This is a genomic window from Pigmentiphaga sp. NML080357, from assembly GCF_002188465.1.
In the GTDB taxonomy this organism is placed as follows: domain Bacteria; phylum Pseudomonadota; class Gammaproteobacteria; order Burkholderiales; family Burkholderiaceae_B; genus Pigmentiphaga.
On the sequence record NZ_NINW01000043.1, the window covers coordinates 1 to 106,764 of the forward strand.

General features: G+C 67.5%; 94 protein-coding genes and 1 pseudogene. 62 read left to right on the plus strand and 33 right to left on the minus strand.

Features of this window, described 5'->3' with window-relative positions; translation table 11 throughout:
* The first annotated feature begins 74 nt into the window (after window positions 1–74).
* Window positions 75–1,481 (plus strand): FAD-dependent oxidoreductase, encoded by a 1,407-nt coding sequence (locus CDO44_RS19770; protein ID WP_158213350.1) that lies wholly within the window; start codon window positions 75–77, stop codon window positions 1,479–1,481.
* Window positions 1,482–1,563: 82 nt separating this feature from the next.
* The gene (locus CDO44_RS19775; protein ID WP_087782010.1) at window positions 1,564–2,532 is read left to right on the plus strand and encodes a tripartite tricarboxylate transporter substrate binding protein; all 969 of its coding nucleotides are present in this window, start codon (window positions 1,564–1,566) and stop codon (window positions 2,530–2,532) included.
* Between the two features lie 13 nt (window positions 2,533–2,545).
* Here CDO44_RS19775 and CDO44_RS19780 read toward each other — a convergent pair whose 3' ends face one another.
* Window positions 2,546–3,613 carry a LuxR C-terminal-related transcriptional regulator gene (locus tag CDO44_RS19780; RefSeq protein ID WP_087782011.1) on the minus strand — a complete coding sequence of 356 codons (1,068 nt, stop codon included), beginning with the start codon at window positions 3,611–3,613 and terminating at the stop codon, window positions 2,546–2,548.
* Window positions 3,614–4,073: 460 nt separating this feature from the next.
* Here CDO44_RS19780 and CDO44_RS19785 point away from each other — a divergent pair, with 460 nt between their 5' ends.
* Window positions 4,074–5,285 (plus strand): GGDEF domain-containing protein, encoded by a 1,212-nt coding sequence (locus CDO44_RS19785; RefSeq protein WP_087782091.1) that lies wholly within the window; start codon window positions 4,074–4,076, stop codon window positions 5,283–5,285.
* On the opposite strand, the gene CDO44_RS19790 is transcribed toward CDO44_RS19785, so the two are convergent.
* From CDO44_RS19790 to CDO44_RS19805, 4 genes are all read right to left on the minus strand, one after another.
* Window positions 5,282–5,887, minus strand: a complete 606-nt coding sequence (locus CDO44_RS19790) for an alpha-ketoglutarate-dependent dioxygenase AlkB (protein WP_087782012.1) — start codon at window positions 5,885–5,887, stop codon at window positions 5,282–5,284. The two genes, CDO44_RS19785 and CDO44_RS19790, sit on opposite strands and share 4 nt — an antisense overlap.
* A 16-nt stretch (window positions 5,888–5,903) precedes the next feature.
* Entirely contained in the window at window positions 5,904–7,373 is a 1,470-nt protein-coding gene (locus CDO44_RS19795; protein ID WP_087782013.1) for a GTPase domain-containing protein, read from the minus strand.
* Complete coding sequence (locus tag CDO44_RS19800; protein ID WP_158213351.1) at window positions 7,366–8,787, minus strand: DUF2868 domain-containing protein; 1,422 nt, start codon at window positions 8,785–8,787, stop codon at window positions 7,366–7,368. Before CDO44_RS19800 ends, CDO44_RS19795 begins: the two co-directional genes overlap by 8 nt.
* 85 nt (window positions 8,788–8,872) lie before the next feature.
* A complete protein-coding gene (locus tag CDO44_RS19805) occupies window positions 8,873–9,928 on the minus strand; it encodes a phosphate/phosphite/phosphonate ABC transporter substrate-binding protein (RefSeq protein WP_087782015.1) in 1,056 nt (351 codons plus the stop codon).
* Window positions 9,929–10,059: 131 nt separating this feature from the next.
* Between CDO44_RS19805 and CDO44_RS19810 the strand changes: the two genes are divergently transcribed.
* Window positions 10,060–10,845, plus strand: coding sequence for a GntR family transcriptional regulator (locus CDO44_RS19810; RefSeq protein WP_087782016.1), 786 nt, complete (start codon window positions 10,060–10,062; stop codon window positions 10,843–10,845).
* Here CDO44_RS19810 and CDO44_RS19815 read toward each other — a convergent pair.
* Complete coding sequence (locus CDO44_RS19815; protein WP_158213352.1) at window positions 10,829–11,779, minus strand: ribokinase; 951 nt, start codon at window positions 11,777–11,779, stop codon at window positions 10,829–10,831. The two genes, CDO44_RS19810 and CDO44_RS19815, sit on opposite strands and share 17 nt — an antisense overlap.
* A 216-nt stretch (window positions 11,780–11,995) precedes the next feature.
* Between CDO44_RS19815 and CDO44_RS27675 the strand changes: the two genes are divergently transcribed.
* Entirely contained in the window at window positions 11,996–12,145 is a 150-nt protein-coding gene (locus CDO44_RS27675; RefSeq protein WP_158213353.1) for a hypothetical protein, read from the plus strand.
* An 8-nt stretch (window positions 12,146–12,153) separates the two neighbouring features.
* Here the strand turns inward: CDO44_RS27675 and CDO44_RS19820 are convergent, their stop codons facing one another.
* Window positions 12,154–13,173 (minus strand): LysR family transcriptional regulator, encoded by a 1,020-nt coding sequence (locus CDO44_RS19820; RefSeq protein ID WP_233146285.1) that lies wholly within the window; start codon window positions 13,171–13,173, stop codon window positions 12,154–12,156.
* Between the two features lie 78 nt (window positions 13,174–13,251).
* On the opposite strand from CDO44_RS19820, the gene CDO44_RS19825 reads away from it, so the two are divergent.
* A complete protein-coding gene (locus CDO44_RS19825; protein WP_087782019.1) occupies window positions 13,252–14,457 on the plus strand; it encodes a M20 aminoacylase family protein in 1,206 nt (401 codons plus the stop codon).
* A gap of 29 nt (window positions 14,458–14,486) precedes the next feature.
* Window positions 14,487–15,473 (plus strand): tripartite tricarboxylate transporter substrate binding protein, encoded by a 987-nt coding sequence (locus CDO44_RS19830; RefSeq protein ID WP_087782020.1) that lies wholly within the window; start codon window positions 14,487–14,489, stop codon window positions 15,471–15,473.
* A 30-nt stretch (window positions 15,474–15,503) separates the two neighbouring features.
* On the opposite strand, the gene CDO44_RS19835 is transcribed toward CDO44_RS19830, so the two are convergent.
* Window positions 15,504–16,409, minus strand: a complete 906-nt coding sequence (locus CDO44_RS19835) for a LysR family transcriptional regulator (protein WP_087782092.1) — start codon at window positions 16,407–16,409, stop codon at window positions 15,504–15,506.
* Window positions 16,410–16,524: 115 nt separating this feature from the next.
* Between CDO44_RS19835 and CDO44_RS19840 the strand changes: the two genes are divergently transcribed.
* The 7 genes from CDO44_RS19840 to CDO44_RS19870 all read left to right on the plus strand — a co-directional run bounded on the left by CDO44_RS19840 (window position 16,525) and on the right by CDO44_RS19870 (window position 21,825).
* Complete coding sequence (locus CDO44_RS19840) at window positions 16,525–17,508, plus strand: 2Fe-2S iron-sulfur cluster-binding protein (protein WP_087782021.1); 984 nt, start codon at window positions 16,525–16,527, stop codon at window positions 17,506–17,508.
* 44 nt (window positions 17,509–17,552) lie between these two features.
* On the plus strand, window positions 17,553–18,812 hold the full coding sequence (locus CDO44_RS19845; RefSeq protein ID WP_087782022.1) for an aromatic ring-hydroxylating dioxygenase subunit alpha: 1,260 nt from the start codon (window positions 17,553–17,555) through the stop codon (window positions 18,810–18,812).
* Window positions 18,813–18,831: 19 nt separating this feature from the next.
* The gene (locus CDO44_RS19850; protein WP_087782023.1) at window positions 18,832–19,305 is read left to right on the plus strand and encodes an aromatic-ring-hydroxylating dioxygenase subunit beta; all 474 of its coding nucleotides are present in this window, start codon (window positions 18,832–18,834) and stop codon (window positions 19,303–19,305) included.
* A gap of 7 nt (window positions 19,306–19,312) precedes the next feature.
* A complete protein-coding gene (locus CDO44_RS19855; protein ID WP_198951404.1) occupies window positions 19,313–19,624 on the plus strand; it encodes a non-heme iron oxygenase ferredoxin subunit in 312 nt (103 codons plus the stop codon).
* Window positions 19,625–19,658: 34 nt separating this feature from the next.
* Window positions 19,659–20,036 (plus strand): chorismate mutase, encoded by a 378-nt coding sequence (locus tag CDO44_RS19860; RefSeq protein WP_087782025.1) that lies wholly within the window; start codon window positions 19,659–19,661, stop codon window positions 20,034–20,036.
* Window positions 20,029–21,018: a Bug family tripartite tricarboxylate transporter substrate binding protein gene (locus tag CDO44_RS19865; protein ID WP_369824696.1), complete on the plus strand. Its 990-nt coding sequence runs from the start codon at window positions 20,029–20,031 to the stop codon at window positions 21,016–21,018. Before CDO44_RS19860 ends, CDO44_RS19865 begins: the two co-directional genes overlap by 8 nt.
* A 147-nt stretch (window positions 21,019–21,165) precedes the next feature.
* Complete coding sequence (locus CDO44_RS19870; RefSeq protein ID WP_087782027.1) at window positions 21,166–21,825, plus strand: TetR/AcrR family transcriptional regulator; 660 nt, start codon at window positions 21,166–21,168, stop codon at window positions 21,823–21,825.
* A 10-nt stretch (window positions 21,826–21,835) separates the two neighbouring features.
* On the opposite strand, the gene CDO44_RS19875 is transcribed toward CDO44_RS19870, so the two are convergent.
* The gene (locus CDO44_RS19875) at window positions 21,836–22,762 is read right to left on the minus strand and encodes a nitronate monooxygenase family protein (RefSeq protein ID WP_087782028.1); all 927 of its coding nucleotides are present in this window, start codon (window positions 22,760–22,762) and stop codon (window positions 21,836–21,838) included.
* A gap of 170 nt (window positions 22,763–22,932) precedes the next feature.
* On the opposite strand from CDO44_RS19875, the gene CDO44_RS19880 reads away from it, so the two are divergent.
* From CDO44_RS19880 to CDO44_RS19925, 10 genes are all read left to right on the plus strand, one after another.
* Complete coding sequence (locus CDO44_RS19880; protein WP_087782029.1) at window positions 22,933–24,483, plus strand: AMP-binding protein; 1,551 nt, start codon at window positions 22,933–22,935, stop codon at window positions 24,481–24,483.
* 25 nt (window positions 24,484–24,508) lie between these two features.
* Window positions 24,509–25,468, plus strand: a complete 960-nt coding sequence (locus tag CDO44_RS19885; protein WP_158213354.1) for a tripartite tricarboxylate transporter substrate binding protein — start codon at window positions 24,509–24,511, stop codon at window positions 25,466–25,468.
* Window positions 25,469–25,473: 5 nt separating this feature from the next.
* Complete coding sequence (locus tag CDO44_RS19890; protein WP_087782031.1) at window positions 25,474–25,758, plus strand: extradiol ring-cleavage dioxygenase; 285 nt, start codon at window positions 25,474–25,476, stop codon at window positions 25,756–25,758.
* Window positions 25,743–26,576: a protocatechuate 3,4-dioxygenase gene (locus CDO44_RS19895; RefSeq protein WP_087782032.1), complete on the plus strand. Its 834-nt coding sequence runs from the start codon at window positions 25,743–25,745 to the stop codon at window positions 26,574–26,576. The genes CDO44_RS19890 and CDO44_RS19895 overlap by 16 nt, the downstream gene beginning before the upstream one ends.
* Window positions 26,573–27,925: an aromatic ring-hydroxylating dioxygenase subunit alpha gene (locus tag CDO44_RS19900; protein ID WP_087782033.1), complete on the plus strand. Its 1,353-nt coding sequence runs from the start codon at window positions 26,573–26,575 to the stop codon at window positions 27,923–27,925. The genes CDO44_RS19895 and CDO44_RS19900 overlap by 4 nt, the downstream gene beginning before the upstream one ends.
* A gap of 4 nt (window positions 27,926–27,929) precedes the next feature.
* Window positions 27,930–28,502 (plus strand): 3-phenylpropionate/cinnamic acid dioxygenase subunit beta, encoded by a 573-nt coding sequence (locus CDO44_RS19905; protein WP_087782034.1) that lies wholly within the window; start codon window positions 27,930–27,932, stop codon window positions 28,500–28,502.
* 158 nt (window positions 28,503–28,660) lie between these two features.
* Window positions 28,661–29,545 (plus strand): SDR family NAD(P)-dependent oxidoreductase, encoded by an 885-nt coding sequence (locus tag CDO44_RS19910; protein ID WP_198951405.1) that lies wholly within the window; start codon window positions 28,661–28,663, stop codon window positions 29,543–29,545.
* A gap of 53 nt (window positions 29,546–29,598) precedes the next feature.
* Window positions 29,599–30,438, plus strand: a complete 840-nt coding sequence (locus CDO44_RS19915) for an alpha/beta fold hydrolase (protein WP_087782036.1) — start codon at window positions 29,599–29,601, stop codon at window positions 30,436–30,438.
* A gap of 48 nt (window positions 30,439–30,486) precedes the next feature.
* A complete protein-coding gene (gene hpaH / locus CDO44_RS19920; protein ID WP_087782037.1) occupies window positions 30,487–31,290 on the plus strand; it encodes a 2-oxo-hept-4-ene-1,7-dioate hydratase in 804 nt (267 codons plus the stop codon).
* A 10-nt stretch (window positions 31,291–31,300) separates the two neighbouring features.
* Window positions 31,301–32,074 carry an aldolase/citrate lyase family protein gene (locus CDO44_RS19925; protein WP_087782038.1) on the plus strand — a complete coding sequence of 258 codons (774 nt, stop codon included), beginning with the start codon at window positions 31,301–31,303 and terminating at the stop codon, window positions 32,072–32,074.
* Here the strand turns inward: CDO44_RS19925 and CDO44_RS19930 are convergent.
* Complete coding sequence (locus tag CDO44_RS19930) at window positions 32,061–33,032, minus strand: tripartite tricarboxylate transporter substrate binding protein (protein WP_087782039.1); 972 nt, start codon at window positions 33,030–33,032, stop codon at window positions 32,061–32,063. The two genes, CDO44_RS19925 and CDO44_RS19930, sit on opposite strands and share 14 nt — an antisense overlap.
* 142 nt (window positions 33,033–33,174) lie before the next feature.
* Between CDO44_RS19930 and CDO44_RS19935 the strand changes: the two genes are divergently transcribed.
* Genes CDO44_RS19935 through CDO44_RS19945 form a run of 3 tightly spaced genes read left to right on the plus strand, consistent with a single transcriptional unit; the run spans window position 33,175 to window position 36,158 of the window.
* Window positions 33,175–33,759, plus strand: a complete 585-nt coding sequence (locus tag CDO44_RS19935) for a VOC family protein (RefSeq protein WP_087782040.1) — start codon at window positions 33,175–33,177, stop codon at window positions 33,757–33,759.
* Entirely contained in the window at window positions 33,752–35,395 is a 1,644-nt protein-coding gene (locus tag CDO44_RS19940) for a bifunctional 3-(3-hydroxy-phenyl)propionate/3-hydroxycinnamic acid hydroxylase (protein ID WP_198951406.1), read from the plus strand. Before CDO44_RS19935 ends, CDO44_RS19940 begins: the two co-directional genes overlap by 8 nt.
* A 4-nt stretch (window positions 35,396–35,399) precedes the next feature.
* Entirely contained in the window at window positions 35,400–36,158 is a 759-nt protein-coding gene (locus CDO44_RS19945) for an IclR family transcriptional regulator (protein WP_087782042.1), read from the plus strand.
* Window positions 36,159–36,172: 14 nt separating this feature from the next.
* Here CDO44_RS19945 and CDO44_RS19950 read toward each other — a convergent pair whose 3' ends face one another.
* Complete coding sequence (locus CDO44_RS19950) at window positions 36,173–36,925, minus strand: IclR family transcriptional regulator (protein WP_087782043.1); 753 nt, start codon at window positions 36,923–36,925, stop codon at window positions 36,173–36,175.
* A gap of 199 nt (window positions 36,926–37,124) precedes the next feature.
* Here CDO44_RS19950 and CDO44_RS19955 point away from each other — a divergent pair, with 199 nt between their 5' ends.
* The 11 genes from CDO44_RS19955 to CDO44_RS20005 are packed head-to-tail and all read left to right on the plus strand — an operon-like array spanning window position 37,125 to window position 48,603.
* Window positions 37,125–38,678 (plus strand): acetolactate synthase large subunit, encoded by a 1,554-nt coding sequence (locus CDO44_RS19955; RefSeq protein ID WP_087782044.1) that lies wholly within the window; start codon window positions 37,125–37,127, stop codon window positions 38,676–38,678.
* 49 nt (window positions 38,679–38,727) lie between these two features.
* On the plus strand, window positions 38,728–39,522 hold the full coding sequence (locus tag CDO44_RS19960) for an SDR family NAD(P)-dependent oxidoreductase (RefSeq protein WP_087782045.1): 795 nt from the start codon (window positions 38,728–38,730) through the stop codon (window positions 39,520–39,522).
* Window positions 39,523–39,536: 14 nt separating this feature from the next.
* Complete coding sequence (locus CDO44_RS19965) at window positions 39,537–40,580, plus strand: sialidase family protein (RefSeq protein ID WP_087782046.1); 1,044 nt, start codon at window positions 39,537–39,539, stop codon at window positions 40,578–40,580.
* Window positions 40,581–40,591: 11 nt separating this feature from the next.
* Window positions 40,592–41,062 carry a VOC family protein gene (locus tag CDO44_RS19970; RefSeq protein ID WP_087782047.1) on the plus strand — a complete coding sequence of 157 codons (471 nt, stop codon included), beginning with the start codon at window positions 40,592–40,594 and terminating at the stop codon, window positions 41,060–41,062.
* A gap of 26 nt (window positions 41,063–41,088) precedes the next feature.
* Window positions 41,089–41,688, plus strand: coding sequence for an amino acid synthesis family protein (locus CDO44_RS19975; RefSeq protein ID WP_087782048.1), 600 nt, complete (start codon window positions 41,089–41,091; stop codon window positions 41,686–41,688).
* A 1-nt stretch (window position 41,689) separates the two neighbouring features.
* A complete protein-coding gene (locus tag CDO44_RS19980; RefSeq protein WP_087782049.1) occupies window positions 41,690–42,538 on the plus strand; it encodes an alpha/beta fold hydrolase in 849 nt (282 codons plus the stop codon).
* Between the two features lie 13 nt (window positions 42,539–42,551).
* A complete protein-coding gene (locus CDO44_RS19985; protein WP_087782093.1) occupies window positions 42,552–42,848 on the plus strand; it encodes an NIPSNAP family protein in 297 nt (98 codons plus the stop codon).
* A 19-nt stretch (window positions 42,849–42,867) separates the two neighbouring features.
* Window positions 42,868–44,523, plus strand: a complete 1,656-nt coding sequence (locus CDO44_RS19990) for a bifunctional 3-(3-hydroxy-phenyl)propionate/3-hydroxycinnamic acid hydroxylase (protein WP_087782050.1) — start codon at window positions 42,868–42,870, stop codon at window positions 44,521–44,523.
* Window positions 44,520–46,115: a sulfatase-like hydrolase/transferase gene (locus CDO44_RS19995; protein WP_087782051.1), complete on the plus strand. Its 1,596-nt coding sequence runs from the start codon at window positions 44,520–44,522 to the stop codon at window positions 46,113–46,115. Before CDO44_RS19990 ends, CDO44_RS19995 begins: the two co-directional genes overlap by 4 nt.
* A 56-nt stretch (window positions 46,116–46,171) precedes the next feature.
* On the plus strand, window positions 46,172–47,149 hold the full coding sequence (locus CDO44_RS20000) for a tripartite tricarboxylate transporter substrate binding protein (protein WP_087782052.1): 978 nt from the start codon (window positions 46,172–46,174) through the stop codon (window positions 47,147–47,149).
* A gap of 26 nt (window positions 47,150–47,175) precedes the next feature.
* Window positions 47,176–48,603: an NAD-dependent succinate-semialdehyde dehydrogenase gene (locus CDO44_RS20005; protein WP_087782094.1), complete on the plus strand. Its 1,428-nt coding sequence runs from the start codon at window positions 47,176–47,178 to the stop codon at window positions 48,601–48,603.
* A gap of 32 nt (window positions 48,604–48,635) precedes the next feature.
* Here CDO44_RS20005 and tcuB read toward each other — a convergent pair whose 3' ends face one another.
* The 5 genes from tcuB to CDO44_RS27680 form a co-directional block, all read right to left on the minus strand.
* Window positions 48,636–49,853, minus strand: a complete 1,218-nt coding sequence (tcuB, locus tag CDO44_RS20010; protein ID WP_087782053.1) for a tricarballylate utilization 4Fe-4S protein TcuB — start codon at window positions 49,851–49,853, stop codon at window positions 48,636–48,638.
* Window positions 49,840–51,255 (minus strand): FAD-dependent tricarballylate dehydrogenase TcuA, encoded by a 1,416-nt coding sequence (gene tcuA, locus CDO44_RS20015; protein WP_087782054.1) that lies wholly within the window; start codon window positions 51,253–51,255, stop codon window positions 49,840–49,842. Before tcuA ends, tcuB begins: the two co-directional genes overlap by 14 nt.
* Before the next feature lie 118 nt (window positions 51,256–51,373).
* Window positions 51,374–53,167 carry a serine hydrolase gene (locus CDO44_RS20020; protein ID WP_233146286.1) on the minus strand — a complete coding sequence of 598 codons (1,794 nt, stop codon included), beginning with the start codon at window positions 53,165–53,167 and terminating at the stop codon, window positions 51,374–51,376.
* 325 nt (window positions 53,168–53,492) lie between these two features.
* On the minus strand, window positions 53,493–54,419 hold the full coding sequence (locus CDO44_RS20025) for a LysR family transcriptional regulator (RefSeq protein WP_087782056.1): 927 nt from the start codon (window positions 54,417–54,419) through the stop codon (window positions 53,493–53,495).
* Window positions 54,420–54,448: 29 nt separating this feature from the next.
* Window positions 54,449–54,607 (minus strand): hypothetical protein, encoded by a 159-nt coding sequence (locus CDO44_RS27680; protein ID WP_158213355.1) that lies wholly within the window; start codon window positions 54,605–54,607, stop codon window positions 54,449–54,451.
* Window positions 54,608–54,829: 222 nt separating this feature from the next.
* Between CDO44_RS27680 and acnB the strand changes: the two genes are divergently transcribed.
* Window positions 54,830–57,415: a bifunctional aconitate hydratase 2/2-methylisocitrate dehydratase gene (gene acnB, locus CDO44_RS20030; protein WP_087782057.1), complete on the plus strand. Its 2,586-nt coding sequence runs from the start codon at window positions 54,830–54,832 to the stop codon at window positions 57,413–57,415.
* Window positions 57,416–57,621: 206 nt separating this feature from the next.
* Here acnB and CDO44_RS20035 read toward each other — a convergent pair whose 3' ends face one another.
* Window positions 57,622–58,629 carry a TRAP transporter substrate-binding protein gene (locus CDO44_RS20035; protein ID WP_087782058.1) on the minus strand — a complete coding sequence of 336 codons (1,008 nt, stop codon included), beginning with the start codon at window positions 58,627–58,629 and terminating at the stop codon, window positions 57,622–57,624.
* A 91-nt stretch (window positions 58,630–58,720) separates the two neighbouring features.
* On the opposite strand from CDO44_RS20035, the gene CDO44_RS20040 reads away from it, so the two are divergent.
* Window positions 58,721–59,281: a TRAP transporter small permease gene (locus tag CDO44_RS20040; RefSeq protein WP_158213356.1), complete on the plus strand. Its 561-nt coding sequence runs from the start codon at window positions 58,721–58,723 to the stop codon at window positions 59,279–59,281.
* Entirely contained in the window at window positions 59,278–60,555 is a 1,278-nt protein-coding gene (locus CDO44_RS20045) for a TRAP transporter large permease (protein WP_087782060.1), read from the plus strand. The genes CDO44_RS20040 and CDO44_RS20045 overlap by 4 nt, the downstream gene beginning before the upstream one ends.
* A gap of 48 nt (window positions 60,556–60,603) precedes the next feature.
* On the opposite strand, the gene CDO44_RS20050 is transcribed toward CDO44_RS20045, so the two are convergent.
* Together CDO44_RS20050 and CDO44_RS20055 are read right to left on the minus strand one after the other, a co-directional pair.
* Complete coding sequence (locus CDO44_RS20050; protein WP_087782061.1) at window positions 60,604–61,761, minus strand: FAD-dependent monooxygenase; 1,158 nt, start codon at window positions 61,759–61,761, stop codon at window positions 60,604–60,606.
* Window positions 61,758–63,119 carry an amidase gene (locus CDO44_RS20055; RefSeq protein ID WP_087782062.1) on the minus strand — a complete coding sequence of 454 codons (1,362 nt, stop codon included), beginning with the start codon at window positions 63,117–63,119 and terminating at the stop codon, window positions 61,758–61,760. Before CDO44_RS20055 ends, CDO44_RS20050 begins: the two co-directional genes overlap by 4 nt.
* A 223-nt stretch (window positions 63,120–63,342) precedes the next feature.
* On the opposite strand from CDO44_RS20055, the gene CDO44_RS20060 reads away from it, so the two are divergent.
* From CDO44_RS20060 to CDO44_RS20070, 3 genes are read left to right on the plus strand one after another with little or no spacing between them, the layout of a single operon-like run.
* A complete protein-coding gene (locus tag CDO44_RS20060; RefSeq protein WP_087782063.1) occupies window positions 63,343–64,176 on the plus strand; it encodes a VOC family protein in 834 nt (277 codons plus the stop codon).
* Between the two features lie 7 nt (window positions 64,177–64,183).
* Window positions 64,184–64,945: an IclR family transcriptional regulator gene (locus CDO44_RS20065; protein ID WP_087782064.1), complete on the plus strand. Its 762-nt coding sequence runs from the start codon at window positions 64,184–64,186 to the stop codon at window positions 64,943–64,945.
* Window positions 64,946–64,950: 5 nt separating this feature from the next.
* Entirely contained in the window at window positions 64,951–66,564 is a 1,614-nt protein-coding gene (locus CDO44_RS20070) for a bifunctional 3-(3-hydroxy-phenyl)propionate/3-hydroxycinnamic acid hydroxylase (protein ID WP_087782065.1), read from the plus strand.
* Between the two features lie 20 nt (window positions 66,565–66,584).
* Here the strand turns inward: CDO44_RS20070 and CDO44_RS20075 are convergent, their stop codons facing one another.
* Window positions 66,585–67,526 (minus strand): LysR family transcriptional regulator, encoded by a 942-nt coding sequence (locus tag CDO44_RS20075; protein WP_087782066.1) that lies wholly within the window; start codon window positions 67,524–67,526, stop codon window positions 66,585–66,587.
* Window positions 67,527–67,673: 147 nt separating this feature from the next.
* On the opposite strand from CDO44_RS20075, the gene CDO44_RS20080 reads away from it, so the two are divergent.
* Together CDO44_RS20080 and CDO44_RS20085 are read left to right on the plus strand one after the other, a co-directional pair.
* On the plus strand, window positions 67,674–67,994 hold the full coding sequence (locus tag CDO44_RS20080; RefSeq protein ID WP_087782067.1) for a DUF4148 domain-containing protein: 321 nt from the start codon (window positions 67,674–67,676) through the stop codon (window positions 67,992–67,994).
* A gap of 107 nt (window positions 67,995–68,101) precedes the next feature.
* Window positions 68,102–68,434 carry a CzcE family metal-binding protein gene (locus CDO44_RS20085; protein WP_087782068.1) on the plus strand — a complete coding sequence of 111 codons (333 nt, stop codon included), beginning with the start codon at window positions 68,102–68,104 and terminating at the stop codon, window positions 68,432–68,434.
* Window positions 68,435–68,691: 257 nt separating this feature from the next.
* On the opposite strand, the gene CDO44_RS20090 is transcribed toward CDO44_RS20085, so the two are convergent.
* Window positions 68,692–69,438 carry a YdiY family protein gene (locus CDO44_RS20090; protein ID WP_087782069.1) on the minus strand — a complete coding sequence of 249 codons (747 nt, stop codon included), beginning with the start codon at window positions 69,436–69,438 and terminating at the stop codon, window positions 68,692–68,694.
* Between the two features lie 334 nt (window positions 69,439–69,772).
* Here CDO44_RS20090 and CDO44_RS20095 point away from each other — a divergent pair, with 334 nt between their 5' ends.
* From CDO44_RS20095 to CDO44_RS20105, 3 genes are all read left to right on the plus strand, one after another.
* Complete coding sequence (locus tag CDO44_RS20095) at window positions 69,773–70,627, plus strand: mechanosensitive ion channel family protein (protein WP_158213357.1); 855 nt, start codon at window positions 69,773–69,775, stop codon at window positions 70,625–70,627.
* Window positions 70,628–70,668: 41 nt separating this feature from the next.
* Complete coding sequence (locus tag CDO44_RS20100) at window positions 70,669–71,895, plus strand: FAD-dependent monooxygenase (RefSeq protein WP_087782071.1); 1,227 nt, start codon at window positions 70,669–70,671, stop codon at window positions 71,893–71,895.
* Window positions 71,896–72,001: 106 nt separating this feature from the next.
* Window positions 72,002–72,745 carry a DsbC family protein gene (locus CDO44_RS20105; protein ID WP_087782095.1) on the plus strand — a complete coding sequence of 248 codons (744 nt, stop codon included), beginning with the start codon at window positions 72,002–72,004 and terminating at the stop codon, window positions 72,743–72,745.
* Window positions 72,746–72,805: 60 nt separating this feature from the next.
* On the opposite strand, the gene CDO44_RS20110 is transcribed toward CDO44_RS20105, so the two are convergent.
* Entirely contained in the window at window positions 72,806–74,137 is a 1,332-nt protein-coding gene (locus CDO44_RS20110) for a murein transglycosylase A (protein ID WP_233146287.1), read from the minus strand.
* 307 nt (window positions 74,138–74,444) lie between these two features.
* Window positions 74,445–74,819, minus strand: coding sequence for a Co2+/Mg2+ efflux protein ApaG (apaG, locus tag CDO44_RS20115; protein ID WP_087782073.1), 375 nt, complete (start codon window positions 74,817–74,819; stop codon window positions 74,445–74,447).
* A gap of 119 nt (window positions 74,820–74,938) precedes the next feature.
* Here apaG and rpe point away from each other — a divergent pair, with 119 nt between their 5' ends.
* From rpe to CDO44_RS20130, 3 genes are all read left to right on the plus strand, one after another.
* Window positions 74,939–75,655, plus strand: coding sequence for a ribulose-phosphate 3-epimerase (rpe, locus tag CDO44_RS20120; RefSeq protein WP_233146288.1), 717 nt, complete (start codon window positions 74,939–74,941; stop codon window positions 75,653–75,655).
* 33 nt (window positions 75,656–75,688) lie between these two features.
* On the plus strand, window positions 75,689–76,399 hold the full coding sequence (locus CDO44_RS20125) for a phosphoglycolate phosphatase (RefSeq protein ID WP_087782075.1): 711 nt from the start codon (window positions 75,689–75,691) through the stop codon (window positions 76,397–76,399).
* A 265-nt stretch (window positions 76,400–76,664) separates the two neighbouring features.
* Complete coding sequence (locus CDO44_RS20130; protein WP_087782076.1) at window positions 76,665–78,185, plus strand: anthranilate synthase component I family protein; 1,521 nt, start codon at window positions 76,665–76,667, stop codon at window positions 78,183–78,185.
* Between the two features lie 26 nt (window positions 78,186–78,211).
* Here CDO44_RS20130 and CDO44_RS20135 read toward each other — a convergent pair whose 3' ends face one another.
* The 7 genes and pseudogenes from CDO44_RS20135 to CDO44_RS20165 form a co-directional block, all read right to left on the minus strand.
* Window positions 78,212–78,343 (minus strand): DUF2474 family protein, encoded by a 132-nt coding sequence (locus CDO44_RS20135; RefSeq protein ID WP_087782077.1) that lies wholly within the window; start codon window positions 78,341–78,343, stop codon window positions 78,212–78,214.
* Window positions 78,343–79,350, minus strand: coding sequence for a cytochrome d ubiquinol oxidase subunit II (gene cydB / locus CDO44_RS20140; RefSeq protein ID WP_087782078.1), 1,008 nt, complete (start codon window positions 79,348–79,350; stop codon window positions 78,343–78,345). The genes CDO44_RS20135 and cydB overlap by 1 nt, the downstream gene beginning before the upstream one ends.
* Entirely contained in the window at window positions 79,340–80,782 is a 1,443-nt protein-coding gene (locus CDO44_RS20145; protein WP_087782079.1) for a cytochrome ubiquinol oxidase subunit I, read from the minus strand. Before CDO44_RS20145 ends, cydB begins: the two co-directional genes overlap by 11 nt.
* A gap of 21 nt (window positions 80,783–80,803) precedes the next feature.
* Window positions 80,804–82,273 carry a cytochrome c gene (locus CDO44_RS20150; protein ID WP_198951408.1) on the minus strand — a complete coding sequence of 490 codons (1,470 nt, stop codon included), beginning with the start codon at window positions 82,271–82,273 and terminating at the stop codon, window positions 80,804–80,806.
* Window positions 82,274–82,275: 2 nt separating this feature from the next.
* Complete coding sequence (locus CDO44_RS20155) at window positions 82,276–83,928, minus strand: GMC family oxidoreductase (RefSeq protein ID WP_087782080.1); 1,653 nt, start codon at window positions 83,926–83,928, stop codon at window positions 82,276–82,278.
* The gene (locus CDO44_RS20160; protein WP_087782081.1) at window positions 83,925–84,614 is read right to left on the minus strand and encodes a sugar dehydrogenase complex small subunit; all 690 of its coding nucleotides are present in this window, start codon (window positions 84,612–84,614) and stop codon (window positions 83,925–83,927) included. The genes CDO44_RS20155 and CDO44_RS20160 overlap by 4 nt, the downstream gene beginning before the upstream one ends.
* Before the next feature lie 227 nt (window positions 84,615–84,841).
* Window positions 84,842–85,060: pseudogene (locus CDO44_RS20165) on the minus strand (alpha-isopropylmalate synthase regulatory domain-containing protein); the annotation flags it as partial.
* A gap of 237 nt (window positions 85,061–85,297) precedes the next feature.
* On the opposite strand from CDO44_RS20165, the gene CDO44_RS20170 reads away from it, so the two are divergent.
* The 9 genes from CDO44_RS20170 to CDO44_RS20205 all read left to right on the plus strand — a co-directional run bounded on the left by CDO44_RS20170 (window position 85,298) and on the right by CDO44_RS20205 (window position 102,862).
* A complete protein-coding gene (locus CDO44_RS20170; protein ID WP_144389559.1) occupies window positions 85,298–86,029 on the plus strand; it encodes an STN domain-containing protein in 732 nt (243 codons plus the stop codon).
* Entirely contained in the window at window positions 86,026–86,547 is a 522-nt protein-coding gene (locus tag CDO44_RS20175; RefSeq protein WP_087782083.1) for an RNA polymerase sigma factor, read from the plus strand. The genes CDO44_RS20170 and CDO44_RS20175 overlap by 4 nt, the downstream gene beginning before the upstream one ends.
* 113 nt (window positions 86,548–86,660) lie before the next feature.
* The gene (locus tag CDO44_RS20180; protein WP_087782084.1) at window positions 86,661–87,686 is read left to right on the plus strand and encodes a DUF4880 domain-containing protein; all 1,026 of its coding nucleotides are present in this window, start codon (window positions 86,661–86,663) and stop codon (window positions 87,684–87,686) included.
* A gap of 123 nt (window positions 87,687–87,809) precedes the next feature.
* Window positions 87,810–99,011, plus strand: a complete 11,202-nt coding sequence (locus tag CDO44_RS20185) for a filamentous haemagglutinin family protein (RefSeq protein ID WP_087782085.1) — start codon at window positions 87,810–87,812, stop codon at window positions 99,009–99,011.
* 319 nt (window positions 99,012–99,330) lie between these two features.
* Window positions 99,331–99,477 carry a hypothetical protein gene (locus CDO44_RS28155; RefSeq protein ID WP_233146289.1) on the plus strand — a complete coding sequence of 49 codons (147 nt, stop codon included), beginning with the start codon at window positions 99,331–99,333 and terminating at the stop codon, window positions 99,475–99,477.
* 1 nt (window position 99,478) lies between these two features.
* Window positions 99,479–100,048, plus strand: a complete 570-nt coding sequence (locus CDO44_RS20190; protein WP_087782086.1) for an aminodeoxychorismate/anthranilate synthase component II — start codon at window positions 99,479–99,481, stop codon at window positions 100,046–100,048.
* A gap of 32 nt (window positions 100,049–100,080) precedes the next feature.
* Window positions 100,081–101,115 (plus strand): anthranilate phosphoribosyltransferase, encoded by a 1,035-nt coding sequence (gene trpD / locus CDO44_RS20195; RefSeq protein WP_087782097.1) that lies wholly within the window; start codon window positions 100,081–100,083, stop codon window positions 101,113–101,115.
* Window positions 101,116–101,150: 35 nt separating this feature from the next.
* A complete protein-coding gene (trpC, locus tag CDO44_RS20200) occupies window positions 101,151–101,939 on the plus strand; it encodes an indole-3-glycerol phosphate synthase TrpC (protein WP_087782087.1) in 789 nt (262 codons plus the stop codon).
* 158 nt (window positions 101,940–102,097) lie between these two features.
* A complete protein-coding gene (locus CDO44_RS20205) occupies window positions 102,098–102,862 on the plus strand; it encodes a uracil-DNA glycosylase (RefSeq protein WP_369824697.1) in 765 nt (254 codons plus the stop codon).
* Between the two features lie 54 nt (window positions 102,863–102,916).
* Here CDO44_RS20205 and CDO44_RS20210 read toward each other — a convergent pair whose 3' ends face one another.
* Window positions 102,917–104,677, minus strand: coding sequence for a M61 family metallopeptidase (locus tag CDO44_RS20210; RefSeq protein WP_087782089.1), 1,761 nt, complete (start codon window positions 104,675–104,677; stop codon window positions 102,917–102,919).
* A 79-nt stretch (window positions 104,678–104,756) separates the two neighbouring features.
* Window positions 104,757–105,407 carry an NTP transferase domain-containing protein gene (locus CDO44_RS20215; RefSeq protein ID WP_087782090.1) on the minus strand — a complete coding sequence of 217 codons (651 nt, stop codon included), beginning with the start codon at window positions 105,405–105,407 and terminating at the stop codon, window positions 104,757–104,759.
* 180 nt (window positions 105,408–105,587) lie between these two features.
* On the opposite strand from CDO44_RS20215, the gene CDO44_RS20220 reads away from it, so the two are divergent.
* Window positions 105,588–106,364: an enoyl-CoA hydratase gene (locus CDO44_RS20220; protein WP_087782098.1), complete on the plus strand. Its 777-nt coding sequence runs from the start codon at window positions 105,588–105,590 to the stop codon at window positions 106,362–106,364.
* On the opposite strand, the gene CDO44_RS28160 is transcribed toward CDO44_RS20220, so the two are convergent.
* Window positions 106,351–106,764, minus strand: a 414-nt coding sequence (locus CDO44_RS28160) for a hypothetical protein (RefSeq protein WP_233146290.1), incomplete at its 5' end; no start/stop codon positions are given. The two genes, CDO44_RS20220 and CDO44_RS28160, sit on opposite strands and share 14 nt — an antisense overlap.

The window sequence follows — 106,764 nt, forward strand, 5'->3', positions numbered from 1 at the left end:
TTCTATTCCATATTATGGAGTGAATGATTCATCGAGTCCAGGACCTCTAACAGCCAGTATCGATGGAGACAAAGATGGCGCAGAAACTCAACCACGCACGCTACGACGTCGTGGTGCTGGGCGGCGGGGCCGCCGGCGTGGCCGCCGCGGCCGCCGCGGCCAAGAACGGCCGCAAGACCTTGATCGTCGAGGCCAACCCCATGCTGGGCGGCGAGTTGCTCAGCGGCATGTCGCTGGATGGCGTGCTGAACGCGCGTGGCGAGTACGTGGTGGGCGGCATTTCGGACGAACTGTTCGAGGAATGCCGGCGCATGAACGGATTCATCGGGCCGGTGCACGACTACCGGCTTATCTGCTATGTGTGCGTCGATCCCGAAATCATGAAGATCGCCGTCATGCGCGTACTCGAGCGCTACGGCGTGACGTGCTGGGTCAATTCGTTCGCCGAGGACGTCGTGGCGCGCGATGGCGTGGTCACGGGGATGATCGTGGTCAACAAGAACGGCCGTACGCTGGTGACGGCCGATCATTTCCTGGATTGTTCCGGCGACGGCGACCTTGCCGTGCAGGCGGGAGCGCCGTTCGAGATGAGCGATGCCAGCGGCGACCTGCAGCCGGTATCGCTGATGTTCCGCGTGGGCAACGTCGACAGCGCCACGCTGCTGCGGTTCGCGCGCGAGAATCCGGCGTCGATGGCGCTGGGCGAGAGCGATTACATCCGCGGCGACAGGACCGACGAGCAGCTGCTGGACCTGCTGGTCGAGCAAGGCCAGCCGTCGCTGTTTTTCAAGAGCGAAGGGCCGTTCCTGGGCGATGCCATCCGCCGCGGCGACCTGGCGCCGACCGCATTGATCATGATCCAGCCGACCTCCGAGGCGCGCAAGGAAGTGTGCGTCAACGCGACCCGCGTCGGCGGCAACATCGACGGCACCGACACGGCCGCCGTCAGCGCCACCGTGGGAACCTTGATGGAGCAGGTCTGGCAAACCTTCGGTTTCGTCAAGCGCCATCTGCCCGGTTTCGAGAACGCGGTGTTCGCCGGCATGGCGCCTCGCGTGGGGGTGCGGGAAACGCGTCGGGTGATGGGCGATTACCTGCTGACCAAGGAGGACGTGGTATCGGGCCGCAAGCAGCCGGACAGCGTGATCGCCAAGGGGGCGCAGCACGTCGACATCCACCAGTCGGGCACGACCCAGATCCGCATACCCATCGCCAACGGCGGCTCCTATGACATCCCGTTCGGCTGCCTGTTGCCCAGGGGGTTGAAGAACGTCATGGTGGCCGGCCGCTGCCTGTCGGCCACGCGCGAAGGCATGGGCACGGCGCGGACCATGGGCCCGTGCATGGCCATGGGCCAGGCCGTGGGCACCGCGGCCGCGATGTGCGCGGAACGCGGCGAGCCCGATCCGCGCAAGCTGCCGGTCACGGAACTCCAGGCAAGGCTGCGCGCGCAAGGCGCCGTCATCGACGGCGTGTACTGAGCAACGAGCAACCCGGCGCCACCATCCGGGTACAAGCGATGGGGGCCGGGTACCCGATGGACAACGAGGAAGGAGACAGATCATGCATCGATACCTCGCCACGCTTTGCCTGGCCCTGCTGGCCAACGTCCCGCTCCTGGCACGCGCGGGCGCCTATCCCGACCGGCCGCTCAAGATGGTCGTGCCCTTTGCCGCCGGCGCCTCGAGCGACATGCTGGCCCGGACGGTAGCCGAAGGCCTGGGCGCCCGGCTGGGCCAGCCGGTGGTCGTCGAGAACCGCGCCGGCGCGGGCGGCAACATCGGCGCCGACGTCGTGGCCAAGGCTGCGCCGGACGGCTATACGCTGGGCATAGGCTCGATCGGCACGCACGCCACCAATGGCCTGATCTATGCGGCCATGCCTTACGACACCATCAAGGACTTCGCGCCCATCACGCTGGTGGCGGCGGTGTCGCTCGTCCTGGTCGTGCATCCCTCGGTGCCGGCGCATGATGTCCGCGAACTCATCGCCTACCTGAAGGAGCGGCCCGGCAAGATCAGCTACGCGTCGGGCGGCGTCGGCGCGTCCCAGCATCTGGCCGGGGAGCTCTTCAAGTATCTCGCCAAGGTCGACATGGTCCACGTGCCGTACAAGGGCAGCGCTGGCTCCGTCCCCGACCTGATCAGCGGTCGCGTGCCGGTCATGTTCGCCGACCTGCCGCTGGTGCTGTCCTACATCCAGAACGGTTCATTGCGGGCGCTGGCGGTGGGCGACCGCGAACGCAGCCCGGTGTTGCCGGCGGTACCCACGCTGGCCGAGTCGGGCTTGCCCGATTACCAGGCCAACGCCTGGTACGGCCTGTTCGCGCCTGCCGGAACGCCGCCCGACATCGTGGCGCGCCTGCAGCGCGAGGTGGCCGCCATTCTCGGCCAGCCGGACGTTCGCAAGCGCCTGGTGGCGCAGGGCGCCAACCCCAGCGGCATGGCGCCGGACGCGTTCAAGGCGTACCAGCGCAAGGAGATAGACCGCTGGAAGACCGTGGTCCAGGCTGCGCACATCAAGATGGACTGAACAAGGAGCCGTTTCAGGGCCGGTGCACCATCAGGAGCTCATGCAACAGTCCGACCAGTTCGCTTTGGCGGCGCGTGCCGGTCTTTTCCATGATGCTGCGCAGCTGCGTACGTACCGTATTCAACGCCGTGCCGTGCGCCGTGGCGATCTGCTTCACGTTCTTTCCCGCCAATAGCGCAAGCGCCACGCGGGCCTCGGCCGAGCCGAGGTGGAACAGCGAGCGGAGCAGGTCCACGGCGAAGGCTTCGTTTACCTCGAGCGCGGCGAATGCCAGCAGGGCCAGGGGCGGCCAGGCCCGGACCACGCCGGCACGCCGGGGGTCTCTCAGCGGCACCGCGATCAGGCGCAGCGGATGCGGCGACGAGGGCGCCAACAGGCGATGCCCGGCAATACCGCGGCAAGCCTGGTCCAGCAGTGCGGCAAACGGCTCTTGCTCCTTGACCGAGACGGGCAGCAACCGGCCATGGGCCAGCGTCAGCCGATCCTGCTTGCGCAGCAGGTCCTCGGCCGCGGCGTTGGCGTAGTGGAGGCGTCCGTCGCTTTCGACGATGGCCGCGCCGAAGGCCAGCGCGTCCAGTGCCGCCGCCCCGTAGAAACTCCGCAGGCCCAGGTCGCGCACGTGCTGTTGCAGGACGATGGCGCGGCTGAGGTGCGGCGTCAGGGCGGCCACCCGTGCCAGTTCCTCGGGGCCGAAGGGCGCCCGGCCCGGTTCGCGGAAGAAACCCAGGTAGCAGGGCGTGGAGCCGTCCCGCAGCAAGCCGCCCATGCTGTAGCGGATGCCGTGGGGAAGAAGGTGGTCGATGAAGATTTCGCTATTGGCCACGTCGCGCTCGGTCAGCAGGTTGGCGCACGTGAACCAATCGCCGGGCGCCATGTGCCTGGACCAGGCCAGCCGGGGGTCGATGTGGCGGTAATAGCTGTTGTAGTCGTCGCAGGCCTTGGCGATGTCCTGCGTCGAACCGCCCAGGCTCCAGGTGACGCGGTCGGATAGAGCGTCCATGCTGAACAGGTGCCAGGCCCATGCCCCGACCCCCGAAGAGACGCGGTCCAGGACGTCGTTCCATGCCGAGGGGTCGAGCACGGTATCGTATAGGCGGCCAAGGAGTTGATCCGCTCCGCTCCTGTCCTGTCTTGACGGGGATGGCCGCTGCATGGCGATACCGGAATTGGGGTATTCAACTGGATCGATTTTGTAACGAAAACGGCACCGGCTGTGAAGCCCCCCGCCTTGAGCGCGCTGTTCCGGTTCGTGGGCAAAATCAGCATCGGCCGCCACTTTGCGCCGGGACAGATGTCGGTGCCGCCAATGGTCCGGCTCGTGCTTGCCTCCTGGCCGGGGCGGCGCGGGCGTCAGTCGCGCCAATCGGAGAAAATGCTTTATCATCGACCGGCTTTCGACGCTGCACCGGACATGCCGAGCCATTCGGCTGCGTTTCGCGTCTTCCGCCGGCCATGCCCGGCGCTCACACCCGGATCGGACGGTGCCCTGGTGACTCCAACAGGGAGACCCGCGAGGCTTGCGGGTCAATGCGGCGCGCACCATGGTAGATCCGATCAGCCTTCTCTTCGTCACGATTTTTTCCGCGGTCATGAGCATGGCCGTGCTCGGTTCGCTGCTTCCCGCCGCGATTCCGGGAGTCCGGCGCTGGCTCGCCGCCAGCATCGTGTCCATTCTGGCGCTGGCGCTATTCTCCGCGCAGGGGCACGGTCCCCGCTGGCTGACCATTCTCGCCGCCAACGAATTGCTTGCGGTCGCGGTATTGATGATCCTGCAAGGCTGCCGCCAGTTTCTTGGCCGGCGTCCCGTTTTGCTGGCCGAGTACGTAGCCTGCCTGCTGCTGCTGGCGGGACTGGCCTACTGGACGTACGTTGCGCCGGACATAAACGTGCGGATCGCTCTCGTATCGGCCTTTCATGCCTACGTCTATGCCTCCATCGGCTGGGTCATCCACCTGGCGCGGCCATATGCCCGCCGGCAGTACGCCTACCGGTTCGCCAGCATCGGCGCATTCCTGGGCGCATTCGGACACGCCGGACGCGGGACGATATACGCAATCGGGCTGGCGCGGCAGACCGAGCTGATGCAGTCCACGCCCATCAATATCGCCTTCCTCGCGGTGGGTATTCTTGCGCTGCCATGGCTGTCGATAGGGATGGTGATGCTGGCCCATGAACGGCTGGCTCATCGCCTCGAGCGCCTTGCCAATCTCGACGAGCTGACCGGTGTCCTGGCGCGGCGTGCGTTCCTTGCCCAGGCCGAGGCTGCCGTGCGAACGGCCGCGCGCACCGGCCGGCCGCTGGTGCTGGCCCTGGTCGACATCGATCACTTCAAGCGCATCAACGACAACTATGGGCATGCGAAGGGTGACCAGGTCCTGGCCCATTTCGCGAGCGTCGTCGCCGGCAACCTGCGGGCCGGCGATGTATTCGGCCGCCTCGGCGGGGAAGAATTCGCCGTGCTCTGCCCCGAGACGTCCCCCGCCGATGCGGTCACGCTGCTGAATCGCTTGCGCGCCAGGGTGGCGCAGGCCGAAGACGGGCCGGAAGCACAACGCCTGGCCGTTACCTTCAGCGCCGGCGTCGATCATTACCGGGCGGGCGAAGCCCTGGCCAATCTCATGGCGAGAGCCGATGCCGCCCTGTACACCGCCAAGGCCATGGGGCGCGACCGTATCGTGGTCGTTCCCGCGGACGACGAGATCCTGGCCGCGCGATCGCCGGGGTCGGCGGACGGTCTGGCGCCCCGGCGCTAGCGAGGCGGTTCGCTTCCGCGCCATTGCGCGGAAGCGGTGCGAAAGGTGATGGACCATCGCAAGGCCTGCGCCGGTGCAATGCTGTGCTGCCAATTCCACCTGGCCGGGCCGCGCATGAGATAGATCGACCGGGGCGCGAGCGTCAGGCGGACGATGTCGGATTTCCTGGGGCGGATCGGAGGATAGGGCCGGAACCGCATCACGATGTCGCTGCCCAGCGAAATGCCGATCACGTCCTGGAAGTCCGGCACGTCGCGGTGCCAGCCCAGCGGCGCGCCGGGCTGGTATTCCGCCACGAGGACGTGGACGAAGGCCTGCGGCGGAATGCCGATCCACCGGGCCGCGCGGTCCCGCAGCCAATGAAGCTCGGGAATCAGCGCCTGGGCGGGCTGCAGGCGGTTGGCATCGTAGTCGAAGCTCCCGCCGTAGCTCACCACGCGCCGTCGTGCCGTATAGGCCTTGTAGCGGGCGGCGGCGAAGGGCAGGGCGGCCATCAGCGCTTCGAGCGCAGCCGCCTCGTCCTGCGTCAGGAAGCCTGGCTCGTAGACCAGGCCCTCGGGCAGGCCGGGCGGGGGCAGGTCGAAGAGCGGCGGCTGTTCCATGGCGTCTGCCCGCGGCCTAGTGCGCCGCGGACGGCAGCGTCGCGCCCGGGTAGAGCTTGCGCAATATCTGCAGGCAGGCATCTTCGAGCACGCCGGCCAATTCGGCGGCCGCCGCCTGCGGCGCGGCGTCTTCGCGCGCGCGGTCCCAGATCCGCAGGAGCGACGCGTCGCGCGAGCGGACCACTTCCGTGACCTCGTCGCGCCAGAAGGGCGGCGCTTCGCCTTCGACATAGTCGCCCCGGCCGCGGCCGAAATGGATGATGGCGAGATAGCGCAGCAGGTCCGCGACCACCAGCGCCCGCAGGAAGTCGTCGGTCAGCCGTGCCGAGGCCTGTTCCGTGCCCTTGGCCTTGTTGATGCCCCATGCCGCGCCGGCGAATGTGGCGGCGCCCACTACTGCCCCGACCAGCATGCCGCCTCCCAGCGTGAGGCCGCCCGCCAGCAGGTCGGCCGACGCGCCGGTGGCGGCGCCGGAGGCGATGGCGCCCAGCAATCCGGCCTGCTTCACGTCCACCGGCGCGGTGAAGGCGAAGTTCTCGCGCAGCCGCTGGTTCAACGGCGCGGCCGCGCTTCCCTGCAGGCCGTGCAGGGCCAGCAGCCTGGCGGTGGTCTGGCTGCCCATGCGCGAGAGGCGGGCGGTGATGGCCGCCATGGCCTTGTCCCGCGCCGATTCGGAGGCCGACTGGCCCAGGCCCAATGTGCCGAGAGCGCTCTTGATGCGCGAGCCTTCTCCCACCGGTTCGGTGTCCTGCGCCGCCGCCACGATTTGCTGCGCAAGGAGCGCCATCGACTGGTGGAAGCGGTCCAGATTGCGTTTTTCCCAGGCGGCGACCAGCCGCGCATAGCCGGGCTGGGTGGCCGCGGGCAGGCAGGCGCGGATGGCGTCGAACAATACCCGTTCGTGAACCCAGCTGCGCGCGAAGGCATCCAGCGGCACGACCTCGCGCACCATGCCGTACGGCTGGACGTGGCGCGCCCAGCGGGCGACGTCTTCCTGCTCCCGCGCGGCCGGGCGGGGCGCTCCCATCTGGTTGAGCAGCACCACCACCGGCTTGTCCAGCCATTGCAGGATCTGCATCTCGGGCGCGACGTAGCCGGCGTCCTGCGGGTCTTCCGCAGCGTTGACGAGGTAGAGCACCACGTCGGCATTGTCGCGCGCCGCCTGGAGCGCGCGCTGGCTGAGCCAGAACGCGCGGTCGCTCACCCTGTCCCAGACTTCGGTCAGGAACCAGCCCAGGGGGTTGCCCGTCATTCCCAGGCGCTTGGCCAGCCGGGCGGAATCGCCGAAGCCCGGCGTATCCCACAAATACAGCTCGTCGCCGTCGTCGGTCGCCAGCAGCCGGTACGCGTCCGCCGTCTGCGTTACGTGGGCGGCATCGCGCACCTCGCCCACGTCGGCACCCAGCAGGGTGCGGGCGAGCGTGGTCTTGCCGGCGTTGGTATGGGAGACCAGGCAGAGCTGTATGCGGGCGGGTTTGTCAGGCATCGGCGGAAGGGCGGAGCAGATCGACGAAGGTGACCGGCACCTGGTGCAGGTCGCCGAAATCCTGCCACAGGCGTTTGCGTTCTTCCATGCGCCGGGCGGCGTCCGCCTGGCCATCGAGGCGTGCGGCATAGGCCGACTGGTCCACCACCAGCACGAGCTTGCCCGGCAGCGCGTGCGCCAGGTGGTCGAGGAAGGCGCCGTGGTTCTCGCGTTCGGGCGTGGCGGACAAATTGACGAGGGCGGCGGTTACGGTGGCCTCGCCTTCCGACAGGCTGCGCCCGGCGGCTTCGTCCGCGTCCGCGCCATACTCCCATCCCGGCATCAGCATCGCCTGCGCGGTTTCGCCCAGCATCGAGCGGGCGAGCGCCTGAAGCGCCTCGCCGCGGCGCTCATCCACGGCAAAGCTGTAGGGAATGACCCGCAGGCGCAGCGGCACGGGACTCAGGGCGCCCAGCAGCTTGCGGTAATACGGCTGGCCGAGATCGACCGGGAAGTTCCGGCGCAGGCGAACCTCCTGCCAGCGCGCGGCGGCGGCCAGCAGCAGGCGCGGCGCGATCACCACCACGGCAAGCAGCGCCGCGTACAGGTGCACCCAGCGCGCTCCGCCTGCCACGCCTCCGGTGGCGCCGAACCTGAGCGCCGCGACTTCTTCCGGCGTGAATCCGGGCAACTGGAACAGCCAGGCGGCGGGGGCGAACAGGACGCGCAAGATCGCATGGACCTGGTTCGCATCGAGAAAAGTGCTTTCCCAGCCCACGCGGTATTCGACAATGAGACCGCGGACGTAGAGCGACAGCGCGATTCCGGCGCCGAACAGCGCAGCCGACAGATGGAGGATGCGCCTGGCGCGGGCGAGGTCGAGCGGCGCCGCGAGGCGCCTCCAGTCGGCGGCAAAGCGGGCGAGGGCGGCGGCGAGCGCCGGTTGCGGCCGGCGACGCCGCGTCCAGCTCGCCGGCAGCCGGACGTGGATGGACAGGGTACTCCAGCGCCGCCGCAGCGGCGGTATCGCAAGGACGAGCAAGAAGGCATACATCAGCACGTTCCAGCCGAGCACGCCCAGCAGCGGCAGCGAGAGCAGGTCCATGCGGTGAGGATTGGCGATGCGCTCGGTCAGGGCGCCCGCGAGGAGCGCCACGACGGGCACGATCCACCCGGCGAGAGCCGCCACGCGGCAGGGGCGCCGCACGACGCCCAGCGCCGGCATGCGCCGTTCGAGGCCGTCCAGCAACAGGGCCGCCCGCGTTTTCAGGAAGGCCGCGGCCGCGTCCGTATCGCGGCTGTGTTGCAAGGCACCCATGTTGCGGGCGCTGAGGCTGGCTTGGCGGAGTTCGTCGGTGCGCAGTAGTTGGCGGTCGTGGTCGGTGGCCTCAATGGCATGGGCCAGAACCACGTCCCGGGCCGCTCGCTCGTCCATCGGCGTCCTGGATAGTTCTTCAGCCGACAGACTATATAGGAATTGGGAACCGGCGTATGCGTTGCGCCGGGCGTATAAGCAAGCCCTATGGCGACTGGCTTGCCGCCGGCGTGGCGTAGGCCTTGCGCAGCGGCGTCTCTTCCAGGGCAGCGCGCAAGGCGGCGTATTCCCTGTCGATGCGCAGCAGCCGCGCCATGCGGGCCGATTCGTCGGTCCAGTGCCCTTGTAGCGCGCTCTGGCGATCGAGGCGATAGACCAGATAGGCATGGGCCAGCAGGGCGGAGTCCCCCGCGGCCCCGAAACCCGCCAGATCGTGCCGGCGTTTCAGTTCCTCCCGCCCGGCACTCGTCTGGCCGAGGCCGGCCAGATGCTCGGCGAGGCGGGCGCGCAGGGCTTCCGGCAAGGCGCGACGTGCCAGCACCAGCGAGGCGGGCAAAGGATCGGACTGCCACAGGACCGCGATGCGGGCGTATTCGTTGGGGAAGCGCTCCCTGAAGCGGGCCAGGTCCGAGCCCGTGGTCAATCCCACGTCGGCCTCGCCGTTGGCGACGGCCAGCACGTTCGTCTGGTGGCTGCCTTGAATTTCGGCGGCGAAGAACGCCTCCATGCGCAGGCCGCGCGGCAGGAACAGCTGCAGCTGCGGCACGAGATAGCCCGACAGCGAGCGGGTTTCGCCCCGCGCCAATCGCCATTTTGCCGGCAGCGCCAGCATCTGCTCGAGCGTGGCGGGTGGCGCGCCGCGCCGGCCGACGAGCACCGTGCGGTGGCGGTCGGGGTCGGCGGGCAGGGCGCGCGCGATGACCGTCATGCCATGGCGAGTGACGGCATCGACGGCCAGGCTGCCCGACAGGACGGCCAGGTCGATGTCGCCTTGACGCAGGGCAGCCGTCATGGCGTCGTAGGACGTGGGGGCGAGCAATTGCGTCGGATTGCCGAGGGCCTGGGCCACGCCCGCGGCCAGCGGACCCCAGGCGTTGCGCGTTTCCAGGGGGCCTTCGACCGGCAGGATGCCCAGCCTGAGCGATGGCTGGGCATGGGCTCCGAGCGCCGCGCACGCCAGCGCCAGGGCCGCCGCTGCGCGCAGCAGGCGCGGCGCCACGAACCGGGAGGAAAGCGGCGGAGGGCGGCGGAGGGCTGGCATGGTACGTCCTGACTCCCCGAACTGGGCGTATGGCTCTCTTTTTGGTATCTTTATTGGGGTCTATTGGATTCTTTTTTTGTGTCCATTGCAAGACACGCCACAATATTCCTTCGTACACCATCCATCTGCCCATGTCCGCACGCGTGCCCGCCTCAGGCGACCCGGTATTGGAACTGCTGCTCTCGCGGCTGCGCCTGCACGATGCCGTCACGACTCCCTACTACGTCCAGCTGCAGCGGCAGATCCAGGCCCTGATCGACGGTGGCGAACTGCGTACCGGGCATGGGCTGCCGTCCGAGCGGGTATTGGCCAAGGCGCTGAACATCAGCCGCACGACGGTCAAGCGTTGCTACGATTCGCTGCGCGAGGCGCAGACGCTCGCGAGCTCCCAGGGCCGGGGCGGGACAGTGGTCAAGGCGGCGCCGCGGGTTTCACCCGCCATGCAGCGCCTGCGCGGATTCACCGAGGAAATGCGGGAGCTCGGACTCGAACCGTCGGCCCGCGTGCTGGAGTGCGCCGTGGTCCAGGACCGCATGGTGGCGTCCATCTTCGGCCGGGTATCGAATGCCGAATTCTTCAAGCTGGTGCGTGTGCGGCTGGCCGATGGCGTGCCCATGTCGCGCGAGGTGGCCTGGTACGACCTGGCAGTGGCGCCCGCCTTGGCCGAGTGGGACGGCCAGGGCTCGGCCTATGCCTATCTGCACGAGCACTGCGGTATCGAGCTGGCCTGGGCCGACCAGTCGGTCGAGGCCGTGCTCAGTTCGCCGGAAGAGGCCGAGGTCTTCGGTTTTGCGCAGCCCGCGCCCTGCCTGCTGCTCAAGCGGCGTTCCCATTCGGCCCAGCATGCGCTGGTGGAGTACGTGGAAGGCACGTTCCGCGGCGATGCCTACGCTTACCGGCTCAGGCTGCAGGCCTGAGCAGCGCCTCCAGCTCTTGCCGGCCAGGGAGCGCGGCGAGAATGCCCGGACGGGAAATGGACAGCGCGCCGCAGGCGTTGCCGGCCCGCAGCGCGGCCGCCATGTCCTCGCCGCGGGCCAGCCCCCAGCACAGCCCCGCGCTGAAGGCATCGCCCGCGCCGAGCGTCTTCAGCGGATCGGCCGGGAACGCCGGCGCTACGTGTATCGTTCCATCGCGATGGCAAGCCATGCTTCCCTGGGCGCCCAGCGTGGCGACGAGCCAGTTGCCGCGCCAGCGGCGCCACAGCGCCGGCAATGCCGAAACGATCCGCCGCGGCCGCGCCTCTTTTTCGCCGGACAGCGCGTCCTCCAGCAAGGCCTGGGCTTCGCTTTCGTTGACGACCAGCACGTCGGCGCAGTCGAGCATCTCCTCCGGCAAGGTCTGCCACGGCGAAGGATTCAGCACCGTAGGCACCCCGCGTGACCGCGCGAGCGCGAGGCCGGCCTGCACCGCGGCAAGCGGAATCTCGAGCTGCGCGTAGAGCAGGGCGGCAGCGGCGATGTCCGGCGCCGCCCGGGCCACTTCGCGCGGGCTCAGCGCGGCGTTGGCGCCGCCGTGGACCACGATCTGGTTTTCGCCCGCCGCGTCGATGAAGCCGGCGCCATGGCCGGAAGGCATGGCGCATCGATGGATGTGGCGGGCATGCAGCCCCTCCCGCCGCAGCCATTCCAGCAGCGTCCCGGCCGGCGCGTCGTTGCCGATTGCCATGACGAGATCGACGGCCGCCCCCAGGCGATGGCATCCGACGGCCACGCTCAGCCCCTTGCCAGCTGGCTCTGCCGAGAAGTCCCCGGCGCGCAGTGTTTCGCCGGGGCGCGGCAGCCGGTCCACGCGCCAGCAGCAGGCTTGCATGAAGCTGCCCAGCACGGCGATGCGAGGGAGAGAGTCGGACATGCCTGGATCCGTTCGCCGGAGGCCGCACACGGCGCCGCGAGCGGCCCCGCGGCGGCATTCGGCCATTTCTTGCGACTTGGTAATGGCGTTTTTCCGCCGCATCGCCGATACGGCGGGCATAAGCGCCGGATTCGCCCTTTCCGGATAGTAACCGTCGATACGTTCCAGGCAAGACCCCCGCGCCTAGACTGGATGCTCATTCAAGGAGGACTTGCCATGGCAACGTTTCTGGTCTTTATCGGCGTGCTGGCGGCTACCGTGGGCTTCATCTATCTTCTGGTCAGGATACCCATGCTTTTCAATCGCGGAGGGGAGGACGACTCGCAGCAAGACCCGCCGGCGAAGGCGAGCGGATCGCGCGACTAGCGTGCTTTCTACACCAGAACGTCCACCGACTTGAACACGCGCCGCAGTACGGGATCGCGCGAAGTCATGCCGATCCGCACCTGTTCGAAGAAGTGGTCGAGGAAACGCTGCGCCGCCCAGGGCAGCGTATCGTGGCGCCGCCGCACGATGCCGACTTGGTGCGGCGAAAAACTCTCCTTAAGGTGGAAGGGCATTAGCGCGCCGTGCCCGCCTCCCGATTCCAGCAGCGGCCACGGACAGAAGGTGAGCATGTCGGTGCGGCAGACGAGCTCCAGCATCAGCGAGGACGAATGCGCCAGGTGGATGCGGCGGCTGGGGACCTCGTAGCCGTGCTGCACGAACAAGTGATCGAGCAGCAGTGCTTCTTCCTGGGGCGCGTAGTTCAACAGCCAATCGCAATCGAGCAGTTGTCCAAGGGTGCGCGCCCGCCCGTGCGGGTGGCCGGCGCGCCCCGCCACGGTGGCCTCGTAGGCAAACACCGGTGTGGATTGCAGGTCGGTGTGCTGCGGGTGGCCCGAGGTCCGTCCGATCAGCAGGTCCAGCGCGCCTTCGCGCAGCTTGGGCAGGGCGACCGCCGACAGTCCTTCGAATAATTCCAGCTGCACGTTGGGTAGTTCCCGATGGAAGGCTTGCAGGACGGCGGGAAGAAGACTCTGCGCCACCCACGGCGTGACGCCGATCGAAAGCCGTACCGCGGCTTCGGCGTTGCGGTGCCGAGCCATGTCGGCGTCGGCGCTGTTCAGTTGTTCGACGATGATCTGCGCATGCTGCAGCAGGGAACGGCCGGCGGGCGTCAGGCCGATGCCGCTGCTGTGGCGGATGAACAGCGGCACTTCGCATTGCGCCTCGAGCTCTCGCGCCGCTTGCGTGACGGCGGCCTGGGTCACGCCCAGTTCCCGGGCGGCGGCGCGGATGCTGCCTTGCTGGGCGATGGCGACGAGATAGCGGATCTGGTGCAGCTTCAGCGGCAGCATGGGAAGGGGCGGCGTATCGGGATAGGTGAATGGTAATGCTTGTCGGGACAACAAGTAACCGTCTTCCCCTGGCGTCCGGCCCTGCCTAGACTGGGTTTCCCGGGCCGAGCCCGGCCCCTTGCCAGGAGTCCCATGACCGCATTCGCCGAAACCGCCGTGCTGCCAGGCATCCGCGCCATCGAAGCGGAAATGGTGGCGTTGCGCCGCCATATCCATGCACACCCCGAACTCGCTTTCGAGGAGTTCGGCACCAGCGACCTGGTCGCCGACCGGCTTGCCCAGTGGGGCTACGCCGTCGACCGCGGGCTGGGGGGCACCGGCGTGGTGGGCACGCTGGAGGTGGGATCCGGGACGCGCCGGCTGGGGCTGCGCGCCGACATGGACGCGCTGCCGATACACGAGAAGACGGGCCTGCCCTATGCCAGCACACGACCCGGGAAGATGCATGCCTGCGGCCACGACGGCCACACGGCGATACTGCTGGCCGCGGCCCGCCATCTGGCCGAGACACGCAACTTCGAAGGCACCTTACACCTGATCTTCCAGCCGGCCGAGGAAGGGCTGGGGGGCGGCCGCAAGATGATCGAGGACGGGTTGTTCCGGCGCTTTCCGTGCGACGCCGTCTTCGCCTTGCACAATATGCCCGGTTATCCGGTGGGCAAGTTCGGTTTCATGAACGGCTCGTTCATGGCCTCGTCCGATACCGTGGTCATCACCGTCGCGGGCCGGGGCGGACACGGGTCCTCGCCGCATCTGGCCAGCGATCCGGTGGTCGCCGCGGCGCACATCGTGCTGGCGCTGCAGACCGTCGTCTCGCGCAACGTCGATCCGCGCGACATGGCGGTGGTGTCGGTGGGGGCCATCCACGCAGGTGACGCGCCCAACGTCATTCCCGACGGCGTGGAGATGAAGCTCTCGGTGCGCGCCTATCGGCCCGAGGTGCGCGCCATGCTGCGCGCGCGCATTACCGAGCTGGTGCAGGCGCAGGCCGCCACCCTGGGCGTGCGTGCCGAGGTCGATTATCACTGGCGCTATCCCGCGCTGGTCAACGACGACGCCTGCACCGACTTCGCCCGCCAGGTCGCGCTCGACTGGCTGGGAGAGGACGGGTTGATCGGCGGACTGCAGCCGCTGACCGGCAGCGAGGACTTCTCCTTCATGCTCGAGCAATGTCCGGGCAGCTACCTGATCGTGGGCAACGGCGAAGGCGATTCCCACGGCACGGGGGGCTGCATGGTGCACAACCCCGGCTACGATTTCAACGACCGCATCCTGCCGCTGGCGGCGACCTACTGGGTCAAGCTGGCCGAGCGATTCCTGGCGGCGCCGAACCGCTGATCCTGCCTACCCATCGAACGGAGTCCCCCATGAGGCCTGTTTTCTCCTTCCGGCGCCGTTTCCTGGTCGCGGCGACCGCCCTTGCCTGCGTCGCGCCCGCCGCCGTCCTGGCGCAATCCGGCTATCCGTCCAAACCCATCAAGTTCGTGGTGGGCTATCCGGCCGGGGGATCGGTCGACCAGATGGGGCGCGTGATCGGCGAAGCCATGGCGCGTCGCCTGAATGGCGTGGCGGTCGTCGAGAACCTGGGCGGGGCGGCCGGCGCCATCGGCGCGCAGCGCGTCGTCAATAGCGCCCCCGACGGCTACACGCTGCTGGCCGGATCGAGCAACGAACTGGTCGCCACCCGCCAGATCAACCCTGCCCAGCGCTACGACGCGCGCAAGGATCTCACGCCTATCGGCATGGTGGCCTGGGCACCCGTCATCCTCGCCGCCGGACCCAAGACCGGCATATCGTCCCTCGCGGAACTGGTGGCCGACGCCCGCAAGCATCCGGGCAAGTACAGCTATGGCAGTTCGGGCGTGGGCTCCACCCTGCACTTCGCCGGAGAGCTCTTCAAGCAGCAGGCCGGCCTTGCCATGACGCACATCCCCTACCGGGGCGTGGCGCCGCTCACCAGCGATCTCGTCGGCGGCAGTCTCGACCTGGCGGTGCTGTCGCCCACGGCGGCCGTGCCGTTCATCAAGACGGGGCGCATCAAGCCGCTCGCCGTCACCGGGTCCAAGCGCATTCCGTCGCTGCCGGACGTGCCCGCCATGAACGAACTTCCCGAGCTGAAGAACTACGAACTGGCCGGCTGGTTCGCCATCATGGCGCCGCGGGGCCTGCCCGAGGCGTTGCGCTCGAAGCTGGCCGAAACGCTGCAGCAGACGCTGCAGGATCCCGCGGTGCGCGCCAACCTGGAAGCCGCCGGCATGGAAATGGCGACCGGTCGCGAAAACCTGGGCAAGTTGCTGGCGGACGAAAGCGCCAAGTACGCCCAACTCGTGAAGTTCGGCGGCATGCGCGAGTGATCCGCGGCGGCCTCGCGCCGCCTTGCGGCGTCACTTGTCCGAGAATTCTTCGAAGATCAGGTTGCGCAGCCACTGGTTCGACGGTTCGCGATGGAACTTCGCGTGCCAGAAAAGATTGATGCCTGTCTTGGGCAGTGCCACGGGATGGTTCACTGCCTTGAGATTGAACGGATCCAGGCACTCGGCCGCGTAGCGTTCGGGCACGGTGGCGATCATGTCGGTGGACTGCAAGATGTGGCCGACGGCCACGAAATGCGGCACGGTCAGGCGGATCTTGCGCTCGATGCCTTTTTTCTTCATGAACTCGTCCACTACCCCATGACCCGTGCCCGCCGACACGGCGACCACGTGGTCCGCCTTGCGGAAGGCTTCGAGCGTCAGCTTGCGGCCGTCCAGTTCGTGGCCGCGGCGGAACATGCAGACGTACTTCTGGGTGAATAGCCGGCGCTGGAAGAAACCCGCGCTGAGCTGCGGCAGCAGGCCTATCGCCAGGTCCACGTGGCCGGTCTCCATTTCGTCGCGCAGATTGACGGCGGTGTTGCGCACGGTGTTGATCGAGACGCCCGGCGCGACCCTCGCCGTGAGTTCCATCAACCGTGGCAGGAAATAGATCTCGCCGATGTCGGTCATGCCTACCGTGAACGTGCGCGTGCTGCTGGCCGGGTCGAAGGTGCTCCGGAAGTTCAGCGTGTCCTGGATGGTGCCGAGCGCATAGGCAATGGGTTCCGCCAGCTGGCGCGCGTAAGGGGTGGGCTCCATGCCGCGGGTGGTGCGCAGGAAGAGTTCGTCGCCCAGCAGCTTGCGCAGCCGGTTCAATGCATTGCTGACCGCCGGTTGCGTCAGCCCGAGTTTCTCAGCGGCGCCGGAAACCTTGCGCTCCATCAGCATCTGGTTGAAGACGACCAGCAGGTTGAGGTCGATGTCTTTCAGTTCCATGGCCTTCACCATTCATGGTGGTGATTGAGTCTATTCACCATATTCTATATATAAATAATTCCCCCGTTCCTATACTTCGTCGACGATCACAACTACTCCAAGACGCGAGACACACATGGAACTGGTGGTACAGCCCCTGGGCCGATCGCTGGCGGTGGAGCCGGGCGCGAACCTGCTGCAGACGCTGCGCAGCAATGACGTGCCCGTGTCCTACAGCTGCATGGCGGGCCGCTGCGGCACCTGTCGATGCAAGGTGCTGGAGGGCGGGGTGCTCGAGTCCGGCCGGGAGGCCAAGCTGACCAATCCGCACGACGGCCGCTATGTCCTGGCCTGCATGAGCGTCCTGACGGACAACTGCACCATCGAGATCCCCGAAGTCGACGAACTGGTCGTGCATCCGGCCAAGGTGCTCAAGACCACCGTGGCGAAGATAGAGGCCGTCACCCACGACATACGCCGCGTCGTGCTGCAATCGGCGAAGACGCTGGAGTTCTCGCCGGGCCAGTACGCCACGCTCCAGTTCACGCCCGGGCACGTGCGCCCCTATTCCATGGCGGGACTCAGCGGCAACGAGCTGGAGTTCCACGTGCGGGTCGTGCCGGGCGGGCGGGTGTCGGGCTATATCGATACGCAGCTCAAGGCGGGCGACCAGGTGCGCGTGAGCGGGCCGCTGGGAACGGCCTACCTGCGCCGCAAGCATGCCGGCCCGATGCTGTGCGTCGCCGGGGGAACCGGGCTGGCGCCGGTGCTCTCGATCGTGCGCGGTGCGCTCGAAGCAGGCATGCGCAACGACATCCACCTGTATTTCGGCGTGCGCTCGGAGCAGGACATCTATGGCAAGCCCTGGCTCGACGCGCTTGCTGCCGAGCACGACAATCTGCACGTGCACGTCATCGTGGCGGCGGGAGCCGAAGTGCCGGGGCATCGCAGCGGCCTCGTGACCGACGCGGTGGATGCCGACTGGCCCACGCTGTCGGGCTGGCGAGCTTATTTGTGCGGCTCGCCTCCCATGGTCGACGCCGCCACGCTGGTGTTGGCGCGCAAGGGGTTGCCCGCCGAACACATCTACGCCGACGCATTCTACGCAAGCAGCGATTGATCGCGCCCGGGCGCGATCTCAACCACCACGATCAGGAGGCAAGCATGGGCGACACTACCGTCTTCCCCCGCGAACTCGAATGGAAGGGCGGCGGCTCCAGCCGCATCCCGTTCTGGGCCTATACCGACGAGTCGCTCTACAAGAAAGAACTCGAGCGCTTCTTCTATTCGGGCCACTGGAACTACGTCGGCCTGGAAGCCGAGATTCCCAACCCCGGGGACTTCAAGCGCACGGTGATCGGCGAGCGGTCCGTCATCATGACCCGGGCCGAGGACGAGACCATCCACGTGATCGAGAACGTCTGCGCGCACCGCGGCATGCAGTTCTGCCGGGAGCGCAGCGGCAACCGCAAGGAGCTCGTCTGTCCCTACCATCAATGGAATTACACGCTGAAGGGCGACCTGCAGGGCGTGCCGTTCCGGCGCGGCGTCAAGCAGGGAGGCAAGGTCAATGGCGGCATGCCGGCGGATTTCAAGACCTCCGATCACAACCTGAACAAGCTCAAGGTCGCGACGCGCGGCGGCGTGGTGTTCGCGTCGTTCGACCACGACGTGCCGTCGCTCGAGGATTTCCTCGGACCCGTCATCCTGAGCTACTTCGACCGCCTGTTCAATGGCCGCAAGCTCAAGCTGCTGGGCTACAACCGCCAGCGCATCCCGGGCAACTGGAAGCTGATGCAGGAGAACATCAAGGACCCGTACCACCCGGGCCTCCTGCACACCTGGTTCATCACCTATGGACTGTGGCGGGCCGACAACAAGTCCGAGCTGAAGATGGACGACCAGTTCCGCCACGCCGCCATGATTTCCACGCGCGGCTCGGCGGGCGTGAAGTCCGAGGTCACCGCCGGCGTGACCAGCTTCAAGGAGACGATGGAGATCAACGACAAGCGCCTGCTGGACATCGTGCACGAGCCGTGGTGGGGAGAACCTACCGCCGTGATGATGACGATCTTTCCCAGCGTGATCTTCCAGCAGCAGGTCAACAGCGTCTCCACGCGGCACATCCAGCCCAACGGCCACGGTTCGTTCGATTTCGTCTGGACCCACTTCGCGTTCGAGGACGACACGCCCGAGATGATCCAGCGCCGGCTGATCCAGGCCAACCTGTTCGGTCCCGCGGGATTCGTGTCGGCCGACGACGGCGAGGTAATCGAGTTCTCGCAGAGCGGCTTCGAGCAGAAGCCTTATCACCGCGCGCTGGCGGAACTGGGCGGGACCGGCGTCGAGAACACCGACCACATGGTGACCGAAACGCTGATCCGCGGCATGTACGAGTACTGGCGAAAGGTGATGGATGTCTGAGGCGCCTGGAGAGACGAACATGAACGATTTGCAGACCTATCTCGAAGTGGCCCGCCTGCATGCCGACTACGCGGCGGTCGTGGACAACCGGCAATGGGAGGCGTGGCCGGAGTTCTTCCTGGACGAGTGCGAGTACAAGATCCAGCCGCGCGAGAACTTCGACCGGGGATTCCCGCTGGCCACGCTCTACCTGATCAGCAAGGCCATGCTGAAGGACCGCGTGTACGGCATCAGCGAGACGCTGTTTCACGATCCCTACTATCAGCGCCACGTGTGCGGCCTGCCGCGCATCCTGAAGGACGAGGGCGGGGCGCTGCACGTGGAAGCCAACTACGCCGTGTTCCGCACCAAGCTGACGGGCGAGTCCACCGTCTACAACGTGGGGCGCTACATCGACCGCATCCGCCGCACGCCGGACGGGCTGAAGTTCGAGTCGCGGATCTGCGTGTTCGATACCGAGATGATTCCCAATTCCCTGATTTATCCGATTTGAGGTGGCTATGGCTGAATGGACCGATGTGGCGGCGACGGACGACGTACCCGAAGACGACGTGATCGGCGTGCAGGCGGCGGGCAAGGACCTGGCGCTGTACAGCGTGGACGGCGAGTTCTACGCTACCGACAACATCTGTACGCACGGCCACGCGCGCCTGTGCGACGGATTCCTGGAAGGGCACGAGATCGAATGCCCGCTCCACCAGGGCAGATTCGACGTTCGCAGCGGCAAGGCAATGTGCGCGCCGTTGACCGAGGACATCAGGACCTACCCCCTCAAGGTCGAGGGCGGCCGGATCTGGCTGCAATTGGGTTAGGGCTGCGTGGTTGATAGCGTCTTGGAGACATGCAATGCAGGAGCCTGATCAAGCAGGCCGCCCATTGAGGGCTTATACCGATCCCGATTACGAGCCGCTGTGCGCCACGCTGGCCGAGGTCCGCGCCAACATCGACCGGCTCGACGACCTGATCGTGGCGCTGCTGGCGCAGCGCGCCATGTACGTGAAGGACGCCGCGCGCTTCAAGAAGGACGCCTTCCAGGTCAGCGCCCCGGCGCGCCAGGCCGAAGTGTTCGCCAAGGTGCGGGCGCTGGCCAGCCGCCACAACCGGGGGTTCGACGGGCTGGAGGATGTGGTCGAGGCCGGCTACCGGGCGCTGGTAACCGCGTTCATCGCGGCCGAGCAGCAGTATCACGACAAGATGACCCGCACGGAGGATGGAGATGCCTAGTAAATCGTGGGGACGCGCCGCGGCGCGGGGAATGGCGGCTGCGCTGGTGGCCTGTGCGTTGCCCTTGGCGGCGCAGGCCCAGGCCTGGCCCGCGCATCCGCTCAAGTTGATCGTTCCGTTCGGCCCCGGGTCCAGTCCCGACCAGGTGGCCAGGGTGGTGGGAGACAGGCTGGGCGGCCTGCTGGGCCAGACGGTGGTGGTGGAGAATCGCCCGGGCGCCAGCGGCAACATCGGCACCAACGCCATCGCCAAGGCGCCGCCGGACGGCTACACCTTCGGGGTGTCGATCACCGGCCCGCTGGTCAACAATACCGTCCTGTTCGATTCGCTGCCCTATGATCCGGCCAAGGACCTGGCGCCGCTCACCCTGGCCGTGCACCAGCCCAACGTGCTGGTGGTGCCGGCCTCCTCGGGCATAGGCAGCGTCGCGCAGCTGCTCGAGGCGCTGAAGAAGAACCCGGACAAATTCAATTTCCCGTCGACAGGCGCGGGCACGGTGTCGCACCTGTCGGTCGAACTGATGCTGCAACGGATAGGCGCCAAGGCGGTGCATGCGCCGTATCCCTCGTCGCCTGCGGCGCTGACTTCGCTGCTGTCGGGCGACACCCAGTTCGCCGCGCTGCCGCCCATCGCGGTCATGCCCATGGTGAAGGACGGCAGGCTGAAGGCGCTGGCGGTGACCTCCTCCAAGCGTTCGGCGCTGCTGCCCGATATCCCGACCCTGGGCGAAGCGGGCGTGCCGGGCATCGAGGGCTCGGCCTGGATAGGTTTCGTCATTTCGTCCAAGGTCTCCGCCGACATCCAGAAGAAGCTGTCCGACGCCCTCGTCGCGGCGCTCAAGGACCCCGAGGCGGCGAAGAAGCTCGAGACCCAGTACATGGAGCCGGCGGCCACCACGCCGCAGGAATTCCGGCGCTACATGGACGACGAGCTCAAGCGCTGGGCGCCCCTGATCAAGAAGCTGGGACTCAAAGGCCAATAGCAGGAAGGAGCCGCCGCGGCGCCGCCCGGCGGGCGATGAGACCCTGACGCGATCCGCGGGCATGTTGCACAATAGGGGCCGGCACGCGACACGCCGGCCCGAGCGGCATGGCGGGCATGCGGACGACATCAGGATGGCTCATCGCATATGAAGAATGACACTGGAACGAAGCGCAAGCCGGCGGCCACGCCGGCCAAGGCCGCCGCTTCCAAACCCGCGCGCCGCGCGACCACCCCGCGCGGCGGCAAGACGGATTTGCAGCGGGCCGACTGGGTGCGCGCCGGGCTGCGCGTGCTGGCCCAATCCGGCGTGGACGCCGTGCTCATCCCCAGGCTGGCGACAGACCTGGGCGTGACCAAGGGCAGTTTCTACTGGCACTTCGAGTCGCGCGACGACCTGCTGCTCGCATTGATCGAGGAGTGGAAGCAGCATGCCACGCTGCGGGTGATCGAGATCGTCGAGAGCGCATCCACCTCGCCGCAGGAGAAGATCCGCATGATCGCCTTCATCGGCACCAATTCCCCCATCGACGAATTCGGCGGTGCCATCGAGCTGGCCGTGCGCAATTGGGCCCGCACCAACCCCGACGTGCGGCAGGCCGTGGCCGATGTCGACAAGCAGCGCCTGAGCTACCTCGCCAAGCTGTACGCCGACGTCGGATCCACGGTCGATCCCGAGCTGCTGGCTTGCCTGCACTATAGTTTCTCGACCGGGCTGCGCCTCATCTTCGCCTATCCGGAAAAGCAGAAACTGGCCATGCGGCAGGCCGCGCTCGACAACATCTTCTTTCCTCCTGCCGCCAAGTAGTCTCCGCGCTTCAGGCCGCTTGGCTCCGCAAGCGTTCCATGCCGGCCAGCGCCTCGGCATACTCGGCCGCCAGCCTGGCCACGATGTCGGCGGCCGAGGCGACCCCGTCGATCGCGCCCACGCCCTGCCCGGCGCTCCATACGTCGCGCCAGGCCTTGGCTTCGCCGCCGTCTTCCCGCTTGCCGAATGAAAAGCTGCGGCGCTCGCGCGCAGCAAGCGTCCCGATGTCCACCCCCACCGCCTCGAAGCTCTTGGCCAGGTAATTGGCGGGCAGGCCCGTGACGGCATCGCTGCAGACAATGTCGGCAGCCGTCGCATCCACCACCATGTTCTTATACGCGTCATGGGCGTTGGCTTCGCGCGAGGCGATAAAGCGTGTGCCGATGTAGGCCAGGTCTGCGCCCATCGCTTGTGCCGCCACGATCTGGCGGCCCCCCGCAATGCATCCCGACAGCACGACCAGGCCATCGAAGATCCGCCTGACTTCGTCGGTGAACGCCATGGGATTGATGCTGCCGGTATGGCCTCCCGCGCCCGCGCAAACCAGTATCAGTCCGTCGACGCCGGCGTCGATGGCCTTGCGCGCATGCCGCAGGGTGGTGACGTCGTGCAGCACCTTGCCGCCATAGGCGTGCACGCGCCTGACCACGTCGCCGGGCGGGTTCAGGCTGGTGATGACGATGGGCGCTTCATGCCGGCACACCACGTCCAGGTCGTGGGCCAGCCGCGCGTTGCTCGGATGGACGATGAGATTGACCGCGTAGGGCGCGGCCGGCCAGGGCGGCTGGCCGCGGTCCCAGGCATCGATGGCTTCCCGCACATAGGCGAGCCACGACGCGAGCTCGCTCTCCGGGCGTGCGTTGAGCGACGGGAACGCGCCGATGATCCCCGCCTTGCACTGCTCGGCCACGAGCTCCTTGGAAGAAACGATGAACATGGGCGAACCCACCGCGGGTACGCGCAGGCGCCATGGATGAGGCGCGTGATTCCATTGTCGGGACGGCGAGTTCAAGGGTTTCTCCCAGGGTTGACGGTCACGGAGGCGTTCAATAGAGTAGTTTCCATACCGACCAGTATGGAACGGAATCAGGATCAAGGCAAGATGCGATGACGAGCCCCGAACACTTCCACGGCCATGCCTCCATGGGCGAACGCAGCGTGCCGCTGCAATCGCTGTGGTCGCGCGGCGCGCGACTGGCCGAGGCACTGCGCGTGCGCGGCGTGCGCGAAGGCGACGCGTTGGCCATGCTGATGCGCAATGATCTCTGCTTTCTCGAGGCCATGGTGGCCGCCAACCTGCTCGGGGCCTATGCCGTTCCCGTTAACTGGCATCAGAAAGCGGACGAAGTGGCGTTCATTCTTGCCGATGCCGCGGCGCCCGTGCTGCTGGCCCATGCCGATCTGCTGGCGGGCGTGGCGCATGCCATTCCGGCAAGCGTACGCGTGATCGCGGCCGCCACGCCCTTGGAAATCCGCGAGGCCTATGGCATCGATCCGGCCTGTTGCGAAGTGCCGGCGGGAACGGAAAACCTCGACGACGTGATCGCCGCTCACGGCGAACTGGCGGACCGTTCCGTGGCCGGTACGCGCGGCAGCATCATCTATACCAGCGGCACCACGGGCCGGCCCAAGGGCGTGCGGCGCGCGGCGCTGGAGCCGGACGAGGCGCGCCGTTTCGCCGCGCTGTCGCAGCAGTGGTTCGATCTGCGGCCCGGCGTGCGCACGGTCATGGCGGGGCCCATGTATCACAGCGCGCCCAACACCTATACCCGGTCGGTGCTGCAATCGGGCGGCAGCATTGCGCTCATGCCGCGCTTCGACGCCGAAGGGCTGCTGGCGCTGATCGAGCGCGAACGCATCACGCATCTTCATCTCGTGCCAACGATGTTCGTGCGGCTGCTGCGCCTGCCCGAACCCGTCCGCGCCCGCTACGACCTGAGCTCGCTGGAGTTCGTCATCCATGGCGCGGCACCCTGTGCGCGCGAGGTCAAGCAGGCCATGATCGAATGGTGGGGACCGGTCATCCACGAGTACTACGGCGCGACGGAAACCGGAATGGCCAGCCGCAGTTCTTCGCAGGAATGGCTGGCCCGGCCGGGAACCCTGGGCAAGGCATGGCCCGGCCGCGAGCTGCGCGTCTACGGCGAAGACGGACGGCGCCTCGGACCCGGGCAGATCGGCGAGATCTACGTGGGATTGCAAGGCGTACCCAACTTCACATACCTGAACGCCGCCGACCAGCGCGCGCAGATCGATCGCGACGGTCTCGTCACCAACGGCGACATCGGCTATCTGGACGAGGACGGCTATCTGTTCCTGGTCGACCGGAAGAAGGACATGGTCATCTCCGGCGGCGTGAACATCTACCCGGCCGAGATCGAATGCGCGCTGGCCGAGCACGAGGACGTGGCCGACAGCGCCGTGATCGGCGTGCCCGACGCCGAGTACGGCGAAAAACTCGTGGCTTTCGTGCTGCCGTCGCCGGGGTGCACGGTGGGGGAAGACGAACTGCGCGCCTTCCTCAAACGTAAGCTCGCGAATTTCAAGGTGCCCAAGCGCTTCGTCTTCGTCGACGAATTGCCGCGGGACGACTCCGGCAAGCTGATGAAGCGCAAGTTGCGGGAGCCCTATTGGGCCGGTCGGGCAACGGCCATCTGAACGTATGCGCCGCGAGGAGACGACGATGAGAGTGACTGTGGCTGTAGCCGCGCTGGCGGCGGTCCTGGCGGGTTTCCCGGCCTGGGCGAAGTATCCCGAGCGGCCGATCCGGTTGATCGTGCCCTATCCGGCGGGCGGCACCACCGACGTGCTTGCGCGGCTCGTCGCCAAGGACATGGCCGAGGCGCTGGGGCAGGAGGTGTTCGTGGAGAACCGCGCCGGCGCCGCCACCATCGTGGGCGTGGACGCGGCGGCAAGGGCGCCCAGCGACGGCTACACCATCCTGCTGGCGACGGCGACGTCGTTCGCGGTCAATCCCCACATCTACAAGAAGCTGCCATATCGCCTGGACGAATTCATACCCATCGGCTTCATCGGCGAGGCCCCCATCCTGCTGGTTTCGCCGGTCGCCTATCCCGCCCGCAACCTGACGGAGCTGATTGGCCGATTGAAGGCGGACGGCGCGGGCGCTGCGATCGCCACCACGGGCAAGGGCGGCTTCTCTCACCTGACGGCGGCCATGTTCTTCAATGCCATCGGCGCCAAGTACCGCGACGTGCCTTATCGGGGCGAGGCGCCCGCGATCCAGGACGTGGTCGGCGGACAAGTGAATCTGTACTTCGGCAGCATGCCCGGTACGCTGCCCCATGTGAGCTCCGGACGGTTGCGCGCCTACGGCGTGACGTCCGAGCAGCGTTCCCCCTCCGCGCCGGGTATCCCGTCCTTTGCCGAGCAGGGGTTGCCGCAGGTCGTGGCCACGTCGTGGTTCGGATTATCCGCGCCCAAGGGCACGCCGCAGGACGTGATCGCCACGCTGGGCGTCGCGCTGGCCAAGGCCATGAAGGAAAAAAGCATGCGCGACCGGCTGGCGCAGGAAGGCGCCGTGACGCGCGAGATGTCGCCGGCCGAGTTCGCCGACTACATCCGGCGCGACAACGAACGCTGGGGCGCCATCGTGCGCGCCGCCGGCGTGGAAGCGGAGTAGGCGTCATGGTCGGCTACATGCTCGAGCAGGTGTTGTACGACCTGGGCACGCGCCGCGATGCCCGCAGCGCCTTCGCCCAGGACGCCCAGGCATTCCTGGCCCGCTACAGGCTGCCGGCGGCGGCGGCGAAGATGGTGGCCGAGTTCGACGTGGCGGCGCTGCAGCGGGCCGGTGTCAGCCCCTTGCTGACCTATGGCTACTGGATGACCAACGCGCCGACCAGGACGCGGGCGGCCTACCTCGCCCAATTGCGCGGACAAGAAGGAGAGGGCGCATGGCCAAGATCGTAGGCGGTTTCGTCATGCCGCACGAACCCGGCATCTTCTACATGCCGGAGGATCGTTGGACCGACGGACAGCGGCGCGTCATGGCTGCCTACGGCGACATCGCGCGCAGGATAGGCGAGCTTGGCGCCACGGCCGCGATCGTGGTGGGCGCCGATCACTACGTGCTGTTCGGCCCAGGATGCCTGCCCAGCTATCTGATCGGCATCGGCGACGTCAGCGGCCCATACGAGAAATTCGCCGGTATCGACCAGGGGCCGATTCCCAACCACGTGCCGCTGGCCGAGCACATCGCCTTCCACGGCCGCGCCAACGGCTTTGACTGGGCCGTGGCCAAGGTGCTGCGGGTGGATCACTCCATCGGACTGCCGGCGCGCGTATGCGCCCTGTCCAATCCATCCGTGCGGGGCGTGATTCCGGTGTATCTCGCCAGCGGTGTCGAGCCCGTGATCTCCCTGAGCCGCGCCTACGAACTGGGCGGCGCGCTGCGGCGCGCGGTCGAGGCCTGGGCGGGCGAGGAGCGTGTGGTGGTGATCGGCTCCGGCGGCATCAGCCACTGGGTGGGCATGCCGCAGATGGGCCGGGTGAACGAGGCCTTCGACCGGCAGGTGCTCGAATGCGTGGTGCGCGGCGATGCCGCGCCGCTCCTGGCGCTGCGCGATGCCGACGTGCTGGAGCAGGCGGGCAACGGCGCCTTCGAGATTCGGAATTTTCTTTGCATGATGGGCGCGCTGCCTGGCCGTACCGGAAGGCTGCTGTGCTATGAGCACGGCGACGAATGGGTGACCGGCCTGGGGTTCGCCGAAGTCCTGGAGCCAGCATGAATTCGACCCTTCTTCGTACGGACGGCCCGCGCGCGCAGGCGCGGCTCCGGCAACCGGAAACTGTCGGCGTGGAGGAACTGCGCGCCCTGGTGGACCTCGAGCACGGCGCGATCGACCGCCGCGTGTACTGGGACGAGGCCATCTACCGGCTGGAGCTGGAACGCATCTTCGCGCGCTGCTGGCTGTTCGTGGCGCACGAGAGCCAGGTCGCCGAACCCGGCGACTTCCTGACCACCTACATGGGCGAGGACGGGGTGATCGTGGCACGGGACGCCAGCGGCGCCATCAACGTGTTCCTCAACTCCTGCACCCATCGCGGGAACCGGATCAGCCTGGCGGAAGTGGGCAACCGTCGCCGGTTCACCTGCAACTATCACGGGTGGACCTTCGGGCTGGACGGCGCGCTGGTGGCGCTTCCGCATGAAGATATCTACCAGCGGACCTGCCCCGGGTTCGACAAGGCGGATCTGGGCCTGCATCGCGCGCGGGTCGCCAGCTACAAGGGGCTGGTATTCGCCACCTTCGACGAGGAGGCGCCCGGCCTGGACGAATACCTGGGCGACTACCGCTGGTACCTCGACGTGCTGCTGGACAACGACGAAGGTGGCACCGAGTTCCTGGAAGGCAGCATCAAGTCGCGCATGGCATGCAACTGGAAATTCCCGGCCGAGAACTTCGCCGGCGATTCCTATCACGCCGCCTGGACGCACAACTCGGGCGCCATCGCCATGCTGGGCATGGGCGTGGGCAAGTCCGACCAGGAGAACAGCTACCAGGTCAACGTCAACGGGCACGGGTGGCAGTTCGGGCTCGACATGATCGGCAACGCCATGGTGCTGGGCGAGCAGGACATCGTCGATTACCTGCGCGAAAGGCAGGAAAAGGTGGCCGCCCGCCTGGGCAAGCTGCGCTCGCGCATGGTGGGAGCGATCAGCTCCGCCAACCTTTTTCCCCACATGTCGTTCCTGCCGGGGCAGAGCACCTTCCGGACCTGGCATCCCAAGGGGCCGAAGGGCATCGAGCTGCATACCTGGGTGCTGGTGAACAAATCCGCGCCCGAAAGCCTGAAGAACCTCTACATGAAGGGTGTCATGCGGACGTTCTCGCCCTCGGGCACGCTGGAGATGGACGACGGTGACAACTGGGAGAACTCGACCCAGACCAACGAGGGCGTGGTGACCCGGCGCCAGAAACTGCACTACGCGCTCGGGCTCGACAGCCGCATCGAACATCCCGAGTTGAAGGGCTCGGTGCACCTGCGCAAATACAACGATTCGAACCAGCGCGCCTTCTATCGCCAATGGCTGGCGATGATGTGCGACGAGCGCGCACCCGCGACGAGGAGCTGAAGCCATGCCCGTGAACCTTGGCGAGACGCCCGCATTGCGCAAGCCGGTTACCTTGCCCCCGCCGCCCTTGCCGCCGCGCGAGCTGGTATTCGAAGTGGAGCAGTTCCTGTATCGCGAGGCGCGCATGCTGGACGACGAGCGCTATCAGGAGTGGCTGGGCCTGATGACGGAGGACGTGCATTACTGGATGCCCGGCATCCAGGCCCGCCACCGGCGCGACCGGAAGCCGCGACTGGATCCTGCGCGCATGGCCTTCTTCGACGACGACCTGCTCAACATGCGCCGGCGCGTGACGCGCTTTCTCGACCCGACGGCGTGGGCCGAAGACCCTCCCACGAGGTCCTGCCATGTCATCTCGAACATCGAAGTGGAACTGACCGAGGCGCCGGACGAGTATCGCGCCTATTCCGCGTTCGTCAACTGCCGCGGCCGAGGAGAGACCGAGGAGTACTGGCTGTCTGGACGCCGCAAGGACCTGCTACGGCGCGTCGAGGACGGGAGCCTGCGCCTGGCCTCGCGCGAGATCGTCATCACGCAGACCGTGCTGCTGGCCAAGAACCTGAACGTCTTCCTATGAGCGCGCCCGCCCGGCCGCCCGAAGGGGGCGCTCCCTCCCTTGGGGAGGATGTCGCGCAGCGACAGGAGGGTCTTCCTATGAGCGCGCCCGCCCGGCCGCCCGAAGGGGGCGCTCCCTCCCTTGGGGAGGATGTCGCGCAGCGACAGGAGGGTCGTCCGGTGAGCGCGCCCGCCCGGCCGCCCGAAGGGGGCGCTCCCTCCCTTGGGGAGGATGTCGCGCAGCGACAGGAGGGCTCACAAGTTATCGCGCCCGGCTGGCTGCCGGGCCAGGTGGCGCTGGTTACCGGCGCGGCCGCCGGCATAGGCCGCGCCGTGGCGGAGCGCTATCTCGACGAGGGCGCGGCCGGGGTGGTGTGCGTGGACGCCGACGAAGCCGGACTGCGGGACCTGGCCGGCCGCCATGCGGGCCGCATCGAGACCGTGGCGGGCGACGTGCGCGACTACGCCGTCCATGAGCGGGCGGTAGGCCGCGCGCTGGCCGTCTACGGCCGGCTGGACATCCTGGTGGGCAACGCCGGCGTGTTCGATTTCCGCCGCCCGTTGCGCGGCTATACGGCACCGGCGCTGGCCGCCACCATGGACGAGCTGTTCGGGATCAACCTGCGCGGCTACCTGTACGCCGCCATGGCGGCGCGCGAGGCGCTGGAGGCCGCCGCGGGATGCATGATCTTCACCGCCTCGGTCGCGAGTTTTCATGCCGGCGGAGGCGGCGTGCTCTACACCATGGGCAAGCACGCGGTAGTGGGCATGGTGCGCCAGCTGGCCCTGGAGCTTGCGCCTCGCGTGCGCGTCAACGGTGTCGGGCCGGGCGGGACCTTGACCGGGCTGCGGGGCACCCGCGCCCTGGGACACGGCGAGCGGCACATCGGCGCCGATCCGCGGGCGTTCGACGAACGGGTGGCCGCAGCCGTCCCACTGGCCTTCGCGCAGCGGCCGCAGGACCACACCGGCCTCTATGTGCTGCTGGCCAGCCGCGACAACGCGAGGGCGGTCACCGGCGAGATATTCATGAGCGATGGCGGCGTCGCCGCGCGCTCGATCTAGAGAAAAGGGTGAAGGCCACCCCCGCGCCCTTCGGGCGCCCCCTGGGAGTCGACATGGAAGCATCCGCGCAGTCCCGTCATCCGGCGCAAGGCCGCAGCGTCGAGGCCAATGGCATCCGCACCAACTATCACGAGGCGGGCGAGGGACCGCCGCTGATCCTTCTGCACGGTTCGGGCGCCGGAGTCAGCGGCTGGGAGAACTGGCACGGCGTGATGCCGGCATTCGCCCGCCGCCATCGCGTGCTCGTGCCGGACATCGTGGGCTTCGGCTTCACAGAGAGACAGCCAGGCGCCAAGTACAACATCAAGGTCTGGGTACAGCACCTCCTGGGCTTCATGGACGCCATGGGCGTGGAGCGGGCCGATCTCGTGGGCAATTCCTTCGGCGGCGCGCTGGCCCTGGCCGTGGCCCTGCGCAACGGCCACCGTGTCGGCAAGATGGTGCTGATGGGTACGCCCGCGGGGGAGTTCGAGCAGCGCGCTTCGTCGGCCCGCTCGTGGTACTACCAGCCGTCGCTCGAGAACATGGCCGAACTGCTGCGCACCTTTCCCTACGATCCGGCCATCGTCACCGACGAGATGGTCCGGCTGCGCCACGAGGTGAGCCTGCTGGCGGGCGGCATGGACGCCTACCGGAAGTTGTTCCCCGAGCCAGGCCAGGCCGGCGAGGTCAAGATGGTCAAAGGCATACCGGAAGAGGATCTGGCGTCGGTGCAGGCGCCGGTCCTGGTGCTCCACGGCCGCGACGACCAGCGCGTGCCGGTGGAATGCGGACTGCGCATCGCCCGGCGGTGCCCGCGCGCCGACCTGCACATGTTCGGCCTGTGCGGACATTGGGTGCAGATCGAGCGACGCGAGGCCTTCGTCGAGTTGGCCTCGTCTTTCCTGGCGTGACCCTGCCAGGACCTTGCGCATCGCGCCATCAACCGAAAAGGATGCTTCATGATCGATCCGGACACCTCATTGCGGCTGGCTAGGGAGCTGGAAGCCGCCGAACGCAGCCGCGTGCCGGTGCGGCAGTTTTCGCTGCGCCATCCCGACATGACGGTGGACGACGGCTACGGCATCCAGCGGGCATGGCTGGGCTTGAAGCTGCAGAGCGGCCGCGCGTTGCGGGGACACAAGATCGGCCTCACTTCGCGCGCCATGCAGCAGTCCAGCCAGATCGACGAACCCGACTACGGCGCGCTGCTCGACGACATGTTCTACGAGTCCGGCCATGACATTCCCGGCGACCGCTTCCTGGCGCCGCGAGTGGAGGTCGAACTGGCCTTCGTGTTGGGCAGGCCGCTGCGCGGGCCCGGGGTGACGGTATTCGATGTGCTTCGCGCCGCGGACTATGTGGTGCCGGCGCTGGAGATCATCGATGCGCGCATCGAGCAGCTCGATCGCGAGTCGGGCCGGCCGCGCAAGGTCTTCGACACCATCTCGGACAACGCCGCCAGCGCCGGCGTGGTGCTGGGCGGCCGGCCGGTGCGCCCGGACGCGCTGGACCTGCGCTGGTGCGGGGCATTGCTGCACAAGAACGGGATCATCGAGGAGTCGGGGCTGGCCGCGGCGGTGCTGGGCCATCCCGCCACCGGCGTTGCCTGGCTCGCCAACAAACTCGCGCGGCATGGCGAAGCGCTGGGCGAGGGCGAGGTCGTGTTGGCCGGTTCCTTTACCCGTCCCGTGGCGGGCGCCTGCGGAGACACTTTCCATGCCGACTATGGCCGGCTGGGTTCGATCAGCTTTCGCTTTGCCTGAGGGGGGCATCATGATGCTGCCCGAGAATGCGTTCAAGCGCGCCGTCTCCTGCCGGGAACGGCTCATCGGCCTGTGGGCCGCGATGGCCGATCCCTATGGCGCGGAAATCTGCGCCCAGGCCGGATTCGACTGGATCCTGCTGGACGGCGAGCACGCTCCCAACGACCTGCGCAGCATCCTGGCGCAACTGCAGTCCCTGGCGCCCTACCGCGCCGCGCCGGTGGTTCGCGTGCCCGAAGGCAATGCCGTACTGCTCAAGCAATATCTCGACATAGGCGTGCAGAACTTCCTGGTCCCCATGGTGGAGTCAGCCGAACAGGCGCGCGCCATCGTGGCCGCGACCCGCTATCCGCCGCAAGGTACGCGCGGCGTCGGCAGTTCCATCGCCCGGGCCTCGCGCTGGGCACGCTACACGGACTATCTGCACGCCGCTAACGGCCAGGTCTGCGTGCTCGCGCAAGTCGAAACCGCCGCGGGCGCCGAACGTATCGAAGACATTGCCGCGGTGGACGGGGTGGACGGCATTTTCATCGGACCGGCCGATCTTGCGGCGTCGATGGGACACCTGGGCAATCCCGGCCATCCCGAGGTCGGCTCGGCCATAGCCAGGGCGATGGCCAGGACCCTCGCCCTGGGCAAGGCGGTCGGCACGCTGACCGCCGAGCCTGCTTCGATACGCCGCTACCTGGAGCAAGGGGCGAGCTTTATCGCGGTGGGCGTGGATACCGCGCTGCTCGCACGGGCGACGCGGGACCTGGCCGCGGCCTGGATCAATCCAGCTTGACGTTGGCCTTGCGCACGACCGCGCCCCACTTGGCACGGTCTGCCTCGATGAACGCCGCGAACTCCGCCGGCGTATTCCCTTTCAGTTCTCCGCCATACGAGCGCCATTTCTCTGCCAGTTCGGGCGATTGCGCCGCCTTGCGCATGGCCTCGCTCAGCTTGTCGACGATGGCTTTGGGCGTCCCGGCCGGCGCCAGCAGGCCTTGCCATGCAATGGGCTCGAAATCGGTGATGCCCGCCTCCGCGAAAGTCGGTACGTTGGGGAAGGTGGGATGCCGCTGCTTGCCCGTGATCGCCAGCAGCTTGAGCTTGCCGGCGCGGATGTTACCGGCCGCGGCGGGCAGTCCGTCGAACATCAGCTGCACCTGTCCGGCCAGCAGGTCGGCGTAGGGGCTGTTGCTGTTGTACGGAACGAAGTTGAGCTTGGCGTTGGCGCTGAAGCCGAACCATTCGCCCGACAGATGCGAGTAGCTGCCTGGCCCTTGCGTGGCGACGTTGACCGTGTCCGGCTTGGACTTCATCAGCGCCAGGAGGCCCGGGACGTCGTTGGCGGGCAGCTTGGGCGTGGCGATGAGGCCCGTATTGAGAATGCCCAGCAGGCTGACCGGCGTGAAATCCTTGGCCGCATCGAACGGCAGCTTGGAATAGAGGTGCGGGACCACCGATAGCGTGCTGGTCGTGCCGATGTACAGGGTATAGCCGTCAGGCGTGGCGCGTGCCGCCGCCTCCGTGCCGATGATGCCCGAGGCGCCCGGGCGATTATCTACGAACACGGTCTGCCCCAGCACCTTGGTGAGTTCGGTGGCGATTTCCCGGGCGTTGGCGTCCGGCCCGGTGCCGGCCGCGAAAGGCGCGATGATGCGCACGGCGCGGGCCGGGTAGTCATCCGCGTGCGCGCCCGTTGCCAGCATGGCGACGCCCAGCGCCGAGAAGCCGAGACTGCGGAAGAAAGCATTCATGTGTCGTCTCCGGTAAGCATCACGTGTCCTATCCGCGGTTTGTATTTCTATTATCAAATTACAAGAATTTGTGTATATTAAAAACAAGTAAATCATAAAAATCAACAACTATTCTCTTTTAAAGAGAATGATTGGAGGAAAAATGAATGCGAACTTGTCCGCCGCTGCTCCTGGCCGCCCGGCAGCCTTGCCGCTGGCGTTCAGCCACCTCGGCCTTTTCGTCCGCGATATCGACGCGGTGGCGAACTTCTACAAGACGGTGCTGCGCTTCACCGAAACCGATCGCGGCAACCTCGGCCATGCGCGGCTCATCTTCCTGAGCCGGGATCCCTCCGAGCATCACCAGATCGTTCTCGTTTCGGGCCGTCCCGAAGAGCTGCGCTTCAACGTGGTCAACCAGATCTCGTTCCGGGTGCCCGACCTGGCAACGCTGAGGCGTTTCCACGAGCTGCTCGTGGCGGCCGGCGTGGACGACATCCAGCCCGTGACCCATGGCAACGCCGTCTCCATCTATTGCCGCGATCCCGAGGGCAACCGCCTGGAGATCTTCATGGACACCGACTGGTATTGCGAGCAGCCGCTGCGCGAGCCCGTCGACTTCCGCGACAGCGACGAGGAAATCATGCGCAAGGCGGAGGCCATCGCCCGCCGCTATCCGCGCTTCCAGCCGCGGGCGGAATGGCAGGCCCGGATCGCCAAGCTGATGGAAGCCGACCAGAATGGCTGACCTGAAAGCCCCCCCCTACGCGTTGTCGCGCGCCTCCCAGGGGGCGGACCGGCAGAGCCGGATCCGCGGCGTCCTGGGCGAGCAGCGTCCTCTCACCGGATGCGGGTGGCGGGTCGCGCCACGGAAAGCCGGGGCGACGTTGGTCGACGTGGCTATCGTCGGCTATGGCCCCGTCGGCGCAATGCTGGCCAATCTGCTCGGCCAGGCGGGCTTGTCCGTGCTCGTGATCGACAAAGAGCCGGACATCTATCCACTGCCGCGCGCCATCCATTTCGATGGCGAAGTCATGCGCATTTTCCAGAGCGCGGGCCTCAAAGACGAGGTGGCGGCGGTGACCCGGCCTGGCAGCCAGGGCATGCATTTCGTCAATGCCGAGGGACGAACCCTGCTGATACGCGGCGGCACTGCGGAGCTGGGCCCGCACGGATGCGCCAACAACTACTACTTCCACCAGCCCGAACTCGAGCGCGTGTTGCGCGAAGGCGCAGCTAGGTTCCCCAACGTGGAGGTGCGCCTGGGCTGCGAGGTGATGGCGCTGCGCGACGGTCCGGCCTGCGTGGAACTGGAGCTCGGGGATGGTGCCGAGCCGCAGCGGCGCCTGGCGCGCGCGCGCTATGTCGTGGGGTGCGATGGCGCCCGTTCGCTCGTGCGCAAGACCATGGGCAGCCGGATGGAAGACCTGGGACTGCACCAGCCATGGCTGGTGTTCGATGCGATCCTGAAAGACGAGGGCCTGCCCTTGCCCGGGCATACCATCCAGTACTGCGATCCCGCGCGGCCCATGACGTACTGCAACGTCGTCGGTCGCCGGCGGCGCTGGGAAATCATGATCATGCCCGGCGACGACACCGCCGCGATCGTCCGGCCCGACAGGCTGTGGAAATTGGTCGAACGCTGGATCACCCCCGAGCACGCGGAGCTCGAGCGGGCCGTGGTCTACACCTTCCATTCCGTGCTGGCGCACGGGTGGCGCAAGGGCCGCATGCTGCTCGCCGGCGATTCCGCGCACCAGACGCCGCCTTTCCTGGGCCAGGGCATGTGCGCCGGCATGCGCGATGCCGCCAACCTGGCATGGAAACTGGAGGCCGTGCTGCGCGGCCGCGCCATGCCCGAATTGCTGGACACCTACGAATCCGAGCGGGCACCCCATGTGCGGGCTTTCGTCGAACTGGCCGTGCGGCTGGGGGCGATCATCCAGACTACGGACCCCGACGCCGCCCGCGAGCGCGACCGGCGCTTCGAGGCGGGCGGGCCGGAGATCTTCGAGTTTCCGTCACCGGCCCTGGGGCCAGGACTCCAGGCCAATGAGCCGCCGCCCGCAGGGCAGCCCTTTCCGCAGCCCCGCCTGGAGGACGGCAGGCTGCTGGACGAGGTGCTGGGCGACCGCATGGCGATCATCGGCGAGCCGGACGTAGTGCATGGCGTGGGAGAGGCCGCGCGCGAACGATGGCGCGCGATGGATGCGGTCGTGCTCGACCGTCCGGGCCGTACACTAGCGGCCTGGCTCGAGGCGCATGGCGCGCGGGCCATCGTGCTGCGTCCCGACCGCTACGTGATGGGAATGGCGCGCACCTCCGAAGAACTCGAGCGCATCACGGCCCGCCTGCCCGCGGCCGAGGTCGCTTTGTCCCGATGACCGCATGGAAGAAAAATCCGCCACCAGCCTGGAGCGCATGCTGCGGGTGCTGGACTTGTTCGACGACGAACACCTGACCCGCACCGCGGAAGAGATCGCGTCGCTGCTGGACGTGTCCCTGCCCACCGGCTATCGCTACGTGAAGACCCTGGGCGATGCGGGGCTGCTGCAGCGCGCGGGCGATTCGCGCTATGCGCTGGGCCCCCGCATCGTGGTGCTGGACTATTACATCCGGCGGGCCGATCCCCTGCTGCGGGTCGCGATTCCGCACATGGCCGATCTGGTCGAGAAGACGAGCTTCGATTGCGTGACGTCCGCGTGGTTCGGCTCGCAGATCCTCGACACGCACCGCGAGATGGGCAAGGCGCCCGCGACGCTGGCCTACGGGCGCGGACGGCCTCGCCCGCTGTTCAGCGGCGGTGCGCCCAAGGTCATCCTCGCTTCGTTCCCTCCCGCGCAATTGCGCAAGTTGTTCGACGCCCATCCCGCCGACATCGCCCGCGCCGGCCTGCCCACCGAGTGGCCCGCTTTCCGCAAGTACTACGCCGCGATCCGCCGGGCCGGCCATTACGTATCGCGCGGAGAACTGGAACCGCAGCTGGCCGCCATCGCGGCGCCCATTCCCAAGGCCGATGGCGGAGTATGGGGCGCCTTGTCGGTGGTGATCGACATGCCGCGCATCGATGTGGTGGACGTGTCGCGGGTGGTGCAACTGGTCAGGCAGGCGGCGGGACGGATCGCGGACGAGTTGGCGGAGGGCTAGCGGCGTCCCTACTTTCAGGCCTCCTGTGCGCCCCGAGAGATCCGACGCGTGATTTCTTCGGCGGCCTCGCGCAGTTGCTTGGCTAGGTATTCTTCGTTGAACGCCTGGAAGCGCTCCACGGACCCAACGGCAGTGATGCTCCCCAGTATCCGCTTGCGTTCGTCGAAGATGGGAGCCGCGATCCCCGCCTTGTCCGGATCGAGGTCACCGGTCGTCAAGCAATAGCCTTTGCGGCGTATCTCCAGCATGGCGCGCGAAAAATCCTTCCAGCTTGCTCCCAGCCGCTGCATGTCCGCTTCCTGCGCATGCTCATCATAGAGACGCCGTAGTTGCCGGGGCGGCAGGTTGGCCAGCACTACGCGCGCCGTGGCGCTGCGCAGCAGCGCCATGGGCCGGCCGCGCCCGAAGCGCAGCGGCTCCGCGTCCCGTCCCGGATGATGGTGAACGGTGATGACCGTGCTGCCATACAACTCGCTCAGCAGCACGTTCAGGCCCGTTTCTTCTCCCAAGGCCTCGATCAAGTCCCGGCTCTTCGTCAGCATGGGATCGTACTCGCGCATCTGCAGATCGAGCTGGATCACGCGCGGCCCCAGCGCGTAGCCGCCCGGCAGCCGCACCAGCAGTCCGACCGCACATAGCTCGCGGATGTAGCGATAGGCCGTGGCCGGTGCATAGCCGAGCTGATTGCAGATCACGTCGACGTCCACGGCAGGCTGGTCGGGCCTGAAGAGGTCGAGGACATCGAGCATGCGGCGAAGGCTGTTCATGAGGGGCGAGGCAAGGGAAAACGAGGCCCGCCAGGGTGCCGCAACGGCGGCGCTTTGGCAAGCCGGGCTGCTCGGCCGATACGTCCTTTTTTGCAGATTTATCAAATAAGCAAATTTCTATCAAAACAGTGGCCTCAATATTTTTATTGAATTTACATTTTTATCGAATAGCGATAATACTGAAAAAAAGGAGTTCGATATGACGACTGGAGCGCAAGCTTTGCTTTCTGCCTTGCAGGCGGAAGGGGTGGAAGTGTGTTTCGCGAATCCCGGCACGACGGAACTGGACCTCGTGCGTGCGTTCGACACCGTGCCCGGCGTGCGCTGCGTGCTGGGCCTGCAGGAGAACGTCTGCACCGGCGCGGCCGACGGCTACGGCCGCATGCGCGGCGCGCCGGCAGCCACGCTGCTGCACCTGGGGCCAGGTTTTGCCAACGGAATCGCCAATCTGCATAACGCCCGGCGCGCCCGCACGCCCATCGTCAACCTGGTCGGCGATCACATGAGCTGGCATCTGCCTTTCGATGCGCCGCTGACATCCGACATCGAGTCGCTGGCGCGTCCGGTGTCGGGCTGGGTGCACCGGGTGACCAGTACCGCGGACGCCGCATGGGCGGGCCGGGAGGCGGTGCGCGCCAGCCTGGCGCGGGGTGGGCAGGGCGCGACCGTCATCTTCCCGGCCGATTTCCAGGTGGGCGAGGCCGGCGGGAGCGATAAAGCCAAAGCCGCCGACGCCCATGCCCGCGAGGAACCCGCGTCCATCCCCGACCTGGCGGCCTGCGCCGCACGGCTGAAGTCGGCGCGCAAGGTTGTGTTCCTGTTGGGTGGAGGCGGGCCGGCCAGCGGCCTGGGCGCCCGCGGCCAGCGTGCCGCCGCCCGGCTGTGCGCCGCGCTGGGCGCGTCGGCCTATGCCGAGACCTTCCCGTCGCGCGCCGAGCGCGGGGGCGGCCTGCCCGATTTCGACCGTTTGCCGTATTTTCCGGAGCCCGCCCGCGCGGTGCTGGACGAAGCGGACGTGGTGGTGCTGGCCGGCGTGCTGCCGCCCGTGACCTACTTCGGCTACGAGGGCCATCCCAGCCAGATGGTGGAACCTGGCCGGCTGCTGCCGCTGGGAGCGCCGGGCGAGCCGGTGGCCGATTATCTGGAGGCGCTGGCCAGGATGCTGGATGCGCCCGCCTGGGAGGGCGTTGCGCCGGTCCCGCTACCGGCGCAGCAAGGCCGGCTGACCCCCGCCGCGATCTCGGCCACGATCGCGCGGCTGCTGCCCGAGGACGCCATCGTCTCGGTAGAGGGCGGCACCTGCGGCTACCCGTTTTACGCCGCCTCGGCAGCTTCGGCCCGCCACACCGCGCTGACCAATACCGGCGGCGCGATCGGACAGGGCCTGCCGGTGGCGCTGGGAGCGGCGATCGCCAGCCCCGGGCGCCGCGTGGTGGCGCTGCTGTCGGACGGCAGCACGCAGTACACGGTGCAGACGCTCTGGTCGCTGGCGCACGAGAACTTGCCGGTAGTCGTGCTGATCGCCGCCAACCACCAGTACGGGATCCTGCGCAAGGAGCTGGCGCGCGGCGAGCAGCCGGGCCCGCAGGCCGAGGCGCTGACCAGCCTGGACCGGCCGCGCATCGACTGGACGCGGCTGGCCGAGGGCTATGGCGTGCCGTCCAGCCGTGTCGAGACCGCCGAGGAACTGGGCGAGGCGTTCGCCGCCGCCTGCGCGCGTCCCGGGCCGACCCTGATCGAAATGCAGCTGTAGCGCAGGCTGCCCTCCGGGGCCGCAGCGACAACGATTCACTGGAGAAATGATGGACCTAGAACTGAAAGGCCGCGCGGCGGTCGTGACGGGCGGCAGCTTGGGCATCGGACGGGCGACCGCCGAGGCCCTGGCGGCCGAAGGCGTGAACGTGGCGATCGTCTCGCGCAACCAGGCCCAGCTCGATGCGGCCGCGCGCGAGATCCGCGCCGCGCATGGCGTGGACGTGCTGCCGGTGGCGGCGGACGTGTCTGACACCGCGCAAGTAACCGCGATGATGGATCGCGTGGCCGCGCACTTCGGTCGCCTGGACATCCTGGTCAACGGCGCGGCCCATCCGGGCGGGCTGGTGCGCAGCGAGATCGAGCTGGCCGATCCCGAGGGGCTGCTGCAGGACATCAACATCAAGGTCGTGGGCTACATGCGCTGCGCCAAGGAAGCGGCGCGGCACATGAAGGCCGGCGGCTATGGCCGCATCGTCAACATCGGCGGGCTGACGGGGCGCGGTAGCAAGCAGCTCTCGGGCATGCGCAACGTGGCCGTCTGCCACATGACCAAGACACTGTCGGACCAGCTCGGACCCCATGGCATCACGGTCAACGTGATCCATCCCGGCGTGGTCGAAACGCCTCACATCCGCGAGCTCTATGCAAAGGAAGCAGCCAAGCAGGGGCTGAGCGTGGATGAGGTGGAGGCCAACTACATCCGCGCCACGCCCATCCGGCGCACGCTGACGCCCGCCGAGATCGCCGACACCATCCTGTTCCTGGCCTCCCCGCGGGCGGCCGCCATCACCGGCGAGTCGATAGGCGTGGACGGCGGCATCACGCGCGGCATTTTTCTTTGAGCGGGAGAAGCACCATGCAAGGCACGTTATTGGTCGGAACGGCCGGACAAGGCATATTGCGCAGCGTGGACGACGGCGCGAGCTGGCACCGGCTGGGCTTGAAGGAAGCCATCGAATTCGACGGCGTGGTCCGCTGCCTGGCTGTGGATCCGGCCGATCCGCGGCGCGTGTTCGCCGGGGCCGATTGCGGCATCTGCCTGAGCACGGATGGCGGCGCACATTTCTCGCGCATCGCCTCGCCCGCGGACGGCATGACGGTCTGGGCCTTCGCCATTGATCCGCGCGATCCCGCCGTGATGTATGCGGGCACTGGCGCCCCCTCGCGCGCGGCCATGTTCCGGTCGCTGGACGGTGGCGCGAGCTGGGTCCGGCTGCCGCCGGAGATTCCCGAGTTCTGCCGCGGCGTGAACCGGCCGCGCATCCTGGCCATCTGCGTGGATCCGGCCGTGCCGGGCGAGGTCTGGTTCGGCGTGGAGGAGGGCGGTGCTTGGCGCAGCGGCGACCGGGGCGATACCTGGACGCGCGTCGACCAGGAGGGAGCGCGCGAGGGCGCGATCGCCAACCCCGATATACACGGCATCACCATTCTCGGACCTGCGGATGGACATCCCAAAAAGACCCTGGTGCTGTCGGTCAACACGGTCTATGCCAGCACCGATGAAGGGCGGACGTGGGCGGGCGAGCCTTCGCGCCTGCGCTTCGACGGCATGTACTACACCCGCACCGCCCAGCTCCTGGCCGATGGCAGCGCATTGCTGCTGGCCATCGGCGACGGCACGCCCGGCACGCGCAGCCACATCTACCGCTCGGCCGACCGGGGCGCGACATGGGAACGGGCGCTGCTGCATGCCGCGCCCAACTCGACGTTCTGGGCCTTCGGTACGCACGCCGCCGATCCGCACTTCGTGCTGGCCGGCACCAAGTATGGCCACCTGTTCCGTTCCATGGACGGTGGCCGCAGCTGGTTCAAGGACTGGCGAGACTTCAGCGAGATCACCTCGGTCGCGTGGACGCCCCACGTGGCGCCGGTGCACGCGCATCCGCAGTCCATCGTCTGAGGAGACACGCCATGCAGGACATCAAGCCCCGGATCACGCGCACGCATCTTTCCCTGTTCGTGGCCGATCCGTTCAAGTCGGGCCCCTGGTACGAGGACGTGCTGGGCATGACCGAAACGGCGCGCGGCGAGAAGTGGGTGTTTCTCTCGTTCGGCGTCAAGCACCACGACATCGCGCTGATCCGCGCCGAGTCCACGGACGGCGCGCCGCTGTCACGGGGCCAGATCAACATGCAGCACTACGGCCTGGAGATAGACGGCGACGTCGACGAACTGCGCCGGCTGTACGGGATGCTGCTGCGCAAGGGGGTCGAGGTCGTCAAGACCACCGACCACAAGGTCGGCTACGGCGTCTATTTCCACGACCCCGACGGTCACCGCCTGGAGTTCTTCTGCCACACGGTGCACGACGACGAAGAAGGCAAGCGCATCTTGCACCAGTATCACGCGCCCAGCGATCCCATCGACCTGCAGCCGCTCTGAACCGACATCGATCCACGGAACCCATCATGAAATCCCCCAACTTCGGCCCCTACCATATCCGCAAGTGGTACCTCCAGATCGAGGACGCGCTGGCCACCGAATCTGGCATGCCCGCCGACGGCGCCCCCCTGCGCAAGATCGTCGTGGGCGCGGTGCTGCACAACCCCTACGCCGGCCGCCACGAAGACAACCTGGGTGCCTACATCGAGCCCTCGAACCTGCTGGGCGCGGAGTTCGGCCGCCGCATCCAGGAGGCCGCCGCCGGCACGCCTGTCGAGAGCTACGGCAAGGCTTGCCTGGTGGGCGCGGACGGCGAGTACGAGCACGGCAATGCGCTCCTGACCACGGTGTTCGCCAATCCCGTGCGCGATGCGCTGGGCGGCGCCCAGTCGTGGGTGCCGTCCACGGGCAAGCGCGGCGGTCCGGGCACGATCATCGACATTCCACTGGCGCACAAGGACGCCCTGTACGTGCGATCGCACTACGACACGGTATCGGCCATGTTCAACGATGCGCCCAACCGCGACGAAGTGCTGATCGCCTTTGCCTTCGCCACGCGCGGCCGGCTGCATGCCCGTCTGGGTGGTTTGAAGGCGAGCGAGATCGTCGGCGACGGGCTGAACTGAAATGGATCGTCGCGACCATATCGTCCACTGCGGAGCGCTGCGCCTGCATGTCGCAGACTGGGGCGGGACCGGTGGCTGGCCGGTGCTGATGCTGCACGGCATACGCAGCTTCGCCGACACCTTCGAGGGGTTGGCCGGCGCGTTGCAGCCGGGCTACCGGGTACTGGCGCTCGACCATCGCGGCCGCGGGCAGAGCGAATGGGACCCGGGCCGCAATTACTACACCGATGCCTACGTCGAGGACGTGCGTGCCGTGGTCGAACAACTTGGGCTGTCCCGTTTCGATCTGCTCGGGCACTCCATGGGCGGCATCAACGCCATCGTCTATGCGGCGGCGCATCCCGACCGGGTGCGCAAGCTGATCGTCGAGGACGCCGGACCGGGAGCCTTCGACGATAGCGATGGCGCCCGGCGCATACGCGCCGAGCTCTCTCGCACGCCCGAGTCCTTCGCCGACTGGGGCGAGGCCGAGACCTTCATGCGCGAGATCCGGCCGACCGTGACGCCCGAGGCCATCGCCGCCCGCCTGCGCCACATGCTGGAGCCGCACGGCGACCGCCTGCGCTGGCGCTACGACCATGCCGGCATCAAAGCCACCCGGCTCGATCCGGATCCGGCGCGAGTGGTCGACCTGTGGCCGCCGGTCCAGGCGCTGTGCTGCCCCACGCTGGTCCTGCGCGGCGGCCGCTCGGACTACCTGAGCGCGGCGACCGCCCGGGCCATGGCGGCGCGCAATCCCGCGATCGCCTGGCGGGAGATTCCCGACGCGGGTCACTACGTCCATGATGACCAGCCCGAGCGGGTCGCGCTCGCGGTCACGGAGTTTCTCGGCGCGGCGCCCACGCCCTAAGGAGATGAACATCATGATGATGGAAATGCGGACCTATACCCTGGTGCCGGGTGGCAGCGCGGAATACCTGCGCATCTACAACCAATCCGCCCGGGCGCTGCAGACGCGCATCCTGGGCAATCTGGCCGGCCTCTATCAGTCCGAGACCGGCGAGCTCAACCAGCTCGTCTTCCTCTGGGCCTACGAATCGCTGGACGAGCGCGCGAGCCGCCGCGCGCGGCTGGCCGAGGACGCCGAGTTCGCGGCTTTCCGCAAGTCGGTACGGCACCTGCTGGTGAGGCAGGAAAGCCGCATCCTCGTGCAGGCCTGAGGCGCGTCGGAGAACAGGGATGAACAAGTCTTGCGACGTGCCCGTGCTTGTCGTCGGCGCCGGTCCGGTGGGCGCGACGCTGGCCAATCTGCTAGGCACCTACGGAGTCGGCACGTTGGTAGTCGACCGCAGCCCGGCGATCCTGGAGTATCCGCGCGCGGTGGGGCTGGACGACGAGGCCATGCGCACCTTCCAGGCCGCCGGCTTGGCCGAGGCCATGCTCCGCGACATGATCCAGAACGTGCCCATGCGCATGTACGGTGCCCGCAAGCAATGCTTCGCCGAGATCCTCCCCGCCACGCGCGAGTTCGGCTGGTACCGGCGCAACCTGTTTTCGCAGCCCCTGGGCGAGCAGACCCTGCGCGCCGGCCTGGCGCGCTTCCCGCACGTCGCGCTGGAGCTGGGCATCGAACTGGTGGCGTTGGAGCAGGACGAAGGCGGCGTCACCGCGACGCTGCGCCGCCCGGACGGCACCGAGCGCATGGTGCGCGCCGCCTACCTGCTGGCCGCCGACGGCGGCCGCAGCACCGTGCGCGAAGGACTGCTCAAGCTGCCCTTCGGCGGCCAGACCCACGCCCACAAGTGGGTGGTGATCGAGTGCGACGCAGACCCCCTGGACGCGCCCTATACCGCGCTGCATTGCGAGCCCGCGCGTCCCTATGTCTGCCTGAAGCTGCCCTATGGCATCCGCCGCTGGGAGTTCATGCTGTTCGACGGCGAAGACGAAAACCAGATTCTCGATCCGGCCAAGGTGCGCGAACTGCTGGCGCCGCACGTGCCGGATCCGGAAGCCTTGAACGTGATCCGCGCGCGCGTCTACACCCATCACTCGCGCATCGCCGGATCCTTCGTGGTCGGACGTGTCTGCCTCGCGGGCGACGCGGCGCATCTTACGCCGCCGTGGATCGGGCAGGGGCTCAACGCCGGCCTGCGCGACGCCTGCAATCTTGCCTGGAAGATCGCGTGGATCGTCGGCGGCCGCCTGCGTCCGGAGGCGCTGCAGTCCTACCATGACGAGCGGCACGCGCATGCGAAGGCGATGATAGACCTGGCCGACAGGTTTGGCGCGGTGCTGTCGCTACGCAACCGCTGGCTTGCCATGCTGCGCGACGCGTTCTTCGGCGCCATCCGCGGCATCCCGGCGGTGCGCGACTATGTCCTTCAGATGAAGTTCAAGCCCATGCCCCGGTATCGCGCCGGAGTCGTGCAGGACAGCGGCCAGGCGACGCGCGACGAGCGCGTCGGCCGTATGTTCATCCAGCCGCTGGTGGAGAAGGACGGCGGCGATTTCCAGAGATTGGACGATGCGCTCGGCCCGGGCTTCGCGCTGCTGATTCGCGCACCAGCAGCGCCGCTGCCGGGGAGGCTGGACAAGGAGTTGAGGCGCCTGGGTTGCAGGCTGGCCGCGGTCGCGCTGCCCCGCAGCGGCCCCGCGCCAGGGGCGCGTCCGCCGGCGCCGGCCGGCATGAGCCTGCTCGAAGATACCGAGAACGCGCTGCACCGCTGGTTCGCGGCGGCCGGCGCCGATTGGGTGCTGTTGCGTCCCGACCGCTACGTCGCGGCGGCCGGCAGGCACGCCGACATGCAGGGCGCGCTGGAGCGTTTCGTCGCCGAGTTCCTGCCGACTCCGGCCGAGCCGGAATCCGCCACACTCGTCCTGGAGGCCGCCGCATGAACGCGCCGAACGACATCCCCCCCCATGCGGCGCGCAACGTGCTGTTCATCATGTGCGACCAGTTGCGGACGGATGCCTTGTCCTGCTACGGCGGGAGCGGCGCCTTGCGCACGCCCAACATCGACCGGCTGGCGGCGATGGGCGCGCGTTTCGAACGCGCCTACGTCAGCTCGGCGGTGTGCGGGCCGTCGCGCACGTCGTACTACACCGGCCGCTATCCCAGCTCGCATCGCGTGACCTGGAACCGCGTGCCCATGCCGGCGGACGAGTGGAGCCTGGGAGACTACCTGGCCGAGGCAGGCCGCGACTGCTGGTTGCTGGGCAAGACCCATTTCGTGCCGGACCGCCGTGGGCTGGCCACGCGCGGCCTGTCTGCGGAAGGCGCCGCCGGCGAACGGTTGATGGAAGGCGGCTTCAAGGTGCTGGAACGCTATGACGGCCACTTCGAAATGGAGGCGGGCAGCGGTTATCGCCGCTACCTGATCGAGCATGGCTATGATCGCGACCGGCCTTGGGAGCGCGATGTGATCGGCAGCACGGGCCCGGACGGCGGCTTCGCCACGGGCTGGCTGCTGCGCAACGCGGGCCTGCCGGCGCGGATCGCCGAACGCCACTCCGAGACCGCGTATCTGACCGACCGGGCGATCGATTTCATCCAGGGACAGGGCGAGCAGCCGTGGGTGCTGCACCTGTCCTACATCAAGCCGCACTGGCCCTACAAGGCGCCCGCGCCCTACCACGACATGTATGCGGCGGAAGATGCCGCCGCGCCGGTGCGTGGCCAAGCCGAGCGCGAGCGGCCTCATCCGGTGCACGGCGCCTATCAGCGCCACGAGGAGTCTCTTTCGTTCGCGCAGGACGAAGTCTGGCGGGCCGTGCGGCCCGTCTACATGGGACTGGTCAAGCAGATCGACGACCACATCGGCCGCCTGCTCGGTCACCTGGAGCGCGCGGGCCGTTTGCGCGACACGCTGGTCGTCTTCTGCTCTGACCACGGCGACTTGCAAGGCGACCACTGGCTGGGAGAGAAGGAGTATTTCTTCGAGGGGGCCGTGCGCGTGCCGCTGATCGTCTACGACCCGTCGCCTGCCGCCGATGCGCGGCGCGGCCATGCCGTGGCCGAGATTGCCGAGTGCGTGGACGTCGTGCCCACCATTCTGGACGCGCTGGGCCTGGATGTGCCCGCGCATCGCGTCGAGGGGCAGTCGCTGCTGCCCTGGGTGCGAGGCCAGGCGGCCCGGCCCTCGAGGGAGTTCGCCGTCGGTTTCCTGGACTACGCCTATCGCGAGGCACGGTTGTTCCTCGATCGGGGCGTGACCGAGTGCAGCGGCATGATGCTGGTGGACGACCGATACAAATTCCTGCGCTGGGAGGGCTTCCGCCCGCAGTTGTTCGACCTGCGCGAGGACCCGGGCGAGTTGCGGGACCTGGCCGAAGAAGCCTGGACCGCGCCCGTCCTGCGCCGCATGGGCGAGGCGCTGTGCGACTGGAACTGGCGCCGCCAGCGCCGCTGCACCGAGGCCTTCGAGCAGGTCGCAGCCCGCACGCATGCGCACGAACGCATGATGAACATCGTCATCGGGCGCTGGTAAGCCCGCTTCCTCGTGGTGGCCGGGGCATCCCGGCTCCATCGTCATCGGAGAGCATCATGGCAAGTCTGAAGTCCCTTTTCGCCTTTCTTGCGCTGGCCTGCGCAGTCTACCTGCCGGTCCGGGCCGAGACGCCCTGGGGGCCGGAGCAGGTACGCATCGTCGTTCCCTATCCTCCGGGCACCGAACCCGACGTGCTCGCGCGCGACCTGGGCAACCAGCTCGCCAAGCGCACCGGCAAGGTGTTCGTCGTGGAGAACAAGCCCGGTGCCAATGCCATCATCGGCGCGAGCAACGTCGCCAAGGCGGCGGGCGACGGGTCGGCCCTCTTGATGGTCGACCGGCTGGCGCTGGTCGCCAATCCCTTCCTGTACGCCAATCTGCCCTACGACTGGCGCAAGGAGCTCAAGCCTGTGGCGGACGTCGGCCACATCGACCTGTACGTGGCCGTACGCAGCGGCCTGGGCGTGAGCGACTACAAGGGGTTCATGGACAAGGCGCGCGCCGGGCGCGGCGGCATCAACGTGGGCACCGGCGGGAACGGGCATGTGTCCCACCTGGGCATGGCCATGCTGGCCGCCTCCGAGGGCGTGGACTTTACCTACGTACCCTTCAAGGGCGTGGCGCCCGCGCTGACCGCGCTCCTGGGCGGCGAGGTTGACGCCTTGATGGCCGGCGGACTGGTGATGAGCCAACAGATACAGAGCGGCAAGATCAAGGTGCTGGTCAGTGGTGCGCAGACGCGTAGCGACTTCCTGCCCGAGGTACCGACGCTGGCCGAGGCCGGCGGCAAGCCCGCATCCATTCCGTCGACGGTGTTCTCGGTCTTCGCGCCGGGCGTCATGTCCGACGGGCTGGCCGCGCACATCAATAAGGAAATCCGTATGGCGATGGACGATGCGGTGCTGCGCGCCAACTACGGCAAGCGCGGCGTGGAGATCCGCATACCGGCCCCCGAGCAGACGCGCGCGGAGATGGAGCGGGATGCCGCCGTGTACGGACCGCTGATCAAGAGACTGGGCGTGACGGCGCAATGACTGAACCTCGAACCAGGAGCGCGGACATATACCGCAAGCTGGCTTTCTACATCGATGGCGAATTCTTCGACGCCGACGGAGGTCACGGCAGCGAGGTCGTCAACCCGGCCACCGGGCAGGTCATCGGTCGGTTGCCCCATGTGGGTGTCACAGAACTCGACCGCGCCGTCGCCGCCGCCGAGCGCGCCTTTCCAGGATGGCGGCGCACTTCTCCGCTGGCGCGGTCCGACCTGTTGCGACAGGTGGCGGCGCTGGTCCGTGAACGAGCCTCCGGCATCGCGCGGGACATCACGCTGGACGAGGGCAAGCCGCTGGCTGAGGCCCTGGTCGAGGTCGAATCCTGCGCCGAGCACGTGGAGTGGCATGCAGAGGAATGCCGCCGCGTTTACGGCCGCGTGATCCCGGCGCGCCAGCCGGATGTGCGACAGCTCGTGGTGCGAGAGCCGATAGGTGTGTGCGCGGTTTTCTCGCCATGGAACTTCCCGTTCGCCCAGGCCATCCGCAAGGTGGCCGCCGCGCTGGCGGCAGGCTGCACGTTGATACTTAAGGGACCCGAGGAATCGCCCAGCGCGGTGGTCGCGATTGCCGAGCTGTTCCACGATGCCGGGCTGCCCCCCGGCGTACTTAACATCGTGTGGGGCGATCCGGCGGCGATTTCGCGCCATCTCATCACCGCGCACGCGGTGCGCAAGATTTCCTTCACCGGCTCGGTGCCCGTGGGCAAGCAGCTGGCCGCGCTGGCGGGTGCGCACATGAAGCGGATGACGATGGAGCTGGGCGGCCATTCCCCGGTCCTGGTGTTCGCCGATGCCGATATCGAACGGGCAGCGGCGATGCTGGCCCGCTTCAAGCTGCGCAACGCGGGCCAGGTATGTGTGTCGCCGACCCGCTTCTATGTCCAGCGGTCCGCCTATCCGCGTTTTCTGGAAGCCTTCGCGCAGGCCATGGCCGAGACCCGGCTGGGCGATGGGCTGGACGAGGGCACGCAGATGGGACCGCTGGCCAATCCTCGCCGCGTGGCTGCTATGGCCGCGCTGGTCGAGGATGCCGTCGCCCGTGGCGGTCGCATCGTGACCGGCGGCACCTGCCGCGAACGGCAGGGGTTTTTCTTCGCTCCGACGGTGCTGACGGGCTTGGCTGACGATGCGCGGATCATGCAGGAGGAACCTTTCGGTCCCATCGCGCCGGTGGTTCCCTTCGACACCGAGGATGAAGCCGTGCGGCGCGCCAACGCCCTGCCGTTCGGCCTGGCCTCGTACGTCTTTACCGAATCGCTCAAGACGGCTACGCGGGTGGCCGATGGTTTGGAGACCGGCATGGTGAACATCAACCACTTCGGTATGGGGCCGGCGGAGATTCCCTTCGGTGGGATCAAGGACAGCGGGATGGGAACCGAGGGCGGGACCGAGACCTTCGACGGGTACCTGGTGACCAAGTTCATCACCCAGGTCTAGGTGCCGAGGGCCGCGCTGGTCCCTTCAGTCCCTCAGTCCGGCGTCAACCGCGTGCTGCTCGGCTGGCGCCGCTCGATGCTCCACTTCAGCAGCGCGGCGCATCGATAAATGCCATGCGCGAACTTGCCGTAGGGCAGGGTCAGGAACAAGGCCATGACCACGCCCAGGTGCATCGCCAGCAGCAGACCCATGGCGCTCGTGTCGCGCAGGGCCAGCAGCGCGAGTCCGGTCAGGCTGGTCAGGAACAGCAGGCAGATGAAGCCGCGGTCCATGGGGCGCTGGTCGGGATCGCCGTGTTCCGGATGGCGGTGCAGGTTCAGCCACAACAGTCCGGCCGGTCCGATCAAGAGGCTGATGCCACCCGCGGTGCCCAGCACCACGGGCAGGCTGGTCAACCGATACGGCGCGTGCAGGCCCAACGCATAGTGATAGAGCGTGGCCACGCAGGTGGCTGCAAAGCAGAGCATGAAGCCGTAGAAGGTGAAGTGGTGGAACCGGCGCCGCGCCAGGGTGAACGCGTCGTCTTCTTCGTTGCAGCCCTTGCCGTGTCCGCCGTCCAGGTACTTCAGGCGCAACGCGTCGTGCGTGGCCTCGGCCACGGCGGCGCCGGTAGGCGCGCCGGGAGACACGTTCCGCCAGAAGCGCGCCACGCCGACTCCCAGCGCGACGATGGCGAGCACGAACACGGTGCCGAACAGCGCCACCAGCAGGTTGTGCGGAAAAATGGCGTAGAAGTCGCCCGCGAGCGGCGCATGCCAGAGGCCGCCGTTCATGGCTGCGGCCAGCACCAGGAACAGCGATAGCGCGAAAGCCGTCGCCAGTGCCAGCGTGACGCCGTTGTGGCGGTACAGGCGTCCGAGGAAACCCGGCCAGGCATAGTCGCCGTAGGTCTGCACGCGGACTTTTGCCATGGCGCGCGGCACATTGACGGCAAACTCGTTCGGCGGCGCGTACTGGCAGGCATGCAGGCAGGCGCCGCAGTTGTGGCACAGGTTGGCCAGGTAGTGGACGTCGGCCTTCCCGAAGTCCAGCCTGCGCATCATGGCCGGGAACGTCGCGCAAAATCCTTCGCAATAGCGGCAGGCGTTGCATATCTGCAGGACGCGGGCCGCTTCGCTTTCCTCTGCGGTCAGCGCGGTCGTACAGGCATCGCCCCGCGCGGCGGCGTCGGTGCGCCATTGCACCGGCACGGCTTGTACGCCGGACGCCAGGGTTTGCGCATCGCGCGCGAGGTCCTCAAGCTGCTTCAAGATCGGGTGCTCCGTGAGTGCGGTTCTGCGCGGCCTCGGCGGCGCGGGTGCCGGCGATGCGGCCGAAGGCCGTGCCGATGGACATGCCGACGCCGGCGGTGTAGCCCTTGCCGAGCACGTTCCCGGACATCATTTCGCCGGCGCAGAAGAGGTTGGGACTGGGATGGCCGCCGAAGTGCACGGCGGCGTTCTCGTCGACCTTGGTGCCCAGGTAGGTAAAGGTAATGCCCGGCCGCAGGGGGTAGGCGAAATAGGGCGGCGTATCGAGCGGCCGGGCCCAGTGCGTCTTGGCCGGCGCGATGCCCTCTGTGCGGCAGTCGTCCATGACGGTGTGGTCGAAGCGCTCGCCGCGGCAGGCCGCGTTGAATTCCCGCACCGTCCGCATGAGACGGGTTTCGTCCAGTCCCGTCTGGCGGGCGAGTCCCGGCAGGGTGTCGGCCCGGATGCCCGGGAAGACCGGCGGCATGAAGCGCCCGACCGCCTTGGCGTCGATGATGGAATAGGCGATCTGGCCGGGCTGGAAGGCCACCAGCCGGCCCCAGATCGCATAGCGCTTGGGCCAGAAGTCCTCGCCTTCGTCGTAGAAGCGCTGCGCGTCGCGATTGACCACGATGCCCAGCGATACGCAATCCAGGCGGGTGCAGATGCCGCCGTCGTACAGCGGCGAGCGCGCATCGATGGCTACGCAATGGGATTGCGTCGGGTCGCCGATCATGTCGGCGCCGGCGCCGATCATGAACTTCAGCAAGGCACCCTGGTTGTACCGGGTGCCGCGTATCAGGAAGTTGTCCGCCGGCCATTCGCCCCGTTCGTTCTGGCCCCAGGCTTCGCGCATCCATTGCAGGTTGGACTCGAAGCCGCCGCACGCCATGACACAGGCGCGCGCGGGAATGCGCTCGTCCCCGGCCAGCGCCGCGACGAAACGGTCGCCGTCCAGTTCCAGCGCATGCACCGGCGTGCCGTAGCGGATCTGCACGCCCAGGCGCTCGGCGCTGCGATAGTAGGCATTGACCAGCGCCCGGCCGCCGCCCATGAAGAAGGCGTTGGTGCGGGCGATGTGCAGCGTGCCGGATAGCGCCGGCTGGAAGTTCACGCCGTGCTTGCGCATCCAGTCCCGGCAGTTGGACGAGGCCCGGATGACAAGGCGGGCGAGCTTTTCATCGGTCATGCCGCCGGTGACCTTGAGCAGGTCCTGCCAGAATTCCTCTTCAGGGTAGCTGTCGACCAGAACGTCTTCGGGACCGTCGTGCATGCAGCGCAGATTGCGCGTGTGCTGGGAATTGCCCCCGCGCCATTCCCGCGGCGCGGCTTCCAGCAACATGACGCTGGCGCCCGCTTCGCGCGCCATCAGGGCCGCGCACAAGGCGGCGTTGCCGCCGCCGATGACCAGGACATCTATCATTCCGCCTTCCTATCAGTGTTGGGCCACTGTAGGCGGGGCGGCGCCGGCGCGCTAGACGGCGGGCCGGCAATGGGGGTTCACGATTTGTGAACGGCCACGATGGCGTGGCCAGGCGCGATCAATCGTCGACCAGCGGGCGATAGAGCGACGAGCCCGCACGCAATCGCTCCTGTCCGCCCACGGTCTGTATCTCGATCTCGACCAGGTCGCGCCCATGATTGACCGGTACCTGGACCGTCATCCTGGCGCGATTGCCGCCGTCCGGCCGGAGCAATTGGCCGTCGTTCCACATCAGGTATCCCGGTAAGTCGGGCAAGGTGCCCAGCGATACGACGCCATCGCCCAGGACCAGCGAAACGGAGTCGGCCGATTCGTTGACGGGCTGCCACCGCGTGCCGACCCGGCCTTGCCAGGCGGACGGCAGGGGAGCCGGCAAGGGAGCCAGGCGCTGCCCTATAGGCATAGAGGCGCGGTAGTGCCCCGCCCCGGCCGTGACGCGCTGGATCAGGTACTGTTTGCCGTCCACGGACTGCCAGCGATAACTGTTCTCGGGCGAGACGTCGTTCCACCACCAGCCGTCGGCGCGCGAAGTCAGGCCCTGCGCGACGGGGGCCCAGGCGCCGGCTTTCCAGCGCAGCACGTCTATCGTGCGGGCGTCGACGGCCTGGACCTTGAACGGCGCTTCATAGTTGGCATAGATACCTGCCAGTGCGGCCGCATCCACGGACGGTGCGGAAGTCGCCGGGACGCCCGTCAGCGCCGCGGGCAAGGCGGGGATCGCACGCACCGTCGCCAGGGCTCGCAACAGCACGCCTTCGGCGATGCGCAGCGGCCCATAGCCGGCGCCCGAACCCGTCAGCAGCAACGCCATGCGCTGGTCGGGCAACACGAAGAACTCGGTCGCAAAAAATGCCGTGCCGCCATTCTTCTGCCAAGCCTTGATGCCCACGCTATCCAGGCCGGGCTGCCGCGTCGCGTCCCAGCCCAGGCCCCAGCGCCATTCGGGACAGGGGTTGATGCGCAGGCCCGTCGTCTGGTCCCTGCCCATTTCCTGGATGGCCGCCTGCGACACGAGGCGTTTGCCCTGGTGCATGCCCTGGTTCAGGAACAGGGCCGCCAGCCGCATCATGTCGCCCGGCGTGGACGCCAGGCCACCGGTGGCATAGGCCGACACGAATTCCTGGCCCATGCGCCGTCCCTCGTAGACCGGGTGCACGAAGCTGCCTTCGGGGAATGCCTGCACCGCATAGGCCGACCGGCTCATGCCCAGTGGTTCGAGGATCTCGCGCTGGACGAACTCGGCATAGGGCAGGCCCGTCACCGCCGCGACCAGGTTTTCGACCATCGTGAAACCGTCATTGCAGTAGACGGCCAGCTCCCCCGGCAGGTGTTTCAGGTGGAAATAAGCCAGGCCGTCCGCGGTGTCCTGCGCGTAGCCGTCGATCGGCGCGAAGGCGAAAACGTTGCGCCAATTGGTGCCCGGCAGTCCGGAGGAGTGGCTGAGCAGATGACGCAAGGTGATCCGGTCGTATTCGGCGGACAGCATCGTGAAGCCCGGCAGATAGCGGATGATCGGCGTATCCAGCGCCAGCTTGCCCCGGTCGCAGAGCACCATCGCCGCCAGCGCGGCCATCACCTTGCTGACGGAGCCGATGTTGAAGCGGGTATCCACGGTGGCCGCCACCTTGCCTTGCGGATCCGCCGTGCCGAAGGCCTCTTGCCATACGACTCCTGCGCTGGTCATCAGCGCGACCGAGACCGCGGTGGCTTGTTCCTTCTCCAAGGCCTGGCCGATGGCATCGCGTCCCCATTGTATGGCCTCGGACAGGCGTCCGGCGTCGGGCGCGGGATCGTCGCCGCCGCCGCAGCCGGGCAGCACCCGGAGCAAGGCGCCGGCGCCGGCAAACTGCATCCAGTGCCGGCGCGACGGAGAGGGGGCCCGGGCCAACGGGGCGGACTGTCCGGCTGCAGGGCAATCCAGATCCAGGCTTTTTGAATGCATCTCGATTACCCTCGCTTCGTGCGCGTGTCGGGGCAACGATTCTATCTTCGGCTCATCCGTCGCTTCCGCCCGCATTTCCATTTGGCGAGAGATTCTTTGCGACCCGGTTCACCGATCGATGCAGGGTGAGGGGCAGGGCGGGAGCAAGCGCTCAGTTCGGAAGCGCGCCAACCTCGGCGTACCGCGCTCTATGCGGGAGCGCTGCCGTGCCCGGAGAGGCGGATCGTCAATGGGTTCACGATTCGAAAATAGTGGCCCCGGGCCAGTGGCCTTCGCGCACCAGGGACCGCATCAGGTCGGCCAGGACCACCCTTGCGGCCAGGGCGGGCGGCGACAGCTCGTCGTCCGATACGCTGGTGACGACGTTGCGCCGATGCAGATAGGGGGCATCCAGCGGGTACAGGCAGAGCGCGTCGTGCAGCCGGCCCACCGCCACGCCTGGCTGTATCGTCGCGATCGGGTGGGCGAGGACGATGTCCATGAGCGTGGTCAGTCCGTCGATCTCCAGCGTGATGCCGGGGTCGACCCCCGCCCGGTCGAAAGCGGCATCCACCAGGATGCGCAGGCCGTGGTTCTTGCTCGGCATGGCCAGCGGCAGCCGGGCCGCCTCGGTCACGTTCATCGGTTCCAGCGGCTGGCGGCCTGCCACCACGCCGGGGCGGGCCACGACGAACAATTTCTCGTCCAGCAGCGGCATGACGCTCCAATGACGTCCGCTCTCGGTCTGGAACAGCACGGCCAGATCCAGCAGTCGTGCGTTGAGCATGCCGGCCAGGTGACCCGAAAGGCTTTCCACGAGATGCAGCCGCACGTCGGGATAGCGTTCCTGCATGGCGGCGACGAAAGGGCGGGCCAGCAGCGAGGCGGTCGACGGAGCGAACCCCACGCTCACGGCGCCCGACAGCCGCGCCTCGCGTGCCGCGACCGCCGCGTTGTCGGCGTGCCGCAGCGCCATCTGCGCCTGCCGCCAGAAAGCGAGCCCGGCATCGGTGGGAATGACGCCGGTGGCCGTGCGCTGCAGCAGGCGCGTGGCGAGTTCCCCCTCCAGCCGGCTGATCTGCTGGCTGAGGGCGGACGGCACAAGCCCGAGTTCGCGCGCGGCGCGTCCCATGCTGCCCAGTTCGACCACGCGGACGAAATAACGGAGCTGGCGGAGTTCCATGGGGGCGGGGCGCGGCCGGCTACGCCGTATCAGCCCGGCACGGCGAGGAACAGGCGGGCGAGGCCGTCAAGCTGGACGACCTCGGCCAGCACCTGGGCCTGGGCCCTGGCCTGCTCGCGAGTGAAGCCCGATTCTTCCAGGCGCTCGGTGACTTTGAGGGTATCGAATGCGTAGGGCACGGCGGGCATGTCCTTTCCTGTATGAAGGCATCGTAACAAAAAGTCGCCAGCATGCCAGCGGCGCGCCCGCCGGCCTGTCCGGACGGCCACTATCGGACCGGAAGGTCGGTGTCCCGCGGCAGGGCGGAATGCTTATGTCTTATATAAGATATAAGACAGTTGCAGCCAGCCGCCGCTGGCCCTACAATTCCGGCGTATCGCCCTCAATCCCTCCACACCGGGACACCTTCAATGCTTGAATCCTACCGTCAACACGTCGCCGAGCGGGCCGCGCTTGGCATCCCCCCGCTGCCGCTGTCGGCGCAGCAAACCGCCGACCTGATCGAGCTGCTCAAGAACCCGCCCAAGGGCGAGGAGCAGACGCTGGTGGATCTGCTGACCCACCGCGTGCCGGCCGGCGTGGACGACGCCGCCAAGGTCAAGGCCTCGTACCTGGCCGCCGTCGCCCTGGGCAAGGAAGCCTGCCCGCTGATCGACCGCGCCAAGGCCACAGAACTGCTCGGCACCATGCTGGGCGGCTACAACATCAGCGCGCTGATCGAACTGCTGGACGACGCCCAGGTGGGCGGCATCGCGGCCGACGGCCTGAAGAAGACCCTGCTGATGTTCGACGCCTTCCACGACGTCAAGGAAAAGGCCGACAAGGGCAACGCCAACGCCAAGGCCGTGCTGCAGAGCTGGGCCGACGCCGAGTGGTTCACCAGCCGCCCCGAAGTGCCGCAAAGCCTGACGGTGACCGTGTTCAAGGTAACCGGCGAAACCAATACCGACGATCTTTCGCCCGCTCCCGACGCCTGGAGCCGGCCCGACATCCCGCTGCACGCGCTGGCCATGCTCAAGAATCCCCGCCCCGGCATCGAGCCGCAGGAGCCGGGCAAGGTCGGCCCGCTCAAGCAGATCAATGAACTGAAGGAGAAGGGCAACCTGGTCGCCTATGTGGGCGACGTGGTCGGCACCGGTTCTTCGCGCAAGTCGGCCACCAACTCCGTGCTGTGGTGGACCGGCGAGGACATCCCCTTCGTCCCGAACAAGCGCTTCGGCGGCGTCTGTCTGGGCGGCAAGATCGCCCCGATCTTCTACAACACCATGGAAGACGCGGGTGCGCTGCCGATCGAGCTGGACGTCTCCAAGATGGAAATGGGCGATGTCATCGAACTGCGTCCCTATGATGGCAAGGCCCTGAAGAACGGCGAGGTCATCGCCGAGTTCGAGCTCAAGTCCGAGGTGCTGTTCGACGAGGTGCGCGCCGGCGGCCGCATTCCGCTGATCATCGGCCGCGGCCTGACCGCCAAGGCGCGCGAGGCCCTGGGCCTGCCGCCCTCGAACCTGTTCCGCCTGCCCAAGAACCCCGCCGACACCGGCAAGGGCTACACGCTGGCCCAGAAAATGGTCGGCCGCGCCTGCGGCCTGCCGGAAGGCAAGGGCATCCGCCCGGGCACCTATTGCGAGCCGCGCATGACCTCGGTCGGCAGCCAGGACACCACCGGACCCATGACGCGCGACGAGCTGAAGGACCTGGCCTGCCTGGGCTTCTCGGCCGACCTGGTGATGCAATCGTTCTGCCACACTGCCGCGTATCCCAAGCCCGTGGACGTCAAGACCCACCACACGCTGCCTGCTTTCATCAGCACCCGCGGCGGCATCTCGCTGCGCCCTGGCGACGGCGTGATCCACTCGTGGCTGAACCGCATGCTGCTGCCCGACACCGTCGGCACCGGCGGCGACTCGCACACCCGCTTCCCCATCGGCATCAGCTTCCCGGCCGGCTCGGGCCTGGTGGCTTTCGCGGCCGCCACCGGCGTCATGCCGCTGGACATGCCGGAATCGGTGCTGGTCCGCTTCAAGGGCAAGCTGCAGCCCGGCGTCACGCTGCGTGACCTGGTCAACGCCATTCCCTACTACGCCATCAAGCAAGGCCTGCTGACGGTGGAGAAGAAGGGCAAGAAGAACATTTTCTCCGGCCGCATCCTGGAGATCGAAGGGCTGCCCGATCTCAAGGTGGAACAGGCCTTCGAACTGTCCGACGCCTCGGCCGAACGCTCGGCCGCCGGTTGCACGGTGCGCCTGAACAAGGAACCGATCATCGAGTACATCAACAGCAACATCACGCTGCTGAAGTGGATGATCGCCAACGGCTACGAAGACGAGCGCTCCATCGGCCGCCGCATCAAGGCCATGGAAGCCTGGCTGGCCAATCCGCAGCTGCTGGAACCGGATGCCGACGCCGAATACGCCGCCGTGATCGAGATCGACCTGGCCGACGTGCACGAGCCGCTGGTCGCTTGCCCGAACGATCCGGACGACGTCAAGACGCTGTCGGACGTGGCCGGCGCCAAGATCGATGAAGTGTTCATCGGCAGCTGCATGACGAACATCGGCCACTTCCGCGCGGCGTCCAAGCTGCTGGAAGGCAAGCGCGACATCCCGGTCAAGCTGTGGGTGGCGCCGCCTACCAAGATGGACCAGAAGCAGCTTACCGAGGAAGGCCATTACGGCGTGCTGGGTTCGGCTGGCGCCCGCATGGAGATGCCGGGCTGCTCGCTGTGCATGGGCAACCAGGCGCAGGTGCGCGAAGGCGCGACGGTGATGTCGACCAGCACCCGGAATTTCCCGAACCGCCTGGGCAAGAACTCGAACGTGTACCTGGGTTCGGCTGAGCTGGCCGCGATCTGCTCGCGTCTGGGGCGTATCCCGACCAAGGAGGAGTACATGGCCGAGGCCGGCGTCCTGGCCGAGCACGAGAAGACCATCTACCGCTACATGAATTTCGACCAGATCCCCGACTTCAAGGATGTGGCGGATTCGGTCGGCGTCTGATCGGTCGTTCGTGACGGACGGCCTGCCATGGCCGTCCAGTGGTTCCAGGCGTTTCCCGGAACGCTTGGATACTGATGGAGCCCCTGGCCGCATGGCCCGGGGCTTTTATTTTTAGGGCAGCGCACCAGGATGCGGCGGATCCGGCTGCGCCGGTCCGCCCGCATCGCCCCCTTGAGGGGAACGCGCGAAGCGCGTTGAAGCTTCAATCATCGGTTCCGCTCTATTGCCTGCGTGAACAAGTCATACGCGGTCTTGAGCTCGCGGTCCTCGGCCGCCGCCTTGGGGCCGATGGGAAGCAGCACGTCGAAAAACCTCTGGCGTTCGGCGTCGGAAAGCCGGACCAGCTCGCCACCCTTCTTCACCCACTGCGCCTTGGCGTCGGCCACGTCGTCGATCGAGAACTGCTTGACCGACTGGGTCGCTTCCTTGCCCGCGGCCTGGACGATCTGCTGCAGGTCTTGCGGCAGCTCCTCGAACCACTCCTGCGAGATCGCGGCGACGGAGGCAATGATGCCGTGGTTGCTTTCGATGAAGTACTTGGCGCCGTCCATGTAGCCCAGGCCTTCCATCACCGGGATGCAACTCATGACGGCATCCAGCGTGCCTTGCTGCAGCGCCGGCAGGATCTCGGACGGCGGCATCGGTATTGGGGTGGCGCCCAGGGCGCTGATCTGGTCTTGCTGCAGCTTGGCGGCGAGCACGCGTACCTTGGCGCCCTTGAAGTCTTCCGGCTTGCGCCATGGGCTGCGTGTGCAGAAGGCGCTCGGGCCCGAGATGAACAGGCCCAATCCCTTCAGCCCTTTTTTCTCGCCTACCTTGAGCATGTAGTCGTTCAGTTTCGGATCGGACAGCGTGCGGGCGGTGTGCTCGAGATCGGCGAACCTGGCCGGCGCCGACAGCACGCTGAACGCCTTGTTGATGCCGCCGAAGAATTCGGGCGGGGCGACGCAGCCCTGGATGGTGCCCATTTGCGTCTGTTCGATCAGGCGCGGCGTGGCGCCCAGCTGGCTGGCGGGATAGACCTCGACCTTGATGCGCTTCTCCGATTTCGCTTCGACCAGCTTGGCGAAATCGATCATCCATTGATGCTGGGAATCCTGCAGGGTCGAGGTGCCCAGCTTCATCACGATCTGCCGCTGCCCAAACGCGCGCCCGGACACGGTGCCAGCCAGGGCGCCCGCTGCCGCCGCGCCCAGGAATGCCCTTCTCTTCATTGCCGCTCTCCCTAGTCGAGTTTCTCCAACATTGACAGATTGTCATACATTTTGTCAATATTAAGTACCTTACTTAAGGAAGCAAATGGCCATGCAAACCGCTGCCGCAGGAATATCGGAACGAAGGGAGGGGACCGTGGGCCGGGCGCAGCGGTTCGGGGATTTCCTCAGCGCCCTCTGCATGCAGCTGTCGGGGATCGCGCTCGCCGTGATCGTGACGATCTGCACGGTCAACGTCATCGCCCGCTATGTCTTCGCGCACGCCTTTTCCTGGGCCGAGGAAGCGATGGTGTATTGCATGATCTTCATTATTTTCGTCGCGTCGGCCGCCGTGACGTGGAAGGGCAGCCACTTGTGCCTGGATCTGTTGCTGCGCAAGTGTCCTGCTTTCTTCCAGAAAGCCATCGTGGTCGGCAGCACCTTGGCCTCGGTGGCCTTGCTCCTGCTGCTGGCGCACTTCTCCTACGACGTCGTCGCCAGGCTTTATCGCTACGGGCAGCGCACCGAAGCGCTGGAGATTCCCATGTGGATCCCGCAGGGCTTCGTGCCGGCCGGTCTCGTGCTGATCGCGCTCATGATGATGCTGCGGCTCTGGACTCACGGTCCGCTGCCGCATGAAACGGATCTTTCCAGCGAAGACTTCCACCTATGATCCTCTCTATGCTTGCGGCCTTGCCCGTCATCCTGATCTGCCTCGGCGTGCCGATCTTCATCGTGCTTTTCGCGGTATCTGTGGGTGGCATGGTGGCGCTCGACCTGACCAGCCTGAAGGCCGTGCATTCGGCGGTTTTCGGCGGGCTGGACAGCTTCCCGCTGCTGGCCATTCCGCTGTTCATCCTTGCCGGCGACATCATGGCGCAGGGAGGAATCGCGCGCCGCCTGATCAACCTCATCACGGCCGTCGTGGGCGGCGTGCCCGGCTCGATGGGCGTTGCGGCGGTGGGCAGCGCCGCGGCCTTCGGCGCCATGTCGGGTTCGTCGGTCGCCTGTGTCGCCGCCATCGGCAACCTCACCATTCCCACGCTCGTCAAGCAAGGCTACGGACGGCGATTCTCGACCAGCCTGATCGCGGCGACGGGCGTGATCGACATCATCATTCCGCCGTCGATCGCGATGATTCTCTATGCGATCACGGCCCAGGTCTCGGTTACCAAGCTCTTCATCGCGGGGGTTCTCCCGGGACTCCTCATCGGACTCCTGCTGGCGATCTTCGTGATGATCCGCGCCAGGGCGCTCGACATACGCGTCGTCGAACGTCCCAGCCCAAGGGAGGTGCTCGCCGCAGCGAAAGCGGCGCTGTGGGCCGTACTGGCACCCGTCGTCATCATCGGCGGCATCTACGGCGGTGTGTTCACGCCTACCGAAGCGGCGGGCATCGCCTGCGCCTACGCCACGATCGTATCCGTCTACGTATACAAAGAGCTGACCTGGCAAGGCGTCTGGCGGATCGTCACGCGGTCCACCGTTCTCATCGCTCAGATCATGCTCCTGGTCGCGGCGTCCACCGTCTTTGGCTGGGTGATCACGACCTCGGGCATGCCGCAGGCCTTCGTCGCCTTCATCGAAAGCCTGCAGCTCGGTAACTGGCAGTTGCTGCTGATCTTCAATATCGTGCTGCTGGGCGTGGGCAGCGTGCTGGAGCCGCCCCCCGCCATCCTGATCCTTACGCCGCTGTTTGCGCCGGTGGTGGCGGCGGCGGGGATCGACCCTATTCACTTCGGCTTGATCGTGACCATCAACCTGGCCATCGGCATGTTCCTGCCGCCGTTCGGCATCAACCTCTTCGCCGCCCATGCGCTGTTCAAGGTGCCGTTGCCCGATCTCTACCGCGGCGTACTGCCGTTCCTTGCCATCTATTTGTTCGTGCTGGGGTTGATCACCTACATTCCGGCGTTGACGACGGTGCCGGTGCAGTGGGTCAGGTAGGAAGGCAGGGCCGCCGCGCTCCCAGGCGGGCGGCGTCCCCGGCGTGCGTCAGCAGGTGAAGGCGTCGAGGATACGGTCCGCGGCGCTGATGCGGCCGTCCAGATTCCTCGCGTACTCGGCCTTGGCGGCGGTCAGTTCGGCTTGCGAGCGTACCGATTGCTCGATGTCCATCCACTCGCAGGCAAAGGTATAGACAAAGGCGTTGCGCGCGAAGCGCGTTTCGCCATAGGCGTGCAGGCGATCCTGGATGCTGCCTTCGCCGGACGTCACGCACCGTGCCAGCACGTAGGCGTCCTCGACCGCCATCGCCGCGCCTGCCGTCAGGTGAGGCGGGACCACGTGCGCGGCATCGCCGCCCATCACGACCCGGCCGCGGTGCCAGGGGTAGGGCACGATGAAGGGCTCGAGCGCTCCGTATACGATCGGGCTCTCCGGCGTCAGGCTGTCTGCGATTTCCTTTACATAGGAACCGAACTGCGCCAGCCTTTCCTTCATCAGGAGGTGCATGGCGTCGGCGGCGAAGAACTCGGAAGGATCTTCCGGGCGAATGTTGAACAAGTACATCTTGTCCCGCGTGATGGGGATGGCGCCGGCCTTGCCGCGCACGCCCTGCATGAATTCCATGCCGGTGACGCAGTCGGGGCGGTCTACCTGGACGCGCCAAGCGCCGATGCCGCAGTGCCGAGGGCCGAACATGTCGCCAACGATGTAGCGGCGGGCGGTCGAGCGGATGCCATCGAAGCCGGCGACGAGGTCGTACTCGGCCTGTGCGCCGTCGCTGAACCGGATAGAGGTTCCATGCTCGCCGCCGAAGGTGGACACTTCGGCGCCCATGCGGAAGCGCACGCCCAGCGCCTGCGCGCGCCGGCGCAGGATGTCATGCAGCACCGCGCGCGGCAATGCGCAGAACGCAGGAAGACCCATGCCGCCCATCAGGAAGCGGTGCTCGACGATCAAGACCCGGTCGGGATCGAACGTCGACATGTGGTTGTAAGAGAAACCGGTGTCCAGGATTTCCTCGAGCACGCCGAGTCGCCGATAGACGCGCAGCGCGCAGGCCGGTTGCCCCAGGCCGACGCCCGGCACGTTGAAGTCCGGGCGCTTCTCCAGCAGCTCGACTTCCCTTCCGTGCGATGCGAAGGCGATCGCGGCGCTCAGGCCGCCGATGCCTCCGCCCACAACGAGAACCTTGTCGACGTCATTCATGGCGTACCCCCGGCGGCCGCGGATGCAGAGGCCTGTTGGACCAGCCACCTGGAGATGGCGAACAGCCGGGCATCCTGATGGTGTCCGCCGACCACCTGCAGGCCCAGGGGCATGCCGCCGTCTTGCAGCAGCGGCAGGCTCAGCGCAGGCGCTCCGAGGTAAGAGGCCGGCACGTTGAACGATGGATCCCCCGTCGTTGCAAAGTCCGCCGGCGCGGCCGATACCGCGCCCAGCGTCAGGAGACAGTCATACGAGCTTGCCACGTCGCGCAGGCGGGCGCGCGCCGTTTCCCTGTCGCTCAGCGCCGCGGCGTAGTCCGCCTGGGTCATCGCTTCGCCCTGCGCCAGCCGCATGCGCATCGCGTCCGACATGCCGAGCGCGGGCTGCGCCCCGTACACGTTGAGCGGCCAGCGCATTTCCCATACGAGCACCCGCCATGTCTTGTCGAGCGCGCCGGCGATCGCCGATTCCAGCGCGGCGACCAAGAGGTCGTCGCCGGCGTCCGCGGTCTCGACGCCTGCCGACCGCAGCGCTTCTACCTTGCGCTCGAACGCCGCTTTCACGTCCGCGGACGCGCTTTTCCAGCCGTCCGTCCGCAAGATCGCCACGCGGCGCGGTTTCTGCACGCCCCCCGGAAGATCGGGACCGAGGACGCCGACATGGCCCGGGTCGCCGCCCGCGCGCATGGCGATCTGGCGCACGCTGATCCACATGTCGTCCAGGTGGCGGCCGATGATGCCCAGGCAGCTTTGGCTCAGGTAGTCGTAGACACCGCTGCGGTTCAGCCCGCCCCACGTGGGCTTGTAGCCGAATGCGCCGTTGTAGCTCGAGGGGCGCAGGGTGGAGCCTACGACCTGGGACGCGAGCGCGACCTGCACCATGCCGCTGCCCGCCGCTGCCGCGGAGCCCGACGAGGATCCGCCCGGCGTGCGGCTGAGGTCATGCGGGTTCCGGGTGGGGTAATGAAGCTCAGTAGAAGCGAACTCGGTCGTGGTGGTCTTGCCGATGACGATCGCGCCGGCCGCTTTCATCGCCGCCACGCACGCGGCATCGCGGCCGGACTGGAACCGCTCCAGCGCCGGGAGCCCTTGGCCGGTGGGAAAGTCCAGGGTTTCGATGATGTCCTTGACGCCGATCACCATGCCGTCGATGGGCGACAAAGGGGTGTTCGAGCGCCAGCGCTTTTCCGCGGCGGCGGCCGCGCGGCGCGCGCCATCCGTATCCAGGCAGACGAAAGCGCGCACGCCTGGCTCTCGTTTGGCAATGATCTCCAAGTGTTCCTCCAATACGGCCACGGGAGAGTCCGAGCCGGTACGAAAAGCCTCGCCGCGCGAGGCATATGAGGTGGATGTCATCATGGATAGCACTCTGGAATCGTATTTATGTAATTGATCTAAGTCACTAATTTTCGCATATTCTCCGATACTTTTGGGATAAGTGCCAGGGGGACGGAAATATTGGGATTCGGCTGGCCGGGGTCGTCCCGAATCGTCTCAGTATGTGAGAAACTCCATTGACGCCAAGCGCGACGGCAGGGATAGTTCGCCCAACAGGAATGGCAAGACATTGGGTGGAACAATCATGGAATTGGGCGCATCGCTGCATCATCTGCATTTGACCTCGCCGGACCCGCAGCGGCTGGCGGATTTCTATGCCCGTACGCACGGCTTCATGGCCGCCAGGGCGGGCGATCGCTGGGTGTGTGCCGCGCCGGGACGCACCCTGGTGCTGTCCGCCGGCCCGGCGAACCAGCTGGCTTACGCGGCTTTCGGTTTCGCCGATGACGGCGCGTGGCGGGCATTCCGGGCAAAGGTGGCAAAACACGCGGCGGCGGAAGTGCCGCCGCTTCCCGTGGCGTGCGACGATGCGCTCGCCGTGCGCGACCCGGACGGCAATCTGATCGTCTTCGCGCTGCGCCCGGGCGCGCCTGATGGGGCACCTTCGGCGGACGGCCTGCCTCCGGCGCATTTGCAGCATTTCGCGCTGCGGACCACCGACCCGGCGCCCATGCTGGCGTTCTACGAGGGCGTACTGGGATTCACGCTTTCGGATAGGGTGCAGGACGACGAAGGGACGCTGCGCGCCTGCTTCCTGCGCACCGAGAATCTGCATCATGCGCTGGCGCTGTTCCGCGCGCCCATGCAGTGCTTCGACCATCAGTCGTTCGAGACCACTTCCTGGGACGACATGAAAACCTGGGGCGACCACATGGCCGCCATCCGCGAAACCATCGTCTGGGGCATCGGGCGGCACGGCCCGGGCAATGACGTGTTCTTCATGGTGCGCGATCCCGACGGGAACCTGGCCGAGATCTCGGCGGAGATCGAGGTTTGCGCGCCCGACCGGCCGGCGGGGGTGTGGGTGCACGAGGAGCGCACGCTCAACCTCTGGGGCAAGGCCATCATGCGCGATTGAGGCGCACATGTCCGACCGTCTGTTGCGTATCCTCGCTTCCTTCGACCTGAGCCATCCGGTTCGCAAGCCGGCACAGCTCATGGCGGAACTGGGCGTGTCGCGCGCGAGCATCTACCGCGACCTGAAGGCCCTGGAAGCGGCCGGCCTGCTGGAGCGGGTGGCGGACCGCGGCTATGCGCTGGGTCCGCTCATCGTCGAGCTGGACCGCCAGATCCGGCTGGCCGATCCGCTGCTGCAGGCGTCCGGCTCGCTGCTGCGCAAGCTTGCCGCCGAGACGGGCGGGGTAGTGCTGCTGTGCCGGGTCCACGGCGACAAGGTGCTGTGCATCCACCAGGAGGCGCCGGCCGATCCGATAAGCCCGGTGAGCTACGAGCGCGGCCGCGCCATGCCGCTCTATCGGGGCGCGACTTCCAAGGTCATCCTGGCCCATTTGCCGAGGGGCGAACTCGAGCGCCTGTGGAAGCGGGACCGCGCCGCGATCGCGGCCGCCGGCTTTCCGCCCAGCTTCTCCGGGTTCATGGCCGAACTCGAGCCCCTCAAGGAGGCCAAGGCCTGTGTCACGCACAGCGAAGTCGACCCCGGCCTGGCGGGACTCGCCGTGGCCTTGCTCGACGGGCCGCGCGTGCTGGGCAGCCTCAGTGTCGTCATCCCGCTCGCCAAATTGCCGGCGGGACGCAGCAAGACCGTGCTCTCCAAAGTCTTTTCGGTCGCTTCCTCTATCGAATCGGCCCTCGAAAACGAACGCCTGCGGGCTCGAAGCAAAAGATAGGAACCATGCAAGCATCCTCTCACTATCCGGTCATCGTCCTCGGTGCCGGCCCGACCGGCTTGACCCTGGCGAACCTGCTCGGCGTCTATGGCGTACGTACGCTGCTGCTGGAACGCAACGCATCCACGGTGGACGAGCCGCGCGCGGTGTCGATCGACGATGAAAGCCTGCGCACCGTTCAGGCGGCCGGACTGGCGGACCAGATCCTGCCTTCCATCGTCCAGGGCTATGGCGTCCATTATTTCTCCTGGTCCGGACGCGAGTTCGCGCGCATCGAGCCGCAATCGACCGAATACGGCTTTCCCAAGCGCAACGCGTTCCGGCAGGCGGTGCTGGTCAGTCAGCTTTGCGCGGGCCTGCGGCGGTTTCCCCACGTGGAGACCAGGTTCCAGCATGAACTGCGGCACTTCAGCCAGGATGAAGACAAGGTCGTGCTGGAAGTCGATCACGACGGCACCCCGGTGGTCGTGAGCTGCGACTGGCTGGTCGCCTGCGACGGCGGACGCAGCGGCGTGCGCGAGCAACTGGGTATCGCCTTGTCGGGCAACACCTTTGCCGAGAAGTGGCTGATCGTCGATCTGCTGGATCGCACGACGCCGTTCCGCCATACCCGCACTTATTGCGATCCCGTCCGCCCGGCCATTCGGCTTCCGGGTCCGCAGGGCACGGTGCGGTATGAGTTCATGCTCAAGGAGGGGGAGACTCCCGAGTACGTGCTCGACGAGCAGCGCCTGAGGGGGTGGATCCGCGACCGGGAGCCGCTCGATGCGGAGCTGCCCATCGCGCGCAAGGTGGTGTACACCTTCCACGCGCGGCTGGCGGAACGCTGGCGCCAGGGGCGGGTGCTGCTGGCGGGCGACGCGGCCCATCTGACGCCGCCGTTCGCCGGGCAAGGCATGAACAGCGGCGTGCGCGACGCGACCAATCTCGCATGGAAGCTGCAAGCCGTGGTGCACGGGCGGTTCGGTCCGGCCCTGATCGATACCTACGAAACCGAACGCAAGCCGCACGCCTGGGCGCTGATCGAAATGGCGATACGCATTGGCCGCTACATGCAGCCGAAGTCCCGCCTGCAAGCCATGGCGGCGCAATGGGCGCTCAAGGCGTGCAGCCTGTATCCGCCGGCGCGCGACTATGTCCTTCAGCTGAAATTCAAGCCCAAGCCGCGTTTCGCCCAGGGGTTTTTCATGGAGCAGCCGGGTCGGGCGCCGGATACGGCAATCAAGGCTGGCCAGTTGCTGCCGCAGCCGCGCGTCGAATGGCCCGGCGGGAGCCGGCGGCTATTGGACGAAGCGCTGGGGCCCGGCTTCGCCTGCCTGAGCTGGGTGGGGCGGCCCCTGACGCCGGAGGTCGCGCAACTGGTTGACGCCGCGGGCATGCGGCGCATCGAGCTGGTGCCGGCCGAAGACGACTTCCCCTGGCCGCCGGCGCCCCAGGAGGAAGGGCGCATCGTCGTGCGCGATTGCGAGGGCGTTCTGCAGCAGGTGCTGGCTGACGCCGGAGCGCAGGCGATGCTGGTCCGGCCCGACCGGTATGTCCTGGCGTTCCTGGAGCATGGCGCCAAGGACGACGCGGCGCGCCTGAGGACGCTGTTCGAGCGGTACGGCGCGGCGCGCTAGCGGGGGCGGCCGGCCCGTCGCTACCAGGCGATCTGCGCCATGGAGCCGCCGGCTTCCTCCCAGGGGCTCGACAGCAATTGCGCGATCTGCTCGCGAACCCACCGGTGCAACGGGCTCAGGTTCGTGCGCACGTGCCACGCCATCGCGAGTTCTATCTTGGGCATCGCGTAGGGAAGCGGATAGCTTTTCAGGCTGGACGTCATCCCCCGTGCCAGCGAGGCCGGGAACACCGAGACGAAATCCGTGCTGCGCAGGATGCGTTCGGCCACCAGGAAGCTGGGCACCGACACGACCGTGCTGCGCGACAGTCCCATGCCCGCCAGAATCTCGTCCGTGGTGTCGTCGAACTCTCCACCCAACGGCGAGACGATGACGTGCTGCATGGCGGCGAAGGCCTTGGCCGTCAATTGCTTTTTCCTGTAGGGATGGTCCCAGCGCATGACGGCGACGAAGTGCTCGTCGTGCAGCGGACGCACGTGCAGCCGGTCCGGAAACGCCGACCGGCGCGAGATGATGATGTCCACATGCCCTGAGGCCATGTGGTGCTCGATGTCGGGCACCATCAGGCGCGTCGCCGAGACGAATCCTATCTGTATGCCGGGCGCGGCTGCCGCGAGGTCCCCGAACCATTTGGCCATCCGGCACTGGGTCGCGTCGGTGGTGCCGATCAGGATGCTGCCTTGCGCGGTGGCGGGATCGAAGGTGTCCGGCTGGACGATGGCGCGGAAGCCGTCGAGCAGTTCCGATAGCCGGGGCGCGAGTTCCAGCGCGCGCGGGGTAGGCGTCATGCCGCGCGCGCCGGGGATGAGCAAGGGATCGTTGAACATCCGCCGCAAGCGCACCAGCTGGGCCGACACCGCCGGTTGGCTGCTGTTGAGCTTGGTGGCCGCCCGCGTCACGTTGAGCTCGTTCAGCAGGGTTTCCAGCGTCAGGAGCAGGTTCAGGTCCACGCGTCCAGACATAATCGCATCCTTATACAAAGAATCAAGGCTATTGATTTCAATTATGCCTTGGAAAGGCGCACTATTCCTACACGGTCAATCAAGCAATTCGTGAATACCCTTGATTTTGACTGGGGAATTAATGAGAAAGAAGAAACGGAGTTCATCATGAAGACTTTTGCATATACCGCCCTGATCGCCGCGTCGCTGATCGGCGCAGCCGCCCATGCCGACCAAGGCAACGACTACGGCAATGATTTCCCTCCCCCCGGGATCTCCACCACGCACGAACTGACCCGGGCGCAAGTGCTGGCCGAACTGGCCGAGGCCAAGGCCAATGGCGGCATCGTCTACGGCCAGGAAGGCTTCCCCGACCAACCCAAGCAACAGGCCGGCGCGCCGGTCAGCCGCGCCCAGGTGGTCGAAGAGCTCAAGCGCGCCGAACTGGCGCACCGCGCAGGCGGTCCGGGCGAGTACCCCTACAACTGATCATCCCAGCGGTTTGAACGACTTGGCCGCAGGGGCGACACGCCCCGCGCGGCTGCCGGCTCCCAAAAGGACGCCGGCCCGCATACCGAGATTCCGGAGGCAGTTTCATGAAAGTCCATGCTTATTCCCTCGTTGTCGCCGCTTTGGTCGGCCTGGCCAGCGTGTCGGCCCACGCCGCTTCGACCCCCGCCAACCTGCTCGGTTCGCAGGTAACCGTCGAGAGCGCCGAGCGCGCCATCGCCCTGGACGACAGCACGCGCTATGTCAACGTGCGTTTCGGCGAGACGGTGCGTTTCGACGTGAACGGCAAGAGCTTCGCCGTGAAGTTCGACGGCATCCGCGGTTCGTTCGACTTGAACGCGCTGGCCCCCGCGGGCGTGCTGAATCACCCGGTGAAGGCCTACGTCAGCCCTTCGCCGCTGGATGAACGCTCATTGTAAGAATGGCCCCCCCTACGCGCTTGCGCGCGCCCCCCAGGGGGCGATGCGGGTGGACCGGCGGAGCCGGATCCACCGCATCCTGGGTCTAGTACCGCTTTCTTGGAATGTAGCGCCGGGGCTTCGCTGGCTGCCAGCGGTAGCCACGATGTGGCAATTGGAGAACGCGGTACTAGACCCAGGGCGCCGCGGATCCGGCTTTGCCGGTCCGCCTGCGCCGCCCCCTTGAGGGGGACGCGCGGAGCGCGGAGGGGGCGGGCTCAATCCCCAAATCTATACCCGATGTTCGTCAGCAGCAGCGTGTCGGACTTCTTCACCCCCGGCTGCGGATTGCTCATGTAGCGGTTGGACAGGGTGATCTTCAGTTCTATCTTCTTGGTAATGGAAGTCGTCAGCCCGGCGTCGAACTGAATGCGGTATTCGCCGCTGTTGCTCAGGTTGGGATAGAGGGCCAGGCGCTGGTTCAAGGACGTGGTGTCCGAGATCATGTGGGTCGATTCTTCGCCCAGCAGCAATTCGGTCGAATTGCGCGTCTCTTCGGTAAATCGCTCGTGGTTGTAGGTCAGGCCGGAGAACAGGTCGAACACCGTTTTCTCGGTCTTGATGATGTGGCGTCCGACACCCGCCGCGGCGACCCCGCGCAGGTCCAGTTCCTGCAGCTTGTCGTGCTCGATATCGAGCGAGCCGAAACCGAATACGCGATCGTTGATGTCGCGGTCGTACTTGCCGCCGAACCGGAACAGGTTGGCGGTCTCCGAACGTTCTCCATTCTCCTTCTTCGTCCCGTAAAGCGTGGTGAGCGTGAAATTGAGCCGGTCCCTTTCCGTGGCCCGGCCCGCATTGGCGCCCAGGTTGATCGAGGTCGAGTCGGTGTTGCCCGAGGCAAGGCTGGCGCCGGCGTTGACCGAGCCACGCCATTGGCCGTCCGTCTTCAGCGGCGTCTGGGCCCAGGCCGGGGTGGCCGCGAGCACGAGGGCGATGGGGACGAGGCGTTTGGCGTGGAACATCAGTGCTTTCTCCTTCTGGGTATGGCCGCGTGCGATGCATGCGGCGGAGCATCCTCAATGACGGCTTGCCATTCGGGGTGCGGTTGGACGGGCCGGCGATCCAGCCGCCGCGTGACGATCGGCGGTCGGGATCCGGCTCGAGGGGAGTGCGTCGGCGACGCGGTTGAGCGCGGGAAAGCGGGCCTGCCAGGGCCGATTCCCGCGCGGACGGGCACGCCGCTTGCCGGGCGTGCCGCATGGGCGTCGATGCGCCCAAGTGCAAACCATACACCGCGCATCCGTCCGCTGCCAACGTAGAATGGCGCCATTGCGCCTTGCGGATACGCTTCGTTTCATGGATGTCATTGCCTCGCTCTGGTCCCGGCTCACCGCCTGGTTCAACGCCTCCGACACGCCCGGCCAGCTCGTGCTGACGCTGCTGGTGTTGCTGGCCGCGACCTTCGCCACGCGCGCCGCGACGCGCTACTACCGTGGCAAGGGGTCCGGTTCGACCGAAGAGCGCCGCACGGGCTACCTGACGGTGCGCAATGTCATCGTCATCACGACGCTGCTGCTGATGCTGTTCATCTGGGGCGGGCAACTGCGCCATTTCGCGCTGTCGGTGGCGGCTTTGGCCGCGGCCGTGGCCATCGCCAGCAAGGAATACGTGATGAGCGCCCTCGGGTCGCTGATGCGGGCCACGCAGCGGACCTACTCGGTGGGCGACATCATCGAGATCAACGGCATGAAGGGCGAGGTGCTGACCATCGACCTGTTCACCACGGCGCTGCTGGAACAGGCGTCGTCGGGCCTGGTGACCGGCCGCATCTACCGGTTTCCCAACATGCTGCTGTTGCTCAATCCGGTGCGGACGATCTCGGCCATGGGCACGTTCGTGCTGGAGTCGGTCAGGGTGCCGATGGAGCCGGGCGACGACATCCCGGCCGCGCAGGAGCGTCTGCTGCAAGCGGGACGCGCGGTCTGCGAGCCTTGGCTGGAGCAGGCGGACGTGCATTTCCGGCACATCGAGGGCGCCTACCTGATCGCACTGCCGGCCAGCGAACCGCTGGCCGTGATCGAACCCGTCGATCCCAAGCGGCTGGACGTCGTGCTGCGTTTCCCCTGCCCGAGCAACCGGCGCTTGCGCACGGGCCAGGAAATCCTGGCCCATTACTACCGGCAGCTCAGGGACGACGCCGCGATCGGCTGAGCGGGCCGCTGTACACTGGCGCCTGTACCGTCGCTCATGCCATGACTCCAGCTTCCTCCTCCAACGCGGACATCATCGTGGTCGGCACCGGCATTGCCGGCCTGGCCGCCGCGCTTGCGCTCGCCCGCCAAGGCGTGCGCGTGGGCCTGCTGGGCCCGCGCGCCCCCCTGCCGGCCCCCGAGGCAGGCCGCTTCGATCCCCGTGTCTATGCGTTGTCGCCCGCCAGCCGTCAATTGCTGGCGGAGCTGGGCATCTGGGACGCCTTGCCGGCGGAGCGCATCACGGGCGTGCGCGCCATGGAGGTTTTCGGCGACCGGCCCGCGTGGGGCAACCGTCCGGCGCGGCTAGGCCTCTCGGCCTGGCAGGCAGGGAGCGACTATCTCGCGTGGATCGTCGAATCGCGAGAGCTCGAAAGAGTCTTGCGGCAGGCCGTGCAATGGTCCGGCATCCGCTGGACCACGGAAGAATTCACCGCTCTCGGGCATGGCCCTGAGCTGACCGGCGTGACCTTGCGCACCTCCGGCGGCCAGGCGCTGCACGCGCGGCTGGCGGTGGCCGCCGACGGCGCGGAGTCGCGCCTGCGCGCGGCGGCGGGCCTGCCCGCCAATCGCTCCGACTACGGCGCGACCGGCGTGGTCGTGCATCTGACGTCCGAACTGCCGCACCAGGAATGCGCATGCCAATGGTTCACGCCGGACGGCGTGCTGGCGCTGCTGCCCATGCCCGACACCGACGGGGGCCCGCAGGTCTCGATGGTATGGTCCATGCCGCGTGCGCAGGCGGACACGCTGCTCGGCCTGCCCGAGGCCGAGCGAGTGGCGGCGCTCGAGGCGCGGCTGGCCTTGGCTACGCAGGGCAGGCTGGGGGCATTGCGCGTGCGCAGTCCGCTGCATGGTTTCCCGCTCGTGCTGCAGCACAGTCCGCAGTTGACACACGGGGGGGTGATCCTCGTGGGAGACGCCGCCCACGTGGTGCATCCTCTGGCGGGCCAGGGGCTCAACCTGGGCCTGGGAGACGTGCAGGCGCTGGCGCAGGTGCTGGGCGGCCGCGAGCCGTTCCGGCCGGTGGACGATCCGCGCCTGCTGCGCCGCTACGAGCGTGCGCGCGCCGAGCCGCTACTGGCCATGAGGGTGGTTACCGATGGGCTGTTTCACCTGTTCGGCGCGCAGCCGGCCCCGGTGGCCTGGCTGCGCAATGCCGGGCTGGACCTGGTGGACCGCATGCCGCTGCTCAAGCGCATGCTGGTCAACGGCGCCTCGGGTGCGTGAGCACGGGGCGCGAACCCGTCGGAACTCGTCCTTCCGGGAAGAGGTCCGATCAGATGAGTATCGAGATGGCGTGCGCCAGGCGGCGTACGCCAAGCAAGGAGAATTCATGAAACGCACGCTGACGTCCATTCTGCTGGCCACGGCCATCGCCATGCCTACGGCCGTGGCGTGGGCCCAGGCTCCATCGGCCAAGAACGCCACCGCGGCCGAGGAGGCCGTCAAGCAGCGTTTCGTGCAGCGGTTCGGCCAGGTCGGCGTCGAAGGGGTGTCCCGCACCCCGTACGGGCTCTACGAGGTCCGCATCGGCTCCGAGCTCGTCTATACCGACGAGAAGGTCAGCTTCGTCTTCGACGGCAACCTGATCGACGCGGCCACCAAGAAGAACGTAACCCGCGAGCGCAAGGAACAGTTGCTGGCCGTGAAGTTCGACGAGCTGCCGCTGAACCTGGCGATCAAGCAGGTGCGCGGCAACGGCTCGCGGCGCATCGCCCTGTTCGAGGATCCCAATTGCGGCTACTGCAAGCAATTGCGCCGCTCGATGGAAGGCATCGACAACGTCACGATCTATACCTTCCTCTATCCCATCCTGTCGCCCGACTCCACCGTCAAGTCGCAGGCGGTCTGGTGTTCGGCGGACAAGGGCAAGGCCTGGGACGACTGGATGCTGAACGGCAAGGCGCCCAAGGCCGGATCGTGCAACGCCCCCATCGACGAACTGCTGGCGCTGGGCAAGAAGCTGCGGGTGACCGGGACGCCCACCATCATCTTCGGCGATGACACGCGCGTGGGCGGGGCGATTCCCGCGGACCGGCTCAAGCAGAAGCTCGATTCCATGAGCAAGGCGAGCTGACGCTTCCCTGCCTGGAGCGCCGGCGCCCGCGATCGCGGGCGCGGCCATGTCCGGAACGGGCTAGCGGGCCGGCGCCGGCACCCCTTCGCCCTTGGGCCACAGCACCCACAGCCGGCTCGGCTGCTTCATGCGGCCGGCCATCTCTCCCGCCTCGTCGCCGAATCCCCAGAACAGGTCCACCCGGGCCGGTCCCTTGATGGCGGTGCCGGTGTCCTGCGCCAGCGCCGCCAGGTTCATGGGCTGCCTGGAATTCGGTTGCGTGGTGGAGAGGAACACCGGGCTGCCCAATGGCACGATCGCAGGATCCACCGCCAGCGAGCGGTGAGGCGTCAGGGGCAGCCCCAGCGCCCCCTTGGGCCCCTCGGACGGATCGGCCACGGCTTCCTCCCGGAAGAAAACCACGGCCGGATTGGCGTTGAGCATTTCCTTCACGCGCGCGGGGTTCTTCTGGGCCCAGGCCCGTATGCCCTGCATCGACGCCTGGGCAATGGTCAGTTCGCCCTTGTCGATGAGCCATTTGCCTATGGAGACGTACGGATGGCCATTGTGGTCGGCGTACGCCAGACGTATGGTGCTGCCTTGGCCGGGGCCGGTGTCGAGGATGGCGCGGCCGGTGCCCTGCACCTGCAGGAAGAAGGCGTCGATGGGATCGTTGACCCACACGATGGCGGGCGGCTGCCGTTCGGGGCGGTCGATCTCGCTGCGGGTGTCGTAGGGCACGACGCGCTTGCCGTCGAGCTTGCCGCGGATGCGCTTGCCCACGAGCTCGGGGTAGAGCGAGCCCAGGTCTATGGTCAGCAGGTCCGCCGGCACGGCATAGAGCGGCCATTGATAGGCGCCGCCGCGTTCGCGCGAGGCGTGCACCAGCGGCTCGTAGTAGCTGGTGGCCAGGCCCGTCGCCTGTTCCCCGCCGGGCCCGCGCACAGACCACGGCTGCAGCCAGTGTTCGAAGAAGGCTCGGACTTCGTCGGCCGTCGGCGTGGCGGGCAGTTCGCGGGCGGCGGCGCAGGCCTGTTGCCACGCGTAGGGATCGGCCATCTGGGGGGCGGTATTGGAAACCGGCCGCCCGGTACGCAGGACGATGGATCGGCAATTGGCCAGGAAGGGACGCCACAATGCCTCGACCGTGTCCGTTTTCCAGCCGGGCAGTTGCTGCCAGCTCGCTCGCGCGAAATGCTTGCTGCTTTGCAGGGCCGGCCGGTGGGCGGGACGTGGCACGGGCGCAGGCAGCGGCTTGGCGCTGTCGGGGACGGGAGCCGGCACGGCAGCGGGCGGTGAGGCGACCGGCGGCTGGGCCGGCGTCGTCACGGCATCCTGCGGCGCCTGCGGGGTGCCGGGCGGCTGCGCGCAACCCGCCACCACGGCCGCCAAGGCGAGCGCGGGCACAGGCAAGCGGCCAAATCGAAGACAATGCAAGTTTTTCGCAACGAACTCGCGAAGGGACATTATGTGGTTGCTCCTGCTGGAAGCGTTCCTGGCGCTTTGCTTACTGGTGTTCATCGTGGCCTGGACTATGTGGCCGAAGAGACGCCCCCCCGTACGCGCAGGCGCGCGCCCTCCAGGGGGCGACGCTGGCGGACCGGAAGGGAGCCCCAACCCCGGGCGGCCCGAGGCCGCTCCCCCTCCAGGGGGTGACGCTGGCGGACCGGCGGAGCCGGATCCGCGGCGTCCTGGGGCAAATCAAGGGGAGTAGGTGTTCTCAATGCAGGGTGCGGGGCATGGCCAGGACGAATTCGGGGATCTCGACTTCGAACGGCATGCCGTTCTCGCCTACGCAATGGTAGGTGCCGCGCATGGTGCCCACCGGCGTGGAAAGCGGGCAGCCGCTGGTGTATTCGAAGCTTTCCCCCGGTTGCAGCAGCGGCTGCTGGCCGACGACGCCCAGGCCCCTCACTTCTTGTTGCTGCTGGTTCCCGTCGGTGATGATCCAATGGCGGCTGATGAGCTGGGCAGGCTCGGAGCCGGTATTGGTGATGCGGATGGTGTACGCAAACACGTACTGCCGCTGGGCCGGGTCGGACTGCTCGGCCAGGTAGCGGGGTTGTACGGTAACCGTCAATTCGTGAGATTTCATGCGTGCGCCATAGGGGTATGACAAGCTTCTACAATGGGATGCATCGAGCCGGGCCGGAATCCGGGGGCGCAGCGCCTCGGCGGTCGTCCGGCGCATTGCTCCTGTGAATGGAATATCTTATGCCAGCCTTTACCACTTCCGGGCCTGCTTCCACGCGCATCGCCCCCAGCATTCTATCCGCCGATTTCGCCCGCTTGGGGGAAGAGGTGCGCAATGTCGTGGCCGCCGGTGCGGATTGGATACATTTCGACGTGATGGACAACCATTACGTTCCCAACCTGACCATCGGTCCCATGGTTTGCGAGGCCATCCGGCCCCACGTGCAGGTGCCGATCGACGTGCACCTGATGGTGGAACCCGTGGATGCGCTCATTCCCATGTTCGCCAAGGCCGGCGCCGACGTCATCACCTTCCATCCCGAAGCGTCGCGCCACGTCGACCGCACCCTGGGGCTGATCCGCGACCACGGCTGTCAGGCCGGGCTGGTGTTTAACCCGGCCACGCCGCTGGACTGGATGGACCACGTCATGGACAAGCTCGACTTGGTGCTGCTGATGTCGGTCAACCCCGGCTTCGGCGGACAGAGTTTCCTGCCTTCGGCCCTGGACAAGCTGCGCCAGGCGCGGGCCCGGCTGGATCGCCATCGGGCCGAGGCGGGGCGCGAAATCCTGCTGGAGATCGACGGCGGAGTGAAAGTGGACAACATCGCCGCCATCCGCGCCGCAGGCGCCGATACCTTCGTGGCCGGTTCGGCCATCTTCGGCAAACCCGACTACGCCGCGGTGATCAAGGAACTGCGGATGCAGATCGCCAAGGGCGAAGCGTCCTACGCATAGGGCCGGACCATCGATGCAACCAAGGAGCCAGGCATGACCTTTCGCGCCGTACTGATCGACCTCGACGGCACGCTGGTCGATTCCGTGCCCGACCTGGCGCGGGCCGCCAATGCCATGCGCGTGGAATTCGGCCTCTCGCCCTTGCGCGAAGACGTCATCGCCACGTTCGTCGGCAAGGGCATCGAGAACCTGGTGCACCGGGCGCTGTCGGGCAGCATGGACGGCCGGGCCGAGCAGGCGCGCTTCCCGGAGGCGCTGCAAGCCTTTCGCCATGCCTACCACGTGGTGAACGGGGAGAAGGCCAGGATCTTCGAGGGCGTGGTCGAGGGCCTGCAGGCCATGAAAGCGCAAGGCCTGCGCATCGCCGTCGTGACCAACAAGCCCGCCGAATTCACGGCGCCGCTGCTCGAGCGGATAGGATTGCGCGCCTATTTCGACGCGGTGGTCAGCGGCGACAGCGTCGCCCGCAAGAAACCCGATCCCGACCCGATGCTGCACGCTTGCGCGTTGCTGGGCGTGCAGCCGGCCGAGGCGGTGGTGGTGGGAGACTCGATGAACGACGCTTCGGCCGCGAAGGCGGCCGGGTGCCGGGTGCTGCTGGTGCCTTATGGCTACAACGAGGGACGCGACGTGCGCGCCATCGAGTCCGATGGTATAGTTTCTTCGCTTTTGGATGCGGCGCGGTGGATCTCGCAATCCCAGGTCCTCTCCCGGACCACGGTGGTTCCGCCGGCCTCGTTCTAGTTTCTTCCCAGGGTCTTTCCCGCACTCCTATGGTTGCCATGACTCGGTCGTTCGCCCAAACCTGCGCCTGGTGGCGCTGGTGGCGTTCGTCTGCCGGGTGGTGGTGATTCTCTCCGGCCGTACGTCAGCGCGCTGACCGGCCACGCAAGCATCCCGATACGAATCCCCCGCCCGAGTCCTGCCGGACCGTCGGGGCATGCGTCCTCGTGCGTTCCGGACACGGTCTCCGCCGGAACCGCAACATCTTTCCCGATACGAGGTACGCATGACTGAAGTCGAATTCCAGGCCCTGGCCGCCCAGGGATACAACCGCATCCCGCTGGTGTCCGAGACCTACGCCGACCTGGACACCCCGCTCGGCCTCTACCTGAAGCTGGCCCAGAACGGCCCGCGCCGCGGCGCCATGAGCTGCCTGCTGGAGTCGGTGGTGGGCGGCGAGCGCTTCGGACGCTATTCATTTATCGGCCTGCCCGCGCGGACCTTCATCCGTGCCCGTGGCAGGAACGTGGAGGTGGTCACCGACGACCAGGTCGTCGAACGCCACGAAGGCGATCCGCTCGCCTTCATCGCCGATTACCAGAAGCGCTTCAAGGTCGCGCTGCGCCCCGGCATGCCGCGCTTCGTGGGCGGGCTGGCGGGCTACTTCGGGCATGACATGGTGCGCCACATCGAGCCGCGGCTGGGGCCGTGCACCAAGCCCGACCCGGCCGGCATGGGCGACCCGGTGCCCGACCTGCTGCTGCTCCTGATCGACGAACTGGCCATCATCGACAACCTGAGCGGCCGGCTCTACCTCATGGTCTATGCCGACCCGACCCAGCGCGAGGCCTATGCCCGCGCGCGTACCCGCCTGCTCGACCTGCGGACCCAGCTGCGCCGGCCGGTGGAGATTCCCTACAGCCAGGCCAGCATGGTGACCGAGACGCGGCGCGATTTCCAGAAGCAGGACTACCTGGCCGCGGTGCGCAAGGCCAAGGAATACATCGCCGCCGGAGACCTGATGCAGGTGCAGGTGGGACAGGTCATCGCCAAGCCTTTCCGAGATTCGCCGCTGTCGCTGTACCGGGCGCTGCGCTCGCTCAATCCGTCGCCGTACATGTACTTCTGGAATTTCGGCGATTTCCACGTCGTCGGATCGTCGCCGGAGATCCTGGTGCGGCAGGAGGCGGTGGTCGAGCAGGGGCAGCCGCGCAGCCGGGTGACCATCCGGCCGCTGGCCGGTACCCGCCCGCGCGGCGGCACGCCGGAAGAGGACGTGGCGCTGGCGGAGGAACTGCGCGCCGATCCCAAGGAGATCGCCGAGCACGTGATGCTGATCGACCTGGCGCGCAACGACGTGGGCCGGATCGCCGAGACCGGGTCGGTGCAGGTGACCGACCAGCTTGCCATCGAGCGCTATTCGCATGTCATGCACCTGGTCTCCAACGTGACCGGCCTGCTCCGGGAGGGGATGACCTCGATGGACGTGCTGCGCGCGACCTTTCCGGCCGGCACGCTGTCGGGCGCGCCCAAGGTGCGGGCGCTGGAGCTGATCGACGAGCTGGAGCCCGTGCGCCGCTGCGTCTATGGCGGCGCGGCCGGCTATCTGAGCTATGGCGGGGAAATGGACGTGGCGATCGCCATCCGTACGGGCGTGATCAAGAATGGCACCCTGTATGTGCAGGCGGCCGCCGGCGTGGTGGCGGATTCCGAGCCCGAGAAGGAATGGATGGAAACGGAAGCCAAGGCGCGGGCGGTGCTGCGGGCGGCGGAGCAGGTGCAACTGGGGCTGGACGATCCAGTCTGATCCGCAGCGAAACGGTCGCCGCAGGTTCACGCCAGCCCGACGCCGCGCATCAGCAGCTTCAGCAGGGCAGCGACGACGAAGACCGCCGCCACGCCTGCCGCCCACAGCGCTACCAGCCACGCCAGCCGGCGCGCCCACGCGCGGCGCGCGCCCGCCATCAGTGATAGCCCTCGCCGTGGCGCACCTTGCCGCGGAACACCCAATAGCCCCAGGCCGTATACATCAGGACCAGCGGAATGATGAGCAGGGTGCCCACCAGCGTGAAGCCCATGCTTTGCGGCGGGGCGGCGGCCTCCCATATCGAGATGGCGGGCGGGATCACGTTGGGCCACAGGCTGATCCCCAGGCCGCTGTAGCCGAGGAAGACCAGGGCCAGCGTCAGCAGGAAGGGCGAGGCGTGGCCTTCACCGCGCAGGGCGTGCAGCAGCCGCCAGGTGACCAGCAGGACCAATATCGGCACCGGCGCGAACCAGACGATGTTGGGAAAGCTGAACCAGCGCTCGGCAATGGGCGGATGGGTGAGCGGCGTCCAGACGCTGATGATGCCGATCACCGCCAGGGTGATCCAGGCCAGCCGCGCGGCGATGCGCCGCATGCGGGCCTGCAGGTCGCCCTCGGTCTTCATGACCAGCCAGGTCGAGCCCAGCAAGGCATAGGCGCATATCAAGCCGAGGCCCGTAAACAGGGGGAAGGGCGCGATCCAGTCGAAAGCGCCGCCCGCATACTGGCCGTCCTGTACCGGCAATCCGTTCAGGTACGCCCCGAGCGTGGCGCCCTGGCAAAAGGTGGCCAGCAGCGAACCGCCGGCGAAGGCGCGGTCCCACAGCCGGCGTTCGTGCTCGCGCGCCTTGAAGCGGAACTCGAAGGCGACGCCGCGGAAGATCAGGCCCACCAGCATTAGGATCAGCGGCAGGGCAAGGGCGCTGAGAATGACCGAGTAGGCCAGCGGGAAAGCGGCCAGCAGCCCCGCGCCGCCCAGCACCAGCCAGGTTTCGTTGCCGTCCCAGACCGGCGCGACCGTGTTCATCATGACATCGCGCTCGTCCTTGCTCCCGAAGAACGGGAACAGGATGCCGATGCCCAGGTCGAAGCCGTCCATGATGACGTACATCATGATCCCGAACAGGATGATCACGGCCCATATCAGTGGCAGGTCAATGCCCATGGCGAGGCTCCTCAGGCGTGGCGTCGCCGTCTCCGTTGTCGTCGTGCGCCGCGGAAAGGGGGCGCATCGGCTGCCGCTGTTCCCCGGGGCCGCCCGCGACCTGCTGTCTGTGCTCGTCGGGCGCCGGGCCCTTGGCGATCAGCCTGAGCCCATAGGCGGTGCCGGCCCCGAAGACCGCCAGGTAGACCACGACGAACAGCAGCAGGGTGAAGGCCAACTGGCCGGTGGTGTGCTGCGGCGTAACGGCGTCGGCCGTGCGCAGGAGGCCATAGACGGTCCATGGCTGGCGGCCGATCTCGGTGGTGTACCAGCCCGCCAGGATGGCGACCAGCCCGGCGGGCGACATGGCCAGCGCGAAGCGCAGGAAAGGCCGCGACGTATATAGCCGCGACGATCGCCGCAGCCAGAGTCCCCACACGGCCAGCGCGATCATCAGCAGTCCCAGGCCCACCATGATGCGGAAGGTCCAGAACACGATGGTGGAGTTCGGCCGGTCTTCGGGCGGGAAGTCCTTCAGTGCCGGGATCTGGCCGTCCCAGCTGTGCGTGAGGATGAGGCTGCCCAGCCGCGGCACGTCGACCGAAAAGCGGGTCGTTTCCGCTTCCATATCGGGCCAGCCGAACAGCGTCAGCGGCACGCCTTCGCCGGGCGGCGTGCGCTCCCAATGGCCTTCGATCGCTGCCAGCTTGGCGGGCTGATGCTCGAGGGTATTGAGCCCGTGCTGGTCGCCGAGTATGGCCTGGATGGGGGCCGCCGCCAGCAGCATCCACATGGCCATGGACAGCATGGTTCGCACCGGGGGGCTGTCGCGGCCCCGCAGCAGGTGCCAGGCCGCCGTGCCTCCCACCATCAGCGCGGTAGCCAGATAGGCCGCGGTCACCATGTGGGAAAGCCGGTAGGGGAAGGAGGGATTGAAGATGACCGCGAGCCAGTCGACCGGCACGACGCGGCCGTCGATGATCTCGTGGCCCTGGGGCGTGTGCATCCAGCTGTTGGAGGCCAGGATCCAGGTGGCGGAAATCAGCGTGCCTATGGCTACCGCCAGCGTCGAGACGAAATGCAGGCCCGGACCTACCCGCTTGAGGCCGAACAGCATGACGCCGAGGAAGCCCGCCTCGAGGAAGAACGCGGTGAGGACCTCGTAGGTGAGCAGCGGCCCCGTGATACTGCCCGCGAAGCGCGAGAAATTGCTCCAGTTGGTGCCGAACTGGTAGGCCATCACGATGCCGGATACGACGCCCATCGCGAAGGCGACGGCGAAGACCTTGAGCCAGAAGTGGTAGAGATCGATGTAGACCTGCCGGCGGCTGCGCAGCCACAGCGCCTCGAGCACGGCCAGATAGCTGGCCAGTCCTATCGTGAGCGCCGGGAAGAGGATGTGGAAGGAAATGGTGAATCCGAACTGGATTCGGGCAAGCAGCAGGGCATCCATGGCGGGGCGGACTCGGGCTGGCTAGGCGGCTGGGCGCCGGCGGCGGCGCGACAGCACGACGGCGGCCAGGGCTGCGATCACGAGCAAGGCCGCGATCATGCCCCAGACGATGAAAGGCTGGACCTTGGCGAGCAACGGGCGCGGGCCGCCGTGCCGGGCGGTGGACACGTCGCGGCTCGACACCTTGACATCGCCGTTGCCGTACTGCGCCAGGACATAGTTGGAGATGGCGGCGATCTGCTCGTCGGACAGCGCGCTCACATAGGACTTGCCGTCGAAGCGCGGCATCAGCGCGTACTGTCCGCTCGCCTCGCGTTCGACGCCGTAAAGGATGACGGCCACCAGGTTGGACGGGTTCGGCGAGCCGGTTGCCGTGTTGTGGAAAAGGGAGGGATAGCGTTGATTGGCGCTACCGGATCCGTCCGGCTGGTGGCAACTGGCGCAGTGGGCGCTATAGAGCGCGGCGCCGGTTTTCAGGCTGTCACGCTCGTTGGGGCCGAAGCTGCCGCGCAGTTCCGCCTCGCTGCTGGCGGGCCGGCCCCGAGAGAAGGCGGGCCCTGCCGCCTGTCCGCCGGCGTCGGCCACGGGCGGAACGGTGTGCAGATAGGCCACCATGGCCTGCAGGTCCTCGGGACGCAGGTGTTGGAAGCTGTTCTCGACCGCTTCGGCCATTGGCCCCGCGGCCTGGCCCTTGCCCTGGGCGTGGCCGGTGCGCAGGTACCGTACCAGGTCGGCGTCGCTCCAGCGGCCTATGCCCGAGGCATCGGGCGTGATGTTGGGGGCATACCAGGCGCCGAGCTGCGCTCCCGACAGGAAGCGGTCGGCACGTTCTGCCATGAGCGCATTGCGCGGCGTATGGCAGGTGCCGCAGTGGGCCAGTGCGTTGGCCAGATAAGCGCCGCGGTTGACTTGCTCGCTTGCGGCGGGGTCGGGCCGGAAGCGCTCGTTGTCGAGGAACAGCAGGTTCCAGGCGGCCATCGAGGCGCGCACGTTGAACGGAAAGGGCAGCTCGGTCTTTGCGACCTCTGCGTCCACCGGCTCGACGCCGTGCATGAAGTAGACGTAGAGCGCATGCACGTCCTCGTCCGTCATCAGGGTGTAAGCGGTGTACGGCATGGCCGGATACAGGTGGGCGCCGTCGGCCCGTATGCCTTCGCGCAGCGCCCGCGCGAACTGTCGTTCCGTGTAGTTGCCGATGCCCGCGGTCTTCGATGGAGTGATGTTGGTGGCGTAGATGGTGCCAAGGGGCGACTCGACGCTGTAGCCGCCGGCGAAGGGCTTGCCGCCCTTGACAGTATGGCACGCGGTGCAGTCGGCGGCGATGGCCAGGTAGCGGCCTCGTTCGATCAGGGCGGCATCCGTGCCCGGCCCGGGCGCCGTCTGCGATGCCGCGGCGCCGGGGGCGGCCCAGGCCAGGATGCCGAGCAGCAGCGCGACGGCACTCTTCGCGAAGGCGGTCGCGGAGACGGGAAGGGGCGGGCTCGGCATCATCCCTAGGCTCGCTGCAGTTCGCGTTCGATCGAGGCGGCGGCTTTCAGCCCGAGCGCCACCATCGTCAGCGTGCTGTTGACGACGCTGCCCGAGGGCATGGCCCCGCCTCCGGGCAGCCACAGATTGGCATGGTCGTGCGCCCGGCAGTCGCCGTCCACCACCGAGTCCTTCGGGCTCGCGCCCATGATGGTGCCGCCCATGATGTGGTTGTTGGCGTTCAGGTCCGGGGTGATGTGGAACTCCACCGCGCCGAACAGGCTCCCTATGTGCTCGAGCTGGCGGCGCGAGGCCTCTGCGCCCTTGCGCACGTATTCCCCGACGTCGTAGTGGATGTCCGGACAGGGCAGCCCCAGCGGATCGCGCCGCGTGGCGCTCAGCGTCAGCCGATTGTTCGGATCCGGCAGCGGCTCCAGGCTGATCGACAGGTCCACGCCGAATGCCGTGCGGCGGCGGATCTCGTCGTCCAGCTCCTTGCCGACCAGGCCCAGCTTGAGCGCCTGGGTGGTGGCCGGCCCGACCCGGGTGATGTTGTTCAGGATGATCTTGTTGGCCGAATACTCGGAACGGAAGGCGCCGTCGCGCGGCCCGACGAGGCAACTGCTCTGCGCCGGGCCGCGGCCGGTCCAGATGGGCTCCTTGGCCAGGAACGTGCAGTGGAAACCCGAATGGTCCATCATGTTGCGGCCTACTTGGTCCGACGAATTGGCGATGCCGCGTGGATTGCGTGCGTTGGCGGCGATCAGCAAGAGACGCGGGGTTTCGATGCCATTGCAGGCCAGTACGAACACCTTGCCGGTCGCCTTGCGCGTCCGCCGGCCGGCGTCGTACCAGTGCACGGCGGTGACCCGGTTGTTCTCGTCGGTATCTATCTTGTAGACCACTGCTTCGGCCAGCACCTTGGCACCCTTGGCCTCGGCGCTGGTGACGTGATGGATGCCGTTGTACATGGCCGAGATCGGGCAGATGGGCTGGCAGTTGTTATTGCCGCAGCATTCCGGCCGGCCGTTCCAGGGCCGGGTGTTGCGGGCCTGGGGAATGGGAACCGAACGGTAGCCATGGGGATTGACTACCTCCGCAAAGCGGCGGTCGCCGTAGCCCCAGGGAATCATGTCCATCGGGTAGGGGCGGCTGCGCTCGGACGGCGATTGCAGCGCCGGATCGTTGGGGCCGGCCACGCCCATGCGGTCTTCGGCGTCGCAGTAAAAGGGTTCCAGCTCATCGTAGGAAATCGGCCAGTCGCGTCCCACGCCGTATGTGCTTTTCATGCGCATGTCGACGGGCAGATGGCGCCAGCACGAGGCGGCCCAATGCCAGGTGGTGCCGCCTACGACACGCAGATAGCCTTGCTGGAAGCTCCCGCCGCTGGGACCGGTGGTGAGCACGTAGTCGTTCTTGGGGAAATACAGCGGCGCAGGCGCCAGGGGCGATTGTGGAAACAATCCCTGGAAGTCCGAGCCTACGCGGTTGAAGAACGGCATGTTCCGCCAGTTCTCCACCACCTGCCCGCGATCGATGCGCGGTCCGGCTTCCAGGACCAGCACGGAGTGGCCCTTGCCAGCCAGCTGGTCGGCGATCATGGCGCCGACCACGCCGGAGCCGACGACGATGACGTCGGCGGTCGCGTCGCCGCGGGAATCGAAGGCGGGACTTTTCATCGGCGCTCCGGAGACGGGGTGCCTTGTGGCGTGGAAGCCGGCGGCGCCGGCGGGCGCGTGGTGGGTACCGGAAAGCCGGTAGTGGGTGGTTCGGGGCTGGGTTTTTCCACCGGCGGCGACACGCGTACAGGCGGCGGATCGGCTACCCACCAGGCGGGGCCGTAGTTGCAATAGGTGGGAACTGTCTGGCCATCCTCTACCGTGCGATACATCAGCGCCTCGCGGTAGGCCACCACGGTAGCGTTGCTGTCCGAGCCCACCGAACCGGTGTACCAAGCCGCGACCACCGCCAGCGCCGTCTCCCGCAAACCCGCTGTGGAGGCATCGGCAAGCAGCGCCTGGGGCGTGGCAGCGTCCTTGGCCAGTTCGCCGAGCCTGGCCGCCTGGGCCGTGAAATCGCCGGAAGCCTTGCGCATCGCATCGTAGATGCGGCGGGCGGTGGTGGCGTTGAGTTCTGCGTGGCCCGTAATGGCCCGGGAAAAAGCCAGAAAGGCCTCTTGCTCAGGGGCCGCCGCGGCAGGAGAGGAAGGCTGGGCTGCGCCGGATGCCAAGCGCGACAGCCACGGGCCGCCGAGCAAGGCGGCCAGGGAGACCGCCAGCACCTGGCGGCGCCCGCTGTCGTGGTCCCGGACCCCCGATCTGGGGGCGTAATCCGGCGTGTCCGTGCCCGGCCTGCCGTCGCTCATGAAACCCCTCCATCCGCGTGGGTGAGCCGCGACCCCGGGGACGGCCGCGGCGGATTCTCATCACTTGAGCGGACGAGCAAGCAATCGCCATGCCGATGTGTCCCCCGCGGAGCGGAAAACCGCCGAAGCGCGGCGCATGCCCGGCGTTTGTCCCGATCCGGCAGCGCCCGGGCGGGGCGGCGCGCCGGGCTCGCCGATGCAATATTTGCGATCGGTCCGGGAGATATCTACATGGCCGCCGCTTCCGCGGCGTCGAATCCGGCCGCGGCGTTCAGCACCGCCAGCACCGAGGCCGCCACGGTATTGGGATGGCATCCCGCGCCGAAGCGGGTGCCGGGAACGCCGGGCAAGGCGGCCTCCACGATGGCGAAGGCTCGGGCGTCGGCTCCCTCCCCCATGCTGCGCTCTTCATAGCCGTCGATCCGCAGCGGCAGGCCCAGCACAGCGGCGTTCAAGCGCCAGTTCGGCGTGCCGCCCTCCGCCTTTCGCGGGCAAGGCTGCAACTGCGTCCGCAGGAAGGCCGCAAGCGATGCCGCCGTCCTGTCGGGCGGTGGCAGGGGCGACGCCGGAATGGATTGCCGCGCTGGGCCCGCCTTGTCACGGGTGCGCAACAAATGGTCGTCAGGATCGGGGGGCTCGTTCCGACTCCACAGCGGTCCTCTCGAAGCCGCGGTTACTGATGCATGGCGACCCTTTCCCTTCCCGTCCGGCGCCGCGCCGGGTCTCGCGGCCAGCGCCGGCTGGCAGGGTGGGCGCTGTCGCTGCTGCTTTGCGGTGGCGCGATGGCGGATGAACATCGCCCCGGCCTGGATGTTGCGGACCGGCCCGTCTCCTTCGACATCGGGCGCCAACCCTTGCGGCAGGCGCTGGAGCAGTATTTCCGTACGACGGGCCAGTCGCTGCTGTACGACGACGCGATCACGGCCGGCAAGCAGGCCGGGCCGTTGAAGGGCGAGTTCACCCCCGATGCGGCCTTGCGCACGTTGCTGGCCGGTACCGGCATCATCGCCAGGCAGACGGCGCCGAATGCGTTCATGCTGCTCGACGCCCACCGCGCCGCCGGGGCGCGAGAGACCGCCGCCGCGCCGGCCGGCGGTTCCCAGGCCACGACAGCCGTATCCGCCTACTACGCGGCATTGCAGGCCGCGGTGGGCAGCGTCCTGTGCGGCGATCCGTCGACCGCCCCGGGCGGCTACCGGCTGGCAGCCCGAGTCTGGATCGGCATGGACGGCGCCGTCCAGCGCGTGCTGCTGCACACGACCGGAGACGCCGCGAGGGACCGGCGGATCGAGGCACGGCTGCAAGGCCTGCAAATGCCGCCGCATGCGCCTGCCGGCATCACGCAGCCGCTGACGCTGCTCGTGCTGCCTCGTCCTCCGGAGCAAGGCGGCGATTGCGCGGTGGCCGCAGCATGACCAAGCCCGCCGACCTGATCGGTTTCCTGCTGGAGCACTACGAGCTGATCAAGCGCCGCGTCAGCTATCGGGTGGGTTCGCTGGAGTTGGCCGAGGACGTCATGCAGGACACCTATCTGCGCCTGCAGAGCCATACCCCGGAGAACAAGGTCCGAGACCCCTCGGGCTTCGTGCTGCGTACCGCGCTCAATCTGGCGATCGACCGCATCCGTTCCGACCGGCGGATGCTTTCGGGCGAAGACGTGGAGTTCCTGATCGAGCAGCAGGCCGCGGATACGGCCGATCCGGCCGACGCCGTTGCGGGACGGTTGGATCTGGACGCCTTCGTGCAGGCGTTGGAACGCCTGCCGCCGCTGAGGCGCCAGCTTTTCATGGCCTCGCGCTTCGACGAGGTGCCGCAGAAGGAACTGGCCAAGCGCTATGGCATATCGCTGCGCAAGGTGGAGCTGGAAATCCGCCGGGCCAACGAGTATCTGACGACGCGGCTGCAGCGAGGGACGTCGCCGCCGTCAAATTGAAACAAGCATGCGGTTGGCATGGCGCTCGTCCGTCTGATGAAGAGCCGTGCCGCCGATCTCCCGTGCCCGCCGGGGCGCGCGGGGAGCGGATACGACCGGGCATCCAGGCAACGATGACTGACCATATGTTGGGCTCCAAGGACAACGCCGCCGATCACGCCACCTCCACCCTCGACCACGAGGCGTGGGCATGGCTGCACCGGCTGCGCAGCAAGAACGCGACCGGCCGCGACGCGCGGCAATTCGAGCAGTGGTGCGCGCGCAGTCCCGCCCACCGGCAGGCGCTGGCCCGCGCCAACCAGGAGTGGCGCGACATGGCCGAGGGCCAGGTACTGTACGACCGGAAGCATCCCGGCGAGCGAGCCCGGATGGACGCGTTTCTGCTGCGGGAAAAACAGGTCAACCTGCGGCGCCGGCGGATCCTGCGTGGCGCGGCCACCGCCGGTGCGGCGGCGGTCGTGGTCGCCGCGGTACACCCTCCCATGCATCTGTGGCCTTCCCTGCGGGACCTGGCGGCGGACCGCCGCACGGGCACGGGCGAACAGGCCCGCCTGGCGCTGAGCGGCGAAGTGGACGTTCTGCTCAACACGCAGACCAGTATCGATATCGAGCGGGGGGCCGCCCGAGGCTCCATGGACCGGATCCGCCTGATCGACGGCGAGGTCGCCCTGCTGCGGCGCCCGGGCGCGCGAGCCGTGGAGCTCGTCGCCGGTGCGGGGCGGATCGTGCCCGGGCACGGCGGCGTTGCGGCGCGGCGGGTGGGGTCGCGGTACTGCGTAACCTGCACCGCCGGAAGCGCCACGCTGGAACATCCAAGCGGAGCGACCGAACTGGCGCAGCATGACCGCGTCTGGTATGGCGAACGCGCGATCGAGGCGGCCACGCAGGTGGACCTGGAGATAGCCAGCGCGTGGCAGCACGGACGCGTCGTCTTCCGCGCAACGCCCTTGCGCGAGGCAATGGAAGAAGTGGACCGCTATCGGCCGGGACGAGTCCTGGTAATGGACGAGTCGCTGGCCGCCAGGAGAATCAGCGGACAGTTCCAGATCGGGCACCTGGACGAGGCGATACGCCAGGTGCAGCAGATCTATGACGCCAAGGTGACGCGGCTGCCCGCGGGCGTCGTGCTCCTGGGGTGACGCGGCGGCGTTACAAAAAAGCGTGCGGGTCGGGCATGCTGATTCGTCTTGTTCTCATCGCCCGTTCCTTGATCCTTCCGACTGGATCGAGCGCGGCCATCCCATGAGTACAGGAATCCCGACATGACGTCTCGCGCGCCCACTCCTCGTTCCAAGCAGCATTGCGATTCCTTGCCGGGAAATGCACTCGCCGTGCCGCCGCGCTTGCGCCCGATCGCCGCTGCCATGGCAGCGGCGCTGCTTTCGGCGGGAGCGCCGGCGGTACAGGCGCAGCAGGCGTTCAGTCCGGCGTGGTTCGCGGCCAAGAACGCGACGCGGAACACCGCGGCCATGACCGGCCGCCTGCCGAACGGCTTGCCCACGCATACGCTCAACAACCCGCACCAGCAATCGCAGGCCGCACGCGAAAAGCTCCAGCGTTCGATCGACAACCTCGGCGTCGCGGCTCAGGCCATCGCCTCGCAACAACGCTTGCAACAGCAGGCGCGCGACGCGGCGCGCAATCGGCCGGGGGTCGCCGACGGCCTGACCGAAGGCGGGTTGAAAGTCGATACCGACTCGCTGACGGCCGGGTGGCTCAACGCCAAGGCGCCGACCCAGACGTCCCGGGACGGCCAGACCACGGTCACTATCGAGCAGACGGCCGACAAGGCGATCCTGAATTGGGAGACCTTCAACGTCGGCCGCCACACGACGGTGGATTTCCAGCAGGACAAGAACTGGGCGGCGCTGAACCGCGTCAACGATCCGCTGGCCCGGCCCAGCCGGATTCAGGGGCAGATCAAGGCCGACGGCACGGTATTCATCCTCAACCGCAACGGCATTCTGTTCGAAGGTTCTTCGCAGGTGAGCGTGCGCAATCTGGTGGCGGCCGCCGCCGCCATGACCGACTCCCAGTTCCAAGGCGGGCTGTACGGCGCGAACGACGCACCCACATTCACCGACGCCGCGGGCGCCGTCAAGCTCGAGCCCGGCGCACTGATCCGGACCGGCGAACCGGCTTCGGTCACCCAGGGAGGCGGTTACGTACTGCTGCTGGGGTCGGAAGTGCGCAATGCGGGCGAGATCGTGACGCGGCAGGGCCAGGCGGCCCTGGCCGCCGGCGACAGCTTCATCATCCGCAAGGGACTGGTGGCCGGGGACAGCGCCGCCGGCGGCACGACCTACTCCACCACGCGGGGCAGCGAGATCGCCGTGGTGGGCAATCCGGATACCGGCTCGCCGGGCGCCGCCTCCAACACCGGCCTGATCCTCGCGCGCGAGGGCGACGTGACCCTGGCCGGACACGACGTGCGGCAGGATGGCGTGGTAGTGGCTACGACCACCGTCAATACGCGTGGCACGGTCCACTTGCTGAATGCCGCAAGCGACACCGGCGGGAACGTCACGCTGGGCAAGGGCGCCGTGACCGCCATCGTGATCGAAGACGACGGCAAGACGACGGCGCTGGACAGCCAGCGCGATGCATTGATCAAGGAATCCGCGGAACAGGACGCCTTGCGCCTGACCGGCGGCAGCCCCGCCTTCGACAACTACTCGAAGATGTCCGACCGGCGCGACCAGTCGCGCATCGAGATCGTCTCGGGCGGGACTGTCGCTTTCGACGGCGAGAGCCTGACGCTTGCCACCGGCGGACAGATCGTCGTCGATGCGAGGCAGCGCACGTTCGTCGCGGATCGGGCCCGGCTCGACGTCTCCGGCGCCATAGGCGTGCAGGTGTCGATGGAAAGCAATAACGTCCAGGTCAACGTCCAGGGCAACGAGCTGCGCGATTCGCCGCAGAACCGGGACGGCGGCAAGCTGTTGAACAAGAACATATGGATCGATCGCCGGGACCTGATCCTCATGCCGGCCGGTACGGGCGGGTATGAGTCGGACCGCTGGTATGCGGCGGGCGGCTTGCTGGAGATCGGCGGCTATCTGGGCAACCAGGGCCACCGCATAGGCGAGTGGGCGGCCCAGGGCGGGACGGTCACGCTGGGCGGCAGCGAGGTGATCACCCAGGCAGGATCCATCGTGAACCTCGCGGGCGGCACGCTGGACGTACAGACGGGGTATGTCTACCAGACCTGGCTGCGCGGCGCCGACGGCAAGGTGTACAGCCTCAAGGACGCGCCGGCGTACCTGACCTACGAGGGGTTGTACACCGGCTATCACCTCGACCACGATCGCTGGGGCGTGACCGACGACTACTTCAGCCCGATCATTGCGCCGCAGCGGCGGCTGGAGAACGGCTACACGGTAGGCCGGGACGCGGGCCGCCTGATCGTGAGCGCGCCTACGGCGGTGCTCGAAGGCGGCATCGTGGCGGATGTCTTCAACGGCGCGCGGCAGTCGCGCCCGCACGGTGCGCTCGATGACGGCTACAAGCTGAGCCAGAAGCAGGTCGCCAAGGCGGGGCAGCTTCTCGTCGGCGCCTATGGCGCGCGCGGGCGCATGGACGCGCACATGAGCGACATCCGGATCGGGGGCATGGCGGATATCACCGCCGGGATCGATGCGTTTTCTGCGCTGCCTTCGGACCGCGCCGGGACGATCTGGCTCGACGCCGGCCGTCTCAGCCGCCAGGAACTCGGCGGAATCGATCTTGCCACCAAAGATTCGATTGTCATCGACGCCGGCCTGGTCCTGGCGGACGGCGGCTCCCTGAACCTCATCGCGCCCGCCATCGGCATCGACGCGAACATCGTGGCAAGAAGCGGCAGCATCAAGGCGGGCAACATCTTCACTCCCGATGCCGGGACGCTCGACACGGTCTTGTTGAAAGACGGCGCCTCCATCGTCACAGTAGGCCAGGGAGTGGTGCTCGATTTGCGCGGCATGTGGGGCAACCAACGGGAAAATGCCGAAGACGCCGGCGCGCTGGCCTTCATCGACGGCGGCGATGTTGCGCTGCGCTCGACCGGCGGCGTCGCGCTTGCCGCGGGATCGCTCATCGATGTCTCGTCCGGCGCGGCCGTCCTGGCCGGCGGCAAGAGCCGGGGCGGCAAAGGCGGAGACGTCGCCGTCGAAGCGAACGTCTACAAGGGGCTGAGCAGCGCGCTTCCCGGCAGCCTGGTGCTGGACGGCGAAGTACGCGGCTACGGCGTCGAAGGGGGCGGCAAGCTCAGCGTGGGCGGCATGCCTGTACTCATCGCCGACGATGCCGATGCGCCCGAGGAAGGGCAGATTCTTCTCGCGCCTGGCTTCTTTAGCAAAGGCTTCTCGCATTACGAGCTCAAGGGCAGCATTCGCGGCGACGCCGTGACCGTCGCCGAGGGCACCGTGCTCGATATCGGGATGCCCGTGTTTCGATTGAGCGACGCGGCCGCCACGGCGCCGACCGGCGCCCATGACGTCGCGCTGCAAGTCTGGACGCCGCCGCTCTACCAGGAAAATGCCGACGCCCGCGACTTTACCCAGAAAAAGGGGGCCAGCCTGTCGTTCACGGGCGTGGGCGACGTGTCCATCGGCAGGGGAGCGCTCGTGGAGGTCGATCCCGGCCAGTCCATCGCGATATCGGCCGGAGGGCAAGTCACGATCGACGGCCGGCTCAATGCCTGGGGCGGCACGATCGCCATCAATAGTGGCGCCAGCTTAGGAGCGAATCCGGGCTTCGTGCCGGGACGCTCGATCTGGATCGGCGAACATGCCGTGCTCGATGCCGCCGGGCGAGCGGTGGCGGGATTCGATCAGCGCGGCCGGCCCTTCGCCCATGTCCCGAGCGGGGGCACCATCCGGATCGGCGCCGACGACCTCGTGTTGAACGCGGACGGCTTGCTGGACTCGATCACCGCGGCACTGGTCGTCATCCGGCCGGGAGCCGTGCTCGATGCATCCGCGGGCAGCGCGACGATAAGCTCCGGCCCAGGCGGCAACCCGCAGGCGGGCGCCGAGGCCCGTATCCTGTCCGGCAACGGCGGCGCGATCGTTCTTGCTTCCAGCGGGGGGCTCGTGCTGGACGGCGAGATGCGCGCATCGGGCGGGGCCGGCGCCGCCGGCGGCAGCCTGACGCTGATTCTCGAGTCGGGCGCCCACACCGCCTCCGACATGGATGCCATCAAGCAGCCGCGCGTCCTCACCGTTACGCAGACGCGCCAGCCTTCGGGCCTGCCCGCCGGCCTGGAGGCTGGCCAGCACCACGAGGCGCTTGCCTATGCCCAGGGCCGCCTGAGCGCAGAGCAGGTGGAGCGGGGCGGGTTCGGCAACCTGTCGCTCTGGAGCGCCGACATCGTCCGTTTCGAAGGGGACGTCTCGCTCAGCCTCGGCGAGAGCCTGGCCCTGCAGCGCGGCGTCATTTCGGTGGCGGACACGACGCCAGAGGCCCGGGTCGTGCTTGCCGCGCCGGTGGTCCGCTTCGATGGCGGAGTTCGCCGCGGGACGAGCGCCTTCGGGATTCTCCATCCGATCCTCCGGAACGCGGCGACGGGCGGCTGGCGGCCCGCCAGCGGGAATGCCGGCCAACTGACGGTGGAGGCCGATCTGATCGACGTCGGCGATTGGGTCCGGTTCGGCGCATCCGATGTGTACGACGTAGCGTATGTCCCCGGCTCGCATGACCAGACAGTCACCCGCCCTATCGAAGCTCCCGGGTTCGCGGACATCCATTTCCGGAGCCGTGGCGATATCCGCTTTCGGACGGGTTCGCTGGTCTCCGCCGGAAACGTGACGCTGACGGCGACGCAGGTCTATCCCGTCACCGGCGCGAGCGCGACCGTCATGGCCGGCGCCACGCCGGACGGCAGTTCCGGCGTCGATCCTCGCCCGGAAAGCGTCCTTGCCATCCGCGGCAACGGCAAGGCCGCCGCCGCGCCGTCATCCGCTTTCGGCGCGCTGGGGCTGATCGGCGGCATTATCGAGCAGGACGGCGTGCTGCTCGCCCCGCTCGGCAGTATCCGCCTCGGCGGGTCGGCCGGCAGCAACGTCGGCTTTTACGAGTTCCAGAGCGGCGGCCGGGTGATCCTGCGGGAGGGCAGTATCACCTCGGTCAGCGCGGCGGGGCTGGTCATACCCTATGGCGGCACCGTCGATGGACTCAAGTACCACTATGACGGCAGGGAGCTGAATCTCCCCGACCTGATGAGCCTCGACGCGATGGGCAAGATCGAGATCGTCTCGGACAGGTTCGAGGGAGAGGCCGGCTCCCTGCTCGATCTGTCGGGCGGCGGCGAACTTGCCGGTGCAGGGTTCATCGCCGGCCGCGGCGGCTCGGTCGACATCCTCGCGACGCCGCTGGCGAACGCCAACCCGGCGTTCGGCTTTAGCCGCGCGGACAACCAGGTCTATGCCATTGTGCCGGGCTTCGCGTCGGGCTATGCGCCCGTCGTCCAGGAAAAGGGGGCGGGCGAGCCGGCAATCGGCCAGCAGATCACGCTTTCCTCGGGTATCCCCGGGCTCCCGGCCGGCACCTACACGTTGCTGCCATCGACCTATGCCCGGCTGCCCGGCGCCTATCGTATCGAGATCGGCGCCGGCTTGCCCGGCGAGATCGGCACGGCCGCACTCGGCAATGGTTCCTACATCGGGGGAGGCTATCTCGGGGTCGCCAATACGGCAATCCGTTCAGGTCTGCCGAACCAGGTCGTGGTGACGCCCGGACGGGCGGTCCGCGCGCATTCGCAATACAACGAAACCAGCTACAGCGCTTTCGCCCTCGACAGCGCCGCCCGGTTCGGCAAGACGCGAGCCCGCCTGCCCGTCGATGGCAAGCAGCTCGTGCTCTCCTTCGAGGAGGCCGGCGGCGTCATCGATTTCCATGGCACCGCGTTGTTCGGGGGAGCCGAAGGCAGCTATGCCGGCGCGCTGCTGGCCCAGAGCCTACAGCCGCTGGAGATCAAGTCGTCGGGTGCCCCGGCCACGCCAGGCATGGCCGCGCTCGATGCGGAGGATCTGTCCCGTTTCAACGCGGGGACGTTGTTTGTCGGCGCCGGATATCGCGGAATGGCAGGCTTCGTCTCTCTGGAAAGGGGCTACGGGAACGAAGTCGTCGCCGTGCGTTCCGGTTCCGTGCTCGAAGCCGGCCAGATCGTGATCGGGGGGCAGGACGTGCTGATCGAGGACGGCGCCATCCTGGACACCACGCGCAGCGTATTCAACGTGCCCGATTCTACGCTCGGCTATGTGTTCGCGAATTCCATGTCGGTGGAGGAGAACACCATCGGCTCCATGCTGGTAGTGGCGAACGGCTGGCTCAACCTGCTGCCGGCGACGCCGCTCAAGCAGGGAGCCTCGAGTTCGCTCACCATCGAGGACGGCGCCGTGCTGCGCACGCGGGGCACGATCGGGTTCGTGGCCAGCGACAAGCTGTCGCTGGGGTTGGCGCAGCTGAACGCGCGCTATCTCGGGTTGAGCCTGCCTGCGGTCAACGTCGGCACGGAGGCGTCTCTCGCCGCGGCGCAGGCCGCCGGCGTGCTGGGCACCGGCTGGAATCTCACCCAGACCACGCTGGACCGTCTGCTGAATCCGGCCACGGCCAACCTTGCCGCCCTAGAGAGACTCTCGCTCTCGGTGCGCAACGCGATCAATTTCTACGGCGACGTCACGCTCGACGCGCGCAACCTGGGCGACGCGGCCGAAACCATGGTCGTGCTCAACACGCCGGCCATCTACGGCTGGGGCGAGGGAAGCTCGGCCACGCTGGCGGCCGACACGCTCGTATGGAACGGGGTGGGTGTGGGCGCGGGCAGGGCCGATAGCCCCTATGTGAGCCTGGAGCCGCCCGCCGTGCAGCCCGGAGGGGCCGGCACCGGATCGGGCCGGCTTACCTTCTCCGCCCGCGAGATCCACTTCGGCTACGATCCCCTGGCCCGCTCCCAGGACAACGCGGAGCTGAAGCGGCTGGCCCTGGGTTTCTCGAGCGTGGACCTCGTCGCCGCCGAGAAGATCACGGCCAACAATCGCGGCGGTGTTGCCTTCTACCATACCGGCACCGACCCGATGTCCTATCGCGGTGGCGATCTCAACATTTCCACGCCGCTTTTCACCGCCGATGGCGGCGCCATGATCGACATCCACGCCGGCGGCGCGATCACGATCAGCGCAGCGGGCGAGGGCGCCGTCAATTCCGCGCACGGCGATCTCGGCGGCGAGATCCGGCTGCATGGGGCAGCCATCGCGCTCGATACCAGAGTCGTCCTGCCCAGCGGCCGCCTGGTCATGAAGGCGGATGGCGACATCGCGCTCGGCGATCGCGCCGCGATCGATCTCGCTGGCCGCACCATATCCTTCTACGAGGTGACCAAGCACAGCTGGGGCGGCAGCCTCGAAATGGAAAGCCGTGCGGGCCGCATCGTTCAGAGCGAGGGCTCGATCATCGATGTATCGGCCTCCGGCAACGACGCAGGCGCGATAGAGGCCTCGGCAAGCGGCGGCACCGTGGCCCTGGAGGGGACGTTGCGCGGCGAAACGAGCGGCGGCCATGCCGAAGGCAGTTTTTCGCTCACCGCCGGCACGATCGCGGATCTTGCGGATCTCAATGCCAAGCTCAACGCCGGCGGTTTTTTCGGCGCACGCAGCTTCACCGCCAAGCATGGCGATCTCGTCATTGGCGACGAGGTGAAGGCGCATGTGGTGGATATCTCGGCCGATGGCGGCAGCCTGACCGTGAACGGCAGGATCGATGCAAGCGGGCAGAAGGTCGGCACCATCCGCCTTTCGGCGCGCGACCATCTCGTCCTCGCATCGACCGCCGTGCTCGACGCGCACGGCACGGTGTTGCAGACCGATAGCCATGGCGCGCCGATCGAGGCCTCGAACCGCGCGTCGATCGAATTGACGGCCAAGCGAGGCGCCGTCGCGCTGGCGCCGGATGCCGCCATCGACATGCGCTCGGCCGACGGCATTTCCCGAGGCCGGCTGGAACTCAACGCGTCGCGCGTGGACGGCAATGACGTTGCCATCGATGCGGCAAGCCGTGTCGCCATCCGCGGGGCCGCCAGCATTGCCGTGAACGGTTTTCGCAGCTACACGCCGGCGAACGGCCTCGTCGATCAGGCGTATATGGATGCCATCCATGCCGACAGCGCGGCTTTCATCGACGCGGCGCTTGCGAACGGCGCGCTACGGGGGCGGCTGGGCGGCCTGGCTCCGTATGGCTCGGCCCTGCACCTGAGGCCCGGCGTGGAGATCGCCAGCGAGGGCGATCTCGCGACCAGCGGCGACCTCGACCTGTCGGGCTACCGCTACGGTCCTCGGGCCGACGCCGCCGTCCGCGGCTCGGGCGAGCCCGGGGTGCTCGTCATTCGCGCAGGCGGCAACCTGGAGATCAACGGCAGCATCAACGACGGCTTCGCCCCGCCGCCTCCCACCAACGATGACTACAACTGGGACGACGGTCGCGAGGGCCGGATGTGGGCGGTTTCTTCCATGCTAGAGCCTGGCGCGCTCTCCTGGGCCATGCGCCTGGTCTCGGGCGCCGATCTCGCGGCCAGCGATACGCGGGCGGTCAAGTCTCTGCACGCGCTCGGCGCAGGCGGCGACCTGGTGCTCGAAGACCGGCACGTCGCCGGAGACTGGATGCTGGAGGCGATCAGCGTCGTGCGCACGGGCACCGGCTATCTCGATCTCATCGCCGGCCGCGATTACCGGCACGATTCGCGCTTCGGCGTTTATACCGCCGGCACGGCCTTGCCTGAGACGCGAGGCCATGCCGGCATATGGCTCACCGAGGGCGGCGGCGACGTCCACGTGCAGGCCGGCGGCAACATGGACGGATACAGCGTCATATCGGACCTCGACACCAACCTGCGTCGCATCAACGAGTGGCTGCGGTGGCAGGACGGCGCCTGGGGCATCAATTTCGGCGCCTACCTGGCAGACTCATGGGGAATGAACGAGCTGGCGGGGTTTTCCGGCATCGGCACCCTCGGCGGCGGCAATGTGCGCGTGACCGTGGGCGGCGATGCCGGCGTGTCGGCGCCACAGATCCCCGAGATCGATCCCGTTCTCGGCCTGTGGATCTTCCGGAGTTCGGGCCTGACGATCGCGGTCGGCGGCGGCGGCTATACCGATGCCGCCGGCGTCCTGCGGCAGACCGGCGGCGGCGATATCGTCATGAAGATAGGTGGGCGCCTGAATACCGCGCCGCTCTACACGCCCAACACCCCGGGCGGAGGCACGCTCGTCAATGTCCGGGGAGACGTGTCGGTCAGCGCTTCCGCCCTGGGGCTGGTGAGCGACACGAGCTATGGCATTCCGACCGGCTATGAGGACCCACGGCCGATCGATCCCGCCCGCCCCTACAACTACAAGCCCGACAGCGGCCTGACGGTGGCGCTGGGCGACAGCCGCGCGACCATCAAGACCCGCGGCGATCTCGTCCTCTTGCATGCCTCGGACCCCGGCGCGCTGGATCCTGCCGCCGCGATCGGGAATTTGCCGTCCATCTCGGACACCGGCTTCTCGTTGTGGACGGACCGTACCGCCATCGATTTGTTTGCCGCGGGAGGTTCGGTCGCGCCTATCGCCTCGAACGCCTTCGACAGCGGAAGCTATGCCTTGTACTACGACCCCGCCTATCCCCCGGCGCTCAGCGCCGTGGCCGCGGGAGGCGACGTACTGGTGTTCGGGAGGGCGGTCCTGCGGGCGGCGCCGGACGCGGGGCTCGACCTGCTTGCCCGCGACTCGGTCTTCTACGGCATGCGATACATGGACGACAGCGGCGGCAACTACCTCGCGCTCTCCGGCGATCCCGCTCATGCCGCGTCCCGTCCGATACGCATCTATGCGGCGAACGGCGACATCACCAACGTGCGCACGGGGCAAATGGTCGCAAGCTGGGCTGGCGCCATCACGGACTACATCGGGGGCGGACCCGTCTGGATGCGCGCGAGCCGGGACATCATCGCGGGCGGCGGGCTGGACGACCCCGCGACGGATTGGCGCAACGAAGCCGGAGGCGGCGGACTGATCGTGCACCGCGGAGACAACGACGTGTCGATCATCCAGGCCGGTCGCGACATCATCTATTCGAACTTCCAGGTGGCGGGCCCCGGCACGCTCACGCTCATCGCCGGCCGGAACATCTACCTCTACCAGGGAGACAATGGGTCGATCGTCTCGATCGGCCCGGCCGCGGCCGGCGACGATCGTCCCGGCGCCTCTATCCTGCTGCAGGCGGGAGCCGGCGCCGCGGACCCGGACTATGCGGCGTTGCTGCCCTATCTGGATCCGGCCAATCTCGCCCTGGCCGGCATGCCGCTGGCCGACCAATCCGGCAAGGTCGCGAAGACCTATGAAGGGGAACTCGTCGAGTGGCTGAAGGAACGCTACGGCTTTGCGGCGGCAAACGGCGCGCAGGCTCGCGCGTATTTCGCGGAACTGCCCGCCGAACAGCAAGGCATTTTCCTGAGGGCCGTCTATTTCGCCGAGCTGCGGGAAGGCGGACGCGAGTACAACGACGCCGACGGTCCGCGTTTCGGTTCCTACCTGCGCGGCCGGCAGGCCATCGCCACGCTGTTCCCCGACATCGACGCGAAAGGCAACGAGATCGACCGCGAGGGTGACATCATCATGTTCGGTGGATCGGGCGTACGCACCAACTTCGGCGGCGACATCGAGATGCTGGCGCCGGGCGGACAGATCGTGGTGGGCGTTCAAGGCGAAGTCCCGCCGGCCAGCGCCGGCGTGATGACGCAGGGCGAAGGCGACATCCGGCTGTTCAGCGAACAGTCGCTGCTGCTGGGCCTGTCCCGCGTCATGACCACCTTCGGCGGCAGCATCCTCGCCTGGTCGGAAGAGGGCGACATCAACGCCGGCCGCGGCGCGAAGACCACCGTCCTGTTCACCCCGCCCAAGCGCGGCTATGACAGCTACGGCAACGTGACGCTGGCGCCGCAGGCGCCGAGTTCGGGTGCCGGTATCGCCACCCTCAATCCCATCCCCGAGGTCCCGCCCGGCGACGTGGACCTCATTGCGCCGCTGGGCGTCATCGACGCGGGCGAGGCGGGCATACGCGTCTCCGGCAACGTCAACCTCGCCGCGCTGCGGGTGGTCAATGCCGAGAACATCCAGGTGCAGGGCAAGGCGTCCGGCTTGCCGGTGGTGGCGGCGGTGAACGTGTCGGCGCTCACGAGCGCCAGCGCGGCGGCCAGTTCCGCAGCAACCGCGGCCCGGGAGGCGATCCAGCGCGACCGCGCCGCCGCGCGCAGCAACCTGCCGTCGATTTTCACGGTGCGGGTGCTCGGCTTCGGCAACGAGACGCTGCCCGAGGAAAAGCAGGGCGGCAGGCCCGGCGAGCCGCTCGGCTACCGGCCCGCAAGCGCGATCCAGGTGCTGGGCGACGCCAATATGGGAGAAGCGGCACGTAGCCAGCTGACGGCGGCGGAGAGGCGTTCGCTAGGGCTGTGAGCGCGGCCCGGCCCGTCTGGCCGGCAGCCGGACCCGGGATACGGGGACCTTGCGTCCCCTTTTCTTTTCGTTCGACAAGCAAATCGCTGACGCGTTAGAATGCCCCGGAGCCGGCATGCGCACCTCGCTGCGGCCCGTTTTTCACTCGCCAGACGACATGAACCGTATCGTTTCGAACCAAGCTGCTCAGTGGTGGCGCTTCCGCTAGGAAGCGGCACGTCGTTGCGGTTCGAAACTGCACCTTGCCGCCGTAACCGGTGGCAGGTCGCGAATTCACACAGATCCCCGGCACGGCGGCTCCCGACCCAGGAGATTGCCCGTGCATCCAGCAGTACCTTCCCTTGCTAGCCGACCCCCCGCATACGCGAGCCGCGGCCTGTCGTTCGCGTGGTGGCGCTCGCCGCCGGACGGCACGATGACCGATGCGCCCCTGGCCGATGGCCTGCTCGACTCGAGGGGAGACTGACATGCTGCTGATGATCGACAACTACGATTCGTTTACCTACAACCTGGTCCAGTATTTCGGCGAACTGGGCGCCGACGTGCGCGTATACCGCAACGACCAGATCACGCTCGACGAGGTCGCGGCCCTGGCGCCGGAACGCATCTGCGTGTCGCCCGGGCCGTGCTCTCCGGCCGAGGCCGGCATTTCGGTGCCGCTCATCCAGGCCTACGCCGGCAAGGTGCCCATTCTTGGCGTCTGCCTGGGGCACCAGTCCATCGGCGCCGCATTTGGTGGCAAAATCGTCCGCGCGCGGCAGATCATGCACGGCAAGACGTCGCCCATCACCCATGCGGGCAGCGACGTGTTCCGGGATTTGCCGTCTCCTTACACGGTAATCCGGTACCACTCGCTCGCCATCGAGCGCGACAGCCTGCCCGATTGCCTGGAGGTGACGGCGCAGACCGACGACGGGGAGATCATGGGCGTGCGCCACAAGGCGCTTCCCGTCTACGGCGTGCAGTTCCATCCCGAATCGGTCCTGAGCGAGCACGGCCATGCCTTGCTGCGCAATTTCCTGCAGTTGAACGCATGAACCAGCGGCAACGATTTTCCGAGGAGTCCAAGGTGCCCATTACCCCTACCGAAGCGCTGGTGCGTTGCATCGAACACCGTGAGATTTTTCACGACGAGATGCTGTCGCTGATGCGCATGCTGATGCGCGGCGAAATGGCGCCCGCGACCGCGGCGGCGCTCATCATGGGCCTGCGCGTCAAGAAGGAGACCATAGGCGAGATCACCGCGGCCGCGCGCGTCATGCGCGAATTCGCGGATGGCGTGAAGGTGGCCGATACCGACAGCCTCGTGGACCTGGCCGGCACCGGCGGCGACGGCGCCCATACCTTCAACATCTCCACGGCGGCCATGTTCGTGGCGGCCGCTGGCGGAGCCAAGATCGCCAAGCACGGCAACCGCGGGGTGTCCTCCTCGTCGGGCAGCGCGGACGTGCTGGAAGCGCTCGGCGCCAATGTCATGCTGCCGTCGGAAGCGGTGGCCGAATGCATCGAGGCCACCGGCATCGGCTTCATGTTCGCACCCATCCATCATTCGGCCATGAAGAACATCGCGCCCATCCGCAAGGAACTCGCGGTGCGCACCATCTTCAACCTGCTGGGACCTCTGACCAATCCCGCCGGCGCCGCCAACCAGCTCATGGGCGTGTTCCACCCGGACCTGGTCGGCATCCAGGTGCGCGTGCTGCAACGGCTGGGTTCCAAGCACGTGCTGGTGGTCTACGGCAAGGACGGCATGGACGAGGCCTCGCTGGGCGCGGCTACCATGGTGGGGGAACTGCGCGACGGCGAGGTCTACGAGTACGAGATCCATCCGGAGGACTTCGGCTTGCAGATGGTCTCGAACCGCAGCCTGAAAGTGGCCAACCGCGAAGAATCCCGCGAACTCGTGCTCGAGGCCTTGTCCAACGTACCGGGGCCGGCGCGCGACATCGTCGCCCTCAACGGCGGCCTGGCGATGTACGCCGGCAATACCGTTTCATCCGTGGCCGAGGGCATACGCAAGGCGTTCGAACTGATCGCCAGTGGCGCCGCGCGCGCCCGGCTCGACGAATTCGTATCGTTCACCAGGAAGGCGGCATCGCGGTAGGCCGCCTTCTCATCGCTATTTTCATCGGGTGGGTCATGAGTGACATTCTCCAACGCATATTGGAAGTAAAGGCAGAAGAGGTCGCCACCGCGCGCCTGCTGCGCAGCGAGGCCGACCTGCGGCGCGAGGCCGAGGCGCGCCAGGACGTGCGCGGCTTCGCCCAGGCCATCGAGGCCAAGGTGGCGGCGGGCCAGTCCGGCGTCATCGCCGAGATCAAGAAAGCCTCGCCCTCGAAGGGCCTGCTGCGCGAAAACTTCCAGCCCGACGAGATCGCGGCTTCGTACGCATCCCACGGGGCCGCGTGCCTGTCGGTCCTGACGGACGTGCAGTTCTTCCAGGGCTCGCTCGACTACCTGCGGCGTGCCCGCGCGGCATGCGCGCTGCCGGTCCTGCGCAAGGACTTCATCGTCGACTCCTACCAGGTGGTGGAAGCCCGCGCCATGGGAGCGGACTGCATCCTGCTCATCGTCGCGGCACTCGCGCCCGCCCAATTGCGGGACCTGGAGGCGCTGGCCATGGAACTGGGCATGGACGTGCTGGTCGAGGTCCACGATCGGGACGAACTGGACGTGGCGCTGCAGCTGCGCACGAACCTCCTGGGCATCAACAACCGCAACCTGCGTACGTTCGAGGTGTCGCTGCAGACCACGATAGACCTGCTGCCCAGGATCCCGGCGGGCAAGCGTGTCGTCACCGAAAGCGGCATCCTGGGCCGCGCCGAAGTGCGGCAGATGCGCGAGTACGACGTCCACGCCTTCCTCGTGGGCGAAGCCTTCATGCGCGCCCCCGATCCGGGCGCCGAGCTGGCGAGGTTGTTTGCATGAGCGCGCCCGCCCGGCCGCCCGAAGGGCGCGCTCCCTCCCCTGGGGAGGATGTCGCGCAGCGACAGGAGGGCACACCAGTGAGCGCGCCCGCCCGGCCGCCCGAAGGGCGCGCTCCCTCCCCTGGGGAGGATGTCGCGCAGCGACAGGAGGGCACACCAGTGAGCGCGCCCGCCCGGCCGGCGAGTCTTCCTCGCGACGATTTGTTTTCCTCCTGGGCGGACAACCGCCTAAGCGAACCGCTGCAGGACCATGTAGACCGCCTGCCTCCCGGCTGGCGCGCCTTGCTCGACGATGCGCTGTCCAGTTCCTCGTTTGCTGCCTTGCAGCGTTTCATCGAGCAGCGGCGAGCTGAAGGAGCCGTCATCTACCCCGCCTCGCCGTTTCGCGCGCTCGATCTGGCCACGCCGGAGTCGACGCGGGTCGTGATCCTCGGGCAGGATCCTTACCACGGTCCCGGCCAGGCGCAGGGCCTCGCATTTTCGGTGCCCGAGGGTTTCAAGCGGCCCCCCAGCCTGCGCAACATGTTCAATGAAATCGCCGCCTGCTTCGGCGGCGACCCGGCCACGTTCGGCAACGACCTGGAACGCTGGGCAAGGCAGGGCGTGCTGTTGCTGAACACCTCGCTCACGGTCGAGGACGGCGCGCCGGCTTCGCACGCCAGGCAAGGCTGGGAAGCCTTCACCGACGCGGTCATCGCGGCGGTGGCCCGGGAGCCTGCGCCCAAGGTCTTCATGCTATGGGGCGCGCATGCCCAGGCCAAGCAGGCGCTGCTGCCGCCCGGCGGCAGGCACCTGGTGCTGACGGCCAACCATCCCTCGCCGCTGTCGGCGCGCCGTCCGCCGGTGCCCTTCCTGGGCTGCGGGCATTTCGCGCAAGCCAACCGCTGGCTGTCGGAGCAGGGCCGCGAACCGATCGCCTGGTAGCCGACCTCCGCCCGCGCCGTGTCCCGCGCGGGCGTGTTCCAGCGCGAACAGGCCCTAGTCCGCGGGAGAGATCGTGCACTCCGTTTCCGGCGGCGCGTCCAGCTTCAGCGTGAAGCGGCGCAACTCGTCGCGCCGGAACGCGTGCACCTCGACCAGGTCGCCGGGGCGGTAGCGCGCCAGCAGCTTGTCCAGGTTGCCGTTCTGCACGCGGATGCCATCGAGGGCGACCAGCACGTCATGCGCCGACAGCCCGGCACGGTGGGCCGGTCCGCGTTCGTACACGGTGGCAAGGCGCAGGTCCTCTCCCTGCCGGGCGGTTTTCACGCCCAGCGAAGGCAGCGCGGAGGCTGTCTTCCACGCCAGGCGATAGCCCTGGCGCGCCAGCAGTTCCGCCAGCGGCACGTCCTCGCGGCCATAGACATAGCGGCGAAGGTACTCGCGCGCGTCCACGCCGGTGGCTTCGCGGATCAGCGCCGGCATCGCGTCCTCGGCGACGCCCTGCGGCGAGCCGCGGTAGAAGTTTCTACCGTAGCGGGTCCACAGCAGCCGCATGACGTCGTCCAGTCCATGGCGGCCGAGGCTTTCCTGCCGCAGCAGCAAGTCCAGCCCGAGAGCGGCCAGCGCCCCCTTGGTGTAATAGCTGACAATGGCGTTGGGCGAGTTCTCGTCCTGCCGGTAGTAGCGCGTCCAGGCGTCGAAGGAGCTTTCCGCCACCGACTGCTTGAAGCGGCCCGGCGCCGCGTGCACCGAGGATACGGTCTTGGCGACCGTGCGCAGATAATCCTGCGGCGTGATCAGGCCTGCGCGCAGGACGAACAGGTCGTCGTAGTAGGAGGTGAAGCCTTCGAACAGCCACAGCAGCCGGGTGTGGTTCTCGCGCTCCAGGTCGTAGGGGGCGAACGCGGCGGGCTTGATGCGCTTGACGTTCCAGGTGTGGAAATATTCGTGGCTGACCAGGCCGAGGAAGTTGCGATAGCCGTCGCTTTGCTCGGGACGCCCGCGCACGGGCAGGTCGGCGCGCGAAGTCATCAGCGCCGTCGAGGCCCGGTGCTCGAGGCCGCCGTAGCCGTCGCCGGTCACCATGGTCATGAACACATAGCGGTCGGCGCTGTCCAGGAAGGGCGCGCGCCGCGTGCGCGGCTCGAAGAACGCGATCTGCTTCTCGCAGATCTTGCGGATGTCGGCGGCCAGCCGCTCCAGGTCGAGGTTCGGCACGTTGCCGGTAAAGACCAGTTCGTGCGGCGCGCCATGCGCCTCGAAGCTGGCGACCTGTGGCGTGCCCATTTCTATGGGGTGGTCGATCAGCGCATCGTAGTCGGGCGCCCGGTACATGCCGAAGCCGTGGCGCGGGGCGCGTGCGGGGTGCCCCTCGGCTTCCGGCAGGCTGGTATAGACCTTCCAGTCCAGGCTGCGGGGTGGCGCCAATTCGAGCAGGCAAGGAAGGTGCTCCTGGCCGGCCACGCGAAGGAAGACGCTGGTGCCGTTGAAGAAACCGTGGGTGTCGTCCAGGTGCGCGGCCCGCACCGAGAGGTCCCAGGCGTAGATGACGCAGGTGATCTGCAGCGGCCCGCGGCACGGCGCAGCCTGCCAGGTGTGCTTGTCGAGCTTGGTCAGCTCGATCTTGCGGCCCCAGGCCCGGGCCTCGATGCGCTCGATCTGGCGGGCGAAGTCGCGGATCATGTAGCTGCCGGGGATCCATGCCGGCAGGCTCACGCATTGGCCGGTGGGCGCGGGATCGGGAATGGAAACGGTGACGGTGCAGCGATGGCCGGCCGGATCGGTCGGCTCCAGTCGATAGGTTATGGCTTCGGTCATGGAGGTCCGTGTAGAGGGCCCGCGCGACGTCAGGCGCGGCGGTCGTTCGTATGGCGATCGATTCGCAGGTGCGTCTATGTTAGGCCAGCTGTGTCGGGCCCGGCGCGAGGTCGTCCGGCGTGTCGACGTCGCGCACGCAACCCGCGTCGTCCACGGGGATGGGCGTGACCTGTCCGGCGATGAGGCTGCGCGCGCCTTCGTCGCCGCCCAGCATCGACAGCCGGGGCGTCCAGGCCGGCCCCAGGAGGACGGGATGCCCGCGCATCAGGCGGTAGCTTGGCGCCAGCACCGCTTTCCCGCGCCGGCTCGCCGGCAGAGCCAGCCACGCATCGCGCAGCGCGGCCACGGTGTCCGGATGCAGCCACGGCATGTCGGCGGGCATGACGCACCAGGCGGGCGCTTCGTTGCCGGCCGCGCTTTCCCGGACCGACAACTGGGCGACCGCCTGAGCCAGCGTCGCGCCCATGCCTTCGGCGGCGCGATCGCAAGTCACGATCTCGCAGCCCGCGCGCCGCAGCGCCTCCGCGACCGCAGGAGCAGCCGGGGAGGTGGCCGCGGCGATCCGGGGCAGCGCGCCGCGCAGCGCCTGCGCTGCCGCCACGCACACCGGCCGGCCATCGACCTCGGCCAATAGCTTGTTGGCGCTGCCGTCGGCGGAAAAGCGCGAGCCGCGGCCCGCGGCCAGCAATAGTCCGATCACCGTCCGTCCGCCGCTGGCTCCTGGCGCCATGTTCCGTTCCTGCCCGTGAAACCGAAAATGGTGCGCCATGCCGCCGTGAAACTCAAGCCGCCGGCGCGCGACGGGCAAGGTATGCTTGCGGACAGGCCCGGCGCCGACCGGGCGCGCCGTTTGCCGGCCGGGCGTGGCCGGCGCCGCATCTGCATCTATACATATGGGAGGTGTGTGGTCGTGAGCGAAGCTCTGGTTCTGATCGAACGTCGAGGCCGCGTCGGTCTCCTGACGCTGAATCGCCCCAAGGCCCTGAACGCGCTGAACGACGCGCTGATGGACGAACTGGGCGCCGGGCTGCTGGCGCTGGACGCCGATCCCGGCATCGGCGCCATGATCATCACGGGCAACGAGAAGGCCTTCGCCGCCGGGGCCGACATCGGCGCGATGAAGGACTGGTCTTATATGGACGTCTACGGTTCCGATTTCATCACCCGCAACTGGGAAACCCTGCGCCGCGTCCGCAAGCCGGTCATCGCCGCGGTGGCGGGCTATGCGCTGGGCGGAGGCTGCGAGTTGGCCATGATGTGCGACATGCTGGTGGCGGCCGATACGGCCAAGTTCGGCCAGCCCGAGATCAAGCTGGGCATTATTCCTGGGGCGGGCGGCTCGCAGCGCCTGCCGCGCGCCGTCGGCAAGGCCAAGGCCATGGACCTGATCCTGACGGGCCGGTTGATGGACGCGGCCGAGGCCGAGCGCGCCGGCCTGGTCTCGCGCGTGGTGGCGGCGGATCGCCTGCTGGACGAGGCGGTAGAGATGGCCACCGTCATTGCCTCGATGTCGCTGCCTTCCGTGATGATGGCCAAGGAAGCCGTCAACCGCGCCTACGAGACGCCGCTTGCCGAGGGCCTGCTGTTCGAACGCCGCCTTTTCCATTCGCTGTTCGGCACGCAAGACCAGAAGGAAGGCATGGAGGCCTTCGTGGCGAAACGGCCGCCGGTCTTCAAGCACAGATAGGGACGAGGAGGCGCGAAAAAATTTTTGCTGCCTCCAAACGGCGATAGATCGCGCTTTTCGAGCCTTGTCGAGGCGTATCGGCCGTTTTTCCCTTCATGAAACTGACAAAAAAGCGTGAACCGATTTGCGTGCCGATTTCGATACATGCTATAGTCTCTTTCTCGACGCGAACAACGCAACGCAAGCAGCGTAGCGGTGGGCGGGTCGGGTGAGATGGGAAGCTTGGCAGGCAGTTACGCAAGAGCGGATGCGACAGGCGGTTCATCAAGAGAAGGGTTCGCGGCGTGCGGGTTGCGCGGCGGATCTGGCAGGTCGGTGGCAAGCAAGCAGCGCGCGACACGATTTGACAGAGATAAAAAACTCCTTCATAATCTCGTTTCTCTGCTGATGACGCAGCGCC

What these genes read in the sequence shown, in the direction of transcription:
- acnB (WP_087782057.1), top strand. Translation starts at nt 54,830, where the DNA reads ATGCTTGAATCCTACCGTCAACACGTCGCCGAGCGGGCCGCGCTTGGC.
- CDO44_RS20180 (WP_087782084.1), top strand. Translation starts at nt 86,661, where the DNA reads ATGACTGACCATATGTTGGGCTCCAAGGACAACGCCGCCGATCACGCC.
- cydB (WP_087782078.1), bottom strand. Translation starts at nt 79,350, where the DNA reads ATGGGCATTGACCTGCCACTGATATGGGCCGTGATCATCCTGTTCGGG.
- CDO44_RS20070 (WP_087782065.1), top strand. Translation starts at nt 64,951, where the DNA reads ATGCAAGCATCCTCTCACTATCCGGTCATCGTCCTCGGTGCCGGCCCG.
- CDO44_RS19985 (WP_087782093.1), top strand. Translation starts at nt 42,552, where the DNA reads ATGATGATGGAAATGCGGACCTATACCCTGGTGCCGGGTGGCAGCGCG.
- CDO44_RS19870 (WP_087782027.1), top strand. Translation starts at nt 21,166, where the DNA reads ATGAAGAATGACACTGGAACGAAGCGCAAGCCGGCGGCCACGCCGGCC.
- CDO44_RS20060 (WP_087782063.1), top strand. Translation starts at nt 63,343, where the DNA reads ATGGAATTGGGCGCATCGCTGCATCATCTGCATTTGACCTCGCCGGAC.
- CDO44_RS20170 (WP_144389559.1), top strand. Translation starts at nt 85,298, where the DNA reads ATGGCGACCCTTTCCCTTCCCGTCCGGCGCCGCGCCGGGTCTCGCGGC.
- CDO44_RS20100 (WP_087782071.1), top strand. Translation starts at nt 70,669, where the DNA reads ATGACTCCAGCTTCCTCCTCCAACGCGGACATCATCGTGGTCGGCACC.
- CDO44_RS20135 (WP_087782077.1), bottom strand. Translation starts at nt 78,343, where the DNA reads ATGGCGGGCGCGCGCCGCGCGTGGGCGCGCCGGCTGGCGTGGCTGGTA.
- CDO44_RS20080 (WP_087782067.1), top strand. Translation starts at nt 67,674, where the DNA reads ATGAAGACTTTTGCATATACCGCCCTGATCGCCGCGTCGCTGATCGGC.
- CDO44_RS20160 (WP_087782081.1), bottom strand. Translation starts at nt 84,614, where the DNA reads ATGAGCGACGGCAGGCCGGGCACGGACACGCCGGATTACGCCCCCAGA.
- CDO44_RS19860 (WP_087782025.1), top strand. Translation starts at nt 19,659, where the DNA reads ATGCAGGAGCCTGATCAAGCAGGCCGCCCATTGAGGGCTTATACCGAT.
- CDO44_RS19810 (WP_087782016.1), top strand. Translation starts at nt 10,060, where the DNA reads ATGTCCGCACGCGTGCCCGCCTCAGGCGACCCGGTATTGGAACTGCTG.
- CDO44_RS20095 (WP_158213357.1), top strand. Translation starts at nt 69,773, where the DNA reads ATGGATGTCATTGCCTCGCTCTGGTCCCGGCTCACCGCCTGGTTCAAC.
- CDO44_RS20035 (WP_087782058.1), bottom strand. Translation starts at nt 58,629, where the DNA reads ATGAAGAGAAGGGCATTCCTGGGCGCGGCGGCAGCGGGCGCCCTGGCT.
- CDO44_RS19850 (WP_087782023.1), top strand. Translation starts at nt 18,832, where the DNA reads ATGAACGATTTGCAGACCTATCTCGAAGTGGCCCGCCTGCATGCCGAC.
- CDO44_RS19990 (WP_087782050.1), top strand. Translation starts at nt 42,868, where the DNA reads ATGAACAAGTCTTGCGACGTGCCCGTGCTTGTCGTCGGCGCCGGTCCG.
- CDO44_RS19840 (WP_087782021.1), top strand. Translation starts at nt 16,525, where the DNA reads ATGGAACTGGTGGTACAGCCCCTGGGCCGATCGCTGGCGGTGGAGCCG.
- CDO44_RS19965 (WP_087782046.1), top strand. Translation starts at nt 39,537, where the DNA reads ATGCAAGGCACGTTATTGGTCGGAACGGCCGGACAAGGCATATTGCGC.
- CDO44_RS19825 (WP_087782019.1), top strand. Translation starts at nt 13,252, where the DNA reads ATGACCGCATTCGCCGAAACCGCCGTGCTGCCAGGCATCCGCGCCATC.
- CDO44_RS20050 (WP_087782061.1), bottom strand. Translation starts at nt 61,761, where the DNA reads ATGAATGACGTCGACAAGGTTCTCGTTGTGGGCGGAGGCATCGGCGGC.
- CDO44_RS19905 (WP_087782034.1), top strand. Translation starts at nt 27,930, where the DNA reads ATGCCCGTGAACCTTGGCGAGACGCCCGCATTGCGCAAGCCGGTTACC.
- CDO44_RS20040 (WP_158213356.1), top strand. Translation starts at nt 58,721, where the DNA reads ATGCAAACCGCTGCCGCAGGAATATCGGAACGAAGGGAGGGGACCGTG.
- CDO44_RS20055 (WP_087782062.1), bottom strand. Translation starts at nt 63,119, where the DNA reads ATGATGACATCCACCTCATATGCCTCGCGCGGCGAGGCTTTTCGTACC.
- CDO44_RS19995 (WP_087782051.1), top strand. Translation starts at nt 44,520, where the DNA reads ATGAACGCGCCGAACGACATCCCCCCCCATGCGGCGCGCAACGTGCTG.
- CDO44_RS19955 (WP_087782044.1), top strand. Translation starts at nt 37,125, where the DNA reads ATGACGACTGGAGCGCAAGCTTTGCTTTCTGCCTTGCAGGCGGAAGGG.
- CDO44_RS19890 (WP_087782031.1), top strand. Translation starts at nt 25,474, where the DNA reads ATGGTCGGCTACATGCTCGAGCAGGTGTTGTACGACCTGGGCACGCGC.
- CDO44_RS20150 (WP_198951408.1), bottom strand. Translation starts at nt 82,273, where the DNA reads ATGATGCCGAGCCCGCCCCTTCCCGTCTCCGCGACCGCCTTCGCGAAG.
- rpe (WP_233146288.1), top strand. Translation starts at nt 74,939, where the DNA reads ATGCCAGCCTTTACCACTTCCGGGCCTGCTTCCACGCGCATCGCCCCC.
- CDO44_RS19845 (WP_087782022.1), top strand. Translation starts at nt 17,553, where the DNA reads ATGGGCGACACTACCGTCTTCCCCCGCGAACTCGAATGGAAGGGCGGC.
- CDO44_RS27675 (WP_158213353.1), top strand. Translation starts at nt 11,996, where the DNA reads ATGGCAACGTTTCTGGTCTTTATCGGCGTGCTGGCGGCTACCGTGGGC.
- CDO44_RS20085 (WP_087782068.1), top strand. Translation starts at nt 68,102, where the DNA reads ATGAAAGTCCATGCTTATTCCCTCGTTGTCGCCGCTTTGGTCGGCCTG.
- CDO44_RS20145 (WP_087782079.1), bottom strand. Translation starts at nt 80,782, where the DNA reads ATGGATGCCCTGCTGCTTGCCCGAATCCAGTTCGGATTCACCATTTCC.
- CDO44_RS19980 (WP_087782049.1), top strand. Translation starts at nt 41,690, where the DNA reads ATGGATCGTCGCGACCATATCGTCCACTGCGGAGCGCTGCGCCTGCAT.
- CDO44_RS19805 (WP_087782015.1), bottom strand. Translation starts at nt 9,928, where the DNA reads ATGCCAGCCCTCCGCCGCCCTCCGCCGCTTTCCTCCCGGTTCGTGGCG.
- CDO44_RS19975 (WP_087782048.1), top strand. Translation starts at nt 41,089, where the DNA reads ATGAAATCCCCCAACTTCGGCCCCTACCATATCCGCAAGTGGTACCTC.
- CDO44_RS20020 (WP_233146286.1), bottom strand. Translation starts at nt 53,167, where the DNA reads ATGCAGTTTGCCGGCGCCGGCGCCTTGCTCCGGGTGCTGCCCGGCTGC.
- CDO44_RS19895 (WP_087782032.1), top strand. Translation starts at nt 25,743, where the DNA reads ATGGCCAAGATCGTAGGCGGTTTCGTCATGCCGCACGAACCCGGCATC.
- CDO44_RS19945 (WP_087782042.1), top strand. Translation starts at nt 35,400, where the DNA reads ATGGAAGAAAAATCCGCCACCAGCCTGGAGCGCATGCTGCGGGTGCTG.
- CDO44_RS20175 (WP_087782083.1), top strand. Translation starts at nt 86,026, where the DNA reads ATGACCAAGCCCGCCGACCTGATCGGTTTCCTGCTGGAGCACTACGAG.
- CDO44_RS20190 (WP_087782086.1), top strand. Translation starts at nt 99,479, where the DNA reads ATGCTGCTGATGATCGACAACTACGATTCGTTTACCTACAACCTGGTC.
- CDO44_RS20065 (WP_087782064.1), top strand. Translation starts at nt 64,184, where the DNA reads ATGTCCGACCGTCTGTTGCGTATCCTCGCTTCCTTCGACCTGAGCCAT.
- CDO44_RS20000 (WP_087782052.1), top strand. Translation starts at nt 46,172, where the DNA reads ATGGCAAGTCTGAAGTCCCTTTTCGCCTTTCTTGCGCTGGCCTGCGCA.
- CDO44_RS19865 (WP_369824696.1), top strand. Translation starts at nt 20,029, where the DNA reads ATGCCTAGTAAATCGTGGGGACGCGCCGCGGCGCGGGGAATGGCGGCT.
- CDO44_RS19925 (WP_087782038.1), top strand. Translation starts at nt 31,301, where the DNA reads ATGATGCTGCCCGAGAATGCGTTCAAGCGCGCCGTCTCCTGCCGGGAA.
- CDO44_RS19900 (WP_087782033.1), top strand. Translation starts at nt 26,573, where the DNA reads ATGAATTCGACCCTTCTTCGTACGGACGGCCCGCGCGCGCAGGCGCGG.
- CDO44_RS19815 (WP_158213352.1), bottom strand. Translation starts at nt 11,779, where the DNA reads ATGTCCGACTCTCTCCCTCGCATCGCCGTGCTGGGCAGCTTCATGCAA.
- CDO44_RS20025 (WP_087782056.1), bottom strand. Translation starts at nt 54,419, where the DNA reads ATGGAACTCCGCCAGCTCCGTTATTTCGTCCGCGTGGTCGAACTGGGC.
- CDO44_RS20210 (WP_087782089.1), bottom strand. Translation starts at nt 104,677, where the DNA reads ATGACCGAAGCCATAACCTATCGACTGGAGCCGACCGATCCGGCCGGC.
- CDO44_RS19960 (WP_087782045.1), top strand. Translation starts at nt 38,728, where the DNA reads ATGGACCTAGAACTGAAAGGCCGCGCGGCGGTCGTGACGGGCGGCAGC.
- CDO44_RS19915 (WP_087782036.1), top strand. Translation starts at nt 29,599, where the DNA reads ATGGAAGCATCCGCGCAGTCCCGTCATCCGGCGCAAGGCCGCAGCGTC.
- CDO44_RS19950 (WP_087782043.1), bottom strand. Translation starts at nt 36,925, where the DNA reads ATGAACAGCCTTCGCCGCATGCTCGATGTCCTCGACCTCTTCAGGCCC.
- CDO44_RS19935 (WP_087782040.1), top strand. Translation starts at nt 33,175, where the DNA reads ATGAATGCGAACTTGTCCGCCGCTGCTCCTGGCCGCCCGGCAGCCTTG.
- CDO44_RS19880 (WP_087782029.1), top strand. Translation starts at nt 22,933, where the DNA reads ATGACGAGCCCCGAACACTTCCACGGCCATGCCTCCATGGGCGAACGC.
- CDO44_RS20090 (WP_087782069.1), bottom strand. Translation starts at nt 69,438, where the DNA reads ATGTTCCACGCCAAACGCCTCGTCCCCATCGCCCTCGTGCTCGCGGCC.
- CDO44_RS19830 (WP_087782020.1), top strand. Translation starts at nt 14,487, where the DNA reads ATGAGGCCTGTTTTCTCCTTCCGGCGCCGTTTCCTGGTCGCGGCGACC.
- trpC (WP_087782087.1), top strand. Translation starts at nt 101,151, where the DNA reads ATGAGTGACATTCTCCAACGCATATTGGAAGTAAAGGCAGAAGAGGTC.
- CDO44_RS19790 (WP_087782012.1), bottom strand. Translation starts at nt 5,887, where the DNA reads ATGGAACAGCCGCCGCTCTTCGACCTGCCCCCGCCCGGCCTGCCCGAG.
- CDO44_RS20075 (WP_087782066.1), bottom strand. Translation starts at nt 67,526, where the DNA reads ATGTCTGGACGCGTGGACCTGAACCTGCTCCTGACGCTGGAAACCCTG.
- CDO44_RS19855 (WP_198951404.1), top strand. Translation starts at nt 19,313, where the DNA reads ATGGCTGAATGGACCGATGTGGCGGCGACGGACGACGTACCCGAAGAC.
- tcuA (WP_087782054.1), bottom strand. Translation starts at nt 51,255, where the DNA reads ATGATAGATGTCCTGGTCATCGGCGGCGGCAACGCCGCCTTGTGCGCG.
- CDO44_RS19795 (WP_087782013.1), bottom strand. Translation starts at nt 7,373, where the DNA reads ATGCCTGACAAACCCGCCCGCATACAGCTCTGCCTGGTCTCCCATACC.
- CDO44_RS19970 (WP_087782047.1), top strand. Translation starts at nt 40,592, where the DNA reads ATGCAGGACATCAAGCCCCGGATCACGCGCACGCATCTTTCCCTGTTC.
- CDO44_RS20130 (WP_087782076.1), top strand. Translation starts at nt 76,665, where the DNA reads ATGACTGAAGTCGAATTCCAGGCCCTGGCCGCCCAGGGATACAACCGC.
- CDO44_RS19785 (WP_087782091.1), top strand. Translation starts at nt 4,074, where the DNA reads ATGGTAGATCCGATCAGCCTTCTCTTCGTCACGATTTTTTCCGCGGTC.
- CDO44_RS19770 (WP_158213350.1), top strand. Translation starts at nt 75, where the DNA reads ATGGCGCAGAAACTCAACCACGCACGCTACGACGTCGTGGTGCTGGGC.
- CDO44_RS19930 (WP_087782039.1), bottom strand. Translation starts at nt 33,032, where the DNA reads ATGAATGCTTTCTTCCGCAGTCTCGGCTTCTCGGCGCTGGGCGTCGCC.
- apaG (WP_087782073.1), bottom strand. Translation starts at nt 74,819, where the DNA reads ATGAAATCTCACGAATTGACGGTTACCGTACAACCCCGCTACCTGGCC.
- CDO44_RS20155 (WP_087782080.1), bottom strand. Translation starts at nt 83,928, where the DNA reads ATGAAAAGTCCCGCCTTCGATTCCCGCGGCGACGCGACCGCCGACGTC.
- CDO44_RS19800 (WP_158213351.1), bottom strand. Translation starts at nt 8,787, where the DNA reads ATGGACGAGCGAGCGGCCCGGGACGTGGTTCTGGCCCATGCCATTGAG.
- CDO44_RS19885 (WP_158213354.1), top strand. Translation starts at nt 24,509, where the DNA reads ATGAGAGTGACTGTGGCTGTAGCCGCGCTGGCGGCGGTCCTGGCGGGT.
- CDO44_RS19875 (WP_087782028.1), bottom strand. Translation starts at nt 22,762, where the DNA reads ATGTTCATCGTTTCTTCCAAGGAGCTCGTGGCCGAGCAGTGCAAGGCG.
- CDO44_RS20125 (WP_087782075.1), top strand. Translation starts at nt 75,689, where the DNA reads ATGACCTTTCGCGCCGTACTGATCGACCTCGACGGCACGCTGGTCGAT.
- CDO44_RS19775 (WP_087782010.1), top strand. Translation starts at nt 1,564, where the DNA reads ATGCATCGATACCTCGCCACGCTTTGCCTGGCCCTGCTGGCCAACGTC.
- CDO44_RS19940 (WP_198951406.1), top strand. Translation starts at nt 33,752, where the DNA reads ATGGCTGACCTGAAAGCCCCCCCCTACGCGTTGTCGCGCGCCTCCCAG.
- CDO44_RS20185 (WP_087782085.1), top strand. Translation starts at nt 87,810, where the DNA reads ATGACGTCTCGCGCGCCCACTCCTCGTTCCAAGCAGCATTGCGATTCC.
- CDO44_RS20215 (WP_087782090.1), bottom strand. Translation starts at nt 105,407, where the DNA reads ATGGCGCCAGGAGCCAGCGGCGGACGGACGGTGATCGGACTATTGCTG.
- hpaH (WP_087782037.1), top strand. Translation starts at nt 30,487, where the DNA reads ATGATCGATCCGGACACCTCATTGCGGCTGGCTAGGGAGCTGGAAGCC.
- CDO44_RS20045 (WP_087782060.1), top strand. Translation starts at nt 59,278, where the DNA reads ATGATCCTCTCTATGCTTGCGGCCTTGCCCGTCATCCTGATCTGCCTC.
- CDO44_RS20105 (WP_087782095.1), top strand. Translation starts at nt 72,002, where the DNA reads ATGAAACGCACGCTGACGTCCATTCTGCTGGCCACGGCCATCGCCATG.
- CDO44_RS19835 (WP_087782092.1), bottom strand. Translation starts at nt 16,409, where the DNA reads ATGGAACTGAAAGACATCGACCTCAACCTGCTGGTCGTCTTCAACCAG.
- CDO44_RS27680 (WP_158213355.1), bottom strand. Translation starts at nt 54,607, where the DNA reads ATGCCCGCCGTGCCCTACGCATTCGATACCCTCAAAGTCACCGAGCGC.